Source organism: Actinomyces sp. zg296, from assembly GCF_009829695.1.
Taxonomy (GTDB): domain Bacteria; phylum Actinomycetota; class Actinomycetes; order Actinomycetales; family Actinomycetaceae; genus Actinomyces; species Actinomyces marmotae.
In genome coordinates, this window is the sequence record NZ_VWPG01000004.1 from 1 (window position 1) to 115,343 (window position 115,343).

88 protein-coding genes and 2 tRNA genes (1 of these 90 running past the window's edge) are annotated in these 115,343 nt (G+C 72.4%); 73 read left to right on the forward strand and 17 right to left on the reverse strand.

Annotation, left to right across the window (positions count from 1 at the left end; genetic code table 11):
- The 3 genes from GVV76_RS03980 to GVV76_RS03990 form a co-directional block, all read right to left on the reverse strand.
- On the reverse strand, positions 1–291 hold a 291-nt coding region (locus GVV76_RS03980; protein WP_328703558.1), incomplete at its 3' end, for a biotin/lipoyl-containing protein.
- Between the two features lie 61 nt (positions 292–352).
- Positions 353–1,726 (reverse strand): dihydrolipoyl dehydrogenase, encoded by a 1,374-nt coding sequence (gene lpdA / locus GVV76_RS03985; protein ID WP_159625175.1) that lies wholly within the window; start codon positions 1,724–1,726, stop codon positions 353–355.
- Positions 1,727–1,878: 152 nt separating this feature from the next.
- Entirely contained in the window at positions 1,879–3,423 is a 1,545-nt protein-coding gene (locus tag GVV76_RS03990) for a leucyl aminopeptidase (protein ID WP_159625177.1), read from the reverse strand.
- A gap of 187 nt (positions 3,424–3,610) precedes the next feature.
- On the opposite strand from GVV76_RS03990, the gene GVV76_RS03995 reads away from it, so the two are divergent.
- Positions 3,611–4,129 carry a hypothetical protein gene (locus GVV76_RS03995; RefSeq protein ID WP_159523213.1) on the forward strand — a complete coding sequence of 173 codons (519 nt, stop codon included), beginning with the start codon at positions 3,611–3,613 and terminating at the stop codon, positions 4,127–4,129.
- 20 nt (positions 4,130–4,149) lie between these two features.
- Here the strand turns inward: GVV76_RS03995 and GVV76_RS04000 are convergent, their stop codons facing one another.
- The gene (locus tag GVV76_RS04000) at positions 4,150–6,102 is read right to left on the reverse strand and encodes a chloride channel protein (RefSeq protein ID WP_159523211.1); all 1,953 of its coding nucleotides are present in this window, start codon (positions 6,100–6,102) and stop codon (positions 4,150–4,152) included.
- On the reverse strand, positions 6,099–8,111 hold the full coding sequence (locus GVV76_RS04005) for an alpha/beta hydrolase family protein (RefSeq protein ID WP_159625179.1): 2,013 nt from the start codon (positions 8,109–8,111) through the stop codon (positions 6,099–6,101). Before GVV76_RS04005 ends, GVV76_RS04000 begins: the two co-directional genes overlap by 4 nt.
- 263 nt (positions 8,112–8,374) lie before the next feature.
- Between GVV76_RS04005 and dxs the strand changes: the two genes are divergently transcribed.
- From dxs to pflA, 4 genes are all read left to right on the forward strand, one after another.
- Positions 8,375–10,429 carry a 1-deoxy-D-xylulose-5-phosphate synthase gene (gene dxs / locus GVV76_RS04010; protein WP_236263206.1) on the forward strand — a complete coding sequence of 685 codons (2,055 nt, stop codon included), beginning with the start codon at positions 8,375–8,377 and terminating at the stop codon, positions 10,427–10,429.
- A 404-nt stretch (positions 10,430–10,833) separates the two neighbouring features.
- The gene (locus tag GVV76_RS04015; protein ID WP_159523205.1) at positions 10,834–12,951 is read left to right on the forward strand and encodes a pyruvate formate lyase family protein; all 2,118 of its coding nucleotides are present in this window, start codon (positions 10,834–10,836) and stop codon (positions 12,949–12,951) included.
- A 67-nt stretch (positions 12,952–13,018) separates the two neighbouring features.
- Entirely contained in the window at positions 13,019–13,264 is a 246-nt protein-coding gene (gene grcA2 / locus GVV76_RS04020) for an autonomous glycyl radical cofactor GrcA2 (RefSeq protein ID WP_080463415.1), read from the forward strand.
- 22 nt (positions 13,265–13,286) lie between these two features.
- Positions 13,287–14,165 carry a pyruvate formate-lyase-activating protein gene (gene pflA, locus GVV76_RS04025; RefSeq protein ID WP_159523203.1) on the forward strand — a complete coding sequence of 293 codons (879 nt, stop codon included), beginning with the start codon at positions 13,287–13,289 and terminating at the stop codon, positions 14,163–14,165.
- A gap of 181 nt (positions 14,166–14,346) precedes the next feature.
- Here the strand turns inward: pflA and GVV76_RS04030 are convergent, their stop codons facing one another.
- From GVV76_RS04030 to glgX, 5 genes are all read right to left on the reverse strand, one after another.
- The gene (locus tag GVV76_RS04030; protein ID WP_201288737.1) at positions 14,347–15,645 is read right to left on the reverse strand and encodes an HRDC domain-containing protein; all 1,299 of its coding nucleotides are present in this window, start codon (positions 15,643–15,645) and stop codon (positions 14,347–14,349) included.
- Positions 15,633–16,238: a DUF3000 domain-containing protein gene (locus GVV76_RS04035; RefSeq protein ID WP_159523201.1), complete on the reverse strand. Its 606-nt coding sequence runs from the start codon at positions 16,236–16,238 to the stop codon at positions 15,633–15,635. Before GVV76_RS04035 ends, GVV76_RS04030 begins: the two co-directional genes overlap by 13 nt.
- Positions 16,239–17,514: 1,276 nt before the next feature.
- Positions 17,515–19,326 (reverse strand): malto-oligosyltrehalose trehalohydrolase, encoded by a 1,812-nt coding sequence (gene treZ, locus GVV76_RS04040; RefSeq protein WP_159625182.1) that lies wholly within the window; start codon positions 19,324–19,326, stop codon positions 17,515–17,517.
- Positions 19,323–22,034, reverse strand: a complete 2,712-nt coding sequence (gene treY, locus GVV76_RS04045) for a malto-oligosyltrehalose synthase (RefSeq protein WP_236263209.1) — start codon at positions 22,032–22,034, stop codon at positions 19,323–19,325. The genes treZ and treY overlap by 4 nt, the downstream gene beginning before the upstream one ends.
- 65 nt (positions 22,035–22,099) lie before the next feature.
- Positions 22,100–24,463 carry a glycogen debranching protein GlgX gene (gene glgX, locus GVV76_RS04050; RefSeq protein WP_159625184.1) on the reverse strand — a complete coding sequence of 788 codons (2,364 nt, stop codon included), beginning with the start codon at positions 24,461–24,463 and terminating at the stop codon, positions 22,100–22,102.
- A gap of 165 nt (positions 24,464–24,628) precedes the next feature.
- Here glgX and GVV76_RS04055 point away from each other — a divergent pair.
- From GVV76_RS04055 to GVV76_RS04155, 21 genes are all read left to right on the forward strand, one after another.
- Positions 24,629–24,701: transfer RNA gene (locus tag GVV76_RS04055), tRNA-Gly, on the forward strand.
- Between the two features lies 1 nt (position 24,702).
- Positions 24,703–24,774: transfer RNA gene (locus tag GVV76_RS04060), tRNA-Val, on the forward strand.
- A gap of 287 nt (positions 24,775–25,061) precedes the next feature.
- The gene (locus GVV76_RS04065) at positions 25,062–26,300 is read left to right on the forward strand and encodes a carboxylate--amine ligase (RefSeq protein ID WP_159625186.1); all 1,239 of its coding nucleotides are present in this window, start codon (positions 25,062–25,064) and stop codon (positions 26,298–26,300) included.
- A gap of 77 nt (positions 26,301–26,377) precedes the next feature.
- The gene (locus GVV76_RS04070; protein WP_159625188.1) at positions 26,378–27,442 is read left to right on the forward strand and encodes a lipid II:glycine glycyltransferase FemX; all 1,065 of its coding nucleotides are present in this window, start codon (positions 26,378–26,380) and stop codon (positions 27,440–27,442) included.
- A gap of 154 nt (positions 27,443–27,596) precedes the next feature.
- On the forward strand, positions 27,597–29,654 hold the full coding sequence (gene thrS / locus GVV76_RS04075) for a threonine--tRNA ligase (RefSeq protein ID WP_159625190.1): 2,058 nt from the start codon (positions 27,597–27,599) through the stop codon (positions 29,652–29,654).
- Positions 29,647–30,249 carry an HIT family protein gene (locus GVV76_RS04080; protein ID WP_159523189.1) on the forward strand — a complete coding sequence of 201 codons (603 nt, stop codon included), beginning with the start codon at positions 29,647–29,649 and terminating at the stop codon, positions 30,247–30,249. The genes thrS and GVV76_RS04080 overlap by 8 nt, the downstream gene beginning before the upstream one ends.
- 56 nt (positions 30,250–30,305) lie before the next feature.
- Complete coding sequence (gene pgsA / locus GVV76_RS04085) at positions 30,306–30,956, forward strand: phosphatidylinositol phosphate synthase (RefSeq protein ID WP_159625192.1); 651 nt, start codon at positions 30,306–30,308, stop codon at positions 30,954–30,956.
- Entirely contained in the window at positions 30,953–31,954 is a 1,002-nt protein-coding gene (locus tag GVV76_RS04090; protein WP_159625194.1) for a phosphatidylinositol mannoside acyltransferase, read from the forward strand. Before pgsA ends, GVV76_RS04090 begins: the two co-directional genes overlap by 4 nt.
- A complete protein-coding gene (locus tag GVV76_RS04095) occupies positions 31,951–33,132 on the forward strand; it encodes a glycosyltransferase family 4 protein (protein ID WP_159625196.1) in 1,182 nt (393 codons plus the stop codon). The genes GVV76_RS04090 and GVV76_RS04095 overlap by 4 nt, the downstream gene beginning before the upstream one ends.
- Positions 33,133–33,142: 10 nt before the next feature.
- The gene (locus tag GVV76_RS04100) at positions 33,143–33,784 is read left to right on the forward strand and encodes a hypothetical protein (RefSeq protein WP_159523181.1); all 642 of its coding nucleotides are present in this window, start codon (positions 33,143–33,145) and stop codon (positions 33,782–33,784) included.
- Positions 33,781–34,980, forward strand: coding sequence for a PrsW family intramembrane metalloprotease (locus GVV76_RS04105; RefSeq protein ID WP_159625198.1), 1,200 nt, complete (start codon positions 33,781–33,783; stop codon positions 34,978–34,980). Before GVV76_RS04100 ends, GVV76_RS04105 begins: the two co-directional genes overlap by 4 nt.
- A gap of 24 nt (positions 34,981–35,004) precedes the next feature.
- The gene (locus GVV76_RS04110; protein ID WP_159523179.1) at positions 35,005–35,649 is read left to right on the forward strand and encodes an NUDIX hydrolase; all 645 of its coding nucleotides are present in this window, start codon (positions 35,005–35,007) and stop codon (positions 35,647–35,649) included.
- 324 nt (positions 35,650–35,973) lie between these two features.
- The gene (locus GVV76_RS04115; RefSeq protein WP_159625200.1) at positions 35,974–36,738 is read left to right on the forward strand and encodes a YebC/PmpR family DNA-binding transcriptional regulator; all 765 of its coding nucleotides are present in this window, start codon (positions 35,974–35,976) and stop codon (positions 36,736–36,738) included.
- Positions 36,739–36,818: 80 nt separating this feature from the next.
- Positions 36,819–37,421: a crossover junction endodeoxyribonuclease RuvC gene (locus GVV76_RS04120; protein ID WP_159523312.1), complete on the forward strand. Its 603-nt coding sequence runs from the start codon at positions 36,819–36,821 to the stop codon at positions 37,419–37,421.
- A gap of 65 nt (positions 37,422–37,486) precedes the next feature.
- Complete coding sequence (gene ruvA, locus GVV76_RS04125) at positions 37,487–38,128, forward strand: Holliday junction branch migration protein RuvA (RefSeq protein ID WP_159625202.1); 642 nt, start codon at positions 37,487–37,489, stop codon at positions 38,126–38,128.
- 4 nt (positions 38,129–38,132) lie between these two features.
- Complete coding sequence (gene ruvB / locus GVV76_RS04130) at positions 38,133–39,152, forward strand: Holliday junction branch migration DNA helicase RuvB (RefSeq protein WP_159625546.1); 1,020 nt, start codon at positions 38,133–38,135, stop codon at positions 39,150–39,152.
- Positions 39,153–39,417: 265 nt separating this feature from the next.
- The gene (locus GVV76_RS04135; protein WP_159625205.1) at positions 39,418–39,795 is read left to right on the forward strand and encodes a preprotein translocase subunit YajC; all 378 of its coding nucleotides are present in this window, start codon (positions 39,418–39,420) and stop codon (positions 39,793–39,795) included.
- A gap of 101 nt (positions 39,796–39,896) precedes the next feature.
- Complete coding sequence (gene secD / locus GVV76_RS04140) at positions 39,897–41,960, forward strand: protein translocase subunit SecD (protein WP_159625207.1); 2,064 nt, start codon at positions 39,897–39,899, stop codon at positions 41,958–41,960.
- Positions 41,957–43,060 (forward strand): protein translocase subunit SecF, encoded by a 1,104-nt coding sequence (gene secF / locus GVV76_RS04145; protein WP_159625209.1) that lies wholly within the window; start codon positions 41,957–41,959, stop codon positions 43,058–43,060. Before secD ends, secF begins: the two co-directional genes overlap by 4 nt.
- Positions 43,057–43,602, forward strand: a complete 546-nt coding sequence (locus GVV76_RS04150) for an adenine phosphoribosyltransferase (protein WP_159625211.1) — start codon at positions 43,057–43,059, stop codon at positions 43,600–43,602. Before secF ends, GVV76_RS04150 begins: the two co-directional genes overlap by 4 nt.
- A gap of 123 nt (positions 43,603–43,725) precedes the next feature.
- The gene (locus GVV76_RS04155) at positions 43,726–46,053 is read left to right on the forward strand and encodes a RelA/SpoT family protein (RefSeq protein ID WP_159523165.1); all 2,328 of its coding nucleotides are present in this window, start codon (positions 43,726–43,728) and stop codon (positions 46,051–46,053) included.
- Here the strand turns inward: GVV76_RS04155 and GVV76_RS04160 are convergent.
- Positions 46,027–46,692, reverse strand: a complete 666-nt coding sequence (locus tag GVV76_RS04160; RefSeq protein ID WP_175994036.1) for a hypothetical protein — start codon at positions 46,690–46,692, stop codon at positions 46,027–46,029. The genes GVV76_RS04155 and GVV76_RS04160 overlap by 27 nt on opposite strands.
- A 160-nt stretch (positions 46,693–46,852) precedes the next feature.
- Positions 46,853–48,502 carry a DUF349 domain-containing protein gene (locus tag GVV76_RS04165; RefSeq protein WP_159625213.1) on the reverse strand — a complete coding sequence of 550 codons (1,650 nt, stop codon included), beginning with the start codon at positions 48,500–48,502 and terminating at the stop codon, positions 46,853–46,855.
- Positions 48,503–48,872: 370 nt separating this feature from the next.
- On the opposite strand from GVV76_RS04165, the gene GVV76_RS04170 reads away from it, so the two are divergent.
- The 6 genes from GVV76_RS04170 (at position 48,873) to GVV76_RS04195 (ending at position 55,998) form a co-directional block, all read left to right on the forward strand.
- Complete coding sequence (locus GVV76_RS04170) at positions 48,873–49,451, forward strand: hypothetical protein (protein WP_159625215.1); 579 nt, start codon at positions 48,873–48,875, stop codon at positions 49,449–49,451.
- Positions 49,452–49,470: 19 nt separating this feature from the next.
- Positions 49,471–50,136, forward strand: a complete 666-nt coding sequence (locus GVV76_RS04175; protein ID WP_159625217.1) for an RES family NAD+ phosphorylase — start codon at positions 49,471–49,473, stop codon at positions 50,134–50,136.
- Positions 50,137–50,221: 85 nt separating this feature from the next.
- The gene (locus GVV76_RS04180; protein ID WP_159524607.1) at positions 50,222–51,049 is read left to right on the forward strand and encodes an MBL fold metallo-hydrolase; all 828 of its coding nucleotides are present in this window, start codon (positions 50,222–50,224) and stop codon (positions 51,047–51,049) included.
- Positions 51,050–51,083: 34 nt separating this feature from the next.
- Positions 51,084–52,487 (forward strand): histidine--tRNA ligase, encoded by a 1,404-nt coding sequence (hisS, locus tag GVV76_RS04185; RefSeq protein ID WP_159625219.1) that lies wholly within the window; start codon positions 51,084–51,086, stop codon positions 52,485–52,487.
- Between the two features lie 8 nt (positions 52,488–52,495).
- Entirely contained in the window at positions 52,496–54,322 is a 1,827-nt protein-coding gene (locus GVV76_RS04190; RefSeq protein WP_159625221.1) for a dynamin family protein, read from the forward strand.
- A complete protein-coding gene (locus GVV76_RS04195; RefSeq protein ID WP_159625223.1) occupies positions 54,319–55,998 on the forward strand; it encodes a GTPase in 1,680 nt (559 codons plus the stop codon). Before GVV76_RS04190 ends, GVV76_RS04195 begins: the two co-directional genes overlap by 4 nt.
- 152 nt (positions 55,999–56,150) lie before the next feature.
- Here GVV76_RS04195 and GVV76_RS04200 read toward each other — a convergent pair whose 3' ends face one another.
- A complete protein-coding gene (locus tag GVV76_RS04200; RefSeq protein WP_159625225.1) occupies positions 56,151–58,673 on the reverse strand; it encodes a DEAD/DEAH box helicase in 2,523 nt (840 codons plus the stop codon).
- 623 nt (positions 58,674–59,296) lie between these two features.
- Between GVV76_RS04200 and GVV76_RS10380 the strand changes: the two genes are divergently transcribed.
- The 3 genes from GVV76_RS10380 to aspS all read left to right on the forward strand — a co-directional run bounded on the left by GVV76_RS10380 (position 59,297) and on the right by aspS (position 64,054).
- A complete protein-coding gene (locus tag GVV76_RS10380; protein WP_236263232.1) occupies positions 59,297–61,372 on the forward strand; it encodes a hypothetical protein in 2,076 nt (691 codons plus the stop codon).
- 11 nt (positions 61,373–61,383) lie between these two features.
- A complete protein-coding gene (locus tag GVV76_RS04210; protein WP_201292194.1) occupies positions 61,384–62,175 on the forward strand; it encodes a DNA-directed RNA polymerase II in 792 nt (263 codons plus the stop codon).
- A 103-nt stretch (positions 62,176–62,278) separates the two neighbouring features.
- Entirely contained in the window at positions 62,279–64,054 is a 1,776-nt protein-coding gene (aspS, locus tag GVV76_RS04215) for an aspartate--tRNA ligase (RefSeq protein WP_159625227.1), read from the forward strand.
- A 93-nt stretch (positions 64,055–64,147) separates the two neighbouring features.
- Here the strand turns inward: aspS and GVV76_RS04220 are convergent, their stop codons facing one another.
- The gene (locus GVV76_RS04220) at positions 64,148–64,471 is read right to left on the reverse strand and encodes a hypothetical protein (RefSeq protein ID WP_159523848.1); all 324 of its coding nucleotides are present in this window, start codon (positions 64,469–64,471) and stop codon (positions 64,148–64,150) included.
- A complete protein-coding gene (locus GVV76_RS04225) occupies positions 64,455–64,769 on the reverse strand; it encodes an ArsR/SmtB family transcription factor (protein WP_159625229.1) in 315 nt (104 codons plus the stop codon). Before GVV76_RS04225 ends, GVV76_RS04220 begins: the two co-directional genes overlap by 17 nt.
- A 115-nt stretch (positions 64,770–64,884) precedes the next feature.
- Here GVV76_RS04225 and GVV76_RS04230 point away from each other — a divergent pair, with 115 nt between their 5' ends.
- Entirely contained in the window at positions 64,885–65,502 is a 618-nt protein-coding gene (locus GVV76_RS04230; RefSeq protein WP_159523844.1) for an L-threonylcarbamoyladenylate synthase, read from the forward strand.
- 31 nt (positions 65,503–65,533) lie between these two features.
- Here GVV76_RS04230 and GVV76_RS04235 read toward each other — a convergent pair whose 3' ends face one another.
- Positions 65,534–67,960 (reverse strand): MMPL family transporter, encoded by a 2,427-nt coding sequence (locus GVV76_RS04235; protein ID WP_159625231.1) that lies wholly within the window; start codon positions 67,958–67,960, stop codon positions 65,534–65,536.
- A gap of 73 nt (positions 67,961–68,033) precedes the next feature.
- Here GVV76_RS04235 and GVV76_RS04240 point away from each other — a divergent pair, with 73 nt between their 5' ends.
- The 34 genes from GVV76_RS04240 to GVV76_RS04405 all read left to right on the forward strand — a co-directional run bounded on the left by GVV76_RS04240 (position 68,034) and on the right by GVV76_RS04405 (position 107,318).
- Positions 68,034–69,428: a replication-associated recombination protein A gene (locus tag GVV76_RS04240; protein WP_159625233.1), complete on the forward strand. Its 1,395-nt coding sequence runs from the start codon at positions 68,034–68,036 to the stop codon at positions 69,426–69,428.
- Positions 69,425–70,240: a sulfite exporter TauE/SafE family protein gene (locus GVV76_RS04245; protein ID WP_159625235.1), complete on the forward strand. Its 816-nt coding sequence runs from the start codon at positions 69,425–69,427 to the stop codon at positions 70,238–70,240. The genes GVV76_RS04240 and GVV76_RS04245 overlap by 4 nt, the downstream gene beginning before the upstream one ends.
- A 191-nt stretch (positions 70,241–70,431) precedes the next feature.
- A complete protein-coding gene (rpsD, locus tag GVV76_RS04250) occupies positions 70,432–71,055 on the forward strand; it encodes a 30S ribosomal protein S4 (RefSeq protein WP_159523836.1) in 624 nt (207 codons plus the stop codon).
- Between the two features lie 217 nt (positions 71,056–71,272).
- Positions 71,273–73,987 carry an alanine--tRNA ligase gene (alaS, locus tag GVV76_RS04255; RefSeq protein ID WP_159625237.1) on the forward strand — a complete coding sequence of 905 codons (2,715 nt, stop codon included), beginning with the start codon at positions 71,273–71,275 and terminating at the stop codon, positions 73,985–73,987.
- A gap of 14 nt (positions 73,988–74,001) precedes the next feature.
- The gene (gene ruvX / locus GVV76_RS04260) at positions 74,002–74,478 is read left to right on the forward strand and encodes a Holliday junction resolvase RuvX (RefSeq protein WP_159523832.1); all 477 of its coding nucleotides are present in this window, start codon (positions 74,002–74,004) and stop codon (positions 74,476–74,478) included.
- Positions 74,475–75,701: an endolytic transglycosylase MltG gene (mltG, locus tag GVV76_RS04265; RefSeq protein WP_159625239.1), complete on the forward strand. Its 1,227-nt coding sequence runs from the start codon at positions 74,475–74,477 to the stop codon at positions 75,699–75,701. The genes ruvX and mltG overlap by 4 nt, the downstream gene beginning before the upstream one ends.
- A gap of 51 nt (positions 75,702–75,752) precedes the next feature.
- Entirely contained in the window at positions 75,753–76,742 is a 990-nt protein-coding gene (locus GVV76_RS04270; RefSeq protein ID WP_159625241.1) for a shikimate dehydrogenase, read from the forward strand.
- Between the two features lie 37 nt (positions 76,743–76,779).
- Positions 76,780–78,006, forward strand: coding sequence for a chorismate synthase (gene aroC, locus GVV76_RS04275; protein ID WP_159625243.1), 1,227 nt, complete (start codon positions 76,780–76,782; stop codon positions 78,004–78,006).
- Positions 78,007–78,070: 64 nt separating this feature from the next.
- Positions 78,071–79,948 carry a 3-dehydroquinate synthase gene (gene aroB, locus GVV76_RS04280; RefSeq protein WP_159625246.1) on the forward strand — a complete coding sequence of 626 codons (1,878 nt, stop codon included), beginning with the start codon at positions 78,071–78,073 and terminating at the stop codon, positions 79,946–79,948.
- Positions 79,945–80,493, forward strand: a complete 549-nt coding sequence (locus tag GVV76_RS04285) for a shikimate kinase (protein WP_159625248.1) — start codon at positions 79,945–79,947, stop codon at positions 80,491–80,493. Before aroB ends, GVV76_RS04285 begins: the two co-directional genes overlap by 4 nt.
- 10 nt (positions 80,494–80,503) lie before the next feature.
- Positions 80,504–81,184: an FMN-binding negative transcriptional regulator gene (locus tag GVV76_RS04290; RefSeq protein WP_159625250.1), complete on the forward strand. Its 681-nt coding sequence runs from the start codon at positions 80,504–80,506 to the stop codon at positions 81,182–81,184.
- A gap of 81 nt (positions 81,185–81,265) precedes the next feature.
- Positions 81,266–81,829, forward strand: coding sequence for an elongation factor P (gene efp / locus GVV76_RS04295; RefSeq protein WP_159523818.1), 564 nt, complete (start codon positions 81,266–81,268; stop codon positions 81,827–81,829).
- Between the two features lie 56 nt (positions 81,830–81,885).
- On the forward strand, positions 81,886–82,416 hold the full coding sequence (nusB, locus tag GVV76_RS04300) for a transcription antitermination factor NusB (RefSeq protein ID WP_235905335.1): 531 nt from the start codon (positions 81,886–81,888) through the stop codon (positions 82,414–82,416).
- 55 nt (positions 82,417–82,471) lie between these two features.
- Positions 82,472–83,329, forward strand: a complete 858-nt coding sequence (locus GVV76_RS04305) for an SDR family oxidoreductase (RefSeq protein ID WP_159625252.1) — start codon at positions 82,472–82,474, stop codon at positions 83,327–83,329.
- A gap of 172 nt (positions 83,330–83,501) precedes the next feature.
- Positions 83,502–84,137 carry a bifunctional pyr operon transcriptional regulator/uracil phosphoribosyltransferase PyrR gene (gene pyrR / locus GVV76_RS04310; RefSeq protein ID WP_159523814.1) on the forward strand — a complete coding sequence of 212 codons (636 nt, stop codon included), beginning with the start codon at positions 83,502–83,504 and terminating at the stop codon, positions 84,135–84,137.
- Positions 84,134–85,138 carry an aspartate carbamoyltransferase catalytic subunit gene (locus GVV76_RS04315; protein ID WP_159523812.1) on the forward strand — a complete coding sequence of 335 codons (1,005 nt, stop codon included), beginning with the start codon at positions 84,134–84,136 and terminating at the stop codon, positions 85,136–85,138. The genes pyrR and GVV76_RS04315 overlap by 4 nt, the downstream gene beginning before the upstream one ends.
- Positions 85,135–86,439 (forward strand): dihydroorotase, encoded by a 1,305-nt coding sequence (locus GVV76_RS04320; protein WP_159625254.1) that lies wholly within the window; start codon positions 85,135–85,137, stop codon positions 86,437–86,439. The genes GVV76_RS04315 and GVV76_RS04320 overlap by 4 nt, the downstream gene beginning before the upstream one ends.
- Positions 86,440–86,582: 143 nt before the next feature.
- Positions 86,583–87,908: a glutamine-hydrolyzing carbamoyl-phosphate synthase small subunit gene (carA, locus tag GVV76_RS04325; protein ID WP_159625256.1), complete on the forward strand. Its 1,326-nt coding sequence runs from the start codon at positions 86,583–86,585 to the stop codon at positions 87,906–87,908.
- A 1-nt stretch (position 87,909) separates the two neighbouring features.
- Entirely contained in the window at positions 87,910–91,248 is a 3,339-nt protein-coding gene (gene carB, locus GVV76_RS04330) for a carbamoyl-phosphate synthase large subunit (protein WP_159625258.1), read from the forward strand.
- A 9-nt stretch (positions 91,249–91,257) separates the two neighbouring features.
- Positions 91,258–92,208, forward strand: coding sequence for an orotidine-5'-phosphate decarboxylase (pyrF, locus tag GVV76_RS04335; protein WP_159625260.1), 951 nt, complete (start codon positions 91,258–91,260; stop codon positions 92,206–92,208).
- 208 nt (positions 92,209–92,416) lie between these two features.
- A complete protein-coding gene (gene mihF / locus GVV76_RS04340) occupies positions 92,417–92,728 on the forward strand; it encodes an integration host factor, actinobacterial type (RefSeq protein WP_159523802.1) in 312 nt (103 codons plus the stop codon).
- 279 nt (positions 92,729–93,007) lie between these two features.
- A complete protein-coding gene (gene gmk, locus GVV76_RS04345; RefSeq protein ID WP_235905320.1) occupies positions 93,008–93,622 on the forward strand; it encodes a guanylate kinase in 615 nt (204 codons plus the stop codon).
- Positions 93,623–93,631: 9 nt separating this feature from the next.
- Complete coding sequence (locus GVV76_RS04350) at positions 93,632–94,183, forward strand: rhodanese-like domain-containing protein (protein ID WP_159625262.1); 552 nt, start codon at positions 93,632–93,634, stop codon at positions 94,181–94,183.
- A 189-nt stretch (positions 94,184–94,372) separates the two neighbouring features.
- Positions 94,373–94,774 (forward strand): DNA-directed RNA polymerase subunit omega, encoded by a 402-nt coding sequence (gene rpoZ / locus GVV76_RS04355; protein ID WP_159523798.1) that lies wholly within the window; start codon positions 94,373–94,375, stop codon positions 94,772–94,774.
- A gap of 13 nt (positions 94,775–94,787) precedes the next feature.
- Positions 94,788–96,173 (forward strand): bifunctional phosphopantothenoylcysteine decarboxylase/phosphopantothenate--cysteine ligase CoaBC, encoded by a 1,386-nt coding sequence (gene coaBC, locus GVV76_RS04360; RefSeq protein WP_159625264.1) that lies wholly within the window; start codon positions 94,788–94,790, stop codon positions 96,171–96,173.
- A gap of 97 nt (positions 96,174–96,270) precedes the next feature.
- Positions 96,271–97,473: a methionine adenosyltransferase gene (metK, locus tag GVV76_RS04365; RefSeq protein ID WP_159523794.1), complete on the forward strand. Its 1,203-nt coding sequence runs from the start codon at positions 96,271–96,273 to the stop codon at positions 97,471–97,473.
- A gap of 39 nt (positions 97,474–97,512) precedes the next feature.
- Positions 97,513–99,570, forward strand: a complete 2,058-nt coding sequence (locus tag GVV76_RS04370; protein ID WP_159625267.1) for a primosomal protein N' — start codon at positions 97,513–97,515, stop codon at positions 99,568–99,570.
- A 138-nt stretch (positions 99,571–99,708) separates the two neighbouring features.
- Positions 99,709–100,245: an excalibur calcium-binding domain-containing protein gene (locus tag GVV76_RS10200; protein WP_236263211.1), complete on the forward strand. Its 537-nt coding sequence runs from the start codon at positions 99,709–99,711 to the stop codon at positions 100,243–100,245.
- A gap of 363 nt (positions 100,246–100,608) precedes the next feature.
- The gene (locus GVV76_RS04380; protein WP_268891771.1) at positions 100,609–101,406 is read left to right on the forward strand and encodes an HAD family hydrolase; all 798 of its coding nucleotides are present in this window, start codon (positions 100,609–100,611) and stop codon (positions 101,404–101,406) included.
- Between the two features lie 10 nt (positions 101,407–101,416).
- Positions 101,417–102,400: a methionyl-tRNA formyltransferase gene (gene fmt / locus GVV76_RS04385; RefSeq protein ID WP_159625269.1), complete on the forward strand. Its 984-nt coding sequence runs from the start codon at positions 101,417–101,419 to the stop codon at positions 102,398–102,400.
- A complete protein-coding gene (locus tag GVV76_RS04390) occupies positions 102,400–104,031 on the forward strand; it encodes an RsmB/NOP family class I SAM-dependent RNA methyltransferase (protein ID WP_159625271.1) in 1,632 nt (543 codons plus the stop codon). The genes fmt and GVV76_RS04390 overlap by 1 nt, the downstream gene beginning before the upstream one ends.
- Before the next feature lie 54 nt (positions 104,032–104,085).
- Complete coding sequence (rpe, locus tag GVV76_RS04395; RefSeq protein ID WP_159625273.1) at positions 104,086–104,763, forward strand: ribulose-phosphate 3-epimerase; 678 nt, start codon at positions 104,086–104,088, stop codon at positions 104,761–104,763.
- A 945-nt stretch (positions 104,764–105,708) separates the two neighbouring features.
- Positions 105,709–106,569, forward strand: a complete 861-nt coding sequence (locus GVV76_RS04400; RefSeq protein WP_159625275.1) for an ATP-binding cassette domain-containing protein — start codon at positions 105,709–105,711, stop codon at positions 106,567–106,569.
- Positions 106,566–107,318, forward strand: coding sequence for a hypothetical protein (locus GVV76_RS04405; RefSeq protein WP_159625277.1), 753 nt, complete (start codon positions 106,566–106,568; stop codon positions 107,316–107,318). Before GVV76_RS04400 ends, GVV76_RS04405 begins: the two co-directional genes overlap by 4 nt.
- Positions 107,319–107,590: 272 nt before the next feature.
- Here the strand turns inward: GVV76_RS04405 and GVV76_RS04410 are convergent, their stop codons facing one another.
- Complete coding sequence (locus GVV76_RS04410; protein WP_201292195.1) at positions 107,591–107,881, reverse strand: hypothetical protein; 291 nt, start codon at positions 107,879–107,881, stop codon at positions 107,591–107,593.
- A 480-nt stretch (positions 107,882–108,361) separates the two neighbouring features.
- Between GVV76_RS04410 and GVV76_RS04415 the strand changes: the two genes are divergently transcribed.
- The 3 genes from GVV76_RS04415 to GVV76_RS04425 all read left to right on the forward strand — a co-directional run.
- Entirely contained in the window at positions 108,362–110,242 is a 1,881-nt protein-coding gene (locus tag GVV76_RS04415) for an ATP-binding protein (protein ID WP_159625279.1), read from the forward strand.
- Between the two features lie 69 nt (positions 110,243–110,311).
- Positions 110,312–111,880, forward strand: a complete 1,569-nt coding sequence (locus GVV76_RS04420) for an acyl-CoA carboxylase subunit beta (protein WP_442858363.1) — start codon at positions 110,312–110,314, stop codon at positions 111,878–111,880.
- A gap of 116 nt (positions 111,881–111,996) precedes the next feature.
- Positions 111,997–115,343, forward strand: partial view of a type I polyketide synthase gene (locus GVV76_RS04425; protein ID WP_159625554.1) — the beginning only. The gene runs 6,124 nt beyond the window's last position; the window shows 3,347 of its 9,471 coding nt (coding positions 1–3,347); the start codon lies at positions 111,997–111,999; the stop codon falls past the right edge of the window.

The window sequence follows — 115,343 nt, forward strand, 5'->3', positions numbered from 1 at the left end:
CGCCGCGGCGGGGGCGGCGGGAGCCTCGGGGGCGGGGGTGGAGCCGGCCTCGGAGGGCTCTCCGATGATGGCCAGGACGGTGCCGACCTCGACGGTCTCGTCCTCGGGGACGCGGATCTCGAGCAGGACGCCGGAGGCGGGGGCGGGGACCTCGGTGTCGACCTTGTCGGTGGCGACCTCGACCAGGGGCTCATCAGCGGTCACGGTGTCGCCCACGGCCTTGAGCCAGGAGGAGACGGTGCCCTCGGTGACGGACTCGCCCAGAGCGGGCATCTTGACGGATTCAGACATGAGTGGACTCTTTCCTTGGGGATTCTCGCAGGACCTTCGTGGGGCTCGGGCCCTCGGTGGATCAGCCGTGGTTGTGCAGCGGCTTCCCGGCCAGGGCCATGGCGGCCTCGCCGAGGGTCTCGTTCTGGGTGGGGTGGGCGTGGACGAGCGAGGCGACGTCGTCGGCGTCAGCCTCCCAGGAGACCATGAGTTGGCCCTCCCCGACCTGCTCGCCCATGCGGGCCCCGATGGCGTGGAAACCGAGGATGGGGCCGTCCTTGAGGGAGACGAGCTTGACGAAGCCCTGCGTGCCCAGGATCTGGCTCTTGGCGTTGCCGGCGACGTTGAACTCGGCGGTGGTGACCGCCTCCTCGCCGTGGAGCTCCTTGGCGGCGGCCTCGGTGAGGCCCACGGAGGCGATCTCGGGCTCGCAGAAGGTGACCTTGGGGACGAGGACGTCGTCGACCGGGGTGGGGTCGAGGCCGGCGATCTTCTCAGCGACGACGATGCCCTGGGCGAAGCCGCGGTGGGCCAGTTGGACGCCGGGGACGATGTCGCCCACCGCCCACACGCCGGGGACGTTGGTGCGGCCGTACTCGTCGGCGAGCACGAATCCGCGGTCCATCGATACCCCGACCTCCTCGTAGCCGAGGTTCGCGGTGGCCGGGCCGCGGCCCACAGCGATGAGCAGCACCTCGGCGTAGTAGGTGGTGCCGTCGGCGGCGTGCACGGTGACGGAGTCCTCATGGCGCTCGACGGACTCGAACATCGTCGAGGTGCGGAAGGCAATCTTGCGCTTGCGGAAGGCGCGCTCCAACTGCTTGGAGATGGCCTCGTCCTCGTTGGGGACCAGGCGGGGCAGGCCCTCGATGATCGTGACCTGGCAGCCGAGCGAGGCCCATGCGGAGGCGAACTCGACGCCGATGACGCCACCGCCCAGGATGACCGCCGAAGCGGGGACGTGGTCGAGCTCGAGAGCCTGCTCGCTGGTCATCACCGGGCCGGAGATCTCCTGGCCGATGTTCTTGGAGTAGGAGCCGGAGGCGAGGATCACGTTCTTGCCGGTGATGCGGCGGCCGTCGACCTCGACGGCGTCGGGGGCCACGAGGCGGCCCCAGCCCTGGATGAGGTCGATCCCCCGGGAGGCGACGAGGCCCTGAAGGCCCTTGTACATGCGCGAGATGATGCCGTCCTTGTAGGCCTTGACAGCGGGCATGTCGATGCCCTCCAGGGCGGCGCGGATGCCGAGGGCGGAGGCCTCCCTGACCGTGTCAGCGGTCTCGGCGGCGTGGAGGATGGCCTTGGTGGGCACGCAGCCGCGGTGGAGACATGTGCCGCCCACCTTGTCGGCCTCGATGAGCGCGACCCTCAAACCGAGTTGGGCCCCGCGAAGCGCGGCCGCGTACCCGCCCGAACCGGCGCCCAGGATGACCATGTCGTAGACGGTGTCTGTCACAGAATCTCTCCTCGATGGTGAGTTGTCCGAGTCGCCCACCGCTCAGGTGGGCGGTTGGTCCCGGATGACATTGTGTCACTCATGCATGGGTGCCAGGCGTCGGATCGCCCTGTCGATCGGAAACATGAATCCCACACAACATGTGAAACGAATCACTGAGCGACTGCTCGGAGGTACTCCAGGAGCGTCGCCACGCCGTGGCCCGTCCCCCCTGTGGGAGTGCCTCCCCACGGGGCGCGCTCGTTGAAGGCAGGGCCGGCGATGTCCAGGTGGGCCCAGGGGGCGGAACCGATGAACTCGCGCAGGAAGAGCCCCGCCGTGAGCATGCCCCCGGCCCGGCTGCCGACCACCGCGTTGCGCAGCGCGGCGTACGGGCTGTCCAGGCTCGGGCGCAACTGCTCGGGCAGCGGCATGGGCCAGAACGACTCGCCGGCGCTGGCCGCCGCGCGAGCGACGGCGTCGCGGACAACCGGTGTCCCCATGACCCCGGAGACATGATCGCCCAGGGCCACGATCTGCGCGCCGGTGAGCGTGGCGACGTCGAGCACCGCGTCCGGGGAGTCCTCGACCGCCCGGGCCAGGGCGTCGGCCATGACGAGCCGGCCCTCGGCGTCGGTGTTGGTCACCTCCACCGTGGTGCCACCGCGCATGGTGATGATGTCGCTGGGGCGCTGCGCGCCGGGGCCGGGCATGTTCTCCGCCAGGGCGAGCCACGCGGTCACACGCACCGGCAGCTCAAGCCGAGCGGCGGCCAGCACGGCGCCGAGCACGGTAGCCGCGCCGGCCATGTCGGACTTCATCTCCGGCATCGAGGCGGGGGGCTTGAGGGACAGGCCCCCGGAGTCGAAGGTGATGCCCTTGCCGACGAGGGCGATGTGGGCGCGCGCGTCGCTGGGCGCCCACTCGAGGCGCACGAGGCGGGGAGGATTGGCAGCGCCCTGGCCGACAGCGAGGATGCCGCCGAACCCCTGCTTCGCCAGCTCCCGCTCATCGAGCGTGTCCACCCCGATTCCCGCCGAGCGCGCCACCTCGGCGGCGCGCTCGGCCAGGGCCTCGGGGACCAGGCGGTTCGGGGGCTCGTTGACGAGGTCGCGCGTCAGGGTGACGGCCTCGCCCAGCGCCACGGCCCTGGCCCGGGCCTCCTCGGCCAGCGCCCCTCCCGCCAGCGGCGAGGAGATGGTGATCGCCGCCAGGGGCTCGGTGGGCGCGGGGACCCGGCCCTTCCAGGCGTAGGCGCCGGTCATCGCGCCCTCGGCGACGGCGGTCAGATCGTGGGCCTCGGCGCAGGGCAGCGCGAGGACGGCGCGCTCCACGCCGGCCAGCTCGCGGGTGGCGCGCGCCGCCGCGCGCGACAGTGCGCCGGCGCGCGTGAGGCCCAGGGCCGCCGCGTCGTGATCGGCGCTCTCGGCCAGGTCGAGGCCCCGTCCAGTGCCGACCACCAGGATCGTCGGCGCGCTGATCGCCTGGCCGGCGGGCGCGGCGATGGCGGAGGGGATCCGCACCACCGCGTCGAGCGAGCCGGAGAAGCCGAGGGAGGGGAGCGCCGCCTCCACGGCGCCCACATCGATCCCCTCCAGGCAGGCGCCGGCGGCCAGGATGCCGGAGGCGCCTCCATCGGAGGGCGGGGCCGCGGCGAGGACGAGGACATCGGCGTCAATCCGCGCGGCGGGGTCCTGGATGATCTCGAGAGTGCTCATGAAGGGAGATGGTATGCCCGATGGTAACGTCATGGTGCCGGAGGAGCCCCGTGCCGCGGCAGTCCCCTGGGCGCCGCCCGGAGACGCGCTTCCGGCATTCAGCAACGGGCCGGGCGGGGGCTCGCGCCGCCCGGAGCGGCGCGTGAGCGCGCCGCGGGCCCGACGCCGACGAGCCAGGAGGAGCAGCATGGACGATCGCCCCGAGGTCCGATCGACGGAGGACCGTCGTCGGCCCGCGCGAGGCCTGAGCCGTATTCTCGTGGGCGTCACGGCGGTCTTCGGCCTGGTGGTGCTCTGCCCCGCCGTCGTCTCCCTCATCCGGCATCCCGATCAGGCGCCCGTCCTGGACGCGATCGACGCCGTCGCCGGAGCCCTCTACCTCATGCTTGCGGTGTGCATGGCCCACAACGGCCGCCGCATGCGGATGATCGGGTGGGTCTGCCTGGGCGGTCTGCTGAGCGGCGCGATGCTGCTGGGACTGCTGACCATCACCGGCACCGCGCCCGAGCTCGAGGCCTCATTCCTCGCCCACGGGGGGCGCGGGCACGGATACCTCCCCCTCGTCCTGCCGATCATGGCCGCGTTCTGGATGTGGATGAGCGACCCCCGCCGCATCGTCGTCCACGCCGAGATGATCACCGATCTGGCCTCGGCCCGCTCCGACAGGTCGGGCAAGGACCGCGCCAGCGGCGAGGCGCGGGAGTAGCCGCGGGTGCTCTCAACGGCTCACCGACGGCGGTGGGCCCACCACGCCTGGGTACGCGATCCCAGTGAAGTCCGCGACTGCGCGGCCTCAAGGGCGGCGTGCTGGTGGCGGTAGAGGCGCCGCACCATCTCATCCTGATCCACCCAGCCCAGTAGCGCCCGCTCGCTCCCGCGGCCCCGGCCGCCCCGGGCGGCCTCCTCCACCACCGGAAGGCCTGAGGCCCTGGAGTCGACGAGCGCCTTGAGGACCGCCGTCGTGCCGCTGGAGGCGTCGATGACCTCCTGGTCGAGCGGAAGATCGCCGACCGTCCGGGGGGTCTGGCCCCGGCGCTCCTCCAGGGCCGCCTGGGCCAGCGCCACGGCGCTCACGCAGCCGAGCAGGCGCCGACGGCCGGCGACGCCGCCTGGAGCGCCATCATCACCACCCGGGCCGTCCTCCGATCCCTCCGCCTGGCCCGAGGCCCCGGCATCGGCCACGACCGGCAGGCTCGTGCTCCCGGAGGCCCGCACGATCCTGGCGGCGCGGGCCAAGGAGGTCGAGGCCGTGAGCACCGCGGGCGGCTCATGCATGAGGTCGCGGGCGGTCGCCCGTCCGACGATGGTTGCGCCGACAGGGTCGTCGATGTCCTCGCCGCGGCGCCGCAGCTCCTCGGTGTAGATCGTGGTGCGGGTCAGGAACCTGCTGGTGACCGTCGCCAGCGCGATGGCGAGCATAAGCGGGGTGAGCAGGCCGTACTGGCCGGTCATCTCGATGATGAGGATGACGGCGGTCATGGGCGCCCGGGCCGAGCCGGTGAAGACCGCCCCCATCCCGACCACGCCGAATACGGCGACGCCGGTGGGGGTGGGGGCCACGAGAGAGCCGAGCCAGGCGCCCAGGGTCCCGCCGATGAGCAGCGAGGGCGCGAACACGCCCCCCACGAATCCCATGCCCATCGTGATCGAGGTGGCGGCGATCTTCGCCGCGGTGAGGGCGAGGAGCGCCGTCGTGGTGTACTCGTTGGCCAGGGCGCGGCCCAGGACGGCGGAGGACTCCCCGTACATCTCGGGCACGGCCAGGAGCAGCGCCCCGAGGGCGAGGCCGCCGATGGCCGGGCGCGCCCACTGGGGCAGGCGGGTCGCGTCAAGGAGGTCGCGGCACCAGTCGGCGGCGAGGAAGCGGCAGCGGGAGAAGGCGATCCCCACCAGGCCGCCCAGCACGCCCAGGAGCGCGACCCAGCCGAGTTGGGCATCGCCGTCGAGGGACAGCGAGGGCAGGGACAGGGACAGGGTGGTCCCCAGGAGGTGGTGGGACAGGACGGAGGAGGACACCGAGGCCAGCACCACGAAGGCGAAGGCGTCCACCGTGAAGTCCACGAGGATCACCTCCATGGCGAAGAAGGCGCCGGCCAGGGGCGCGTTGAACGCCGAGGCGATTCCCGCCGCCGTCCCCGCCGCCGTGAGCATCCGCGCCGACCTGATCGGCAGGCCGAGCGCGCGTCCGACGACGCTGCCGGCTGAGGCGCCGAGCTCGGCGATCGGCCCCTCAGGGCCCACCGCCCCGCCGCCCCCGATCGTCAGGATGGCCGCTCCCGTCGAGGCGAGGGCCGGCACGGGGGCCACGGTGCCGTCGCCCCGCCGCGCCGACCAGATGACGCCGCCCACGCCGTGGCCCGTCGTCGTGCGCCCGAGGGCCGTCATGAGCGGGCCCACGAGCGCTCCGGAGATGACTGGCGCGAGGAGGACGAACCACCGTCCGGCGAAGGAGAGGATCCCCTGGGAGGGGCCCAGGGCCTCGGTGTAGTCCTCCGCCCCCGTGAGCAGCAGGGTCCAGGAGTCGATGCCGATGCGGAACAGGACCGCCCCGCCGCCTGAGACGAGCCCGACGATGACCGCCAGGGCGAAGAGCCCTGAGCGGTGGTAGCGCACGAGGCGCAGGGCCGCCCTCCGGGCGCGCGCGGCGGTTCCGGCGCGCCCGGGTAAGGGCGGCGTCACTCCCCGCGGGGCGCGAGGTTCTCCACCACGATGGGCGTGGCCTCGTCGTCCCGGGCGATGCCCCACACCTGGCTGTAGAAGGACAGCTCGTCGGTCAGGGCCTTGCGGATGTTCGCGCCGAGCTGGAAGCCGTGGCCCTCGCCCTGGAAGACCTCGAGGGCGACCGGCAGGCCCTTGGCGCGCGCCGCCTCGAACATCGAGGTGGCCTGATCGGCCGGGACGATGGGGTCGTTGGAGCCCTGGAGCAGCAGGAGGGGGGCGTGGATCGCCTCCACGTGGTTGATGGGGGAGCGCTCGGCCAGCAGGGGGTCATCGACGGAGTCCGCACCAATGAGCTCCTGGACGTAGTGCGACTCGAACTTATGGGTCTCCTGGATGAGCATCCGCAAGTCGGCGACGCCGTACAGCGAGGTCGCCGCGGAGAAGACGTCGGAGCGCGTGATCGCCGAGAGCACGGTGAACCCGCCGGCCGACGAGCCGCGCACCGCGACCCTGGAGCCATCGACCCGGCCCGCCTCGATGAGGTGGCGGGCGCCGGCGATGACGTCCTCCACCTCGCCCACGCCCCAGGCGCCGTTGAGGCTCCGGCGGAAGGAGCGCCCGTAGCCGGTCGACCCGCGGTAGTTGACCTCCAGGTAGGCGAAGCCCCGGGAGGTCCAGTACTGCACCTTCAGGTCGTAAACCGAGCGGGACATGGCGGACGGGCCGCCGTGCACCTGGACGATGAGCGGGGGAAGCTCGCCCTCGGGACCGGCGTGCTCCACCGAGGCCGGGGGGTAGAAGAAGCCGTGCGCGGTGACGCCGTCGGAGGACTGCCAGGAGAGCGTCTCCGGGAGGGACACGCCGCGATCGGCGGGCCCGAAATCGCCTGAGCCCCGCAGCACGGTCACCTCGCCGCCGGAGATCTCGACGATCCCCGGCAGCTCGCGCTCATTGCCTGCCAGCATGACGACCCGCCCCTCGGCGGCGGCCACGTTGCCCAGGGGCTGCCAGCCCGTCGCCCACTCCTCGAGCTCGCCGTTGGCCAGCTTGATGGTGCCCAGGTGCCACACCGAGTCCCTCGTCCACGAGGCGATGAGGTGCTCGCCGTCGAGGACGTCGAAGGAGTGGGGCCCGAGCTGCCAGGCCGGATGGGTGAAGGTGGCGTCCGTGGGGTGCAGCGGCCGGGTCCGCAGCCGCCCGCTCCAGCCGGTCTCGGCGGTGCCGCGCCGGGGGAAGCCCTCCGTGCGGTAGAGGTTCCAGAAGCCCGAGGCGTCCGAGACATGGATGAGCTCGCACTCCTCGGTCCAGCGCGGCTCGGCAGCGCCGTGCCCGTCGCCGCCGCTGACCAGCGCCTGCTCTCCCAGGGTCCCGTCGGGCAGCAGGTCGCCCACGTGCAGGGCGGCGTTGTCCCAGGGCATCCACGGGTGGTCCCAGGCCAGCCAGGCGAGATGGCGCCCGTCGGGGGAGAGCGTGGGGGAGGAGACGAAGTCGGTGCCCGACACGATCGTGCGCACCGGGGCGTCGTCGCGCGCGGCCGAGCCGTCCAGGGGGATGGCGACCAGTGTGTTCACGGCCTCGCCCTCGCCGCGGTGGTCCTCGCGCACGGCGTAGACGAGTCCGCGCTCGGTGTCGATCTCCAGGTCCCCGTGGCGCACGTCGCCGTAGATCGTCAGGGGTACCAGACCGCGCATCCTGTGCGCGACGTCGAAGCGGTAGAGGCGCCCGTCCCCGGCGTGGGAGACCACGATGATCCCCGAGTCGACGGCGTAGGCACGCCCCCCGTACTCGTGGACCCGGGTGCGGGCGTCGACCAGCTCGTCGCCGGGAGTCAGGGGAAGGACCTCCCCGATGCGGCCCGCGCCGTCGCGGCGCAGGAGCACCTGGCGGCCGGAGTCGGTGGCGCGCCGCTCCACCCAGTAGGTGTCGGGGCCGTCGACACGCACCTGCGAGAGGTCGATCGTTCGGCTGGTGATCGTTCCGGGCGAGATGGGCGAGGGCCAACTGCCGTAGGGCGCGATCGTGGTCATGCTTCCTCCTCGAGGACGGCGATGGTCGGCGCGCGGGCGCGCGCCGACGCGCTCCGGGCGCGGCATGGGAACGCCGCGGGGACGGGCGCTGGGGCCCGCCCCGGTCCCGGGCCAAGACTACGTGCTCGTCAGCACCGCGCGCGATGACGCGCAGCTGCGTCGACGACGCCTATGCTTGCCGCACCGCCGCGGGGCACGTCCACCAGCGGCCATGCTGACCGTTATCACCCATCCGCCGTCGAGATTCCTGGAGGTCCGTGGCGATGACACCTCCGACATCCCCGTCGTCCCAGCGCGATCAGGCGCGCCGGGCGGGCACCGGCGAGCACCCCGTGCCGGCCCCGCTGCTCGCCTCGATCCGCGGGCCCGAGGACCTGCGCAGGCTGACCTCCGACCAGCTCGTCCAGCTGGCCGCCCAGATCCGCGCCTACCTGGTCGCCAGCGTCTCCCGGACGGGCGGGCACCTCGGCCCCAACCTCGGCGTCGTCGAGCTGACGATCGCCCTGCACCGAACCTTCCGCTCCCCGGCCGACTCCCTCGTCTTCGACACCGGGCACCAGGCCTATGTGCACAAACTGCTCACGGGGCGCCAGGACTTCTCGGCGCTGCGATCGCGCGGGGGGCTGTCGGGCTACCCGGACCGTGGGGAGTCCGCCCATGACGTCGTGGAGAACTCCCACGCCTCCACCGCGTTGTCGTGGGCGGACGGCATCGCCCGGGCCAACGGGCTCCGGGGGAACGAGGACCGGCACGTCGTCGCCATCATCGGCGACGGGGCGATGACGGGCGGGATGGCCTGGGAGGCCCTCGATAACATCGCGGACTCGGGGGACAAGCGCCTCGTTATCGTTGTCAACGACAACGGCCGCTCCTACGCCCCGACCATCGGCGGGCTCGCCCACCACCTCGACGCCCTGCGCACCAACCCCGGCTACGAGCGCATGCTGTCCGGGATCAAGCGCGGCCTGCTGGCGCAGGGGGCCCCGGGCCGCGCCGCCTTCGACGCCCTCCACGGCCTTAAGGCCGGCATCAAGGACGTCCTCGTCCCCTCGGCGTTCTTCGAGGACCTGGGGATCAAGTACACCGGCCCGGTGGACGGCCATGACATCACCGCCCTGGAGTTCGCGCTGACACGGGCCAGGGAGTACTCCGAGCCTGTCATCGTCCACGTCATCACCGAGAAGGGCCGCGGCTATACCCCCGCTGAGGAGGACGTGGCCGATCGCTTCCACGCCGTGGGGCGTATCCACTCCGAGACCGGCCTGCCCGTCGTGCCCTCCGCCTTCGGCTGGACAGCTGTCTTCGCCGAGGAGATCCTGGCGCTGGCCCGCCGCGACGAGCGGATCGTGGGGATCACCGCGGCCATGCAGCAGCCGGTCGGGCTCCAGCCGCTGGCCGATGCCATGCCCGACCGGGTCGTGGACGTAGGCATCGCCGAGCAGCACGCCCTGACCGCCAGCGCCGGCATGGCCTTCGCCGGGCTGCACCCCGTGGTGGCGCTGTACGCGACCTTCCTCAACCGGGCCTTCGACCAGGTGCTCATGGACGTCGGCCTGCACCGGGCGGGGGTGACGATCATGCTCGACCGGGCGGGCCTGACGGGCAACGACGGCGCGAGCCACAACGGCATGTGGGACATGGCGCTGCTGGGCCACGTGCCCGGGCTGCGCCTGGCCGCGCCTCGCGACGAGGCCTCCCTGCGCTCCTGCGTGCGCGAGGCGGTGGGCGTCGACGACGGCCCGACCGTCGTGAGGTACCCCAAGGGGGCGCTGCCTGCCCCGCTGCCCGCGGTGCGGACGCTCGAGGGCGATGAGGGCGTCTTCGGCCAGGTCGATCTGCTGCTGGAGCACCGGGCGGGCGACGATGGCGGGCGAGTCGCCGGTGAGGGAGCGGGCCGGGCGCCCGACGCCCCGGCCCTTATCGTCGGCGTGGGCGCCATGGCGCCGGCCGCGCTGGCCGCCGGCCGCGCTCTGGCCGCGGAGGGCCGTGACGTCATCGTCGCCTCCCCTCGGTGGGTGATCCCCGTCCCGAGCGCCCTGACCGAGTTGGCTCTGACGGCCGGTCGTGTCGTGGTGGTCGAGGATGGGCTGGTCGACGGCGGTATCGGCTCGCAGTTGCGCGATGCGATGGATGACGCCCTCGACGCCCTGGCCGCCAGGGGCGGGGATGACTCCCGGGGCGCGGCCCTGGCGCCGCCCCCGACCACGCGGATCGGGGTGCCGAGGCGGTTCGTGCGGACCTGCGACCGGGCCACCCTCCTGGAGGAGTTCTCCATGACCGCCGAGGGCATCGCCGCGGCGGTTCGCGCGCGGCGCTGACCGGTGGGCCGCCCTCTCTCATGGGCGCCTTGCCGCCGGCGCTCCGCAAGGGGGCGGGGCAGGGCCGGCGGCCGCCCTGCTCAGGAGGCCTCAGCCCATGGGACGGGCGTCCTATCGCGCTCGTGCGCCTTCGCTATGCGCGCCTGTGGGGGCGGGTGAGTACCGCTGGCGATCCGATGTCTGACGGCGCGGACCGACCCCAAGCCGGCGTGGGACCAAGGGCCTAAACGGAGGTGGTCTAGAACGCTGTGTGAGTCATCGCACCGATAAGGCCCCCATCGTCTTGGTCGCACCGGGGCCGAAGGGCCTACGCTTGGGGTGACGGCGCAATGATGTACCGCCACGCCTCACGAGGGCGACGACATAGCCGGGCGGGATCGCCGCCCACATACAGGAGGACACGGATGACAACTGAGGTCACTTCATCCACCACCGCGGATGGGACCCGGACCGACGCGTGGGAGGGCTTCGCCACCGGCCCGTGGACCGAGGACATCGACGTCCGCGACTTCATCCAGCGCAACTACACCCCTTACGACGGTGACTCCTCATTCCTTGCCGGCGCCACGGACAAGACCCTTCGTCTGTGGAACACCCTGGAGGAGAAGTACCTCAAGGAGGAGCGCAAGGTCCGCATCCTCGACGTCGACACCCACACCCCCTCGGACATCGACGCCTTCGTCCCCGGCTTCATCTCCGAGGATGACGACGTCATCGTCGGCCTCCAGACCGACTCCCCGCTCAAGCGCGCCATGATGCCCAACGGCGGCTGGAGGATGGTGGCCCAGGCCATCAAGGAGGCCGGCAAGGAGGTCGACCCGGAGGTCGCCAAGATCTTCACCCGCTACCGCAAGACCCACAACGACGCGGTCTTCGACGTCTACACCCCGCGCATCCGCGCCGCGCGCTCCAGCCACATCATCACCGGCCTGCCCGACGCCTACGGCCGCGGCCGCATCATCGGCGACTACCGCCGCGTGGCCCTCTACGGCGTCGACCGCCTCATCGAGCTCAAGGAGATCGCCAAGGACAAGGTCGCCGACCAGCCCTTCTCCGAGCACTGGGCCCGCTACCGCGAGGAGCACTCCGAGCAGATCAAGGCCCTCAAGAAGCTCAAGAAGATGGCGGCCGACTACGGCTTCGACATCTCTGGCCCGGCCACCAACGCCCACGAGGCGGTGCAGTGGACGTACTTCGCCTACCTCGCCTCGGTGAAGTCCCAGGACGGCGCCGCCATGAGCATCGGCCGCCTGTCCGCCTTCCTCGACTGCTACTTCGAGCGCGACCTCAAGGCCGGCGTCATCGATGAGACCCGCGCCCAGGAGCTCATCGACAACATCGTCATGAAGTTGCGTATCACGCGCTTCCTGCGGACCACCGACTACGACCAGATCTTCTCCGGCGACCCCTACTGGGCGACCTGGTCCGACGCCGGCTTCTCCGACGACAACCGCCACATGGTCACCAAGACCTCCTTCCGCCTCCTCCAGACCCTGGTGAACCTCGGCCCCGCCCCGGAGCCCAACATCACCATCTTCTGGGATGAGAAGCTCCCCAAGGGCTACAAGGACTTCTGCGCCTACATCTCCATCACGACCTCCTCCATCCAGTACGAGGCCGATGAGCAGATCCGCGAGCACTGGGGCGACGACGCCGCCATCGCCTGCTGTGTGTCCCCGATGCGCGTGGGCAAGCAGATGCAGTTCTTCGGCGCCCGCGTCAACTCCGCCAAGGCGCTCCTGTACGCCATCAACGGCGGTCGTGACGAGATGACCGGCAAGCAGATCGTCACCGGCCTGCCCGGCATCGAGGGCGACGGCCCCCTGGACTTCGACGAGGTCTGGGACAAGTACGAGAAGATGCTCGATTGGGTCGTCGCCACCTACGTCGAGGCCCTCAACATCATCCACATGTGCCACGACCGCTACGCCTATGAGGCCATCGAGATGGCGCTGCACGACTCCGACATCGTGCGCACCATGGGCTGCGGCATCGCCGGCCTGTCGATCGTCGCCGACTCCCTGAGCGCCATCAAGTACGCCAAGGTTACCCCGGTGCGCGATGAGACCGGCCTCGTCGTCGACTACGTCACCGAGGGCGACTTCCCGATCTACGGCAACGACGACGACCGTGCCGACGACATCGCCGCCACGGTGGTCCACACGATCATGTCCAAGATCAAGGCGCAGCCCATGTACCGCGACGCGATCCCGACCCAGTCCGTTCTGACGATCACCTCGAACGTCGTCTACGGCAAGGCCACCGGCTCCTTCCCGTCCGGCCACAAGAAGGGCACCCCCTTCTCCCCGGGCGCGAACCCGGAGAACGGCATGGACACGCACGGCATGGTCGCCTCCATGCTGTCCGTCGGCAAGCTCGACTACAACGACGCCCTCGACGGCATCTCGCTGACCAACACCATCACCCCGCAGGGCCTGGGCCGCACGCTCGAGGAGCGCGTGGCCAACCTCGTGGGCATCCTCGACGCCGGCTTCGTCCCGGACGACTGCGCCGAGGTCTGATCGCACCGCGCGATCCCCTGGACCATCACGGCTCAGAACACAACTCACCACACAGAAAGGGGCAGACATGCCCACCTACGAAGAGCGCCTTGAGTCCATGAAGGCGCAGCGCCAGGGCAACGGCGGCGTCAAGGGCCTCTACCACGCCAACATCAACGTCCTGGACCGCAACACCCTTGAGGACGCGATGGAGCACCCGGAGAACTACCCGAACCTCACGGTTCGCGTCTCCGGCTACGCCGTCAACTTCGTCAAGCTGACGCGCGAGCAGCAGCTGGACGTCCTCAACCGCACCTTCCACGCCGGCGCCTGATCCGGCACGGGGCAGGGCTCAGATGACTGAGACCATGACCCCCGCGGCGCTGGGCGGCCGGGACCAGGACTTCCTGGCCCCGGCCGCCCGTCTGCGCGGGGCGGGTATCGGCGGGCTCGAGGAGCTCTCCGACATTGAGCGCTCAGAGCGACTGGCGCGCATGCGCGAGGGAACCCTGGGCTCCATCCACTCCTGGGAGCTCGTCACAGCGGTGGACGGCCCCGGCACGCGGATGACCGTCTTCCTCAACGGCTGCCCGCTGCGCTGCCTGTACTGCCACAACCCGGACACCTTCCTCATGAAGGACGGCGAGCCGGTCGAGGCCGACGAGCTCCTGCGGCGCATGAAGCGCTACAGGAATGTCTTCAGGGCCTCGGGCGGCGGCATCACCCTCTCCGGCGGAGAGGTGCTCATGCAGCCGGCCTTCGCCGCGCGGCTCCTGTCCGGCGCCAAGGCGATGGGGATCCACACCTGCATCGACACCTCCGGCAACCTCGGCCGCAACGCCACTGACGAGATGCTCGACAACATCGATCTCGTGCTCCTGGACGTCAAGAGCGGGGACGAGGAGACCTATAAGCGGGTCACCGGCCGGGAACTCGCCCCGACCATCGAGTTCGGCGACCGCCTGGCCGCCAAGGGCATTGAGATCTGGGCGAGGTTCGTCCTCGTGCCGGGGCTCACGGACAGCCCGGAGAATGCGGAGAATGTCGCACGGATCGTCGAGCGCTGGGGATCCGTGGTTAGCCGCGTCGAGGTGCTGCCGTTCCACCAGATGGGCACCGACAAATGGGACGCCCTGGGGCTGGACTACACGCTGCGCGACTCGCGGCCCCCTGAGCCCGAGCTCGTGGAATCCACCCGCGCGATCTTCCGCTCCCACGGATTCACGGTGCACTGAGGAACGCGCGCCCATCGGCGCCCGAGGGGCGCGCGGGGGCGCAAGAGGAAGCCCTCCCGGAGCGGCCCCGCCAACGCCCTCGGGACATCCCGGTGGGGCCTAGCGCGCGCGGTCCCTCGCCATGGCCCTGGGCGCCGAACGGGCGCCGAACGGGCGCCGAACCGGCGGCCCGGGCGGAGCGCTACACGACCCGGCGCAGCGCTCGGGACAGGGGATCGGCGCATTGCTCGATCTGCCAGGGCCTGGCATCGAGGTCCTCCAGTCGGGCCGAGACCGCGTCTGAGTCGATCGCGGGGTGCCCGCCCCGGGCCATCTCATGACCGAGGTCCCAGGCGAGCCGGCGCTGGGACTCGGGGGCGAGGAGCAGTTCTTGGGGCACGCGGATCCTCTCTCCATGCGTCCGCACGCAGGAGCGGACGACATCGAGGAGTTGCGCGGCCTCGGGGTGGCGGCGCGCCCAGGACCGGGGCTGGGGCAGTTCGCCGGGCGCGAGCGGGGCGCGCAGCGGCGGGAGCTCGTCGTCGGGAAGGCTCAGGCCCCGCTCCACCGCCCGCCACCACACCTCGGAATGCTGGCGGGCCTGGCGAGAGGAGAAGTCCTTGAGGGCGAAGAGCTTGCGGCGGGAGGTCGGGCAGGCGATCGCCGCGGACACGACGGCGCGGTGGGGGAGGATCCTCGACGGCGTCCGGTCGAGTTCGACGGCGAGTTGCTCTCGGGCGGTCCACACCTCCCGCAGCACCGCCAGTGAGCGCTGGGAGCGCACGGCGGTTCCCGCGCGCGGCGTCTTGCGCCAGGGATCGACCTTCGGGGCTCGTGGGCCCCGAGTGCGCACCGCCTCGAACTCCTGCATGGCCCACTCGAGCTTCCCCGCGTCGGCGAGCTCGGAGGCCAGGGCGTCTCTGAGCTCAGTGAGGAACTCGACGTCGAGAGCGGCGTAGATGAGCCAGGAATCCGGCAGGGGGCGGGTGGACCAGTCGGCGGCCGCGTGGTCCTTGGCCAGCCGCAGGCCGAGCGTCTCCTCGATGACCGCGCCGAGGCCCACATGTTCGCGGCCGAGCAGGCGGGCCGCGAGTTCGGTGTCGAAGACCTCCCGGGGGGCCAGGCCGACATCTGCCAGGCAGGGAAGGTCCTGGTCGGCCGCGTGCAGGATCCACTCGGGCCCGTCCAGCGCCGCGGCGAGGGCATCGAGGGGCCCGGCTGAGACCGGATCGACCAGGATGGTCCCAGCGCCCGCGCGCCGGAGCTGGATGAGGTAGGCGTCCTGCCCGTAGCGGAAGCCCGATGCCCGCTCGGCGTCGACGGCGATGGGGCCGGTGCCATCGCCGATCTCGGAGGCCGCCCGGGCCAGCGCCGCGGGGGAGTCTGTCAGAGGGGGGAGCCCATCGGCCGGCCGCCGGTAGGGGACGACCTCGTCGGCGGGCACCGGCTCGTCGGTCGTTCCGAATCGGCTGACCGGTACGGCCCGCCTCACCTCGCCCATCCCGCGAGGGCGAACATGGGGAAGGCCATTTCCGGCTCATGGCCCGCCGCCGCGTGAAGTGCTTGGTACCAGGCGGTCAGGTGCGGGGCGAGATCGGTGGTCGAGGGCGACCAGGAGGCGCGGATCTCCGCGTGCGCGCAGGAGTCGGTGAGGTCCAGGCCGCCGAAGGTTTCGGAGACAACCCTGGTGACGGTGCCCACGAGGGCGCGGTGTCCCGCGCCGGCCTCATCGAGCGCCTCGGACAACCATGTCCAGGCGGCATGGCCCAGGAGCGGGTCGGAACTCACCTCGTCGTCGATCCGGGACCGCACCATGACGACGACTCGAAGGTCGCCATCCCAGGCGGCCTGCCCCGCGGGATCGTGCAGGATGATGAAGCGGCCCGAGGCCACGGGCGTGCCGGAGTCGGTCTCCTCCGTCTCGGCGGACAGGGCGGCGGCATAGGGGGCGAGTCGACGGGGAGCGGGGACTTCTTCAAGGACGAGACCGCGGGGCCGATCGGCCTCCCTCATCGATAAGAGCACCTCTTCGAATCGCTCAGGGATCTGGGCGGCCGCCTCCGGGGATGAGGCAGGGCCGTTCGTGTCGTTCACGAGCCCAGGCTACCGGCGCTTTGGCTAAGCCCGCGCTGCCACGCCGCAAGGAACCGCAGCCGAGGGGACTTGCCAAGCTCGTTCGAGGGCGGGTCGTGGTGCTTCCGGCTCGGATATGGAGGCTCGGCGCGTGGTGGCGGGTGCGTGTCGGTCTTAGCGGGATCGTTAGGTGTCACCGCCGTGGCGCGTCCTACCGGTGCGGGCGGCTTGTGCGCGAGGTGCGCGATCCCTGCCGCTAGTCCTCCGGTCCGCGGCGGCGCGGGCGGTCCCCCTGCCGAGCCCTCGTCCCCGCGATACCGTCTCATCCCCGAGATGCCGTCTCAGCGCGGAGATACCGCCTCGCCCCCGAGATACCGTCTCGCCTCGAAGACACCGCCTCAGCTCCGCGATACCGCCTCAGCCCGGCGTTGCGCCCTCATTCTCGCAGTTTGAGGGCGCAACGCCGGGCTAGGACGGTATTTGCGGGCTGGGGTGGTACTTGTGGGACGAGGCGGTATTTGCGGACTGGGACGGTATTCACGGGGTGCCCCCGACGCGCGCGATGAATATGATGCGGGGCGGCGCCAAGGAGGAGGCTGGGCTGTCCCGGCTGGAAGAATGACTCATCAGATCACATGCGGCCGTCAAGAGGAAATTGTTCAATCACATGTGGGCCCGGCGCGAGTCCCCCTGGCTCGGGCCGGAACCTTGGAATGCTGTCCGCGCTCGCCGGCTCCGGGGCGGTCGTCCACGCGGCGATGATCGCGGGGAGGGGATGGGCAAGGGGGTGGCGGGCTCGCGGGCCTCATCCCTGGCGCCACCCGAGTCGGCCCATCGGCCCTCGCTGCGCTCATAGGTTCCGCGGGAGACCATCATCAGTTCCTCAATGCGAGGTTCCGTCGCCCCGGAGAGGATGTTCTCGCGCTCTATGATGCTTTCTTCCCGGTTGACGGCGGATGTGTTATGGCGCTCGTCGGCATTGATGGCCGTCGAAAGAGCATGATGCGTCCGTTCCTGTCGCGGTTCCATGAGCCTGCCGAGGGGGAATTCCTCATTCGCGGGAGGCCTATCAGTGAGTTCTCAAGACAATCCCACCACTCGTAGTTCTCGGCCCCGTTCCCGGATGTCGTGAGACAAAAGCGATCGAGGAAGAGCGATGGGGGCGGTGGCGTTGGGTGGGGTGGGGCGCCTGGCGGTGGCGTGGGGCGCGCGGTGATGGCGTGGGTGGGGTGCGTGGTGGTGGTGTTGGGCGCTCGGCGGGCGCGGCGATGAGCGCCGGGGGATGAGCGCCGGGCGATCAGCGTCGGGCGATGAGCGTCTGGCCCGCCGCGAGGACACCGGGGCGGCGCGGGCCGGCGCCCGCCTCCCCGGGCTCCCACGAGGCGAGAGCCTCGCCGTGATCCGGCGCCGGGCGCTCCTGGCCAGACAGGTTGACCGCGACGATCACGTCATCGTAGGCCACCGTGATGACGCCGTCGGCGTCCTCGACCCCGGGCCATCGCCGGCGCTGCGACCACCCCAGTTCGCGGCGCAGCGCGATCAGGCGCGTGAACCACTGGAGCAGACGGGAGTGGTCCGGCGCGCTGGGCTCATCCCAGTCCAGGCGGGAGGAGGCCACCGTGGACGGCGCCTGCGGGTCCGGAATGTCCTTGGCCGACCATCCGAAATCAGCGAACTCCCGCTTGCGCCCCTGGCTCACGCCCGCCGCCAGGGCGGGATCGTCGTGATCGGTGAAGAATTGGAAGGGCCGCCGCGTGCCCCACTCCTCGCCCATGAACAGCATCGGGGTGTAGGGGCTGAGCAGTACGAGGGCGGCTTGCGCCGCCAGCGTGTCATCGCCCAGGGAGGCGGCCGGCCGGTCCCCGACGGCCCTGTTGCCCACCTGGTCATGGTTGGAGGAGAAGACGACGAAGCGCCGGGGGTCCGTGCCCTCCGGCACTGGCGCGCCCCACCGGCGCCCCCGGAAGCTCGACCAGGACCCGTCGTGGAGGAAGGCGCGGGAGTACGCCCTCAGCCAGCCTCCCGGGGCGGCGAAGTCGGCGTAGTAGCCCTGGGACTCCCCGGTCAGGCGGGCGTGCAGGGCGTGGTGGATGTCGTCGGCCCACTGAGCGGTCATGCCCAGTGAGGGCGAGCGCGCCGGCGGCCTCTCATCAACGGGCGTGATGACTCCGACGTCGTTGAGATCGGACTCCGCGATGAGCCCCAGCGGCCGACCGAGCTCATCGGACAGGGCCGCCACGGCCTCGGAGAGCTCGGCGAGCACATGGCGGGGGGAGTCGTCGACGATGGCGTGGATTGCGTCGAGGCGCAGGGCGTCGACATGGAAGTCCCTCAGCCAGCGCAGGGCGGCGTCGATGACGTAGGCGCGCACCTGCTCACGGCCGGCCTGGTCGAAGTTCACCGCCTCGCCCCAGGGTGTGTGGTGCGCGGCCGTGAAGTAGGGGCCGAACGCGCCCAGGTAATTTCCCGAGGGGCCCAGGTGGTTGTAGACGACGTCGAGGCACACGGCGATCCCCTCGCGGTGCGCCGCGTCGACGAAGCGGGCCAGGGCCTCGGGCCCGCCGTAGTGCTCGTGGACGGCCCACAGGCTCACGCCGTCGTAGCCCCATCCCAAGGCCCCCGGCGACGGCGCCAGAGGCATGAGCTCAACCATGTCCACCCCGAGCCGGGCCAGGTGCCCCAGGCGCCCCGCGGCCGCGTCGAGCGTCCCATCGGGCGTGAACGTCCCCACGTGCAGCTCGTAGATGACCGCGCCGCGCGCGTCCCTGCCCGCCCATCCGTCATCGGTCCACGCCCCGGCCCAGGCCGAGGGATCGATGTAGCGGGAGGGGCCGTGGACCCCGTAGGGCTGGCGGGCGCTGCGCGGGTCGGGGCGGTCGGGGGAGCCATCGACCCGGAAGGCGTAGTCCGTGCCGGGGGTGAGCGCGTGGGGGCTCACCCACCAGCCGTCGCCGACGCGCTCCATGGGCAGCGCCTCCCCGGTGGCGGGAAGGCTCAACTCCACGCGGCCGGCGCCGGGCGCCCACACGGGGACCCTCGCGCCGACGGGCAGGGCGGGGCTCTCCCAGGGGCGGCGCGCGCCCGCCGCGCGGCTGTCCGCGCCGGTCATGGCCGAGCCTCCCTCCGCTCGCGGGCCCGCGCTCCCTCGGCCCAATGGCCGGGGCCCTCCTCATCCGCGGCCGCGGGGGAGGCCTGGCGGGCCAGGACGACGACGGGAGCGTCGCCCATGAGATCGGCCAGGGGGAGAGTGCCCCCGCCGGTCTCGGCATCAGTGATCACCGAGCGCCAGGCCCCCTCGGGCAGGACGATGGAGTGCTCGCGCCAGCCCCCGAGGGTCGCCAGGCGCCTGCCCAGGCGCCGCACGACGACGATGACGTCCTCCTCGCCGTCGAGCGTGCGGGCGAAGGCGAAGGCGTGCGACGTGGTCACGGGGATCGCCCGGTAGCCTGAGCGCGATCCGACGAAGGTCTCGGGGCGGTTCCGGCGCAGGCGCAGCAGGGCGGCGGTCAGCGCGAGTTTCTCCTCGTCCAGGCTGCGCGCGGGAGCTCCGGAGTCCAGGTGGGAGAGCATCCGCTCCAGGCCGCCCTCGCCGCGGTAGTCCACCGGTCGGCGGTTGTCCGGGTCGACGAGGCTGGTGCGGGTGATCTCCGAGCCCTGGTAGACATCGGCCACGCCGAGCCAGGTCAGGGTGAGGGCCTTGTTCGCCAGGACGATCGCGCGGGTCTCGCGGGCGGTGAGCGAGGCGAAGGCCTCGATCTGCTCGGCGACGGTGGGATCGGTGAGTAGGTGGGCGGCGTAGCCGGTCAGAGCCTCTTCGCGGGCGGTGTCCGGACTGGTCCACGTGGTCCAGGTCTTCTGCTCACGGGAGGCCTTGATGAGGTAGGCGGTCAGCCGCTCGGGGGTCATCGGGTCGGCGCTGCCGGGGGCCCAGGTGCCCCACAGCACCTGCCATAGGAGGAGCTCGCTGCGCCCGTCCAGGTCCATCGGCCGCGCCTCCTGGGTCAGGAGGCGGAGCCGATGGATGAGGTCGGTCCACTCATCGGCGTAGGAGGCCAGGACGTCGAGGCGCGCGCGCACGTCCTCCCCGCGCTTGGTGTCGTGGGTGGTGGAGGTGACCATGGTGGCGGGCCAGGTGGCCTGGGTGCGCTCGGCCCAGGCATGGGCCTCATCGGGGTCCAGGGCGAAGCCGGAGGGGTTCCCTCCGACCTCGGTGAGGCTGGTCAGGTGCATCCAGCGGTAGAAGGCCGTGTCCTCGACGCCCTTGGCGGTCACTGCCCCGCAGACCTGCTGGAAGCGGACGATCGCCTCTGCCCGCAGGGGGGAGGCGGACATGCCCTCGCTGCCCACGGGCTCGCCGAGCAGGAGCGCCACGACGAGGTCGAGGGTCTCGGCTTGGTCCTCCTCCAGGCGCTCCCGGGCGCGCTCGGCGGAGGCGCGTAGGACGGCGGCCTGATCGGGGTCGGCCGGGTGCCCGGGAACGATGTAGGCGCGGTAGCGGTCCGCGGCCACGAGCAGCTCGACGAGGCAGGCGTGCAGGTCGCGCAGGGTGTGGTCGCGCAGGCGCACGTCCAAGGAGGTGAGGCGGTCGAGGATGGCCGCGAGCCGGTAGACCTCCGCGGCCAGGGAACCGCCGATGACCTCCCGCTTGGCGGTCTCAACGACGCGCGGGTGGTCGATCGGGCCCTCACCGGCGAACTCGTGCATGAGCATGCCCAGGCGCGCCGAGCCGGCGGGGTCGACCTGCAGCTGGTCGATGCGCCAGGCGGCGTCGTAGCCGGTGGTGCCGGCCACGGGCCATGAGGGGGGAAGGGACTCGTCTGGCGCCAGGATCTTCTCCGCGGCGATCCACGCCTGGCCGGTGGCCTCGCTCAGGCGCGCCAGGTAGCCTCCCGGGTCGGCCAGGCCATCGGGGTGGTCCACGCGCAGCGCGTCGATCGTGCCGTTCGCGATGAATTCGGTGATCAGCGCGTGGGAGCCCTCGAAGACGGCGGGGTCCTCCACGCGGATGGCCGCGAGAGTGCCGACGTCGAAGAAGCGGCGGTAGTTGGTCTCCTCATCGCCGACCTTCCAGTAGGCCAGGCGGTAGAACTGCTGCTCGACGAGCACGGCCATGGGCAGGGATTCGGTGCCCTCGGCGATCGGGAAGACATGGTCGAAGTAGCGCAGCACCCACTGCTCGCCCCGCTCGGGCTCGGTGGGCACGACGATCCGCTCTAGGCGCAGCTCGTCGTCAGCCAGGACGCGGCCGAGGCGCGCCCCCAGGATCGGCATGAGGATCGGCTCATCGACTGACACGTCGAACCAGTGCGCGTAGGGGGACTCCGGCCCATCGCGCAGGACCGACCATAGGGGCAGGTTGGACCAGCCGGGAGTGGGAACCGCCATGTGGTTGGGGACGATGTCGACGACGACGCCCAGGCCCGCCTCGTGGGCGGCGCCGGCCAGGCGCTCCAGCCCCTCGCGGCCCCCCATGGGCTCGGAGATCCGGGTGTGGTCGACGACGTCGTAGCCGTGGGTGGAGCCGGGCGCGGCCTGGAGGATGGGCGAGAGGTAGAGGTCGGTGACTCCGAGGTCGACCAGGTAGGGCAGCAGGGCGCGGGCGGCGTCGAAATCCAGGTCCGCGCCCAACTGGAGGCGGTAGGTGCTCACGGGGGCGCGCCGCCCCTCGCGCGGCAGGTGGCCGGACCAGGGCGCGTAACCGGTCTGCGGCGCCGCCTGCGCGGGGGAGGGCGCGCCACCGGTCGGCGCGGGGGTGGCGGGAGGCCGAGGCGGGCCTGCGTGATCCGGGGAGGCGGTCGAGGGGCGGTGATCGGTCATGCTCTCGGTCCTCCTGAGGGTCAGGACTGCCTCATGGTCTGGTCAGGGCGTTCGCCTGGACCGTATCAGGAACGCCTCAGGCCCGTGTGGGAGAGGCCTGCCCGCTCCTGGTGCTCCGGGCCCTGGTCCGCCTGCTCGTCGGAGATGAGGCAGAGGATCGAATGCGCCTGGACGAGGACCTGCTGGCCGGCCAGCAGCGACTCCGGGTGGACCTCGTCCGTGGCGGGAGCCGTGTCGAGGGCGATCCTCCATGCCGGGGCGTGGTCGGCGTCGGGGATGGTGAAGGTGATGTCCTCCCCGGCGGCGTTGATGAGGATGAGGATGGAGTCGTCGACGATCCGCTGGCCGCGCTCATCGGGCTCGGCGATGGCCTCGCCGTTGAGGAAGACGGCCATGGCGCGCGCGTACCAGGTGGCCCAGTCCTCATCGGTCATGCGCGCCCCGGAGGGGCCGAGCCACTCGATCTCGCCCATGTCCGACTCGCCGCCGTGGCCCGCGGCCCCGGAGAAGAAACGACGACGGCGCAGCACCGGGTGCTCCTGGCGCAGGCGGATCATGTCCGAGGTGAATCGCAGGAGATCGCGGGCCTCGCCGTCGAGGTCCCAGTGGACCCAGGCCAGCTCGTTGTCCTGGCAGTAGGCGTTGTTGTTGCCGTTCTGGGTGCGGCCCATCTCGTCGCCGTGGCAGATCATGGGCACGCCCTGGCTGAAGAGGATGGTGGCCAGGAAGTTGCGTGCCTGGCGGCTGCGCAGCTCCAGGACCGCCGGGTCGTCCGAGGGGCCCTCCGCGCCGCAGTTCCACGAGCGGTTGGCGTTGTCGCCGTCGGCACCGCCCTCCCCGTTGGCCTCGTTGTGCTTGTCGTTGTAGGACACGAGGTCGCGCAGGGTGAAGCCGTCGTGCGCGGTGACGAAGTTGACGCTGGCCACCGGCGTGCGGCCGGAGTTCTGGTAGAGGTCGGAGGACCCGGTGATCCGCGAGGCGAAATTGCCCAGGGTGGAGGGCTCGCCCCGCCAGAAGTCCCTGACCGTGTCCCGGTATCGGCCGTTCCACTCGCTCCACAGGGCGGGGAAGCCGCCGACGTTGTAGCCGCCGTCGCCCACGTCCCAGGGCTCGGCGATGAGCTTAACCTGGGAGAGCACGGGGTCCTGGTGGATGATGTCAAAGAACGCGCTGAGCTTGTCGACCTCGTGGAACTGGCGGGCGAGAGTGGAGGCCAGGTCGAAGCGGAAGCCGTCGACATGCATCTCGGTGACCCAGTAGCGCAGCGAGTCCATGATCATCTGCAGGACGGCCGGGGAGCGCATGAGCAGGGAGTTGCCGGTGCCCGTGGTGTCGAAGTAGTGCTCCTGGGAGCCGTCGACGAGCCGGTAGTAGGCGGCATTGTCGATGCCCTTGAAGGACAGGGTGGGGCCCATGTGGTTGCCCTCGGCCGTGTGGTTGTACACGACGTCGAGGATCACCTCGATATCGGCCTCGTGGAAGGCCTTGACCATGGACTTGAACTCCTGGACCTGCTGACCGGCCTCGCCGTAGGCGGCGTAGGCGTTATGCGGGGCGAAGAAGCCGATGGTGTTGTAGCCCCAGTAGTTCGACAGGCCCTTCTCCTGCAGGTGCGTGTCGTTGACGAACTGGTGGACGGGCATAAGCTCGATCGCCGTGATGCCCAGCGCCTTGAGGTGGTCGATGACGGGGCGCTGCGCCAGGCCCGCGTAGGTTCCGCGCAACTCGGTGGGGATCTCTGGGTGCAACTTGGTCATGCCCTTGACATGGGCCTCGTAGATGATCGTCTCGTGGTAGGGGTGAGCCGGCGGGCGGTCGTGGCCCCAGTCGAAGAAGGGGGAGATGACGATCGAGCGCATCGTCACGGGCGCGGAGTCGGACTCGTTGCGGGTGTCGGGGGCGTCGAAGTTGTAGGAGTACAGGCTGGGGGAGGGGGACACCTGGCCGGAGATCGCCTTGGCGTAGGGGTCCAGGAGGAGTTTGGAGGGGTCGCAGCGGTGGCCCGAGCCGGGATCGTAGGGGCCGTGGACGCGGTAGCCGTAGACCTGCCCGGGGTAGACCGAGGGCAGGTAGCCGTGCCAGACGCCGGCGTCCACCTCGGTCAGGGGCACGCGGGTCTCGGTCCCGGCGTCGTCGAAAAGGCACAGGTCGACGCCGGAGGCGACGGAGGAGAACAGCGCGAAGTTGGTGCCGGAGCCATCGAAAGTGGCGCCCAGGGGGGCGGGCCGGCCCGGCCAGACGACCGGCGCGCCGGCGGGCTCCTCAAGGGGAGCGGCGGGCTCGGCGGACTCCGCGGGCTCCGCGGGGGAGGCGGACTCCGCGGGGGAGGCGGGGGGAGTCGCGGGCTCAGGGGCCTCAGGGGAGGACGGCTCGGTCGCCGTCGGCAGTGGCTCGCGAGTCGGTAGGGGGGTGCCCGTGCTGGTGTCCATATGCGCTACCTTGCCACGGCGGGCCGCCGATGAGGGGGACCTTGCGGATTGACCTCGCGCATCACATGGCGTGACGCAGGTCATGGGCTGGTGGGCGGGGCGGATTTGGCAAGGCCGCGCGCCCCCTGCTACGTTTCTGCCGCGCCGCGATGCGGTGCGAGAAATGCGGATGTGGCTCAGTTGGTAGAGCATCACCTTGCCAAGGTGAGGGTCGCGGGTTCGAGTCCCGTCATCCGCTCGGGCGATTGGCGCAGCGGTAGCGCGCTTCCCTGACACGGAAGAGGTCACTGGTTCGAACCCAGTATCGCCCACTGCCCCATCAAGGCCCGGGTGGCGCCGTCAGCGCCCCGGGCCTTCTACATTGGTCTGACCAGGTCCCTTGGCCGTGGAGGCGCTGGAATCGGCGCTCGGGGCTGCCTGGCGGGAGCGCCGGGCGGCCCGCGCCCCGCCACCCTCCCCGCCCTCACGTGCTCACGCGGCCCGGGTGCGGCTAGGCTGGCCCCCGTGGGGGCACGGCGCCCGCCCCGCCAGCCCTGAACCACGGGTGCCGACCGCGCCCCACCGGCGCCGCCCACCACGATCCCCAGGAGGACCACGGATGACCGCACGGCACGAGCGGATCCTGCCCGTCGTCATCGGCGGCGACATCGGCGTCTACGCCATCGCCCGCCAACTGCATGAGGCCACGGGCCAGAGGGTCACCGTGCTGGCCAACGCGCCCATCGACGCCATTCGCCGCTCCTCCTACATCGACACCGCGCCCCTGCCCGCCCACGCCACCCGGGAGCAGATCCGCGACGCCCTGACCGGCCTGGCCGCCGGGCGCGAGCCCCGCAGTGCCGTGGTCATGGCCAACACTGACGCCATGGCGACCATCCTCGCCTCCCTGCGCGGCGACCTCGAGCCGGTCTACGCCGTGCCCTTCCCGGATGTCGACGTCATCGACCGCGTCTCCGACAAGGGCGCCTTCGGCCGTATCTGCGATGAGGCCGGCGTGCGCAGCCCCAGGCAGGTCGTCGTCGACTTCGCGGGCGCCGACAGCCCCGACTGGGCCGCCCCCGCCATCGACATCCCCTTCCCCCTCGTGGCCAAGGCCGCCGTGGGCGCCGCCTACGACGCCGTCGAGTTCCCCGGCAAGCGCAAGATCTGGTTCATGGACAGCGCCGCCGAGCTCGACTCCCTGTGGGCCGACCTGCGCGCGGCCGGCTTCCGCTCCACCTTCGTCGTCCAGGAGCTCATCGCGGGGGACAACACCGCCATGCGCTCCATCACGGCCTACGTCGGCTCCGACGGCGCCGTCAGGCTCATCGGCTCGGCCCGCGTCCTCCTGGAGGACCACGCCCCCACGATGATCGGCAACCCCGTCGCCATGATCACAGAGGCCTTCCCCGAGCTGTGGGCCGGCGCGGAGCGCATCCTCACCGCGGCCGGGTACCGCGGCTTCGCCAACTTCGACGTCAAGATCGACCCCGCCACCGGTGAGCCCGTCTTCTTCGAGATCAACCCGCGCATCGGCCGCAACTCCTTCTACATGACGGCCGCCGGCGCCAATCCCATGGTCCCCATGCTCGCCGACCTCATCGACGGCGCGCCCCTGCCCCGCAAGCAGGTCACCGAGGAGATCCTCTACTCCCTGGTGCCCACGCGCCTGCTGCTGCGCTACATCCGCGACGACGCCCTGGCCGCCCGCATCCGCTCGCTCGCCCCCGGCGCCGACCCCCTGCGCGACCCCGCGGACCGCTCCCTGGTGCGCGCCGCGCTCGTCGAGGCCCAGCGCCTCAACCACTACCGAAAGTTCAAGCGCTACTACCCCGAGCCCACCGACCTGTCCTACTGACGCGCGCCGCCCGGCACCCCGCCCAGCGCCGCGGCCCCCACCCGGACCCCTGTCAACCCAGCGCGAGGAGCACGATGATGACCAGTAACGATCACTCCGCCACCGGGCGCCCCGAGACCCTCAGGAGGGTCGATGGGCGCGAGATGCGCCTGGCCATCGGCAACACGCCGGTGGGCATCGAGCAGACCGAGGCCTGGGAGCGCTACGAGGCCTCCCAGGGCCACGCCCTGTGGGGCCGCTACCTCTACGCCGGCGAGGACGGCAAGCCCGTGGCCGCCATCGCCATCTACGCCGACACCATCGGCGGCCGCCCCTTCCTGTGGGCCAAGCACGGCCCCACCTGGCTCAAGGAGCAGTCCCCCGAGCGAGAGGCCCACCTGCGCGAGCTCCTGCGCGCCGAGATCCGCCGTCGCGACCGCGCGATCCCCTTCCTGCGCATGCACGCCCGCTACAACGCCCCGGACCTCCACGAGCTGCTCAACACCATCACCTACGACCGCACCTTCGTCATCGACCTCACACCGCGCACGCCCGACGCCATCGCCGCCGCCATGCCCAAGGACGGGCGCCGCGCCGTCAAGCGGGCCCAGCGCGTGGCGGAGGAGGCCGGCTGCGTCATCAGCGACGAGACGGGCTTGGAGCGCGGCGAGTTCGACGCCATCTACGAGGTCCTCGCCGAGACCGCCCGCCGCGACGGCTTCCGCCCCCACCCCGCCGACGTCTACTGGTCCATGCTCACCTCGCTCGGTCCCGAGCACGCCCGGCTCTTCGTGCTGCGCCGCGACGGCGTCCCGCACTGCTGGGACCTCATCACCACCTCCGGCAAGGACGCCACCGCCTACTACGGGGCGTCCTCCACCGAGTCCCGCGGCTTCCGCGGCGCCGAGGCCCTCGACTGGTGGGCCGCGCGGACCCTGGCCGAGGAGGGCTACCGCGGCCTGGACCTCATGGGGGCCGACTCGCCCCGCGTGCCCGAGCTCTACCAGGTCGGCATGTACAAGAAGCGCTACGCCAAGCATCCCACCGAGATCGACGGCGCCTGGGACGTGCCCGTCAACCAGGCCATGTACGCCGCGCTGCGCGCCGCCAAGACCGGCAGGGGCGCCTACAAGTCCCTGCGTGATCGCCTCGGGCGGCATTAAGGGGCGCTGAAAGGCGCTGGGGCGCGGAGGGCCCGGGCAACCGGGCCGCGCTGAGCAGCGCCGAACGGCGCTCAGCGGCACTGGTCAGTCTGAGTAGACTGCACCGCGTGCGCCGGCGGCGCGCCCCGCTCTCACCCGACCCAAGGAGACCGCAGTGCCCTCCCAGATCCCGCAGACCATCGACGTGACCATCGACGGCGCCACCCGCGCCATCGAGGCGGGGACGACGGGCACCGAGCTCTTCGCCGAGGAGGCCCGTCACGGCGTCGTCGCCATGCGCGTGGACGGCGAGCCCTGGGACCTCGCGCGCGAGATCCCCGCGGGCGCCGTCGTCGAGCCCATCACCCTGGACTCCGAGGACGGTCTGGCTATCCTGCGCCACAGCGCCACCCACGTTATGGCCCAGGCCGTCCAGGAGATGTTCCCCGACGTCAACCTCGGCATCGGCCCCTTCATCACCGACGGCTTCTACTACGATTTCGGGGGGATCGACGCCGTCACCCCTGAGCTCATGCGCGACATCGAGAAGCGCATGAAGCGCATCGTCAAGGAGGGCCAGCGCTTCGTGCGCCGCGACATCTCCGAGGAGCAGGGCCGCGCCGAGCTCGCCGACCAGCCCTACAAGCTCGAGCTCATCACCACCAAGGGAGCCGGCGCCGAGTCCGCCTCCGTTGAGGTGGGGGCGGGTGGCCTGACTATGTACGACAATGTCCGCCGTGACGGCACCGTCGCCTGGAAGGACCTGTGCCGCGGCCCTCATCTGCCCACCACCAAGCTGATCGGCAATGGCTTCGCCCTGACCAAATCCTCCTCGGCCTACTGGAAGGGTGATCAGTCCGGTGACTCCCTCCAGCGCATCTACGGCACCGCCTGGGCCTCAAAGGAGGACCTGACCGCCTACCAGGAGCGCGTCAAGGAGGCCGAGCGGCGCGACCACCGCAAGCTCGGCGCCGAACTCGACCTCTTCTCCTTCCCCGAGGAGATCGGCCCCGGCCTCGTCGTCTTCCACCCCAAGGGGGCGATGCTGCGCCACGAGATCGAGAGCCACGTCATCGAGCGGCACCGCCAGTACGGCTTCGACTTCGTCCACACCCCCGAGATCTCCAAGAGCGGGCTCTTCCACACCTCGGGCCACCTGCCCTACTACGCGGACACCATGTTCCCGCCCATGCTCGCCGACGAGGAGCGCGACGAGACGGGCGCCATCATCAAGGCCGGTCAGGAGTACTACCTCAAGGCCATGAACTGCCCCATGCACAACCTCATCTTCCGCTCCCGCGGCCGCTCCTACCGCGAGCTCCCGCTGCGCTTCTTCGAGATGGGGCACGACTACCGCTATGAGAAGTCCGGCGTCGTGCACGGCCTGACCCGCATGCGCGGCTTCACCCAGGACGACTCCCACACCTACTGCACTACCGAGCAGGCGGCCGAGGAGATCAAGGCGCAGATCGCCTTCTTCATCTCCATCCTCGAGGACTTCGGCCTGACCGACTTCTACCTTGAGCTGTCCACCCGCGACGAGGACGGCGCCAAGAAGGACAAGTTCATCGGCTCCGACGAGGACTGGTCCACCGCCACCCAGGCCCTGGCCGAGGCCTGCGAGGCCTCCGGGCTGGAGGTCGTCCCCGACCCCGGCGGCGCCGCCTTCTACGGCCCGAAGGTCTCCGTGCAGGTCAAGGACGCCATCGGTCGCACCTGGCAGATGTCCACCGTCCAGTACGACTTCAACCAGCCCGAGCGCTTCGATCTGGAGTACACCGCCGCCGACGGCACCCACCAGCGCCCCATCATGCTGCACTCGGCCAAGCTCGGCAGCGTGGAGCGCTTCATCGGCGTGCTCACCGAGCACTACGCCGGCGCCTTCCCCGCCTGGCTGTCCCCGGTCCAGGCGCGCCTCATCCCCGTGGCCGAGGCCTTCGACGAGTATGTCGACGGCGTGGCCGCGACGCTGCGCGCCGCCGGGGTGCGCGTCGAGGTCGATCACTCCAACGACCGCTTCGGCAAGAAGATCCGCAACGCCGCCAAGGACAAGATCCCCTTCACTCTCATCGCGGGAGGCGAGGACGCCGAGGCCGGCGCCGTTTCCTTCCGCTTTAGGGGCGGTGACCAGGTCAACGGCGTGCCCGTGGACGAGGCCGTCGCCCACATCCGCCGCGTCATCGCCGAGCGCCTCAACGACCCCGCTGACGAGAGGCTTATAGCCCATGACTGACGACGCCGCCCCGATGGCGCCCATCGGGCGCGCTTCGATCGAGGATCCGCCCTATCACGAGGGGGCGCCGGAGTCCTTCCAGCGGCTGTGGACGCCGCACCGCATGGTGTACATCGGCGGGGCCGACAAGCCCAAGGACTCCACGCCCGGCCAGTGCCCCTTCTGCGCCGCCCCCGGGCGGGGCGATGAGGACGCGCTTATCGTCCACCGCGGCGAGCGCGCCTACGTCATCATGAACCTCTACCCCTACAACACCGGGCACCTCCTCGTCTGCCCCTACCGGCACATTTCGGAACTGACCGAGGCCTCCGACGCCGAGCGCCTGGAGATCATCCAGCTCTCCGCCCGCTCCATGGAGGTCCTGCGCGCGGTGTGCCGCCCGCAGGGGTTCAACCTCGGCATGAACGCCGGGGAGACCGGAGGAGCGGGCATCGCCGCGCACCTGCACCAGCACGTCGTGCCCCGCTGGACCGGCGACGCGAACTTCATGCCGATCATCGGGCGCGCCAAGCCCGTCCCACAGCTCCTGGGGGACCAGCGCGACATGATCGCCGGTGCCTGGGACTCCGCGCCCGCCACGCCCCGCGAGCCCTGACCGGCGCGCGGCGCCGGCGATCCCATACCCGACTGAGACGAGACACGAGGCAGCCCATGCTCGGAAACCACGGCAGAGGCCTGACCAAGGCCCTGTTCACCAAGCCGGCCATGCTCCTGGCCAAGGCCGGGATCACCCCCAACATGCTCACCGTGGCGGGGACCATCGCCTCTATCGCCGCAGCCGTCCTCACTATCCCCCAGGGCCGTTTCATCCTCGGCCCCATCCTGCTGACCTGCCTGCTCGTGGCCGACTCCTTCGATGGGATCCTCGCCCGCGCCACGGGCACCTCCTCCGCCTTCGGGGCCTTCCTCGACTCCACCATGGACCGACTCGCCGATGGTGCCGTCTTCGGCTCGCTCGCCATGTGGGCCGCCACGCACCTGGCCCCCGGGCCCTTGAGGACCTGGACGATCGCCCTGGCGTTGGCGGCGGTCGTGCTCGGCGCGGCCGTTCCCTACGCCCGCGCCCGGGCCGAGTCTGTGGGCGCTAGGGCCTCCGTGGGCATCGCCGAGCGCACCGACCGCCTCGTTGCCATCGGCCTGGCCGCGCTCGCCGTGGGCCTGGGCGCGCCCCAGTGGGTCATCACCGCGGGGCTCGCGCTCGTCGTCACCGCCTCTTTCATCACCGTGATCCAGAGGGTCCTCACCGTTCGGGCCCAGCTCGCCGGAGTGCCCGCGGGCGGCAGGGCGGGAGCCGCCGGGTGAGGCGGCCCCGCGTCGAGGACGCCTACCGCCTCGCCTGGCGGGGCGCCGGGCGCCTGCCCACCGGCCTCGGCTACGCCCTCGCCCACGCCGCCGGTGACGCGCTGTGGGCCCGCCAGCGTGTGCTGCCCGCCCGCGGCGGGGTGGGCCAGCTCGAGCGCAACCTGGCCAGGATCATGCCCGCCGGCACCCCGCGGCGCCGCATCCGCGCGCTGTCCCGCGCCGGGATGCGCTCCTACATGCGCTACTTCTATGAGGCCTTCGCCTTGCCCGGCGCCGGCCAGGAGCGCATCCGCGCCCGTGTCCGGGCCGACCTGCCCCCCACGCTGCGCGAGGACCTCCAGCGCGGCAGCGTCGTCCTGGCCCTCGCCCACATGGGCAACTGGGACCTGGCCGGCGCCTGGGCCTCGTCCGAGCTCGCCGGCGTGCTCACCGTCGCCGAGCGCCTGAGGCCCGCCGATCTCTTCGACCAGTTCGTCAGCTTCCGCTCCTCCCTCGGCATGCGCGTCATCGGGCAGAGCCACGGCGAGCGGGTCTTCGAGCCGCTCGCCGCCGCTGCGGCCGAGCAGCGCCACCTCGTCGCCCTCCTGGCCGACAGGGACCTGTCATCGGCGGGCATCGAGGCCGACCTCCTCGGCCACACGATCCGCGTGGCCGCCGGGCCCGCCGCCCTGGCGCACCGCCTCGGAGCACCCTTGTACGCGACCACCATCCACTACGAGCGCCTCAGCGGCGAGCGCCGTCGCCGCGCCGGGGCGCGCTGGGGCATCGTCCTCACCCTCGTCAAGGTGCCCGCCCCCCAGGGCCGGCAGGGGGTCCGGGGCGACGACGATGCCCGCGCGCTCATCACCGCCTGGACGAGGGCGTGGGTGGCGGCGCTGGCCCCCGGCCTTGCCGCCCATCCCGAGGACTGGCATATGCTCCAACCCGTCTACGACGCCGATCTGGACCACGAGCGCCTGGCCAGGCGCCACGCCCGGGAGCAGGAGGAACCCGCATGAGGATCGGACTCGTCTGCCCTTATTCCATGGACGCCCACGGAGGGGTCCAGGCCCATGTCATGGACCTTTCCACCGAGCTCATCAACCGGGGATACGACGTCGGCGCGCTGGCGCCCGCCTCGGAGGACATCGAGTTGCCCGACTGGATGACCTCCGCCGGGGATTCTGTCGCCATCCCCTACAACGGATCCGTGGCCCGCCTCAGCTTCGGGGCGCGCGTGGCCCGCCGGGTGCGGCGCTGGCTGGCCGACGGCCAGTACGACCTGCTCCACATCCACGAGCCGATCACGCCGAGCATCGGGATGCTCGCCCTCCAGTCGGCCACGTGCCCGGTCGTGGGCACCTTCCACGCCGCTATGGACCGCTCGCTGGCCCGGGGGCTGCTCTCCCCGATGGCCACCCCCCTCATGGAGCGCATCACCGCGCGCATCGCCGTGTCCGAGGAGGCCCGGCGCACCCTCATCCAGTACCACGGCGGCGACGCCGTCGTCATTCCCAACGGCGTCAACGTCGCCCCCTTCGCCTCCGCCCCCAAGGACGACCCGCGCTTCGCTGGCGCCCCCGGCGCCCCGACCATCTCCTTCCTCGGAAGGCTCGATGAGCCCCGCAAGGGGCTGGCCGTGCTCGCCGGCGCCATCCCCGCCGTCCTCGATGCGGTCCCGGGCGCGCGCTTTCTCATCGCCGGTCGCGGTCAGGCCGATGACCAGCGGCGCGAGCTCGCCCGGTTCGGGGGCGCCGTCACCTTCCTCGGCGGGGTGAGCGACGAAGACAAGGCCGCCATGCTCGCCTCGGCGACCTGCTACGTCGCCCCGCAGACCGGCGGGGAGTCTTTCGGCATTGTGCTCGTCGAGGCTATGGCCGCCGGCACCCGGGTCATCGCCTCCGATCTCACCGCCTTCTCCGACGTCCTCCAGGGCGGGCGGCTCGGCTCACTGTTCACCAATGGCGACAGCGCCGACCTCGCCCGGGCCATCATCGACGTCCTCACCCGGGCCGAGGCTGCTGAGGCCCGTCGCCGCGCCGCCACCGAGGCCGTCGGCCGCTACGACTGGGCGCGGGTGACCGACGCCGTCCTCGACGTCTACGACATGGCGCTGTCCACCGCCCACACCCGCGTCACCGTCGCCCCGGGTCAGCGCACCGCGCTCGGGCGCCTGCGGGACGCGCTCGACGATTGAGAGGATCCACATGAACGGGCTCGACCCCATCCTCCTAGCGGTCATCGTCGCTCTTGTCCTCCTGCTGCTCCTCGGCTGGAGGCTCTACGCGATCGCCGTGAGGGTCGACCGCCTCCACCGGCAGGTCCTCGGCGCGCGCGCCACCCTCGAGAAGCACCTGGCCTACCGGGCGCAGGCCGCGGTCGACCTCGCCTCGACGGGGCTGCTCGACGCCGCCTCGGCGATGCTCCTCCAGCGCGCCGCCCATGAGGCCCTCGACTGCGAGACCCCGATCGTCCCCGACGGCCTCGACCCCCTCGATACCGCGGGCAGGAGGGCGGCCCCCGCCGAGCCTCCCCAGGGCAGCGCGGGGCGCTCCCGGGCCGGAGTCGAATCCGACCTCTCCCGGGTCATCCGCACCGCCGTCGACGGCGAGGCCAGGGCCGAGCTGCGCGCCACCGAGATGGGAGTGGACGCCGTCGGCCGCCTGGAGCGCGCCAGCGCGCGCGTCGTCCTGGCCCGCCGCTTCCACAACACGCATGTCGCCGAGGCCCGCAGACTCCGCTCCACCCCCGTGGTGCGCCTGCTGCGCCTGGCCGGGCACGCCCCGATGCCCAGCGCCTTCGACATCGACGACGATGCCGAGCCATCCCCTGATCAGGAGGCAGCATGACCGCGCCCGGAAGTTCGGGGTGGGCGCCGCGCGCGGGCTACCGGCGCTCGGCCTGGGCCCCCCGCCCCACCCACCGCGAGGACGTCTTCGCCTCCTCCGCCGCCCCCGACTGGGCCGATCCCGTCGCCATGCGCCGCGCCCGCCGTCGCCGCGTCGTCGTCGGACTGCTCGTGGCGGCCGGCGTCATCGGCGCGGGCATCATGCTCTACGTGCTGGCCTCCATCGCCTCCAGCGGCTCCAGCCTCCTGCAGATGACCCTCCTGGCGCTCGTCCCCCTGACCATCGTGCTGACCACCGTGTGGTGGATCGACCGCTGGGAGCCCGAGCCGCTCGGAATGCTGCTGCTGGCATTCCTGTGGGGAGTGGGCGTGTCCACGGCGGTCTCCCTCGTCGCCAACACGAGCGCCACCATGCTCTTGGCCGGCGCCACCAACGACTTCCGGTACGTCAGCGCCGTCATCACCGCGCCCCTCGTGGAGGAGAGCACCAAGGGGCTGGGCGTGCTCCTCATCTTCCTGCTCGCGCGGCACTCCTTCAACGGCGCCGTCGACGGCATCGTCTACGCGGCCGTCGTGGCCGCCGGATTCGCCTTCTCCGAGAACATCCTCTACTTCCTGCAGAACCAGGACAACCTCGCCCGCACCTTCGTGCTGCGCGGCATCATGTCGCCCTTCGCGCACATCATGTTCACCGCCTGCACCGGTGTGGCGATCGGCGCCTCGGCCCGGATGCGCTCGCGCCTGGCCTGGCTGTGGCTCACCCCGATGGGCCTGGCCGGGGCGATCTGCCTCCACGCCTTCTGGAACGGCGCGCTGTCAAGCGACCTCATGCTCTACTTCATCGTCGAGGTCCCCCTGTTCGTCGCCGCCATCGCCCTCGTCCTGGTGCTGCGCTGGCGTGAGCGGCTCCGGATACGCGCGAGGCTGCGCGAGTACGGGCAGTCCGGCTGGTACCACGAGGCCGAGGTCACGATGCTCACCACCTCCGCTGGGCGCAGAGCCGCCCGCCGGTGGGCCAGGAGACGCGGCCCGGGCGCCAAGCGCGCCATGCGAGACTTCCAGGCCGCCTCCGTCCAACTGGCCAATCTCCGCCAGGGCGCCATGGAGGGCCACTCGGTGAGCGATTTCGCCGCCTCCGAGAGGACTCTCCTCGACCGGGTCATGGACTCGCGCGCCGCCTACATGGGGCAGCGCTGACATGGCCGCCCAGGAGGGGCCCGCATGACCCCGCCCCGGAGCGCGCCGGGCCTTGCCCCTGATGGGCGCGACCCCGCGCGAGTGCCCGCCGACTGGCGGGAGCTGCTTGGCTCCGAGGAGTGGCGACTCGGTCCCGAGGGGCTGCCGTTCCGGCGCGCCGCCCGCGTCATCGCCCTGCGCGAGGATCCCGAGCCGGGGATCCTCCTGGTCCTGGGCCACGACTTCGCCGACGCCGCCCGCGCCTGGGCCTTCACCCCTGGCGGCGGCATCGCCGACGGCGAGGGGCCCCGCGAGGCGGCGCTGCGCGAGCTGTGGGAGGAGACCGGCATCCGCCTGGCGGCCGACCGGCTCATCGGGCCCGTCGTCGAGAGATCCAGCGACTTCGTCTTCAACCTCGTCACCTGCCGCCAGGACGAGGTGATGTACCTCGCCCGCCTGGAGCGCCCCGACACCGCCGCCCTCGAGGGCCACCTGGGCGAGCTCGACCGTGCCGGGTGGACGGACATGGAGCGCGACGTTTTGGACTCGCTGCGCTGGTGGGGTCTGGATGAGCTCGACGACGCCGTCGCCTCGGGCCTGACCGTATACCCCGAGTCTCTGCCCATCCTGGCCCGCGAGCTCATGGCCGGATGGGACGGCGCCGTTCGCGCCATCCACGAGAGGTCCTGAGGCACGCGGGCGGCGGGGCGCGCGGTACGCCCGCGGCGAGAGGCGCCAATAGCACCGAGTGGTGCGCTCTGCCCGCTCCTCTCGGTGCTGGCGGCACCTGTCAGGGGGAAGGGCGCCAGTCGGCGCCCGGCGCGGGGTGCGCGGCGCGGGGTGCGCGGCGCGGGGTGCGCGGCGCGCGGTGCGAGGCGCGCGGCCTGAGGCGCGCGGGCGCGGGCGGCGGGCCCCGGCGCGCTAGGATATGCGCGGTTCGCCGCGCCCACTCGCGGCACGTCAGAGACATAGGGCCTGGACGCCGAGCCAGTCCGCTACCGCCGAGGAGAACACATGTCGGGTCACTCCAAGTGGGCCACCACGAAGCACAAGAAGGCCGCCATCGACGCCAAGCGCGGCAAACTGTTCGCGCGCCTCATCAAGAACATCGAGGTCGCCGCCCGCACCGGTGGCGGTGACCCCGCCGGCAACCCCACCCTCTTCGACGCCATCCAGAAGGCCAAGAAGAACTCCGTCCCCGCCGACAACATCACCCGCGCCGTCAAGCGCGGCAGCGGCGAGGAGGCCGGAGGCGCCGACTGGCAGACCATCATGTACGAGGGCTACGGACCTGCCGGCGTCGCCTTCCTTGTCGAGTGCCTCACCGACAACCGCAACCGGGCCGCCTCCGACGTGCGCGTCGCCTTCACCCGCACCGGCGGGTCGCTGGCGGACCCCGGCTCGGTGGCCTACAACTTCACCCGCAAGGGCGTCGTCGAGATCGCCAAGGCCGACGGCATCGACGAGGACACGATTCTCATGGCCGTGCTCGACGCCGGCGCCGAGGAGGTCATCGAGGGCGCCGACTCCTTCGAGGTCATCTCCGAGCCCCAGGACCTCGTCGCCGTGCGCACCGCCGTCACCGAGGCCGGCATGGACTATGACTCCGCGGAGTCCCAGTTCGTCGCGGGCACGCGGATCGAGGTCGACGCCGATGGCGCCCGCAAGGTCCTGCGCCTCGTTGACGCCCTGGAGGACCTCGACGACGTCCAGAACGTCTACACCTCCGTGGACATCTCCGCCGAGGTCGCCGCCGAGCTCGAGGCGGACGAGGGCTGAGCGCCACGGCCGGCGCCTCCGGGGGCGCGCGGCGGCCAGCCTCCAGCCGCGCCGCCGTCGCCCAGCAGCGCGTTCTGGGCATCGACCCCGGGCTCACGCGCTGCGGGCTCGGCTGCGTGGACATCGACCCGCGCCGCCGCGTCCGGCTCGTCGAGGTCGGCGTCGTGCGCACCCCGCCGGCTCAGAGCCCCGAGTTGCGGATCCTGGCCATCGCCGAGGCCCTCGACGACTGGATCGCCCGCCTGGGGCCCAGCGCGCTGAGCGTCGAGAGGGTCTTCGCCCAGGACAACCTGCGCTCCGTCATCGGCGTCGCCCAGGTTATGGGCGTGGTGATGCTCGCCGGCGCCCGGGCCGGCATCGAGGTCGCCCAGCACACGCCGAGTGAGGCCAAGGCGGCCGTCACCGGGTCGGGGGTGGCCGGCAAGGCCCAGGTTCAGGCCATGGTCGCCCGCATTCTCGGTCTGGCCGAGCCCCCCAAGCCCGCCGATGCCGCCGACGCGCTCGCCCAGGCGATCTGCCATGGCTGGCGCGGCGGGGGCACCGGGGCGGACGGCGCCACCGAGATGGTCTCCGCCGGGGGAGCGGTGCGCGCCAGCGCCCGGACCCCCGCCCAGCGCCAGTGGGCGGCCGCCCAGGCGGCGGCCCGTCGCACCGGCGCCGTCGATCCTCGCCACGCCGGATGAGCGCGGGGCCCGCCTCGCGTACCCCTGCTACTATCCGAACAATTGTTCGAAGGGAGGCCCCGCCTATGATCGCCTCACTGCGCGGCACCGTCGTCGCGGTCTCGCTGACCTCGGCGGTGATCGAGACCGGGGGAGTGGGCCTGGCCGTCCTCGCCACCCCCACCACCCTGTCCGCATTGCGCGTGGGCGCCGAGGCCCTCCTGCACACCGAGCTCATTGTGCGCGAGGACTCCCTGACCCTCTACGGATTCGTCGACGCCGACGAGCGCGACTGCTTCCGGGTCCTGCTCGGAGCCAAGGGTGTGGGCGCCAAGCTCGCCCTGGCCATGCTCGCGGTCCACACCCCCGACGCCCTGCGCCGCGCCATCGCCGCCGAGGACGTCGCCGCCCTCAAGCGCGTCCCCGGCCTGGGGCCCAAGGGTGCGCAGAGGATCATCATCGACGTCGGCGACAAGCTCGGGCCCCCGCTCGGCCCGGAGCCCCCCGCGAGCCGCGGCGAGCCCATCGCCGCCGACGGCGCGGCCGAGGACGGCGAGCCCCACCCCGACGTCGTCGCCGCGCTCGTCCAACTCGGCTGGAATGAGGCGAGCGCCCGCGAGGCCGTCCTCGCCGTCGGGCCCGGCCTGGCCGCCCCCGGCCAGGCCCCGGCCGTCCCCGAGATCCTGCGCGCGGCCCTGAGATGGCTGGGCGGTGGCCGCCGTGGCTGAGGACATGCCGGGCCGCTTTGTGGGCGGCGGGGCGGATGAGGCCGAGCGCGCCGCCGAGGCCGCCCTGCGCCCCAAGCGCCTGGAGGACTTCGCCGGCCAGGAGGTCGTGCGCGGCCAACTCTCCGTGGTGCTGCGCGCGGCCCTCGCCCGCGGCGCGGTCCCGGACCATGTGCTCCTGTCCGGCCCGCCCGGCCTGGGCAAGACGACGCTCGCCATGATCATCGCTGCCGAGGTCGGAGGGGCACTGCGGCTCACCTCCGGGCCCGCCATCCAGCACGCGGGGGACCTCGCGGCGATCCTGTCCTCCCTGGAGGAGGGCGATGTCCTCTTCATCGACGAGATCCACCGCCTGGCCCGCACTGCCGAGGAGATGCTCTACCTGGCGATGGAGGATTACCGGGTGGACGTCGTCGTCGGCAAGGGCCCGGGCGCCACCTCCATCCCCCTGGCGCTGCCCCCCTTCACGGTGGTCGGCGCGACCACCCGGGCGGGCCTCCTGCCCGCGCCGCTGCGCGACCGCTTCGGATTCACCGGCCACCTCGACTACTACGCGCCAGGGGAACTGGCGCGGATCCTCAACCGCTCCGCCGGCCTGCTCGGCGTGGGCCTGGAGCCCGAGGCCGCTTCCGAGCTCGCCAGCCGGTCGCGGGGCACGCCGCGCATCGCCAACCGGCTCCTGCGGCGCGTCCAGGACTGGGCTCAGGTCCACGGGACCCCCGGGATCCTCGATCTTCAGGCCGCCCGCGCCGCGCTGGCGGTCTTCGAGGTCGACGCCCTGGGCCTGGACCGCCTCGACCGGCAGGTGCTGGAAGCCCTGTGCTCCCGATTCGGCGGCGGCCCGGTGGGCCTGGCGACGCTCGCGGTGAGCGTGGGGGAGGAGCCGGAGACGGTGGAGACCGTGGCCGAGCCCTACCTCGTCCGCGAGGGCCTCGTGGTGCGCACGCCCCGGGGCCGCGCCGCGACCCCCGCCGCCTACGCGCATCTCGGACTGGAGCCCCCCGCCGAGGGAGCCCTGCTCGTCTGAGCGCCGCGCGGCCATCGGCCGGTCCGTCCCCGGGGTCCGTCCCCAGGGGTCCGCCCCGGGCGGAAGAGCACAGTCGGGCCACGGCGCGGTCACGCGCGCGTCTCGTCCCGAGCCGCCCCGGCCCGAACGGGGCGCGTGTCACAGCCCGGTCGGGGTTTCGGCCACCCCGTCGCCCCCGGCGGTGACCTAGACTCGGTGCGGTTTGCCCCACATCGGGGCGTCGTCGCCGCAGGAGCTGCGGATCACTTCCGGAACTGGAGTCCCTATGTCCATCATGATCATGCTCGCCGCGTTCCTCATTATCATGTGGCTGTTCAGCGGCTTCGCCCGCCGTCAGCAGCAGAAGATCGTCGCCGAGCAGGACCGGCGCCGCGAGGAGGCCCTCGTGGCGGGGACCTGGGTGCGCACCACCGGCGGCTTCTACGGTCAGGTGGTTGATGTCGACGGCGACGTCGTCGTGCTCGCCACCCAGCTGGGCGACGAGTCCCTGTGGAACAAGAAGGCCATCGTCTGCGCCGAGGAGCCCCCCTTCGCCTCCGCCAGCGAGGACGATGACACCGCCGGCGAGGCTGATGACGCCGACGACGCGGCCCACGCCACCGCCGAGCAGGCCACCGCCGACTCGGAGGCCACCGAGTCCTGAGCCCATAACGCCCGGCGTCGCCCACTCCCCAGGGCCCGGCGGGCGCCTCCCTCACCCGACGCATCCTGCCGCCCAGGCGGCTACCTGATGAAAGGGACCCCGTGCCCACCAAGAAGATCAAGCGCCCCGGAACCAGGATCCTCCTCCTGCTGCTCGTCCTCGCCGTCGGCTTCGGCGCCCTCGCCTTCGGCTCGGCGACGAAGCGCACCGCTATAACCCCCGGCCTGGCCCTCGACCTCGAGGGCGGCACCCAGATCATCCTCACGCCGACCACGACCGACGGCTCGGAGATCTCCGACGAGGACGTCAACCAGGCCATCGAGGTCATCCGCCAGCGCGTCGACGCCTCCGGCGTGGCCGAGGCCCAGATCTCCCGCCAGGGCGGGCATAACATCGTCGTGGCGCTTCCCGGAACCCCGAGCGAGGCCACCCTCGATCTCGTGCGCAAGGCGGCGGTCCTCTACTTCCGGCCGGTCATCCGCGTCTTCCAGGTCAGCGCCGCGCGGATCGCGGAGCAGCAGAACAACCTGGCGGCGAGGCAGCAGGCGCAGGCCACAGCCACGCCGACTGAGACGGCCACGCCCACTGAGGCGGCCACGCCCACTGAGGCGGCCACGCCCACTGACGCGGCCACGCCGACTGAGACGGCCACTCCCACTGAGGCGGCCACGCCGACTGAGGCGGCCACCCCCAGCGCCAGTCCTTCCGCCACCCCCACCATCCGGCCGACCACGCCCGAGGAGGTCGCCACCCGGGCCGCCGACGTCAACCGCGACGGCACCATCAGCGAGGACCCCCTGCCGTCCACCAGCGATGACAACTCCTCGGACGCGTGGATCACCGAGAAGATGATCTACGACGCCGCCATGCTCGACTGCACCGCCCCGGAGAACCTCACCGGTGAGGCCCAGGACCCCACCAAGGCCGTCATCTCCTGTGACAAGCGGGGCAACGGCACCGCCTACATCCTCGGCCCCGCCGACATCGCCGGCACGGACATCGACAAGGCCGTCTCCGGCACTGAGACCACCGAGCAAGGAGGGCCCACCAACAACTGGGGCGTGTCCGTCGAGTTCAACGCCAAGGGAACGGAGCAGTTCGCCGAGGTCTCCAAGCGCCTCCTGGGCTTCCGCGACGCCGCTAAGACCGCCGCGAGGCCCACAGCTGGGCCCAATGCCGCGCCGGCCCGCACCACCGCTTCCCAGAAGGCCCAGTTCGCCATCGTCCTGGACGGCCTGACGATCATGTCCTCCGGCTTCCGCGACTCCGTCACCTCGCCGATCACCGATGGCCGCGTGCGCATCGACATCGGCAAGGGAGCGCAGGCCCGGACCCAGTCCAACACGCTGGCCAACCAGCTCTCCTTCGGCGCGCTGCCCATCAACTTCACCGTCCAGTCCGAGCAACAGATCTCGGCGACGCTGGGAACCGAGCAGCTGCGCAACGGCCTCATCGCCGGTCTCATCGGATTCCTCCTCATCATCGTCTACCTCGCCTGGCAGTACCGGGGCCTGTCGGTGGTGGCCGTGGCCTCGCTCGTCATCGCCGCGGTGGGCACCTACCTCGTCATCGCGCTGCTGAGCTGGCTTATCGGCTACCGCCTGTCGCTGGCCGGCGTGGCCGGGCTCATCATCTCCATCGGCATCACGGTGGACTCCTTCATCATCTACTTCGAACGGGTCCGCGACGAGGTCCGCAACGGCCGCACCCTCATCGCCGCCGTCGATGAGGGCTGGAAGCACGCGCGCCGGACTATCGTCGTCTCAGATGCCGTCAACCTCGTCGCCTCGGTGGTCCTCTACGCCCTGGCTGTCGGCGGCGTTCAGGGCTTCGCCTTCACCCTCGGCGTGACCACCGTCGTCGACCTCGCCGTCATCTTCGCCTTCACCCACCCGCTCATGGTGTGGATCCTTCGCTTCCGCTTCTTCGGCGAGGGGCACCGGCTCTCCGGCCTCGACCCCGAGCACCTCGGCGCCCGCTCGCTCGCCGCCTACGGCAAGGGCCGGGACGCCCTCATCGAGGGGGCCGTTGACTCCCTGGCGCGTCGCAAGGCCCGCGCTCGGCGCGGTCAGTCCGATGGCGCCGCTGCAAGGGATGACGCGATCGAGGGGGACGACGCTGTCGACTCCCAGGCCCACGATGGGAAGGACGGTGAGTCGAAGTGAAGAACCTCGCCACCCTCGGAAACGAGCTCTACTCCGGCAAGACCTCCTTCCCCTTCATCGCCAAGCGGCGCATCTGGTACACGATCGCCGCGCTCATCATCATCGGCTCCGCGACGCTCCTCGGCACGGTGGGCCTCAACACCGGCATCGATTTCAAAGGCGGCTCGGAGGTGACCATCACGGGCCTGGCCTCGCCCGCTGAGGGCCCTGCCAACACCGTCCTGTCCGAGCAGGGCCGCTCCGCGAGTTCGACGGTCACCAAGCTCGGCTCTTCCTCGGTGCGCGTCCAGACCACCGCGCTGGACAAGGCGGACCTCGACGCCCTGTCGAGTGAGCTGGCCACCGCCTACGGGGTCGACGCGGGCGATGTCTCCTCGACGACCATCGGCCCGACCTGGTCCTCTGACGTCACGAACAAGGCGCTGCGGGGCCTCCTGCTGTTCTTCCTGCTCGTCGGCGCCCTCATCTGGATCTACTTCCGCGCATGGAAGATGGCGGTCGCGGCTCTGCTCGCCCTGGCCCACGACATCATCGTCACCGTCGGCATCTACGCCGCGACGGGGTTCGAGGTCACCCCCGCCACGATCATCGGCGTGCTCACGATCCTGGGATACTCCCTCTACGACACGGTGGTGGTCTTCGACAAGATCCGCGAGAACACCGCCTCCTACACCACCCAGACCCGCTCCACCTACGCCGAGTTGGCCAACCTCGCGGTCAATCAGACCTTCGTCCGCTCCGTCAACACCTCGATCGTCGGCGTGCTGCCGGTGGCCTCGCTGCTCTTCGTCGGCGCCTTCATCCTGGGGGCCGGGACGCTGCGGGACATCGCCCTGACGCTCTTCATCGGCATGATCGCCGGAACGCTCTCCTCGATCTTCCTGGCCACGCCGCTGCTGGTCGACCTGGGGCGTCGGGAGAAGAGCGTGCGCGAGCAGGCCGAGCGCGTCGAGCGGGCCCGCAGGAGCCGCATCGAGGCCGCCGGCGACGACGAGGACGCCGTCGAGGCGATCCTGGCCGCCCCCAAGGCCTCGCCCCTCACCCCCGGCCACCACCTCGGACACGCCGCCCAGCCCAAGAGGAGGAAGAAGCGCCCATGAGCGTCCCCCCACCCCTGCCCGCCGCTCTCACCCGGCTCGTCGTCGACAACCTCCGGGAGATCCCCGACTTCCCGGAGCCCGGGGTCCTCTTCCGGGACATCACGCCCCTCCTGGCCAACGGCTCGGCCTTCGCCGAGCTCATCGAAGGCCTTGCCGAGCACTACCGGGGGCGGATCGACGCCGTCGCCGGCCTGGAGTCGCGAGGCTTCATCCTCGCCGCGCCCCTGGCCGTGAGGCTGGGCATCGGGATGCTCACCGTGCGCAAGGGTGGCAAGCTCCCCGGACCCGTCATCGGCATCGACTACACCCTGGAGTACGGCACGGCCCGCATGGAGCTGCGCCCCGAGACCGTGCGCGCCGGGGACAGGATCCTCATCATCGACGACGTCCTGGCCACCGGCGGGACCGCCGCCGCCTCCATCGAGCTCGTCGAGCGCGCCGGGGGCAGTGTCGAGGCGATCTGCATGCTCCTGGAGCTCGCCGAGTTGGGCGGCAGGGCCCACCTGGGCGGGCGGGACGTCGACGCCGTCGTCGTCTACTGAGCCCCACTGATCCCGCCCTCGCCCCCGGGGAAGGCGGGATCGCCCGGGGCGGATCCCGCCCCGGGCGGGCCCCAGGGCATCAGATGTCCGATGCATGGCTCCCCTCGTGGCTATGATGTTGCAATGACCGAGACCAAGGGCGCCGCGGACACGGGGCACGACGCGATCGTGCCCGGCTCGCGCGTCCGCAGCCGCCTCGCCTGGTTCGGCTCCCGGGGGCACTCCACGCCCCCCGCGATCGACCCGCTCCTGCGCGCCTTGCGGGCCAACCACCCCAAGGCGGACACCGGGCTTATCGTGCGCGCCTACGAGGTCGCCGAGAAGGCCCACGAGGGCCAGACGCGCAAGTCGGGGGAGCCCTACATCACCCACCCCGTCGCGGTGGCGACCATCCTCGCCGAGCTCGGCATGACGCCCCAGACGCTGGCCGCGGCGCTCCTGCACGATACGGTGGAGGACACCGACTACACCCTCGACAAGCTGCGCGCGGACTTCGGCGATGACATCGCCCTGCTCGTCGACGGCGTCACCAAGCTCGACAAGCTCCAGTACGGTGAGGCCGCGCAGGCCGAGACCGTGCGCAAGATGATCATCGCGATGTCCCACGACATCCGCGTTCTCCTCATCAAGTTGGGGGACCGCCTCCACAACGCCCGGACCTGGAAGTACGTCCCCGCCGAAAGCGCCGCCCGCAAGGCCAAGGAGACGCTTGAGATCTACGCGCCCCTGGCCCACCGGCTCGGGATGAACACCATCAAGTGGGAGCTCGAGGACCGTTCCTTCAAGGCCCTCTACCCCGGCGTCTACGACGAGATCGAGCGGATGGTCCACGAGAGGGCCCCGGCCCGCGAGGAGTACCTGCGCCAGGTCCGCCTGCAGATCGAGGAGGACCTGCGGGTCAACAAGATCAAGGGCACCGTCACCGGCCGGCCCAAGCACTTCTACTCGATCTACCAGAAGATGATCGTGCGGGGGAAGGACTTCGACGACATCTACGACCTGGTCGCCGTGCGCGTCATCGTGGACTCGGTGCGGGACTGCTACGCCGTCCTCGGCGCCCTCCACTCTCGCTGGACGCCGATGAGCGGGCGCTTCAAGGACTACATCGCCGTCCCCAAGTTCAACCTCTACCAGTCCCTGCACACCACGGTGCTCGGGCCCGGGGGCAAGCCCGTCGAGATCCAGATCCGCACCGCGGAGATGCACCGCATGGCGGAGTACGGCGTGGCCGCCCACTGGAAGTACAAGGAGGACCCCAACGCCTCCGGACCGGCCCCGGGCGGCACCGGCGTCGAGGACGCCGGCGAGATGGGATGGCTGCGCCAACTTGTCGACTGGCAGAAGGAGACGCAGGACCCCGCCGAGTTCCTCGACTCCCTGCGCTTCGAGATGGCCGGCTCACAGGTCTACGTCTTCACTCCCATGGGAGACGTCCTATCCCTGCCCAGTGGCTCCACAGCCGTTGATTTCGCCTACGCCGTCCACACGGAGGTCGGTCACCGCACCGTCGGCGCCCGCGTCAACGGGCGCCTCGTGCCCCTGGACACCCGCCTGGAGAACGGCGATACCGTCGAGGTTTTCACCTCCAAAGCGGCTAATGCCGGCCCATCACGGGACTGGCTCAGTTTCGTGGGCTCCACCCGGGCGCGCAACAAGATCCGCGCTTGGTTCTCCAAGGAGCGCCGCGAGGAGGCCATCGAGGAGGGCAAGTCTCTCATCGCGCGCGCCCTGCGCAAGAAGGACCTCCCGATCCAGCGGCTCATGAGCCATGACTCCCTCACGGACGTGGCCAAGAGCCTCGACAAGGTCGATATCGACGGGCTCTACGCCGCGGTGGGCGAGGGGCACATCTCCGCCCAGCACGTCGTCGACACCCTCGTGACCGCCATGGGCGGTGAGGCCGGCGCCGAGGAGACCCTTGCCGAGGGCGTCCTGCCCACCCGGGCCTCTGCCTCCTCCAGCCATCGCCGCAGCGGCGACTCAGGAGTCGTCGTCGAGGGCATGGACGCCGACGACGTCTACGTCAAGCTCGCCCGCTGCTGCACGCCCATGCCGGGGGACCCGATCGTCGGATTCATCACCAGGGGATCCGGGCTCTCCGTGCACCGGGCGGACTGTCACAACGTCGCCCAGCTCCAGCGCGAGCCCGAGCGGATGCTCCCCGTGACCTGGGCCGAGCACGCGCACTCGGTCTACCTCGTCCAATTGGAGGTCGAGGCGCTCGACCGCGGCGGCCTCCTGGCCGACGTCACCCGCGTCCTGGCCGACAACCACGTCAACATGATCTCGGCGACGATCACCACCTCCAGGGACCGCGTGGTCACCGGGCGGTTCGTCGTCGAACTTGCCGCGGCGAGCCACCTCGACCACACCCTCGCCTCCCTGCGCAGGATCGACGGCGTCTACGAGGCCCGCCGCACCACCTCAGGCGCCCGGAGCAACGGCTCCTGAACCGCGATGCGCGGCGAGCGGCGCGGCCCGCCGCCGCCCCGCGCGCTCGGAGAGCACCCGCTCCACGCTCAGGATGAGCCGCTGGGCCCGGGGGCGGCCGCGCGCCGCCCCGCCACGGCAGTGCCCCAGGGCCAGGAGCATCCCGCGCCGCGTCGCCCCGGCGCCGTAGGCCGCCAGGATCGCCTCGACCGCCCGGGTCGGCGGCGCGGTCCTCGCCACGTCGACGGCGGCGCGCTCCAGGGTGGAGCACTCCACCCCGGCCAGGACCACCCGGTCTTCCAAGGGCAGCGACATGCGGTGGGAGTCGAGGCCCCGCCACGCGCCGGGCCTCACCACGCCCGCCACGGACAGGACCTCGGGCGGCCTGAGCCCGGTGTGCACCCACAGCGCACTGGGGCCGCAGACCAGGTTGCCCCGCGGCACATGGGGGCCCAGGGCCCGAGCGCGCAGCGGGGGAGAGGTGAGCAGGTCGCTGGGGTAGTGGCCGCCCAGGAGCGGGGTGAGCAGCTCGTCGTCGAGCCCGTGGCAGCGCAGCACCCTCATGTCCTGCGGCGGGAGGGCGCCGAGCGCCGGCTCGATGGGACGGGGGCGTAGCCATGCGAGAGCCGCGCGGGCGGGGACGTGGGGATGCCTTGCCATGGGACCATGCTGGGCCCCCGCGCGGCGCCGCGGAAGGGGGCGCGGAGGATCTGTGGATAACCTGGGCGGGGCCTAGCGCGGACGGTGGTGGGACGGCTGATGCCCGGCACCTCGATCGGTGCCGGGCATCAGGCGGTTCCTGAGGTGTCGCGCGCCCGGATCAGGCCTGGGCCGAGCGCAGGACCTGGTCGAGCCAGGCGCGACGGGCGGTGAGCGCCGCCTCGGCCTCCGCGACCTTCTTGGCGTCCCCCGCGGCCTGGGCGGCGGCGAGGTCCTTCTCGAGCTCGGCGATCGAGTCCTGCAACTGGCCGGCCAGGCCCTCGGCGCGGGCCTTGGTCTCCGGGTCGGTCCGGCGCCACTCGGCGTTCTCCGCCTCGCGGATCGCGTCCTCGACGGCGCGCATGCGCCCCTCGATCCGGCGCACGGCCGAGCGCGGCACGCGCCCCGCCTCCTCCCAGGCGTCCTGGATGGGGCGCAGGGCCTTCTTGGCCGCCTTGATGTCCTTGATCGGCAGGAGGGCCTCAGCCTTGGCCACGAGGGCCTCCTTGGTCTTGAGGTTCTCCGCGAACTCGGCGTCCACGGCCTCGTCCTTCGCCTTGCGGGCGTCGAAGAAGACCTGCTGGGCGGCACGGAAGCGCGCCCACAGGGCGTCGTCCTCCTTGCGCGAGGCGCGGCCGGCCTTCTTCCACTCATCCATCAGCCCGCGGTACTTGGCGGAGGTGCCGGCCCAGTCCGTGGAGCCCGAGAGTTCCTCGGCCCGCTTGATAAGGGCCTCCTTGGCGGCCTTGACCTGCGACTGCTTGGCGTCGAGCTCGGAGAAGAACTGGCGGCGGTGACGGTCGAAGGCGGTGCGGGCGTGGCTGAAGCGCTTCCACAGGGCGTCCTCGGTGGGGCGGTCCAGGCGCGGCCCGCGACGCTGGGCCTCCTTCCACTTCTCCAGCAGGGCGCGCAGCTCGGCGCCGGAGTTCTTCCACTGGGTGCGCGCCGGGTCCTGCCCACTGATCTCCTCAGCGCGTTCGACGATGGCGGTGCGGTCCTTGAGGGCCTGCTCCTTGGCCGCGGCGCGCTCGGCCGCAACGGCCTCGCGGCGCTCCGCGGCGACCCCGCGCAGGGCGGAGAAGCGGGCGCGCAGCCCATCGAGGTCCCCGACGGCGGCCGGCTCGACGAGCGAGGCCTCGATCGAGGTGATCGTCGTGTCGATGTCGTGGACGGAGAGGTGCGGCAGGCGCGTGGCGAAGAGGTCGATCGTCGCCTTGAGATCGAGGTAGCGGCGCACGTAGAAGGCCATGGCCTCGGCGATCGGGGCGTCCGGGAACTGGCCGACCTCGCGCTCGACGCCGCCGTCCTGGACGTAGACCCTGCCCTCACCGTCGACACGGCCCCACTTGGCGGCGTCCATGGCCTCCTCGGGGTCGATCGGCGCCTCATTCGCGGCCGCGGGCGAGGGCTGCTCGGCCGGGGCGGAGGCCGCGGATTCCGCGGCGTCGTCAGCGTCGTCAGCCTGCTCGATGCTCGCGGTCTCGCCGGAGCTCTCGGCGGCGGCCTCCTCCGGAGATCCGGGGGCCTCGGAGGGCGCGGCCGGTTCGGCGGAGCCCTCGGCCCCCGTCGTCTCGGGCTCAGCGGCCCGGGCCGCTGCCGGGCCAGCGGGCGCCTCTGCCTGGGCGGGCTCGGCGGGCTCGGCGGCCTCGGCGGCGGCCGACTCCAGCGCGCCCGCGGGGGCGCTGGTGGTCTCGGTGGTGGCGGAGGCGGGCTCCGACTCGGACGTGGCGGTGGGCTCCAGCTCGGCGGCGGGCTGCGTCTGCTCAGTCACGTTGTGCTCCTTCGTGGTTGACGGGGCGAGGGAGGATCCAGATCCCTGTTCCGTTCGCGCCCGGCCTTGACGGCCGGGTGGTGGTGCGCTGGTCCGGGAGGCGCCAGCGCGTCGAGCCTACCCGCAACATCACTGAACTCCGAGCCCCGACCGCTTTTGCTCACAGATGGGGCGCCAGGATCCCGGACCATGACCGCCGCTCGGCCCGGGTCAGGCCGGTATCCGCGCCCGGAAGGAACTCTGGCGCATCTTGGCGCAGCTATATAGAATTGGTTGCGCAGTGCGAAGCGGCCATAGAGCGCCACGGGGCGCTGCTGGGGGCCGCGAAAGGCCGTTGGAGCACGGGCCGGAGAGGAAGGGGGGGCGTGAGATGACGCTGACCGTCGCGGATGTCTACGCCGAGCAGGGCCTCGACTACGACGAGGAGGCCCACGCCCGCCAGCTCCGGGCCATGCTGCGCAAGGCGCCACGGGGAATGGCCGTGGGGGAGGCGATGCTCGCCGACCTCGTGGAGCGCGGAGGCCTGGACGAGCCCGCGCGCCTGCGCTCCGGGTCGGGCCGGAGCGCCGCGAGGCTGGCCGTGGGCCATGCCGAGATGGTCATCAATCGGACCCTCGAGCTCACGCTCTCGGCCGCGCAGGCCGCGGAGGAGCTGGGCATCAGCCCCTCCCGCCTGTCCCACCGCGCCGCCTCAACGCCGCTGGCCGCCACGGCGGTGGGCGGGCGCAAGCGCTACTGGCGCTGGCAGTTCGCCGCCGGGCGGGCACTGCCCCACCTGGGGGAGGTCGTCTCCGGGCTGCCGGGGGACCTGGCCGGGATCGATATCGCCACCATCATGACCTCGCCGGATGAGTCGCTGGGCGGCCGCAGTCCCGTTGACCACCTCCTGCTCGGAGGCGGCGCCGAGGCCGTCGTCGCGCTCCTCAACGCCGCCGCCCGCGCCGCCTGAGCGCCGCCGCACTCCCGCCATGCCCCTCGACGCGCCGAAGAACCCCAGTCGCCCGCCATCACCGCTGTCGATCGAGCCTGAGGACATCCACCCCCATCAGGGCCTGCTGTGGCGCATCCACCGCACGGCGGGGGAGTTCCCATCGGCCTGGAACGACTTCCGCTCCTACGGCCCCCTGACCACCATGCGCTGGGACCCGCATCCCGGGCCCGTCGGCGATCACCCCGGGCATGGTGTGCTCTACACGGCCACGGATCTGCGCACGGCCGTCGCCGAGGTCTTCCAGGCGCAGCGCCGGGTCGACCCCATGGGGGCGGGCATCGCCGCGACCACCTTCGTCCCCGTCCGCCCGCTTCGGCTCCTGGCGCTCCTTGCCGAGGGCTCGCCCTGGCTGCTGCGCAACGGGGCCAGTCATTCCCTCATGGCCGCTCCCCGGGGCGCCTGCCGAGCCTGGGCCCGGGAGATCGCGCGGGCCGAGCCCGACGACGGCCTCGGCCCGGTGGACGGGCTGTGGGCGGAGTCCACGATGACGGGGCGCCCCATGGTGGTGCTCTTCGAGCGGGCCGCTTCCGCCCTGCCCGAGGAGCCCCGGGCCAGCGCCCTCCTCGCGGCGCCGGTCATGATGGCCGCGCTGGCGGATATCAGCGCCTCCCTCGGCTGGGAGTTCGCCTGGCCGACGGCGTAGGGGCCCGCGCTCGATCCCCCTCCGCGCGCTCGGCGAGCGCCGATGATCACGTGAGCGGCCCGGGGAGGGTGACTACGCTGGCCCCATGATCCTCGAGCGCACGATCGCCCCCGTCTTCGCCGCCAACTGCTACGTGCTCGCCCCCGCCCCCGGGGGCCCGGCCCTCGTCGTCGACCCGGGCGCGGGATCCGCGCGGGGTGCGATGGCCCTGCTCCGCTCCAACCGGCTCACCCTCGGCGCGATCCTCCTCACCCACGGGCACGCCGACCACGTGTGGGACGCCGCCACCCTCATCGAGGCCGCCCGCGATGAGGGGATCCTCTCCATCGCCGATCCGCTCACCCCGGCCGCCTCCGTCCCCGTCTACGTCCCGCGGCCCGACCTCCACCGCCTCGACGACCCCGATGCCTCCACCGCCATCAGGGCCAATGGCATGAGCTTCGCCGACATGGCCGGCACCGCCTGGAAGCGGCCCGCCGACATCCGGGCCTTCCCCGCCGAGGGATTCGGCGCCGCCTTTGAGATCCTCCCCGGCCTCGGCCTCCAGGCCGTGCCCGCCCCCGGCCACACCGAGGGTTCCACGCTCTTCTTCTTCAACTCCCGCCTGGCGGACAACTACCTCCTCACCGAGGCCGAGGTCATCGACGACGACCCCAGCCACGCCGATGAGGAGCGCGACTACCTCATGGCGCTGGCCGGCGACGTCATCTTCAAGGGCTCCGTGGGCCGCGCCGACCTGCCCGGCGGCGACCAGGTCCAGATGTGGGCGACCCTTCGTCTCCTGGCCGGCGCTGTCTCCCCTGAGACCATCCTCCTGCCCGGCCACGGGGCGGTGACCACCATGGAGCACGAGCATCACGGCAACCCCTACCTGGCCGAGGCCAAGATCCGTGGTGGCGATCGCAACGCCTGACACGCCACCCACCCGGCGAGCGCGCCATGACACAATGCCCGCCATGGCATCGAGCGTCCAGGCGCGTCAGGCGCAATCGTCCCTGTCCGGATTCCCCGAGTGGCTGCCCGCGGGCCGCATCGTCGAGCAGTCCTTCCTGGACGCCCTGCGCGCCACCTTCGAGCTGCACGGCTTCTCCAGCATCGAGACCCGCGCCGTCGAGCCCCTGTCCGAGCTGGCCCGCAAGGGGGAGACCTCCAAGGAGGTCTACCTCCTCAACCGCCTCCAGGCCGACCCCGACGGCCCCGAGGAGGCCGACCCCGCCAAGCGCCTCGGCCTCCACTTCGATCTCACCGTCCCCTTCGCCCGCTACGTCCTCGACAACGCCGGCGCCCTCACCTTCCCCTTCAAGCGCTACCAGATCCAGAAGGTCTGGCGCGGCGAGCGCCCCCAGGACGGCCGCTTCCGGGAGTTCATCCAGGCCGACATCGACATCGTCGGCGACGGCGCCCTCCCGCTGCACAACGACGTCGAGGTCCCGCTCATCATGCACGAGGCCCTGGCCGCCCTGCCCATCCCGCCGGTCACCATCCACGTGTCCAACAGGAAGGTCGCCCAGGGCTTCTACCAATCCATCGGCGTGGGCGACGACGAGCTCATCGAGGTCCTGCGCATCGTCGACAAGCTCGACAAGATCGGCCGTGACGCCGTGGCCGTCGAGCTCACCGAGGCGGTCGGGCTGAGCGCCGACCAGGCGGAGCGCGCCCTCGACCTCGCCACCATCACCGGGACCAGCCCGAGGGCGATCGACGCCGCCGTGCGCACGGCCCTGGGCGAGGCCGCCCCCTCCGAGACGCTCCTGGAGGGCCTGGCCGAGCTCGCCGGCCTCCTCGACGCCGCCAACCTGCGGCGCCCCGGAGCGATCATCGCCGATCTTAAGATCGCCCGCGGCCTCGACTACTACACGGGCACCGTCTACGAGTCCTTCATGGCCGGCCACGAGGACCTCGGCTCGGTGTGCTCCGGCGGGCGCTACGACTCCCTGGCCTCCAACGGCAAGCGCACCTTCCCGGGCGTGGGCATCTCGATCGGAGTGTCCCGCCTCCTCGCCCGCGTCATCGGCGCGGGCCTCATCGAGGTCACCCGCGCCGTGCCCACCGCCGTGCTCGTGGCCGTCACCGACGAGGCCCACCGCGCCGACTCCGACGCCGTTGCCGACCGCCTCCGCCAGCGCGGGATCCCCGCCGACGCCGCCCCCAACGCCGCCAAGTTCGGCAAGCAGATCCGCTTCGCGGACAAGCGCGGCATCCCCTTCGTCTGGTTCCCCGGCGCCCCCGGGGAGGGCGACTCCGTCAAGGACATCCGCACCGGGGACCAGGTTCCCGCCGACGCCGCCACCTGGCAGTGCCCCGAGGATGACCTTGCCCCGCGCCTCGTGGCCCGCGGCGGCCAGGCCTGAGAGGCATCATGACCACCCCTGGCACGCCGCCCGGATCACCGGGCCACTCCGACGGCATCGGCGAGCCCGCCGCGCCCGGCGCCCTGGCGGCCACCACCGCCCTGGAGGGGCTGGGGGCGCGACTGGGCCTCATCGACCTGCCCTACGCGCTGCCCGGCGCGGCCGAGGCCGCCGCGCGCGCGGCCCTGGTCGCCGACCAGCTCGGTGACTACATCCTGCCCCGCCTGGCCAGCATCGACGCCCCACTGCTCGCCGTGGTCGGCGGCTCGACGGGCGCCGGGAAGTCCACGCTCGTGTCCTCCCTCATCCGCAGGCGCGTCGCCGCGGCCTCAGCCATCCGCCCGACCACGCGGCGCCCCCTGCTCCTCCACGCCCCCGCCGACGAGCCCTGGTTCGCCTCCGAGAGGGTCCTGGGCTCCCTGGCCCGCGTGCGCGTGCCCGAGGACGCCCCGCCCAGCGCGCCGGTCGCCCCCGACGACGGCGGGGCCCCCGTCTCCTGGAGGGAGCTGGAGGTCCGCTCCTGCCGCGAGTTGCCCCCGGGGCTCGCGCTCCTGGACGCCCCCGACGTCGACTCCGTCGTCGACGAGAACCGCGAGCTCGCCGCCACCCTCCTGGCCTCCGCCGACCTGTGGGTGTTCGTCACCACCGCGGCCCGCTACGCCGATGCCGTCCCCTGGCAGCACCTGAGGGCCGCCGCCGAGAGGGACATCGTCGTCGCCGTCGTCCTCGACCGCGTCCCCGACGGCGCCACCGCCGACGTCGAGGCCGACCTGCGGCGCCGCCTCGCCTCCGCCGGGCTCGCCACGGCCCCCGTCATCACCATCCCCGAGACCGCCCTGGACGCCGAGGGCCTCCTGCCCGACCCTCTCATCGCCCCCCTGCGGGACTGGCTCACCACCCTGGCCGCCGACGCCGAGGCCCGCCGCGGCGTCGCCCGACGGACTCTCACCGGGGCCCTGGGCGCCGCCTTGGCCCAGATCGAGTTGCTGGCCGACGAGCTCGACGCCCAGGCCCAGGAGCGCCACGAGCTCGCCGAGGCGGCCTTGACCGCCCACGCTGAGGCCGCGCGGCGGATCAGCGCCGCCTGCGCTGACGGATCCATGCTGCGCGGCGAGGTCCTGGCCCGCTGGCAGGAGTACATCGGCGCCTCCGGGATGCTCAAGGGGCTTGAGACTCACGTCGGGCGCGTCCGCGATCGCCTCAGCGCCGCGCTGCGCGGCCGGCCGGGCCCCGCCCAGCGCGTCGAGGACGCCATCGAGTCCTCCCTGGCCACCCTCATCGTCGCCGAGGCCCAGCGCGCCTCGATCGCCACTGAGCGAGCCTGGCAGCGGGCCGGCACGGCCGCTCCCGCCCTGGAGACCGCCCGCGCGGCGCTCCCCGGCCAGGAGGCCCTCACCGAGCGGGCCACTGCCCTCGTCCACGAGTGGCAGGGAGAGCTCCTGGGCCTGGTGCGGGCCGAGGGCGCCGACAAGCGCCTCACCGCCAGGCTCATCTCACTGGGCGTCAACGGGGTCGGCGTGGCCCTCATGATCGTCGTCTTCGCCCACACCGGGGGCTTAACGGGGGGAGAGGTCGGTATCGCCGGGGGCACCGCCCTCATCGCCCAGCGGCTGCTGGAGGCGATCTTCGGCGACCAGGCCATGCGCGCCATGACCGAGCGCGCGCAGATCGACCTCGACGCCCGCGTCCATGCGCTCGTCAACGAGCAGGCGACGGCGCTGGTCTCCGCCCTGCGCCAGCCCTCACCCACGGGCCCCGAGTTGAGACGAGCCGCGCGCACCGCCGCCTCCGCTCTGGAGGCCACCAGCGGCGTCACCGGGGAGGGCTGCTCATGAGCGGGGCCGGGCCCGAGCGCGCCAGGCGCGCCACGCGCGAGAACCCCGCGGCCCAGAGCCTTGCGGAGGCGCTCGGGGCGCTGGGGAGGATCATCGAGCTCGGTGACGGGCTCGGCCTCGGAGAGGATCTCGACGAGGCCCGCGAGATCGTCGCGCGCGCGGGCGCGCGGGCGTCACTGGCACCGGGGCGCACCGTCATCGCCCTGGCCGGAGCGACAGGCTCGGGCAAGTCCTCCCTCCTCAACGCGCTTGCCGGCGCGCCGATCGCCCGGACCGCCGTCACCAGGCCTACCACCACCCGCCCCCTCGCCCTCCTGCCGGGCGGGCGCGCCGATGGCGAGGCGTCCGCGCTCCTGGACTGGCTTGGCGTTGATGATCGCGTCGTCGCGCCGCTGGCAGGGGCGGTCCCCGCCGATGCGATCATCCTCGACCTGCCCGACGTCGACTCCGACGCGCCCGAGCACAGGCTTATCGCTGAGCGTATGGCCGCCCAGGTCGACGCCCTCGTGTGGGTGCTCGATCCTGAGAAGTACGCCGACGCCGTCCTCCACAAGGACTTCATCGCGCCCATGGCCGCCCACGCGGAGGTCACCCTCGTGGTCCTCAACCAGGCCGACCGGCTCGACGCCGCCTCACGCGAGCAGGTGAGCGCCGACCTGCGCCGCCTCCTGGCCCGTGAGGGCATGACCGGTGCCGCCCCGATCCTGGTCTCCGCCCGCACCGGCGAGGGAATCGATGCCCTCAGAGGCGCCTTGGAGCGCATCGCCCAGGCGCGCACCGCCTCAGTCCTCCGGCTGCGGGCCGATGCGCGCCGGGCCGCGACCCGTCTGAGCGAGCGCGTCGGGGGCGGCGGGGCCGGGGCGCCCATTGACGGCCGTCGCCTCGCCGAGGCGGCTTTCCGCGCCGCTGGTGCCGAGGTCGTCGCCAGCGCCGTCCGCGCGGCCACGATCCATCGCGGGGCGCTGAGCGTCGGATGGCCGCCGGTGCGATGGGTCCGCCGATTCCGGGCCGATCCGCTCGCCGCCCTCCACCTGCGGGGCGCCTCTCCTTCGCGCTCCAGCAGGGCGGGGGAGGGCCCCAAGCCCATCGACGCCGTCGCGCGCACATCCCTGCCCGAGCCGAGTCCCGTGGCCGTGGGGCTCCTGCGCACCGAGGCGCACCGGCTCGCCGCGGACGCCAGCGCCCACCTGCCGGGGACGGCCCGGGACGCCGTGCTCCAGCGCATGGATGAGCGCGCCGAGGCGATCGGCCGTGAGCTCGACGCGGCCGTCGCCCGCGCCGACCTGGGGATGCGCGCCCCTCGCTGGTGGTCGGCCGCCTCAGCCCTCCAATGGCTCGCCCTGGTTGTGGCGATCGCCGGGGGACTCTGGCTGGTCGCGCTGTGGGGCATGCGGGACCTGCTGCTCATCGTCGTCGAGCCGCCCCGCTGGGGCCTCGTGCCCTGGCCCGTCGTCCTCCTCGCAGGTGGCCTGGCCAGCGGCGCCCTGCTGGGGGTCATCGGCGTGGCGGCCGTGCGCGCGGGCGCCGGACGGCGGGCGGCCCGGGCCAGGAGGCGCCTGCGGCAGGCGACCGACGCCGTCGTCGACTCACGGCTCATCGAGCCCCTGCGTGTCGAGCGCGAGCGCTGGGACGAACTGGGCGCGATGGCCTCGGGCCTCAGTCAGCACGAGCGCTGATTGGTCCCAACCAGCTCCCCACCAGCGCTGACCCGCGCGTCGGGGCTGTCAAGCCCTGGGGGCCGGGACGCGGATCGCCCCGGCCGGTGCTCCGGCCGGGGGCGATCACGCCTTATCGCCCTGAGCGCGGGCGTCTCCCCGAGCGCGGGCGCTCAGGAGTCATCGCGCCGCGAGCCCCAGGGCCCCCGGTTGTCGCGGTTCCCACGGTAGCCGCCGCCGCGGTTGCCCCCGAAGCGGTTGCCCCCGCGGTCGTCGCGCCCGGAGCGGTAGCCGCGGTCGTCCCGGAAGCCCGAGTCACGGCCGCCGCGGTCCTCCCAACGACGGGCGCCACGGTCCTCCCAACGACGGCCGCCACGATCGTCCCGGTACCCGCCGCGGCGGTCGTCGTGCCCGCCGCGGCGGTCGTCGTAGCGGCCGCGGAAGCCGCGATCGCCGCGCTCGCCGCGGTCCTCCCAGCGGTGCCCGCCGCGCTCGCCCCGACCGCCGCGGAAGCCGTGATCGTCCCGCTCCCCGCGTCGGCCGCGGTCATTGGGGCTGGACCAGCCGTGGCCCGGGCCCTCATCGGGGCGGATGCGCAACTCACGGCCGGCGAAGGTCGCGCGGCCCATGACGGAGAGCTGCTCGGGGCTCAGGTCGGCGTAGATGGTGACGAGGGAGAAGGACTGGAGGATGTCGATCTTGCCGATGTCCGAGCCCTCAATCCCGCCCTCGTTGGCCAGGGCGCCCACGATCGCGCCGGGCATGACCCGGTCGCGATGGCCGACCTCGATCCGGTAGACGGTGCCGGGGCCCTCGTGCTCGCGGCGCCCGCCGCGCGCGACGCCCTGCCTGCCCTCGGGGCGCTCGCGACGCCGGTTCTCGCGGCCCCCCTCGAAACTGGCCGAGACGAAGGCGCCCTCGTCGTCGACGCTCACCTCGCGCCGCTCACGGCCCCGGCGCGGGCGGTCGTCGTCGTGGCGGCGCTGCGGTCCCTCGTCGCCCACCGCGAGGGCGAGCAGGATGGCGGCGAGCCCCTCGGCGTCGATGTCCAGCTCGGTGGTGGTGTCGGCGATGAGCGGGGCGTACATGCCCAGGCGGCCGCGCTCGTGGCGGGCGGCGGCCTTGGCCAGGAGCTTGCGGGCGCGGTGCGCGGAGACGTCGGCGGGGGAGGGCAGGGTGATCTCCTCCAGGCGTGTGCCGGTCAGGCGCTCGATCTGGCGGAGCTTGCTCTTCTCCTTGGGGGTCAGGAAGGTGACGGCCTCGCCGTGGCGGCCGGCGCGGCCGGTGCGCCCGATGCGGTGGACGTAGGCCTCGGCCTCGCGGGGCACATCGAAGTTGACGACGAGCCCGATGCGGTCCACGTCCAGCCCGCGGGCCGCGACGTCAGTGGCGACGAGGACGTCCAGGGCGCCGGCGCGCAGTCGCTCGACGAGCCGCTCGCGCTCGCGCTGGGGGACGTCACCGGAGATCGCGGCGGCCTGGATGCCCCGCCCGGCCAGTTCGATGGCGACATCCTCGGCGGTGGACTTGGTGCGCACGAAGACGATGGCGGCCTCCGCCTCGGTGACCGCGAGGACGCGGGACACCGCGCCGATCTTGTGGCGGAAGGGGACCACCGCGTAGGTCTGGTGAACCGTGTCGACGGTGGAGGACTGGCGGGAGACCTCGATGCGCGCGGGGTCGACGAGGTGCTCGGCGGCCACCCGCTCGATGGCGGGCGGCATGGTGGCGGAGAACAGCGCGGTGCGGCGCCCGGAGGGCAGGGAGGCGGCGATGGTCTCCACGTCCTCGGCGAAGCCCATGCGCAGCATCTCGTCGGCCTCGTCGAGGACGAAGTACTTCACCGCGTCCAGGACGAGCGCGCCCTTCTCGATGAGGTCGATGATGCGGCCCGGCGTGCCGACGACGACCTGCGCGCCGGACTTGAGAGCGCCGATCTGGGGGCCGTAGGGGGCGCCGCCGTAGACGGCGACGACGTCGAGGCCGCGCGAGCGCTGGGCCATGTCGGTGATGGCGTCGGCGCTCTGGATGGCCAGCTCGCGGGTGGGGGCCAGGACGAGCGCCTGGACCGTGCCGTTGCGCGAGTCGACGGCGTCGAGCAGGGGCAGGCCGAAGGCGGCGGTCTTGCCGGTCCCGGTCTGGGCGACGCCGACGACGTCGCGCCCACCGAGCAGCACGGGGATGGCCTCGCGCTGGATGGGGGTGGGGGTGGTGAAGCCCATGTCGGTGACGGCCTTGAGCAGGTCGGCGGGCAGGCCGAGGTCGGAGAAGGTGGCCTCGGCCGGCGCGCCGCCATCGTCGCGGGCGGAGTCCTCGTCCTCGTCATCGTCGTCGGTGGGATCGAAGGGCGCGTGGCCGTCGACCTCCTCCTCGTCGATGTCGGCGCCGTCGTCAGCGTGCTCGGCCTCGTCGGGCGCGTCGTCCTCGGGGTCGGCCTCGGGCAGGGCGCGGTCGACGTCGTCCTCCTCATCCTCGTGCTCGACATCCTCGGGGTCCTCGGGCGTGTCGGAGGAGGCCGGGGTGTCGAAGGAGGGCGCTGATGCGGACGAGCTGGCGGACAGTGCTGAGATGGTCGTGCCGTGAGCACGGGCGCGCGCCGCGGCGGGTGAGGCGACCCCCTCCTCGGAGGCGCTGAAGAGGTCGTCGAGGCTGAGGGGCCCGTGCTCGTCGGAGGCGGACGGGTTCTGAGTGGTCATTGAGTTCTTCCCAGGTTCTGGCCGTGAGGCCTTCGCGGAGTGTGGGGGAGCGCCGGTCGGCCTCCTCTCTTGCCGCACCTGGCCCACCACACTCGCCCACCGGCGCCCGCCGCGCGAAGGCGCGGGCGCGCTGAGGGGCTTGACGCACAGACTCACGGGCTCACTCGTCCGCGCCGCTTCCCATGCGCTGCCGGCCGCCGCGGGGCGGCAGGGCCCGGGGAATGCCCGGGGGGCTTGGGGAAGGGTGCGGGAGTCCCGAACGGGGTTCTCAGGACGCGGATCACTCCTGGGCTCAGCGTAGATGAGGGCGGGAGGGGGACCGGGACTCGCTGCAACAGGTCACAAGTGATATAGGTCTCAGGGGTGCGCCTGGAGTCGAGTTGCATCATTCCTCACCTGCGGGTATGTGCCAAGCTCTCGGTGAGAGAATCGCCTGGTCGACGACGACTCGCTGACGATCGGCCTTCGCTCGGAAGTTGATCTGCCGCGGAATCACGTCAATGGCGCAGCTCGGACGGTAATATAAGGATGTACCCACATGACCGCAGCCCCGAGCGGTCTTGACGTTCCCGGGCCCGTCGGAGACGGCGGGCCCGCCTGAGACAGGAAGCGCACCCGCCGAGATGTCCCGATCCCTGTGCCGTCCGGGCCTCGAGCCCACCCGCGCCGCGATGGTCCTACCCGCGGCGCTGGGCATCGTCCTCACCGCGGGCCTCGGCCTCGGCTCTATCGCCGTGAGCCCCACCGCCGGAGCCGATGAGCTCGGCCCGAAGGCTGCTCAGGCCCCCGGGGCGGCCCCTGCCGCCGTGGACGGCGCTAAGGCTTCCACCCCCCGGGTCAACCGCCCCATCGACCAGATCGTCGGTCGTTCCGGGGATGCTGTCGAGGCACTCGCCGATGCCCCTGCCGGCGTTGCGGAGCCCCTGAGGGCCGCGGCCGATTCCGATGCCGTGGATCCGGCTCCGGCCCCCATGGGCGGACCGCGGGTCAACAACCTTCGCCGTGCGACGGCGGCGCCGAGCCCGGCCCCGCGGCTTGAGGGGTTCCCTCGTAGGACGCCCGCTCCCGAGGCCACGACGCCGGCCCCGGGCGAGTCCCCGACGCCCGCGCCTCCGGCTCCTTCCGCCACATCCAGCGCGGCGCCCTCGCTGAGCGGCACCGCCTCGCCGTCGCCATCCGCGTCCGCTGAGCCGACCGCCTCCCCGTCGGCCGCGCCGAGCGCGTCACCCTCCGCGTCGCCGTCAGCCTCCCCGTCCGCCACGGCTAACGGGGCCCCTGAGGCGTCGCCTTCCGGCGTTCCGTCCGCCTCTCCCAGCGCGAGCGCCGCGGCGTCGCCTCGGGCGATCACCGGGAAGCCCAGGCTCAGTCTGGGCGATGGGGGCTCTTTCGGCACGACGGCGCTTGCCTTCAAGGGCTCGAACTGGGCCGACGCGAAGGGCAATGCCCTCAACGGCACCGTCAACATGACGGTGGCCCTGCGCGGTGGCGGGGGCGCGATCGACCGCAAGGCCACGATTCCGGTCAAGATGGAGAACGGCGCGTTCTCCACCATGATCGACGCTGAGTCCCTCTTCCACCTGACCACGAAGGATCTTGTGGACAACGGGTGGTTCCGCCTGCGGGTCTCCTCGCCCGATGGTGGCGTGGCCGAGTCGAGGCTGTTCTCCTTCGTCCCGGGGGGCGCGCCCGCTCCCCGGCCGACCAACGCGCCCACCGCGCGGCCGAGCACTCCCGCTCCCACGAGCGGGCCCACCGCCCCGGCGCCGACCGCCGATCCCAAGCCCGCGCCCACGGCGGAGCCGACCACGGCCCCGACCACGCAGCCCGCGCCCCCGGCGCCAACCACTGACCCCACGGCCCCGGCGCCGACCGCCGACCCCAAGCCCGCGCCCCCGGCGCCGACCGCCGACCCCACGGCTCCGGCTCCGACCGCTGATCCCAAGCCCGCGCCCACGGCGGAGCCGACCACGGCCCCGACCATGCAGCCCGTGCCCCCGGCGCCGGAGGCCCCGGCTCCCGAGGCGCCCGCCCCGGAGCCCGTGCCCGAGGCGCCTGCCGTCCCGGGCGCCCGCCCGGAGGGGCCCGCGGCCGAGCCTGCGGCCCCCGTGGCGCCGCCCACCATCACCGCCACCCTGCCCGCCGCGCCCGGGCAGGAGCCCGCCCCCGCGCAGCCCGAGGCCTCGCCGAGCGCGAGCCCGTCCGCTCAGCCCACTGAGCCCAAGCCCTCGGACCCGCCCCGCAGCCCCGTGGCCGACGGCAGCCAGTTGACCGCCGACAACGCCGGCTCCCTGTCCGGCGGGCGCCAGGGCGACCGCGTCAGCCTCGTTCTGCCGAAGGACAAGGCGAAGGAGGGCGACTGGGTCGCGGTCTTCCTCTACCCGGGTGGCAAGAGCGCCGGGTGGGTCCAGGTCGACCACTCCAACTCCGTCAAGGTTGACATCTCCAACATCGACGCCGGATCCCACAAGCTTGCGATCGCGGGCCGCGATTCCCAGCTCCTGGGATGGGTCCAGTTGGAGATCGCCCGCACGGACACGGTCAACACCGATCTCATGGACAAGGCGAACGGAGCCCCGGTCAAGGAGGCCGTCCTCGGCGGTGACGACTGGATGCTCATCAGCGCCGCCGGGATCCTCACCGCGGGCGCGGCCGCCTACATGTTCCTGGCCCGTCCGCGCGCGAGGCGCCCAGTCCAGTGAGCACAGGGCGAATGGGAAGGCCTCGCCTGGGGAGCGCCGTCGCACTGGCGGTGATGCTCTCCCTGGGCGCGGCCGCGGCCGTGGGCGCCACCACCGCCCCTCCGGCGGCTGCCGCGGACTTCATCGGCGGAGAATCAACCACAGGCACGGCATCGACCGTCAGCCCCTCGACGATCGCCTCGGGCGGTTCGCTGAGTTACACCCTCTCCGGATTCCCACCCGGGGCCATCGTGCAGATACTCATCGACGACGGCGCCGTCGGGCCCGAGCAGAGCCCCGCCGCGAGCACCGGCTCGCCGTCGGGAGGCGCGGTCGCCCAGTTCACCGTCCAGCCAGACGGCACGTACTCCGGCGCCTTCGAGCTCCCCGCCTACGTCCCGCCGGGCACCCACTGGCTGCGGTTCCGCGTCATCGGCGGCCCGGACGTGCCGACCTCCACGGTCCGCACCGCGGACTACACCAACAAGAGCCCGTACTTCACGGTCGGCGCCGTCACCGTGATCGGCGGTGAGGCCCCCACCGCGCCGGCGGCGTCCGCCTCACCAGGAGAGTCCCACAGCCCCGGGGCCACGAGCAGCCCCACCGGGGCCCCCGGGACGACCGCGCCAGCCATCGCCGAGCCGAGCAGCGACCCCGGCGACACCTCGCCGGTCGAGGTCAAGGAGGATTCCTTCCCCGTGGTGGGGGCCTGCGTCCTGGGCCTGTCCGTCCTCCTGGTCATCCTCGCCGCCACCGTGGGGACCAACCGCTGGATCCTGGCCAGGCAGCGCCGTCGCAACGACTCCGCCATCCCTGAGTACTGACGCCCCGCCGGCTGGGTAGGCTTGCCCCCGGCGCCCGCCCGTCTCGCGGTGCGCCCCGACGGGCACCGGTCTCAGTGCCCCGAATGGGAAGGAACCCAGCTCCATGCTGCGAACCCACACCGCGGGCTCACTGCGCGCCTCCGACATCGGCACCACGGTCACCCTCGCCGGATGGGTGGACCGCCGCCGGGACCATGGGGGCGTCGCCTTCATCGACCTGCGCGATGCCTCGGGCATCGCCCAGGTCGTCATCCGCGAGGACATCGCCCACGACCTGCGCGCCGAGTACGTCCTGGCTGTCACAGGCGAGGTGAGCGCCCGCCCCGAGGGCAATGCCAACCCCAACCTCCCCACCGGTGAGATCGAGGTCGTCGTCACCGACGTCGAGGTCCTCAACGCCGCAGCCCCCCTGCCCTTCCAGGTCTCCGACCACGCCGAGGACGCCGGGCAGGTCGGTGAGGAGGCGCGCCTGAAGCACCGTTACCTCGACCTGCGCCGCACGCCCATGCAGCGCGCCATCCGCCTGCGCTCGAAGGTGTCCCAGGCCGCGCGCGCAGTCCTGGCCCGCCATGACTTCGTCGAGATCGAGACCCCCACGCTCACCCGCTCCACGCCCGAGGGCGCCCGCGACTTCCTGGTGCCCGCCCGCCTGGCCCCCGGCTCCTGGTACGCCCTGCCGCAGTCCCCCCAGTTGTTCAAGCAGCTGCTCATGGTGGCCGGCATGGAGCGCTACTACCAGATCGCCCGCTGCTACCGCGACGAGGACTTCCGGGCGGACCGCCAGCCCGAGTTCACCCAGCTCGACATTGAGATGTCCTTCGTCGAGCAGGGCGATGTCATGGAGGTCGCGGAGGACGTGCTCAAGGAGGTGTGGGCCCTCATCGGCCACGAACTGGCCACCCCCATCCCGCACATGACCTACGCCGATGCCATGGAGCGTTACGGCACCGACAAGCCCGACCTCCGCTTCGGCCTTGAACTCGTCGAGCTCACCGACTACTTCAAGGACACCACCTTCCGCGTGTTCCAGAACCCCTACGTGGGCGCCGTCGTCATGCCCGGGGGCGCCTCCCAGTCGCGCCGCACCTTCGACGCCTGGCAGGACTGGGCCAAGCAGCGCGGCGCCAAGGGCCTGGCCTACGTCACCGTGGGCGATGACGGCGAGCTCGGCGGGCCCGTCGCCAAGAACATCACCGACGCCGAGCGCGCCGGCCTCGCCCGGGCCGCCGGCGCGGCCCCCGGTGACTGCATCTTCTTCGCCGCCGGCCCCGTCGACTCCTCGCGCGCGCTCCTGGGCGCCGCCCGCGTCGAGATCGGCAAGCGCTGCGGGCTCATCGATCCCGACGCCTGGTCCTTCGTGTGGGTTGTCGACGCCCCGCTGTTCAAGCCGAGCGCGGAGGCCCGCGCCGAGGGTGATGTCGCGCTGGGCGCCTCGGCCTGGACCGCCGTCCACCACGCCTTCACCTCGCCCAAGCCTGAGTGCCTCGACACCTTCGACACCGACCCGGGCAACGCCCTGGCCTACGCCTATGACATCGTGTGCAACGGCAACGAGATCGGCGGCGGGTCCATCCGCATCCACCGCCCCGACGTCCAGGAGCGGGTCTTCAAGGTCATGGGCATCGGGGAGGCGGAGGCCCACGAGAAGTTCGGCTTCCTGCTCGACGCGTTCAAGTTCGGCGCCCCGCCGCACGGCGGTATCGCCTTCGGCTGGGACCGCATCGTCTCCCTGCTCACCAAGGCCGAGTCGATCCGCGATGTCATCGCCTTCCCCAAGTCCGGGGGCGGCTACGACCCCCTGACCGAGGCCCCCGCGCCGATCACCGCAGAGCAGCGCAAGGAGGCCGGTGTCGACGCCGTCCCCGGCGACAAGGACTGACCTGAGGAGGATCCCCACGCGGAGAACCGCGGCGGGCGGCGCGAATCCGCGCCGCCCGCCGCGGTTTGACATGCGGTGGGCGAGGAGCCGTCCTCAGGCCGCGTGGGCGCAGGTGGGGCAGGCGCAGTCAGCGCAGGCGCACGAGGAGCAGGAGTCCGAGCAGTGCTCGCACTGGCAGGTGTTGTGGTTGCAGGTGGGGCAGGCGCAGTCCGCGCACTCGCACACGGCGCAGGCATCCGAGCAGTGCTCGCACTGGCACGCGGCGCACTCGTCGTAGTGGCCGCCGTCCTCGCGGTGGGCGTGGCCGTCGTGGATGTAGTCGACGTGGTCCCCGTGGATGACGGCGAGGTGGCCGCAGTCGGGGCCGTGGGTGTGGTTGTGGGCCTCAGCGGGACGGTGCTCAATGGTGGCAGTCATGGTCATGCTCCTTGGTGTGCTTGATGGCGTCGAGAACGATGTGGGCGACGTGCTCATCGATGATCGAGTAGCTCTGCCGCCTGCCGTCGCGCCGCGCCTCGACGAGATGCGCCTCGCGAAGGACTCGCAGGTGGTGGGAGACGAGGGGCTGGGAGACGCCGGTGAGCTCGACGAGCTCGGTGACATCTGCGCTGCCCTGGGTCAGGCGATGGATGATCGTGGCCCGAACGGGATTCGCCAGCGCCTTGAACAGACGGATGACCGCTGAGTCCTCCTCAAGCACCACAACCTGCCGCATACGAGGAATTTTATATCAACCCGCGCGTATATGCAATTCGATTCATGCGATGCTTCGTCGGCTCCTCCCGCCCGGATCCGCCCCGGATCGGATGGGGGAGGAGCACAATGGTCACATGTCGCGCTACATCGAGTTGCACCCGGTCAACCCCCAGGCCCGTCTCATCACGAAGGTCGTTGAGCGGCTCCGCTCCGGCGCCCTCGTCGCCTATCCGACCGACTCCGGCTACGCCCTGGCCTGCGCGCCCGGCAACAAGGAGGGCCTGGACCGGATCCGCGCCATCCGCCAGCTCGATGACAAGCACAACTTCACCTTCGTGTGCGCCGACTTCGCCCAGGTCGGCCCGTTGGCGATCGTCGGCAACAACGCGTTCCGCCTTATCAAGCGGCTCACCCCCGGCCCCTGGACCTTCATCCTCAAGGGCACCAAGGAGGTGCCCCGGATGACCCTCCACGCCAAGAAGCACACCTTGGGCGTGCGCATCCCCGACCACCCCGTGGCCCAGGCCCTCGTCGCCGAGTTCGGCGCGCCGATCCTCTCCTCCACCCTCATCCGGCCGGGCAGGACCGTTCCTGAGTCGCACGGCTGGGAGGTCGAGGAGGGCCTCGGGCACCTCATCGACGTCGTCATCGAGGGCGAGGTCGCCTCGGTCGAGCCGACGACGGTCGTGGACCTCACGTCGGATGTCCCCGAGGTCGTGCGCCAGGGCTCGGGAGACCCCGGCCTCATCTGACGCGGGCGCCGAATCGCCCCGCGCCGTCGTCCTACTCGGCGACCCCTGTCTTAGCCGCCCCTGACTCGGCGGCCCCTGACTCATCGCCGGCGCCGGGCTCCCGAGCATCCTCAATCGCCCCGGCGCCCTCGGTCTCGTGGGCGTCAGCGCTCTGCTCCGGCGCCCATGAGCCGCCGCCCGCCCTGACGTCCGCCCAGCGCCGCAGGGAGGGCGGAGCCCACCAGGCGCGCGGGCCCAGCAGGCTCATCGCCGCGGGGAACAGGAGGAGGCGCACGATCACCGCGTCGATGACGACCATGAGTGCCAGGATGAGGCTCACCTCCTTGATCGCGATGAGCCTGCCGGTGGTGAAGCTGACGAGGACCACCAGGAGGACCGCTCCGGCCACTGAGAGGATCCTCCCGGTGCCCTGCAGGCCGGCCGCGACCACGGCGTCGCCCCGCTCACCGCGCGCCCTGCGGTCCCTCATGCGCGTCAGGATGATGAGCTCCCGGCTCATGGCGAGCCCGGCCCCCAGGGCGAGCGCCGTGGCGACGGCGTAGCCCTCCACGCCGCCGATCGGCGTCACGCCCAGGGCGCCCGCCAGGTGGCCGTCCTGGATCAGGAGGGTCGTCGCGCCCAGGGAGGCCGCCAGGGACAGGGCCGTGGTCAGGAGCGCCAGCAGCGGGATGATGAGTGATCCCGTCATGAGGAGCATGAGGAGCATGGCCGCGCCCATGCCGATGACGATCATGATCGGCAGCGCGCCCACGAGGGCGGAGCGGAAGTCCACCTGCGTCGCCGCCTTGCCGGTCACCCATGTGTCCGCCGGCGGGTTGAGCGCGCGGACCGCCGCGACGGCCCTCTCGGCGGAAAGCGATGATGCCGAGCCCTCCAAACTGAGGTAGGCCACCGTGTACTGGCCCGCCTTGGTCTGCGTCACGCTGGACACCCCGGGCGCGTGGGCCACCTGCTCGTCGATGAACGACTTCGCGGAATCCCCGGTGGCCTGCATGATGAGCACGGCATCGGTGGCGGCGAGGTTGGGGTACTGCTCCTCCAGGACGCGCTGGTACACCCGCTGGTCGGCATTAGGGGGGAGGAGCTCGCGATCGGAGACCAGTGGGTGCAGGTGCGCCAGCGGCCACGCCAGCAGTGCCAGGAGGGCCGCACAGGCTGCAAGGACCGGCCAGGGGCGGGCCTGCGCCCCGCGCGCGAGCGCCGCGAAGGCGCCGTCGTCGCGGGAGGAGCCGTCGACCGGGTGGGCGAGGGCGCGCAGCACCGGCACCCGGCTGAGCAATGGGGGCCTGGACATGAATCCGTGGAGCAGGACGAGCGCGGCGGGGACGAGCGTGATCGCCGACAGTGCGGCCAGCGCCACGACGACCGCCCCCGCGATCGCCGTCACCCGCAGTGAGGGGGCGCCCACGGACACCAGCGCCGCCAGCGGCAGCGCCACCGCTGCGGTGGTCACGAGCACCGTTCGCCCGGCCGTGAGCATCGTGCGCTCCATGGCCTCGGCGATGAGCGGGTCGCGGCGCCCGGTGCGGCGCCGTCGGCTGCGGGCGGCGGGGGGCGCGGTCGCCCGCGGATCGGCGCGCCCGAGTCCGAGCTCCTCGCGGAAGCGGACGGTCATGAGCAGGGCGTTGTTGATCGACAGGCCCAGGCCGATCATCGTGATGACCGTGACCTCCAGCCCTCCCAGATCCACCATGAGGCTCGCGAGCCAGAGCACGCCCAGGCTCGAGACGATCGAGGTGATCCCGCCGAGCAGCGGCATGCCCGCCACGAGGAAGCCCCCGAAGACCAGGACCATGAGGATGAGCGCCGCGGGTAGGGCGAGGGCCTCCCCGCGCGCGAGATCGGCCGCGGCCTGGTCGTTGACCGCCTCCGACACGAGGGCGTCCGTGGTGACGATGCCGCTGACCCCCGGCGCGATCTGGCGCAGGTCGTCGGGCACGCGGCGCAGACGGTCCGTGACGCGCTGGACATCGCGCTGGAGCTTGCGGGCGTAGGCGGTGTCATCGGGGGAGGCGATCTCGCGGCCGTTGGGGTTGACGGTCACGAACATCAGGAAGCCACTGTGGTCCTGGGCGATGAAGGCCTGGACCCCCTTGTTCCCCAGGGGGTCCGGCACGACGAACGGGTCGGCCACGTTCACCTCGCCGACGAGGTCGTTGAGGTCGGCGTGGACCGGTGCCAGGGCGGCCGCGACCGCGTCGATCTGGGTGTCGAGGTCGAGGCCCCTCACCTGCAGGGTGACCGCCACCCCGTCGCCCTGGAGCGCGGAGTAGATGGACTGGCCCTGAGCGCTCTGGGAACCGTCGATGGAGGTCTTGGTGGGTCCGAGGCGGTTGAAGAGCCCATCGATGCCGGCACCGCCGAGCGCGGGGGTGAGCAGCACGAAGGCGATGACGGCCCAGGTCGCGACGACGAACCAGGCGTCCTTGACTATGCGGCGGGCGAGCCAGGAGAGCATGGCGGCATTGTTCCACCGATGGAACCGCCTCGCGCGCCCGGGGGCGGGGCCCGGATGAGGATAGGGTCACCCCGTGGACCTGTTCGACGCTGCCGGCACCGATGAGGCGGGCCTGCCCTCCGACGCGCGCGCGCCGCTCGCCGTGCGCATGAGGCCGCGCGATCTCAACGAGGTTCTGGGCCAGGGGCACTTGCTCGGTCCGGGCTCCCCGCTGCGCCGGCTCGTCGAGCCGGCCGGTGGCTCGGGTGGCGCGGGCGTGTCGAGCGTCATCCTCTGGGGCCCCCCGGGAACGGGCAAGACCACGCTCGCCTACCTCGTGGCGCGCGGCTCTGGCCGGCGCTTCGTCGAGCTCTCCGCGGTCACCGCCGGGGTCAAGGACGTGCGCGCCGTGGTCGCCGATGCCAGGAGGCGCCTGGCGGCCTCGGGGGAGGAGACGGTGCTCTTCATCGACGAGGTCCACCGCTTCTCCAAGTCCCAGCAGGACGCCCTGCTGCCCAGCGTGGAGAACCGATGGGTGACCCTCGTGGCGGCCACCACCGAGAATCCCTCGTTCTCCGTGGTCTCACCGCTGCTGTCCCGGTCGCTGCTGCTGACCCTCCACCCGCTCGGGCCCCACGACATCCGCGCCCTGGTGTCCCGGGCGGTCACCGATGAGCGGGGGCTCGCGGGGGCGGTGGCGCTCGACGACGACGCGCGGGAGCAGATCGTGCGCATGGCCGGATCGGACGCGCGCAAGTCGCTCACCGTGCTTGAGGCGGCCGCCGGCGCCGTCCTCGCGGCCCGGCCGCCGGGCGCCGGCGCCCCCGAGGATGGTGGGCCGCCGGTGGTGGGGCTGGCCGACGTCGAACGCGCCGCCGACATCGCCGCCGTGCGCTACGACCGCGCCGGCGACCAGCACTACGATGTGACCAGCGCCTTCATCAAGTCCATGCGCGGATCGGATCCCGACGCCGCCCTGCACTACCTGGCCCGCATGATCGCCGCGGGGGAGGACCCGCGCTTCATCGCCCGGCGCATCGTCATCCACGCGGCGGAGGACGTCGGGCTGGCCGATCCCGGGGTCCTGGCCACCGCGGTGGCGGCGCAGCAGGCGGTCGCCATGATCGGGATGCCCGAGGCCCGCATCGTCCTCGCCGAGGCGGCGCTCGCCGTGGCCACCGCGCCGAAGTCCAACGCGGTCATCACCGCCATCGACTCCGCCATCGCGGACGTGCGCGCCGGCAAGGGCGGCGCCGTGCCCGCCCACTTGCGCGACGCGCACTACGCGGGCGCCTCCGGGCTCGGGCACGGCGAGGGCTACCGCTACCCCCACGACTTCCCGCACGCCGTCGTCGCCCAGAAGTACCTGCCTGACGATCTCGACGGGAGGCGCTACTACGAGCCCACGGGCAACGGCTTCGAGAAGCAGATCGCGACCCGCCTTGAGGCCGTGAGCCGCATCCTCGGCGACGACGGGCCTGGCCGATGAGCGCCCGCCCGCCCGCGCGCGTCGCGCTGCTCGTGCTCGCCACGGGCCTGGCGTCCGGGTTCCTCGCCGGCCTGTTCGGCGTCGGCGGTGGCCTCGTCATCGTGCCCGCGCTCATGAGTGTCCTGCGCATGGACCAGCGTCGCGCGGCCGCCACCTCACTGGCCGCCATCGTCGTCACCGCCGCCGTCGGCACTGTCTCCTACGCCCAGCGCGGCCAGGTCTCCCTTGAGGCCTTCGCCATCGTGAGCGTGGGTTCCCTGGCCGGGGCGCGACTGGGGACATGGCTGCTGCGGCGCCTGCCCCGCGCGGTCCTGCCGTGGGTCTTCGTCGGATTCACCCTCAGCGTCATCATCTCCCAGCAGTTGCGCTCTCCCGTGCGCGAGGCCGCGCTCGTCCTCGACCCGGTGGGCGCCATCGGCCTGGTCGCCGTCGGGCTGGTGGCGGGGATCCTGGCCGGCCTGGTCGGCGTAGGAGGCGGCGGTGTCATCGTGCCCGGCTTGCAGCTCGTCGTCGGCGTCGGCGACCTCCTGGCCCGCGGAACCTCCCTGCTCATCATGATCCCCACCGCGATGGTCGGCACCTGGTCGAACCTGCGTCACTCCGTGGTGGACCTGCGCGTGGGCCTGCTCGTCGGCGCGGCAGCCGTCGTGTCCGCACCCCTGGGCGCCCGGGCGGCCGCCGCCCTGAGCCCCACGGCCGGAACCGTCCTGTTCAACATCTTCCTCGTGTGCGTCATGCTCACCATGCTGTTCAAGGAGCGCCTGCGCCGGCAGGCGGACCGCGCCGGGGGCCAGGAGCGCGGCGGGGCCTGAGGAACCGGTCACACGGGCCGGTCATGGCTCGCCGCGGCGAGCGCCAACCGCTAGTGTTCCTGGGTCGCCGTCGCGCGGGCGCGTACCGTGCGCGGCAACCCCTGGGGTCCTGGCCCGCTCACGTGGCTGACCCCGCGCCACGAGCACCCGCCCGTGGCGTGCGATCACTCCGACAGGAAGAAGAGACGAGCATGAGCTCCTCCCGCTCCCGCCGCCAGGTGCGCCTCTCGCGCGCCCTCGGTATCCCGCTGACCCCCAAGGCCGTGCGCTACTTCGAGAAGCGCCCCTACGGCCCCGGCGAGCACGGCCGCGCCCGTCGCCGCACCGAGTCCGACTATGCCGTCCGCCTCAAGGAGAAGCAGCGCCTGCGCGCCCAGTACGGCATCCGCGAGGCCCAGCTCCAGCGCGTCTTCGAGGAGGCACGCCGCGAGAAGGGCCTGACCGGTGAGTCGCTCGTCGAGTTGCTCGAGATGCGCCTGGACGCCCTCGTCCTGCGCGCCGGCATCGCCCGCACGATCGCCCAGGCCCGCCAGGCCGTCGTGCACCGCCACATCGTCGTCGACGGCAAGGTCGTGGACCGGCCCTCCTACCGCGTGCGCCCCGGCCAGACCATCCAGGTCCGCAGCCGCTCCCAGGTCATGGTGCCCTTCCAGGCCGCCGCCGCCGGCGTGCACCGTGACGTCCTCCCGACTGTCCCGGAGTACCTCAAGGTGGACCTCGAGAAGCTCTCCGCCACCCTGGTGCGCCGCCCCAAGCGTGACGAGGTCCCGGTGACCTGCGACGTTCAGATGGTCGTCGAGTACTACTCCCGCTGAGCCGATCGGGCCCGCTGGCCCGCCCAGTGCGGGGTGCCCCGCGCCGGACTGCCGGTGCGGGGCACCCCGCGTTCCAGGGGTAGGCTCGCTCCTGGGCACAACCCGGTCCTCCGACCGCCCTCGGCCGAAGGGCCCGGGCCGGTCAGGCCGGAACCAACCACGTCCCCGCTCCACCTACCCGCGGGGGCACCGATCACCCCCGAGCACGAGGACCCCTATGCGCACCTCCGAGATCCGCTCCCGCTGGCTCGACTTCTTCGCCTCCAAGGATCACGAGATCCGGCCGTCGGTGCCCCTCATCTCGCCCGACCCGTCCATCCTGTTCACCGTGGCGGGCATGGTCCCCTTCATCCCCTACATCCTGGGCACCGAGCCGGCGCCCTGGCCCAGGGCCGCCAGCGTGCAGAAGTGCATCCGCACCAACGACATCGACAACGTCGGCCGAACCACTCGCCACGGCACGTTCTTCCAGATGAACGGCAACTTCTCCTTCGGCGACTACTTCAAGGAGGGGGCGATCCAGTACGCCTGGGAGCTGTTGACCACGCCTACGAGCGCCGGGGGGTACGGCCTGGACGGCGACCGCCTGTGGATGACCATCTGGGAGAAGGACGAGGTCTCCTGGGATTACCTCACCAAGACCATCGGCGTTGACCCCCTCCATGTGCAGAAGCTCCCCTTCGCGGAGATCTCCTGGTCCACGGGCCAGCCCGGCCCCGCCGGCGCCTGCTGCGAGATCCACTACGACCGCGGCCCGGCCTACGGCCCCGACGGCGGCCCCGAGGCGGACACCGCCGGCGACCGCTTCCTGGAGATCTGGAACCTCGTCTTCGACGAGTTCGTCCGTGGGGAGGGCGAGGGCCATGACTTCGAGCTCGTCGGCGAGCTCGACTCCACCGCCATCGACACCGGCGCCGGGCTGGAGCGCATCGCCTTCCTCCTCCAGGACAAGCCCAACATGTACGAGATCGACGAGGTCTACCCCGTCATCGCCGCCGCTGAGGCGATGAGCGGGCGCGCTTACGGCCGGGGAGCCGACGGCCCGGAGGCCGGGGCGGCCTACCTGGACGACGTGCGCATGCGTGTTGTGGCCGACCACGTCCGCAGCGCCCTCATGCTCATCGGCGATGGCGTGCGCCCCGGCAACGACGGCCGTGGCTATGTCCTGCGCCGGCTCATCCGCCGCGCCGTGCGCTCCATGCGCCTGCTCGGCGTCGACGAGGCCTCCCTGCCCACCCTCCTGACGGCCTCCAAGGACGTCATGAGGCTGTCCTACCCCGAGCTCGAGGAGCGCTGGGGGACCATCTCGGAGGTCGCCTACGGCGAGGAGGAAGCCTTCCGCCGCACCCTCACCTCCGGAACCACCATCCTGGACACCGCCGTCGGGCGGGCCCGCGAGCGAGCGTCCACGGCCGGCGCGCGGCCCCTGGTGAGCGGGCAGGACGCCTTCGAGTTGCACGACACCTACGGCTTCCCCATCGACCTGACCCTGGAAATGGCCGCCGAGCAGGGCGTCGATGTCGATGAGACCGCCTTCCGCTCGCTCATGGATGAGCAGAAGGAGCGCGCCCGCGCCGACGCCCGCGCCAAGAAGACCGGGCACATCGACGTCCGCCTCTTCCAGGACATCGAGCGCTCCATGGGAGGGGGATCGGAGTTCCTCGGTTACACCGAGGCCTCCGCCGAGGCCACCGTCGCCGGTCTCCTGCTCGACGGCCGGCCCGAGGTGGTGGCCACCGCCCCGGCGCAGGTCGAGGTGGTCCTGGACCGCACCCCCTTCTACGCCGAGATGGGCGGCCAGCTCGCCGACCACGGCGTCATCCGCCTGGCCGCTGGCGGCATCGTTGAGGTCGGCGACGTCCAGGCCCCCATCCGCGGCCTGTTCGTTCACCGGGGCACCCTCACCGAGGGCACCATCGCCGTGGGGGAGAGGGCCTACGCCGAGATCGACGCCGAGCGGCGGCTGGCCATCGCCCGGGCCCACACCTCCACCCACATGGTGTACGCCGGGCTGCGCCGCACCGTCGCCCCGGACTCCGAGCAGGCCGGGTCGGAGAACTCGCCCTCCCGGCTGCGCTTCGACTTCTCCCACAACACGGCGCTGACCACTGGGCAGGTCAATGACATCGAGGCCCTCGTCAACGAGAAGCTCGCCGAGGACCTCCTGGTCCGCACCGAGACCATGAGCCTTGAGGACGCCAAGGCCTCCGGCGCTATCGCCTTGTTCGGTGAGAAGTATGGCGCCGAGGTCCGTGTCGTCACCATCGGCGACAACTTCGACCGCGAACTGTGCGGCGGCACCCATGTGCCCACCACCGGGCGAATCGGGCGCATCGCCATCCTGGGCGAGTCCTCCATCGGCTCGGGCGTGCGGCGCATCGACGCCCTCGTGGGGGATGGCGCGTACGGATTCCAGGCCAAGGAGCACGCCCTCGTCTCTCAGTTGTCCACCATGATCGGCGGGCGTCCCGAGGAGTTGCCCGAGCGCATCGAGTCCCTCATGGGCCGCCTCAAGGACGCCGAGAAGCGCCTGGCCGCCGCCGAGCAGGCCGCGATGGCGGCCCGGGCCGCCGAGGTGATCAACGGTGCGCGGCGCGTGGGCGCCTATCGCCTGGCCGCCGCCGACCTCGGCGCGGTGTCCAACGCCGACCTCCTGCGCTCCCTCGTCCTCGACGCCCGCGAGCGCCTCGGTGAGGCGGAGCCGACGGTGATCGTGGCCGCCGGGGTGTCAGGTGAGCGCCCCGTCATCGTCGTGGCCACCAACGCCGCCGCCCGTGACGCCGGCGCCAGGGCGGGGGACCTCGTCAAGGCGGCCGCCAAGGCCCTCGGTGGCGGAGGCGGCGGCAAGCCGGACCTCGCCCAGGGCGGTGGCCAGAACGTCGCCGCCATCCCCGAGGCGATGACCGCCATCACCCAGGCCCTGGGCGCCTGAGCCCAGGGGGAGCCATGCGCAGCGGAGTCCGCCTGGCGTTCGACGTCGGCAAGGCCAGGATCGGGGTCGCCAGGTGCGACGCCGAGGCGATCCTGGCCATTCCGGTGGTCACGCTCAAGCGGGATCGTTACGGCGGCGACATTGATGAGGCGGCCGAACTGGTCGCCGAGCACGGGGCCATTGAGGCTATTGTGGGCTTGCCCGTCTCCCTTGGGGGCAAGCGGACCCCGTCCACGCGTGACGCGAGGGACTGGGCGAGCGCTCTCGCGCGGGCCATCTCGCCTGTGATGGTCAGGCTCGTCGACGAGCGGCTCTCCACGGTGTCGGCGCATCAGGCGCTCCACGCCAGTGGGCGCCATGAGAAGGATTTCCGGGGCGTCGTCGACCAGGCGGCCGCCGTGGTCATCCTCAACCAGGCCCTGGAGGCCGAGCGTTCCACGGGCTCGCCGATCGGTGAGACCGTCACCCCGACCAGGAGAGATTCGCGATGAGCCAGGACGACCTCTTCGAGCAGATCGGCATCACCTCCGATGACCCGCTGGCTGTCGAGCCACCGTCCAGGCGCGGCAAGGCCCGGCGCGAGAAGGCGCGCAAGAGGCGCCGCTTCCGCCGTCGTGTGCTCACCGCGCTTATCCTCAGCGTTGTCGTGGCTGGCGCGGGCGCGGGCGCCTACTGGGGATACGGGGTGCTGCACGGAGTTCACGCGCAGAACTCCGCCGCGACGGACTACCCGGGTGAGGGCGAGGGCTCGGTGGTCGTGGAGATCCCCCAAGGCGCCTCGGGCCAGATCATCGCCGATCTGCTGTACAAGAACGACGTCGTCGCGTCCCCGAAGGCCTTCATCGACGCGTTCAAGGCCAACTCGGAGTCTGCCAACATCCAGCCCGGCACCTACACGCTCAAGGAGAAGATGTCCGGAGCCTCCGCCGTGGCCGCCCTGCTCGACCCGGCCTCCCGAGCCGACCACTCCCTGACCATCCCCGAGGGATTCACCAAGGACCAGGTCAAGGAGAAGGTCATGAGCGTCATGCGGGTTAGCGCGGAAGACGTTGACGCCGCCTACAAGGACCTCAAGGGCATCGGCCTGCCCGAGGTTGCGAAGGGGAACGTCGAGGGCTGGCTCGCCCCGGGCACGTACGACCTCAAGGAGGGTGAGACCGTCACGCAGGTCTTCGCCAGGATGGTCACCGCCACGGCCGCTCGCCTCCAAAAGCTGGGCTTCGATCCCGCGGCGTACGAGGACGCCCTCATCAAGGCCTCCATCGTCGAGAGGGAGGCTGGAAGCCAGAAGAACTTCAGGAAGGTCGCCCGCGTCGTGGAGAACCGCCTGACGCAGACCGACGCCGAGACCGGCGGCCGGCTTGAGATGGACTCCACCATCCTCTACGGGCTCGGGCGCACCGGCGGCGTGCCCTCCAAGGAAGAGGTCGCCGACGCCTCCAACCCCTACAACACCTACCGGAACACGGGCCTGCCCCCGACCCCGATCGGCAGCCCCGGCGAGGCGGCTCTCAAGGCCGTCGCCAGTCCGGAGGAGGGCGGCTGGCTCTACTTCGTCACCGTTGACCTCAACACTGGGGAGACGCTCTTCGCCAAGACGAAGCAAGAGCAGGATGAGAACACCAAGAAACTCACCGCCTTCTGCCAGGCCAACCCGGATGTGTGCAACGGCAGCTCCGCCACCGCCACCCCGAAGCCGGCTTCGGCCCGCTGAGCCGGGCCACCAGGTGGGCGCTGGGCGGGCATGAGGAGGGCCGCTGACCCGATGACACGCATCGACACCCCCGCGGGCGCGCCGCCCGCGCCCGCCCACCGGGCGGCAGTCATCGGCGATCCCATCGCCCATTCGCTGTCCCCCGCGCTCCACCGCGCCGCCTATGAGGGCCTCGGCCTGGCCGACTGGTCCTATGAGGCGCTCCGGGTAGCGCCCGGCGAGCTGGCCGGCCTCGTCGACGCCCTGCGCGCCCCCGCGGGCGAGGAGCCCGCCTGGGCGGGGCTGTCGGTGACGATGCCCCACAAGCAGGCCATCATGCCGATGCTCGACCTCATCGATCCTCTCGCCCAGGTGGTCGGGGCGGTCAACACCGTCGTCGCCCAGCGCTCCGGCTCCGGTCCCGCCCTTCTGGCGGGCTTCAACACCGATGTGGCCGGCATCTCCGGCGCGCTGAGGGAGGCGCGCGAGAGCCATGGGAGCGCGACCCGCGCCGCGGCCCCCTCCAGGGGCGCGGGCCGTCCGGCGCCCACCGCGCTCGTCCTCGGCTCGGGGGCCACGGCCTGCTCCGCCCTCGCCGCGCTCCCCGAGCTCGGCGCCCATGGCATCACGGTGGCCGCCCGCCGCCACGCGGGCCCGGGTCGCGCGCTCGTCGCCGCCCACCGCATGGGCCTGGAGATCCAGGCCCTCACCTGGCGGCCCGGGGAGCCCGCCTCCGATGCCGTCGTCGCCCAGGCCGCCGCCGGGGCCGATCTCGTGGTCTCCACCCTGCCCCGGGGCGCGTCAGACACCCTCGCTGAACCTCTCACCCAGGCGCTCGATGCCCGCGGCGGCACCCGGCGCGAGGCCGTCCTCCTCGACGTCGTCTACGCGCCCTGGCCCACCGCCCTGGCCCGCGCCTGGAGCGGAGCCGGAGGCGCGATCGCGCCCGGCTGGCTCATGCTCCTGCACCAGGCGGTGGCCCAGGTCCGTCTCATGACCGGCCGCTCGCCGGATGCCAGCGCCATGCGCGGGGCCCTGATGGGCGCGCTTGGCACTCGGTGACCGCGCGCCGGCGCCGACCCTGTGCGATGATCCACCCATGCTGCGATGGATGACTGCCGGCGAGTCCCACGGCGAGGCGCTGACCGCGCTCATGGAGGGCGCGCCCGCGGGCGTGGCCATCACCAGCGCGCGGATCGGCTCCGCTCTGGCCCGGCGCCGGCTCGGCCACGGCCGCGGCGCCCGCCAGCGCTTCGAGCGCGACGAGCTGAGCGTCATCGGGGGCATCCGCCACGGTGTGACCATCGGCAGCCCCATCGCCCTGCGGATCGGGAACTCCGAATGGCCCAAGTGGCGCACCGTCATGAGCGCCGACCCCGTCGCCGCCGAGGACCTGCTCATCGACGCCGGCACCGGCGATGAGCGCGAGATCGCCCGCAACCGGCCCCTGACGCGCCCGCGCCCCGGGCACGCCGACCTCCCGGGCACCCTCAAGTACGACCTCCCCGACGCCCGGCCCGTCCTGGAGAGGGCCTCAGCGCGCGAGACCGCCGCGCGGGTGGCGCTGGGCGCCGTCGCCGAGGCCATCCTCGAGCAGATCGCCGGCATCAGGCTCGTCAGCCACGTGGTGCGCATCGGGGAGGTCCGTCTGCCGGCCGGCGCGCCCACACCCACGCCCGAGGACACCGAGCGCCTCGACGCCGACCCCGTGCGCTGCGTCGACCCGGCCACGAGCGCGGCCATGGTCGAGCGCATCGACGCCGCGCGCAAGGACGGGGACACCCTCGGGGGAGTGGTCGAGGTCATCGCCACCGGCGTCCCCATCGGCCTGGGCACGCACACCGTCGCCGGATCACGCCTCGACGCCCGGCTCGCCGGCGAGCTCATGAGCATCCAGGCCGTCAAGGGCGTGGAGATCGGGGACGGCTTCGAGACCGCCGCGCTGCCCGGCAGCCGGGCCCACGATGAGATCCTCGCCTTCGCCGACGGCGCCGTCACCCGCGCCTCCAACCGGGCCGGGGGCATCGAGGGCGGCATGAGCAACGGCTCCCCGATCCGCGTGCGGGCCGCCTACAAGCCGATCTCCACCGTTCCCCGAGCCCTGCGCAGCGTGGACCTGGCCACGGGGGAGCCCGCCACCGGCCTCCACCAGCGATCAGACACCACTGCGGTGGTGCCCGGGGCCGTCATCGCCCAGGCGGCCACCGCCCTCGTCCTCGCCCAGGCCCTCCTGGACAAGACGGGTGGCGACTCGGTGACCGAGTGCGCCAGAAACCTGCGCGCCTACACCGAGCGCATCGCCGAGCGGACCCGCTGGACCGCCTGAGCCCCGACCGATCCACCGCGGGCGCCGGGCGGCGCCACCGGGAACCACCGATGAGGAGACCCGCATGAGCCACAACCGCACGGACCCCGCCGCCACGGCGATCATCAACCGGGAGCGCCTGCCGCTGGTGCTGGTCGGCCTGCCGGGCGCGGGCAAGACGACGGTCGCCCGCCTCCTCGCCGCCGCCCTGGGCATCCAGGTGACCGACACCGACGCCGAGATCCGGCGCCGGGCGCGCATGACCATCCCCGAGATCTTCACCGCCGAGGGCGAGGAGGGCTTCCGCGACCGCGAGACCCGCGCGCTGCGGGAAGTCCTGGAGTCCCTCGGCGCGGCCCACGGGATCGTCGCCCTGGGCGGCGGCGGCGTCCTGCGCCCGGAGAACCGCGAGATGCTGCGGCACCACACCGTCGTCTACCTCTCCGCCCGGCCCGCCACCGCCGCCCAGCACGTCGGCAGCGGGGAGGGCCGCCCCCTCATCAGCCCCGGATCGGACTCCGACGCGGCCCTCACCGCGGTGCGGGCCTGCCAGGGGGCGCTGACCGGCGTGCTGGCGCGCATGGAGGCGCTCGACGCCGAACGTCGCCCCCTCTACGAGGAGATCGCCACCGTCACCGTGCCCACCGATGGGCTCAGCCCGGCCCAGGTGGCCGCCCTCGTGCTCGTCTCCCTCGGGGCGACGCCGGCAGCCACCGCCCGGGGACTAGCCCATGCGGGCATCCTCTCTCACGCGCCCGCTCGCCGGGAGCCGTCGCCCGAGGCGCCCGCCGGCCCCGAGCCTCGGCGGCCCGCCGGCCCCCGCGTGACCGAGGACCCTGAGGGCGCCACCACCGTCCACGTCCCCGGGGCGCGGGGTTACGACGTCGTCATCGGGCGCGGGCTCCTCGCCCCTCGGGTGACGAGGGCGGTCCTCGCCTCACCGGGCCAGGGCGCGGGCGGCGTCGGGATCATCCACCCCGGCGTCCTCGCCCAGGCCGCCGGGAGACTGGCCGGGGACCTCCACGCGGCCGGCCTGCGGACGGCCCTCATCGAGGTCCCCGACGGGGAGGCCTCCAAACGTGCCGACGTGCTGTCCTCCATCTGGGAGCACCTCGGGCGGGCGGGGCTGGGCCGCGACGGCTGCCTCATCGGCGTTGGTGGCGGGGCGACCACGGACCTCGCCGGCTTCGCCGCGGCCACCTGGCTGCGGGGCATCCCCGTCGTCCAGGCTCCCACCACCCTCCTGGCCATGGTCGACGCCGCCGTTGGCGGGAAGACCGGCATTGACACCGCCGCCGGCAAGAACCTCGTGGGGGCCTTCCACACGCCCAGCGCCGTGGTCGCCGACCTCGGCATCCTGGCCGGCCTCCCGCTCGACGAGCTGCGCGCCGGGCTCGGTGAGGTCATCAAATGCGGGCTCATCCAGGACGAGGAGATCCTGCGGCTCGTCGAGGCCGACCCGGCCGCCTGCCTGCGCTCAGACGCGCCCGTCCTGGCCGAGCTCGTGCGCCGGGCGGTCCTGGTCAAGGCCGCCGTCGTGGCCCAGGACCTCACCGAGTCCGGGCTGCGCGAGATCCTCAACTACGGGCACACCTACGGCCACGCCATCGAGCGGATCACCGACTACACGTGGCGCCACGGCGAGGCCGTGGCAGTCGGATGCGTCTTCGCCGCCGAGATCGCCCACCGGAGGGGACTGCTGAGCGGCAAGGGCCTCGCCCGCCACCGCGAGGCCCTGGAGGCGGTCGGCCTGCCGGTGGCCTTCCCCGACGGCGCTGAGCGCTGGGACGACCTGCGCGCGGCGATGCGCTCGGACAAGAAGAACCGCGCCGGACGGCTGCGCATGGTGCTCGTCGAAGACCGCTTCGGTCCGCTGCGGCCCATCAGGGGCGTCGAGCCCACCCCGGGCGAGCTCGAGGCGGCCCACCGCGCCGTGACCGCGAGCCCGGAGGGAGCCGCATGAGCGGCGCGACGGCGATCGCCCTCATCGGCCCGCCCGGCGCCGGCTGCACCACCGTCGCCCGCGCCCTCGCCGGGCTGCTGGGCGCGCCCTGCCTGGACCTCGGCGCCCAGACCGCCGCCCGGCTCGGCACCGAGGAGGAGCTCGCGCTCGTGGCCACCCCGGAAGCCGAGTACCGGCGCGTTGAGGAGTCGGTCGCCCTCGGGCTCATCGAGGCCGCCCGCGCCTCCGGCGGCATCCTCGCCCTGGGATCGGGCTGCCTGGGATCCGAGCGCGTCAGGGCCGCCCTGGCCGCCCTGCCCGGGCACGGGGGCGCCGTCGTCGGCCTGACCGCCTCCGTGCGGCGCCTGGCCACCCGCAACGGCCTCGACGCCCCGCGCTCGGTGGCCCTGGGCACCATCCACCACGAGTTCACCCAGATGCTGCGCGAGCGCGAGGCGCGCTGCCGGCGGGTTACCGGCGTCGTCATCGACACCTCGGAGCGGGAGCCGGCGGACTGCGCGGACCAGATCGTGGCGCTCCTCGACACCCCCGCCCCCCGTCCCTAGCCTGAGCCGCATGTACGTCGCCCAGCACTTCGAGTTGCCCGAGGACTACACCCGTCGGCTCCTGACCTCGCCGCGCCGGGGCAACCTCGTCACCGTCCACGACCACGGCCCCGAGGCCACTCTCGTCCCCTTTTACTACGACGACGCCGCGGGCGCCCTCGTCACCCACCTGGTGAGGAACAACCCCCAGGCCGCCGAGCCCCTCGCGCAACCCACCGGGCTCGTCATCCTCGACGAGGCCGATGCCTACGTCTCCCCGAGCATGTACGCCACCAACGCGGTCATGCCGAACGTCCCCACCTGGGACTACATCACGCTTCACGTCAGCGGGCGGGTCCGCGTTGACCCCAGTCCCGACGCGGCCCTGGAGGCCGCCGTGCGGCTCACCGAGGCCATGGGCGATGGCGGCACCCTGAGCGCCGTCGGACGGGACAAACTCCAGCGGATGTCGCGGGCGATCGTCGCCGTGAGCGTTGAGGCGACGACGGTGCGCGGCAAGGCGAAGATGAGCCAGAACCGCCACCCTGATGATGTGCGCGGCCTCATCGCCGCCATGGAGGCCCAAGGGGAGGAGCGCTTGGCCCGGTACCTGCGAGAAGTCTCCCTGCCCTACGCGGAGGAGCGCTTCGCGACGATCACCCGCCTGCGCGGCGCGCGCAGGGCTGTCGCCGGCCCTGGCCTGGCACGGTAGACTCACCGCGTCCTAGACGTGCCGGGCCCCGCGGGCAGCCCAGGGAGCCCGGCCCCCGACTTGAAGTAGAGGAAACCACTCGTGGCAACGACGAACGACCTGAAGAACGGCCTGGTGCTCAACCTGGAGGGCCAGCTGTGGCAGGTGGTGGAGTTCCAGCACGTCAAGCCCGGCAAGGGCCCGGCCTTCGTGCGCACCAAGCTCAAGAACGTCCTGTCCGGCAAGACCGTGGACAAGACCTTCAACGCCGGCCTCAAGATCGAGACCGCCACTGTCGACCGCCGCGACATGCAGTACCTGTACAAGGACGGTGACGACTACGTCTTCATGGACGTCAAGTCCTACGAGCAGACCAACGTGCCTTCCGACGTCGTCGGCGGCGCCGCCACCTTCCTTCTGGAGAACCAGGAGGTCATCGTGGCCTTCCACGAGTCCTCCGTGCTCTTCGTCGAGATGCCCCCCTCCGTGGTGCTCACCATCTCCCACACTGAGCCCGGCCTCCAGGGCGACCGGTCCAACGCCGGCACCAAGCCTGCGACCGTGGAGACCGGCGCTGAGATCCAGGTCCCGCTGTTCCTCAACACCGGTGACAGGGTGAAGGTGGACACGCGCTCGGGCACCTACATCTCCCGCGTCAACGACTGAGGCCCGCCGTGCCAGCCCTGCCCGCTGACGACGCCGCGGCCGACCCGCGCGAGGGGATCCCCGCGCCCGGCGTCGAGTCCGCGTCGGCGCCGCGCTCCTCAAGCCCCTCGGGGGTCGCCTCGAAGCACGCCGTTACCGCCCGCACGAAGGCGCGGCGGCGGGCCATCGAGATCTTGTTCGAGGCGGACCAGAAGGGCCTCCTGCGCCCTTCGCGCGAGGGGGACCGCTCCGGTGCGGCCGAGCGCCTGCGCGATCTGGCCGTGGAGCGCGCCGTCCACTCCGCCAACCACACCGAGGCGCCCGCCTACGCCCGTGAGATCCTCGCCGGGTTAGCCGATCACCTGGCCGAGGTCGACGACGTCATCGAGGCATACGCCCAGGAGTGGGCGCTGGCCCGCATGCCCGCAGTCGATCGCGCCATCGCCCGCGTGGCCGTGTGGGAGATCGTCCACAACGATGACGTCGACGGCCCCGTGGCCGTCGATGAGGCCATGACCCTGGCCCGGATCCTGTCCACCGACGACTCCCCGCGCTACCTCGGCGGCCTCCTCGGGCGCGTCGTCGACCTCGCCGACACGCTGCGCTGAGCGCGCTGCCCGGCGCGGGGCAGGGCGCCCCGGCGCGACCGTCTACGCTGGCCGCATGAGCAACCGCATCGCCCTCACCGGCGCGACCGGTCACATAGGCGGCATGGCCGCCGACATCCTCCACGCCAGGGGCGTGCCCGCCCGCCTCCTCGTGAGGGACCCGTCGCGGGCCCCCTCTTGGGCCGACGACGTCGCGGTCGCGCCCTATGGCGACCAGGAGGCGTGCCGGGCCGCCCTGGCGGGGATCGACGTCCTCCTCATGGTCTCGGCGCATGAGGCCGAGGACCGGCTCGAGCAGCACCTGGCCCTCATTGGGGCCGCGCGTGACGCCGGCGTGAGCCATGTCGTTTACACCTCGTTCCTTTCGGCTGCCCCCGACGCCGTCTTCACCTACGCGCGCACCCACTGGTCCACCGAGCGGGCCCTGGCGGCCTCCGGCATGGGATGGACCTTCCTTCAGGACTCCTTCTACGCCGACGACTTCCCCGAGTTCGCCGTGGACGGCGTCATCGCGGGACCGGCGGGGGACGGGCGCGTGGGCGCCGTCGCCCGGGTGGACGTCGGCCGCTGCGCCGGCGCGGTCCTCCTGGACCTCGCGGGCGCCGGGCAGCGCCCAGCATCGGCGCACGACGGCGCCACCTACCGGCTCACCGGCCCGGCCGCCCTCAGCCTGGCCGAGATCGCCCAGGCCCTTACCGAGCACGGCAGCCCCACCGTCTACCGCGCCGAGACGATCGAGGAGGCCTACGCCAGCCGCGAGGCGTACGGGGCGCCGGACTGGGAGTTGGACGGCTGGGTGAGCACCTACGCCTCCATCGCCTCCGGGGCCCTCGACGTCGTCACCGATGACGTGCGCACCCTCACCGGGCGGGAGCCGATGTCCTTCGCCGACCTGCTCGCCACGCGGGGCTGAGTGACCCCGGCACCGCCTTGGGGGCACGAGGCCCGCTTGCCGCCGCGCGTCACGTGGCCAGTTTCACAGGCCCATGACGCGTCCGCGTGCGGCTGGGCGACTCGCCACGCGCTAACCTCGGGGCGCCAGACATCCTTTAAGTCCGTCCAGAGAGGCGGGGAAGGGGGCCTTCATGGCCATGAATCTGTCAGGCGCCACTGCCGGCGCACCCACGAGCGGGAAGAAGATCCTCGGCGACGCCGAGATCGCGCGCTCCCTCCTGCGCATCGCGCACGAGGTGGTCGAGCGCAACCGCGGATTGGAGGACGTGGTCCTCCTGGGCATCCCCAGCGGGGGAGTGCCCCTCGCGCACCGGCTGGCCGAGGCCCTCGCCGTCGCCGCGGGCACCAACACCGCGATCGACCCCGCCGCCAACGCGAGCCCCACGATCGAGGTCGGCACCCTCGACATCACCATGTACCGCGACGACCTGGGCCGCCACCCCATCCGCGTGCCGCGGCCCACCACCACCCCCGCCGGGGGCATCGACGGGCGCACCGTCATCCTCGTCGACGACGTCCTCTACTCGGGCCGCACCATCCGTGCCGCCCTGGACGCCATCGGCGCCATCGGCCGCCCGTCCTCCGTGCAGCTGGCCGTCCTCGTGGACCGGGGCCATCGCGAGCTGCCCATCCGCGCCGACTACGTCGGCAAGAACCTTCCCACCTCCCGGTCCGAGAAGGTCGTCGTCGCCCTCACCGAGCTGGGCGCCACCCAGGACGCCGTCACGATCGAGACCATCCCGGCCAGCGAGGAGGCCACCCGATGAAGCACCTGCTGAGCGCCAAGGACCTGGGCCACGACGAGACCGTCATGGTCCTCGACACCGCCGAGGCGATGGCCGCCACCCAGAAGCACGCCGTCAAGAAGCTCCCCACCCTGCGCGGCAAGACCGTCGTCAACCTCTTCTTCGAGGACTCCACGCGCACGCGGCTCTCCTTCGAGGCGGCCGCCAAGCGGCTGAGCGCCGACGTCATCAACTTCTCCGCCAAGGGCTCCTCCCTGTCCAAGGGCGAGTCCCTCAAGGACACCGCCCAGACGATTATGGCCATGGGCGCCGACGCCGTCGTGGTGCGCCACAGCGCCTCGGGCGCCGCCCACCTCCTGGCCCATGCCGGCTGGATCAACGTCCCCGTGCTCAACGCGGGCGACGGCACCCACCAGCACCCCACCCAGTCGCTCCTGGACGCCATGACCCTGCGCCGCTGGTACGCCCCCGGCGGGCCGGCCAGCGGGGCCGGGCGCGCCGCGGACGGATCGCCCGCCCCCCGGGGCCGCGACCTGGACGGGGCCCGGGTCATCATCGTCGGGGACGTCCTCCACTCGCGCGTGGCCCGCTCCAACGTGGACATGCTCACCCACCTGGGGGCCTCCGTCACCCTCGTCGCCCCGCCGACTCTCCTGCCCGTGGGCATGGAGGACTGGCCTTGCGAGGTCTCCTACGACTTCGACGACGCCATCGCCTCCGTCGAGCCCGACGCCGTCATGATGCTGCGCGTCCAGCGCGAGCGCATGAGCGCCGCGGGCGGCGGCTTCTTCCCCAGCCCCGCCGAGTACTCGCGCGCCTACGGCCTGGACGCCCTGCGCCGGGCCGCCATGCCCGAGCACGCCATCGTCATGCACCCCGGGCCCATGAACCGCGGCCTGGAGATCACCGCCGAGGCCGCGGACGACCCGCGCTCGCGCATCATCGAGCAGGTCGGCAACGGGGTCTCCGTGCGCATGGCCGCCCTCTACCTCCTCCTCGCCGACGAAGGGAACCAGCTGTGACCGCCCACCTCATCACCGGTGCCCGCCCCTACGGCGAGGACACCGCGGACATCCTCATCATCGATGGCGTTATCGCCGCGATCGGTCCCGACGCCGCCGCCCAGGCGCCCGCCGGCGCCACCCGCCACGACGCCACCGGCCTCGTCGCCCTGCCGGGCCTCGTCGACATCCACACCCACCTGCGCGAGCCCGGCGGCGAGTCGGCCGAGACCGTCTACACCGGCACCCGCGCCGCCGCCGTCGGCGGCTACACCGCCGTCTTCGCCATGGCCAACACCAACCCGGTCCAGGACAACGCCGGCGTCGTCGAGCAGGTCCTGCGCCTGGGCCAGGACGCCGGCTGGGTGGATGTCCACCCCGTCGGCGCCGTCTCCCGGGGCCTCAAGGGCGAGCAGCTGAGCGAGATGGGCGCCATGGCGTCCTCCGCCGCCCAGGTGCGCGTCTTCTCCGACGACGGCAAGTGCGTCCACGACCCCGTCCTCATGCGCCGGGCCCTGGAGTACGTCAAGTCCTTCGACGGCGTCATCGCCCAGCACTCCCAGGACCCGCGCCTGACCGAGGGCTCCCAGATGCACGAGGGCGCCGTCTCGGCCGAGCTCGGCCTGCGCGGCTGGCCGGCGGTCGCCGAGGAGTCGATCATCGCTCGCGATGTGCTCCTGGCCGAGCACGTGGGCTCGCGCCTGCACGTGTGCCACCTGTCCACCGCTGGCAGCGTCGACATCATCCGCTGGGCCAAGGCCCGGGGCATCAATGTCACCGCCGAGGTCACCCCGCACCACCTCCTGCTCACCGATGAGAAGGCGCGCACCTACTCGCCGCTGTACAAGGTCAACCCGCCGCTGCGCACAGAGGAGGACGTCGAGGCCGTCCGCGAGGCGCTCGCCGATGGCACCATCGACGTCGTCGGCACCGACCACGCCCCCCACCCCGTGGAGGACAAGGACTGCGAGTGGGCCGCCGGCGCCTTCGGCATGACGGGCCTGGAGACGGCCCTGCCGATCATCATCGCCACGATGGTCGAGCCTGGTCGCATGACCTGGCGCGACGTCGCCCGCGTCCTGTCCACCACGCCCGCCCTCATCGGGCGCGCCGAGGACCAGGGCCAGGGGCTCGATGCCGGAGCGCCCGCGAACCTCTGCCTCGTCGACCCGTCGGTCAGGAGGGTCGTCGACCCAGCCGCCCAGTGGACGCGCTCGGCCAACAGCCCCTTCGCGGGCATGGAGCTGCCCGGCCAGGTGATGGCCACCTTCCTCCACGGCCGCCCCACGGTCCTTGACGGCAGGCCCGTCGAGGCCGCCTGATCCAGCGCCCCTCCGGCGGGCGGCGCCCCCACGCGCCGCCCGCCGGTCCGGCGCGCCCTGCCCACTCCCTCCCGCACCCCGGACGCTCCCTGGGCCCAGGGCCCCTCTCACCCGCTCCACCACTCACCCCTCAGGAGCCGCACATGGCAACCAATGGAAGCGCCGGGGCCGCCACAGCCCCCGGCTCGACGGGCGCCGCCGCCCGGCCCCCCGCGATCCTCGTCCTGGAGGACGGCTACGTCCTGCGCGGGCGCGCCTACGGCGCTCAGGGCCGCGCGCTCGGCGAGATCGTCTTCAACACCGGCATGACCGGCTACCAGGAGACCCTCACCGATCCCTCCTACCACCGCCAGATCATCACGATGACCGCGCCGCACATCGGCAACACGGGCATCAACGACGAGGACTCCGAGTCCTCGCGCATCTGGGCGGCCGGTTTCATCGTCCGTGACCCGGCCAGGCGGGCCTCGAGTTGGCGCTCGCGCGGCGAGTTGGAGGACGCGCTCATCGACTCCGGTGTCGTCGGCCTCTCCCACGTGGACACCCGGGCGCTCACCTGCCACTTGCGCGAGCGTGGCGCCATGCGCGCCGGCATCTTCTCCGGCGACGCCCTGCCCATCGGCGCCGCCCACGAGGGGCCGGGCTCGGCCGCCGCCATCGACATCTGCCTGGACATCGTCCGCAGGAGCCCCACCATGGCCGGCCGGGCCCTCGCCGGGGAGGTCACCACGTCGGCCGGCTACGTCGTCGAACCCAGCGGCGCCTTCGCCGGGCGCGAGCCCGTCGTGACCGTGGCCGCCATCGACCTGGGGATCAAGAGCCGCACTCCCGCCCAGCTCGCCGAGCGCGGCGCGCGCGTCCACGTCCTGCCGCAATCCACCACCCTGGCCGAGGTCCTCGCCCTGGGCCCTGACGGTGTCTTCTTCTCCAACGGCCCCGGCGATCCCGCCACCGCCACCGCTGAGGTCGAGCTCCTGCGCGGCGTCCTGGACGCCGGCATCCCCTTCTTCGGGATCTGCCTGGGCAACCAGCTGCTCGGGCGGGCCCTGGGCTACGGCACCTACAAACTCGACTACGGGCACCGCGGCATCAACCAACCCGTCCTCGACTGTGCCACCGGGAGAGTGGAGATCACCTCCCACAACCATGGGTTCGCCGTGGACGCCCCCACGGGCGCCCCCACCACGGCGCCCTTCGACTCCGGGCGCTACGGGCGCGTCGAGGTCAGCCACGTGGGGCTCAACGACGGCGTCGTCGAGGGCCTGCGCGCCCTCGACATCCCCGCCTTCTCCGTCCAGTACCACCCCGAGGCCGCCGCCGGCCCCCACGATGGCGAGCACCTCTTCGACCGGTTCATCACCCTCATGCGCGCCCACCGCGGCGCCCCGGGCGCCCCTGGCGCCGGAGTTGCGGCCCCCGCCCATCCGGGCAGCCCCGTCATGCCCGTCAACCCCATCAAGGAGGCCTGAGATGCCATTGCGCGACGACATCCGCTCCGTGCTCGTCATCGGCTCCGGCCCGATCGTCATCGGGCAGGCCTGCGAGTTCGACTACTCGGGCACCCAGGCCTGCCGAGTCCTGCGCGCCGAGGGCATCAGGGTCATCCTGGTCAACTCCAACCCGGCCACCATCATGACCGACCCGGGGATGGCCGACGCCACCTACATCGAGCCCATCACCACTGAGGCCCTGACCACCATCATCGCCCGGGAGCGGCCCGACGCCCTGCTGCCAACGCTCGGCGGGCAGACCGCCCTCAACGCCGCCATGGCACTCGTCGAGGCCGGCGTGCTGGAGCGCTACGGCGTCAAGCTCATCGGGGCCAGTGCCGAGGCCATCAACGCCGGCGAGGACCGCGACGCCTTCAAGGCCGTCGTCGAGCGCTGCGGCGCCGAGGTGGCCCGCAGCGTTATCGCCCACACGCTCGACGAGTGCCACGCTGGGGTCGAGGCCCTGGGCGGCTACCCCGTCGTCGTGCGCCCCTCCTTCACCATGGGCGGGCTCGGCTCGGGCGTGGCCCACAGCGCCGAGGACCTCGAGCGCATCGCCGGCGCGGGCCTGGCCGCCTCGCGCACCACCGAGGTGCTCCTAGAGGAATCGATCCTGGGCTGGAAGGAGTACGAGCTCGAGCTCATGCGCGACACCGCGGACAACGTCGTGGTCGTGTGCTCCATCGAGAACGTCGACCCCGTGGGCGTCCACACCGGCGACTCGATCACCGTCGCCCCCGCCCTGACCCTGACCGACCGCGAGCTCCAGCGCCTGCGCGACATCGGCATGGCCGTCATCCGTGAGGTCGGCGTGGACACCGGCGGCTGCAACATTCAGTTCGCCGTCGACCCGGCCACCGGCCGCGTCATCGTCATCGAGATGAACCCCAGGGTCTCGCGCTCCTCCGCCCTGGCCTCCAAGGCCACCGGCTTCCCGATCGCCAAGATCGCCGCGCGCCTGGCCGTGGGCTACACGCTCGACGAGATCCCCAACGACATCACCGGCTCCACGCCCGCCTCCTTCGAGCCGGCCATCGACTACGTCGTCGTCAAGGTGCCGCGCTTCGCCTTCGAGAAGTTCCGGGGCGCCGACCCGACCCTGACGACCACCATGAAGTCCGTCGGCGAGGCCATGGCCATTGGGCGCTGCTTCACCGAAGCCCTGCTCAAGGCCATGCGATCGATTGACAAGCGCGGCTCGGTGTTCCACTGGGAGGGCCCCGCCCCCGACGCCGAGGCCACGGCCGCGCTCCTGGAAGCGATCCGCACCCCCACCGAGGGCCGGCTCATCGAGGTCCAGCAGGCCATCCGTGGCGGCGCCACCATCGAGGAACTCCACGAGGCCACCGGCATCGACCCCTGGTTCCTCGACCAGCTCATGGCGCTGGAGGAGATCGCCGCGGCGGTGCGCCAGGCGCCCGCCCTGACCCCCGGGCTCCTGGGCGAGGCCAAGCGCCACGGCCTGTCCGATCAGCAGATCGCCGTCCTGCGGGGCCTGGGCGAGGGGACCGTGCGCGAGATCCGCCACGCCTACGGCCTGCGGCCCGTCTACAAGACCGTGGACACCTGCGCCGCCGAGTTCGCCGCCCGCACCCCCTACCTGTACTCCAGCTACGACCTGTCCACGGAGGTGGCCCCCCGCGAGCGCGAGGCCGTCATCATCCTGGGATCGGGGCCCAACCGCATCGGGCAGGGCATCGAGTTCGACTACTCGTGCGTGCACGCCACCATGGCGCTGGCCGAGCGCTACGAGACCATCATGGTCAACTGCAACCCCGAGACGGTCTCCACTGACTACGACATCTCCGACCGCCTCTACTTCGAGCCCCTCACCTTCGAGGACGTCATGGAGGTCTACGAGGCCGAGCTCGCCGCGGGCCCCATCGCCGGCGTCATCGTTCAGCTCGGCGGGCAGACGCCCCTGGCGCTGGCCGCCCGCCTCAAGGCCGCGGGCGTGCCGATCCTGGGAACCAGCCCCGAGGCGATCGATGCCGCGGAGGACCGCCAGGTCTTCGGCGGGGTCCTCGAGCGGGCCGGCCTCGCCGCCCCCGCCCACGGCACCGCCCGTTCCCACGAGCGCGCCCTGGCGGTGGCCGAGGAGATCGGCTACCCGGTGCTCGTGCGCCCCAGCTACGTGCTCGGCGGGCGCGGCATGGAGATCATCTACGAGCGCTCCGGACTGGTCGACTACCTCGCCCGCGCGGAGCAGGAGGCCGGGGGAGCGGAGGCGGTGTACTCCGCCGGCCCGCTGCTCGTGGACCGCTTCCTCGACGATGCCATCGAGATCGACGTCGACGCCCTCTACGACGGCGAGGAGCTGTTCCTGGGCGGCGTCATGGAGCACATCGAGGAGGCCGGTATCCACTCCGGGGACTCCTCCTGCGTGCTCCCCCCGATGACCCTGTCCGACGCCGAGATCGCCCGCATCCGCTCCGCCACAGAGGCCATCGCCGCCGGTGTGGGCGTGCGCGGCCTCATCAACATCCAGTTCGCCCTCATGGGCGGCGCGCTCTACGTCATCGAGGCCAACCCGCGGGCTTCGCGCACCGTGCCCTTCGTTTCCAAGGCCACCGGCGTCGCCCTGGCCAAGGCGGCCGCCCGGCTCATGGCGGGGGAGTCGATCGCCCAGTTGCGCGAGCGCGGGGCGCTGCCCGCCGAGGACGCCTCGACGCCCGGCATCCCCAGCGTCATCGCCGTTAAGGAGGCCGTGCTGCCCTTCAAGCGCTTCCGAACCCGCTCCGGGCGCGTCGTCGACCCGATCCTGGGCCCCGAGATGCGCTCCACCGGCGAGGTCATGGGCTGCGACGTGGACTTCCCCAAGGCCTTCGCCAAGTCCCAGACCGCGGCCTACGGCGGCCTGCCCACCGAGGGCGCGCTGTTCGTCTCCGTGGCCGACCGCGACAAGAGGGCGATGATCCTGCCCGTGGCCAGGCTCGCCGAGCTCGGCTTCCAGGTCTACGCCACGAGCGGCACCGCCCAGGTGCTGCGGCGCAACGGGATCAGCGCGACGCCCGTGCGCAAACTCAGCGAGGGCGTCGGCGAGCACGGGGAGGACACGATCGTCGGCCTCATCGAGGCCGGCGCCATCGACATGGTCGTCAACATCCCGCAGGGCCAGGGCGCCCGCGCCGACGGCTACGCGATCCGCGAGGCCACCACCAGCGCGGACAAGCCGATCATCACCACCGTCCACCAGTTGCAGGCCACCGTCCAGGCGCTTGAGGCGCAGCTGCGGGGCGCCTTCTGGGTGCGCAGCCTCCAGGAGATGCGTGCCCCGAGCCCCGCCAGCGCCCCCGCCACCGAGCATCACGATGACTGAGGAGACACGATGAGCCACGAGCCCAGCGCCGGCACCACTACCAGCGGCGCCCCCGCCCGGTCGGAGGGAGCCCCCCGGAAGGCCGAGGGGAATGACTTCCCCGGCCGCCTCCCCTTCGGCGCCCGTCTGGCCGCCGCCATGGACGACCACGGCCCCCTGTGCGTGGGCATCGATCCGCACAGCGCGCTCCTGGCGTCCTGGGGCCTGACCGACGACGCCGCGGGCCTGCGCGAGTTCAGCCTGCGCGTCGTCGAGGCCGTCGGGGGGCGGGTGGCCGCCGTCAAGCCGCAGTCCGCCTTTTTCGAGAGGCATGGCAGCGCCGGCATCGCCGTCCTGGAGGAGACCCTGGCGGCGCTGAGGGACGTGGGATCCCTGTCGATCCTCGACGTCAAGCGCGGGGACATCGGCTCGACCATGGGCGGCTACGCCCAGGCCTACCTCCTCGACGCCGCCCCCCTGGCCGCCGACGCGATCACCGTGTCCCCCTACCTCGGCTACGGCTCGCTCGCCCCCGCGCTCGAGGCCGCCAGCGCCACCGGGCGCGGCCTGTTCGTGCTGGGACTGACCTCCAACCCGGAGGGCGCCACCGTGCAGCATGCCACGGCCTCCTCGGGCCGGGCCGTCGCCGCGATGATCGCCGACGGCGCCGCCGTCTCCAACGCGGCCGCGCGCGCCCAGGGCGTCCTGGGGAGCATCGGCCTCGTCGTCGGCGCCACCATCGGGGACGCGGCGCGGGATCTGGGGATCGACCTCGCGGCGACCAACGCGCCCCTGCTCGCCCCCGGGGTCGGCGCCCAGGGCGCCGGGGAGGCCGAACTGGCGCGGGTCTTCGGCCCGGCGCGCTCCCAGGTGCTCGCCTCGACGTCGAGGGGCGTGCTCGGCGCGGGCCCGGATCCGGAGGCCCTCCGCGAGGCGGCCGGACGAGCGGTTTTGGAGGCCGGAAGGGCCCTGAGAAGGTAAAACGACACGCCATCGACATGTGTCGCTCATCACTTGTGTGAGGGTGTTGTGACGTTGTAAAGCCCCTGACCTGCGCGGGTATCCGGAGCGTTACGGTGTCCGGAACGATACCGCGTAACGTCTTAGCAAAGCTGCCCGTAATGGGGGGTTTCGGGTCATAACCTTTCATCACCGCACAAAGTGACCGATATGAAGGAGATTACAGGTCATGGCGCTTCCCACCCTCACCCCCGAGCAGCGGGCCGAGGCCCTCGCTAAGGCCGCCGTCGCGCGCACCCGCCGCGCGGAGGTGAAGATCGCACTCAAGCGTGGTGCGATGAGCCTGTCAGAGCTCTTCGACCTCGCTGCGACCGACGAGGCTATCGGCAAGATGAAGGTCCTCGACCTTCTCCAGTCGCTCCCTCGTGTTGGCTCGACGACGGCTCACAACCTCATCGAGGAGATCGGGATCTCCGAGTCCCGCCGCGTTCGAGGCCTGGGGGCGCAGCAGCGCGCTGCCCTCCTGCGCCGCTTCCACTGAGCTTCCCCGGGTTCCCTCCCTGACGAACTCAGCACCCTGAAGGCTCCCCGCGATCGCCATCGGCGACGCGGGGAGCCCTCTTCTCCGCATCGGCCTCGCGGGCATCGTGGACACGCTCGGGGATCGCCAGTGCCCGCCCGCCGCGCGGGGGAGGGTGCGGCGCGTGGGGGAGGGCGGGCCTGGTCGAGGACGACCACGACCAGCGGAGAACTCCCTGTCAACATCCCCGCCCCCACAGGATTTTCCGGAGACGGCTCCGGATGGCCCATGATTGGGGCCATGATGCCCGCGATCCCCGCGCCCTCCCCAGTGACACCGCCAGCGCGGCCGCCGGCCCGACTCACCGTGGTCGCCGGGCCGACCGCCGTCGGCAAGGGGACGATCGTCGCCGAGCTGCGCGACCGCCACCCCGAGCTCTTCGTCTCCGTGTCCTGCACCACCCGAGCGCCGCGCCCGGGCGAGGAGGACGGCTTTCACTACCGCTTCGTCGACGACGCCGAGTTCGACGCCCTGGTCGAGCGGGGAGACATGCTGGAGTGGGCGCTCGTCCACGGGGCCCACCGCTACGGCACCCCCCGGGGGCCGGTCGCCGACGCCCTCGCCCAGGGGCGCCCCGCCCTCCTCGAGATCGACCTCGCCGGGGCCCGGCAGGTGCGCGAGTCCATGCCCGGCGCCCTCTTCGTGTTCATCGCCCCACCCAGTTGGGAGGCCCTCGTCAACAGGCTCGTGGGCCGGGGCACGGAGGGTGCCGCCGAGCGGGAGCGCCGCCTGGCCACCGCCCGCACCGAGATGGCGGCGGCCGAGGAGTTCGACGTCGTCGTGGTCAATGACACGGTGGAGCGCGCCGCCGCCGAACTCGAGCGCCTCCTCGGACTGCTTCCCGCCCGCTCCTAGGATCGGTTCATGGCTCTCCCCACGCTCCGCCCGCGCCCGGCTGGGGCCCCGGCCGCGGCCAGCAGCGGCGCCGATGCCCATCCGGGCAGGCGCCGCGTCCTCCGCCTCGTTCCCGCCGCGGCGATGGCGGGCCTGCTCGCCGCCTGCTCCTTAGAGGCCAGCCCTTCCCGGGCCTCGGCGACGACTCCCTCCCAGCCCGCCCCCCTCCAGCCGTCGGCGGGCCTCCCGCCGGGCGGCACAGTCTCAGCGGGCCTCACCCCGGGCGGCACGGTCTTAGCGAGTCTTCCGCCAGGCGGCACGGTCATCGACGTGCGCTCCAGCGAGGAGTACGCCCAGGGGCACCTCGAGGGCGCGATCAACATCGATGCCGACTCTGCCGACTTCGATTCCGCCATCGATCGCCTCGACCGCGGTGCCGCCTACGCCGTCTACTGCCGCTCGGGCGACCGCTCGGCCAGGGCCGCCCGGGCCATGAGGGACAAGGGGTTCACCAGCGTGCTGGACCTAGGCGGCTACCAGCAGGCCTCACTGGCGCTCGGCGTCCCCGTCGTCACGGGCTGAGACGGTCACCACGGCGCCCCGGGGCCGGGTGGGTGGTGATTCCCCGCCCCCTGAGGCGCTAGGATGTCCTGGCTCGGCCCGTTGGCCAGCACCGGCCAGCACCACGGACGTATCCGGGCCCTCGCCCCCGCTCGTCGGAGCGGGGCCTGCCGGGCCCGTTGATACCCGATCGATCCGAAAGAGGAGCTCATGCTCGGAACCTCCCCCCAGCCCGAGGGCATCACGAACCCGCCGATCGACGACCTCCTGGAGAAGGTCGACTCGAAGTACGGGCTCGTGGTGGAGGCCGCCAAGCGCGCCCGTCAGATCAACACCTACACCCAGCAGCTGGAGTCCAACCAGTTCGAGTACTTCGGCCCGCTCGTCGAGGTGGCCCCAGAGGAGAAGCCCCTGGGCATCGCCCTGCGTGAGATCGCCGAGGACAAGCTCCAGGTGATCAGCGGTGAGGAGGCCCGCGCCCGCCGCGCCGAGGCTGACGCCGCCCGCCGCGCCGCCGAGGAGGACATGTTCGCCGACATCTCGCTGGACACCGCGGTCACCTTCGACGAGACCGAGACGACCGGCCCCGGCGTCGACAACATCGAGTTCTGACACGAGCACGCCCGTGCCGCAGCGCAGCGAGGCCGCTCATCGCGCCGCGCCCCCCGCGGGGCCGCGGCGCGTCGTCGTCGGCGTCGCAGGCTCCATCGCCGCCTACAAGGCGCCCACCGTCATCCGGCTCCTGCGCGCCCAGGGCCACGAGACGCGCGCCGTGGCGACCCAGGCCGCCCTGCGCTTCATCGGCGCCCCCGCCCTGGCGGCCGTCAGCGGCGGGCCGGTGGGCGCGGGAGTCTTCGACGACCCGGCCGCCGTCGAGCACGTGGGGCTGGGGGAGTGGGCCGAACTCGTCCTCGTCGCCCCCGCCTCGGCTGACCTGCTCGCCCGCGTCGCGGCCGGCCGCGCGGACGACCTGCTCACCGCCACGATCCTGACCACCACGGCGCCCGTCGTCCTCGCGCCGGCCATGCACACGCAGATGTGGGCCAACGCCGCGACGGTCGAGAACGTCGCCACCCTGCGCCGCCGCGGGCTGACCATCATCGAGCCCGATGTCGGGCCCCTCACGAGCGGGGACTCCGGTGCGGGGCGCCTGCCCGCCCCGGAGCGGATCGTCGCCGAGGCGCTGGCCGCGCTGACCGGGGCGACCGCCGCCGCGCGTCGCGCCGGCGGCCAGGAGGCGGCCTCCCCTGGTCCGCTGTCCGGCCGGCGCCTCGTCGTCTCCGCGGGCGGCACCCATGAGCCCATCGACCCCGTGCGCTTCATCGGTAACCGGTCCTCCGGCCGTCAGGGGGTGGCCATCGCCAGCGCCGCCGCCGCGCGGGGCGCCGACGTCGTCCTCATCGCCGCCAACATCTCGCCCGAGGTCCTCGCCCCCCTGGGAGGGGCGACGGCCGCGCCGGGCTCCGGAACCGCCCGGATCGTCGAGGCCCCCACGGCCCTGGACATGGAGGCCGCCGTCCGCTCGGAAGCCTCCAGCGCCGATGCCGTTGTCATGGCGGCCGCCGTCGCCGACTTCCGGCCGGCCCACCCCGGGATCTCCAAGATCAAGAAGCAACGCCTGGCCGACGGTGCCGGCCCGGCCGCGGGCGGCGCGGACGAGGGCGCCCGGCCCGCGCGGGTGCCGGCGCCCATCGAGTTGGTGACCAATCCCGACATCCTCGCCGGCCTCGTTGCCGATCCCCCCCGGCCGGGGCAGCTCATCGTCGGCTTCGCCGCGGAGACCGGAGACGAGGAGGGCGACGCCCTCGCGCATGGCGCGGCCAAGGCCCGCCGCAAGGGCGCGCACCTGCTCGCCGTCAACGCCGTCGGCGACGGCAGGGGATTCGGGGACGTGCCCAACGCCGTCGTCGTGCTGGATCCCCAGGGCGTTGAGGTGGCCCGGGGCGAGGGCACGAAGGCGGAGGTCGCCGGGCTGCTCCTGGACCTCATTACCGAGCGGCTCCCCCGCTGAGCGGAGCCCTCCTTGGCGCGTACCGCGGGGATCGGCGCGGGGCGCGAGGGCGGAACGGGCGGTCATTCCTGTCGGGGGCCGTGGTTAAGATGCGGCCGTGACTTCCCAACCGCGCCTCTTCACCTCCGAGTCGGTCACCGAGGGCCACCCGGACAAGGTCTGCGACCGCATCTCGGACTCCATCCTCGACGCCATCCTCGCCCAGGACCCCGATGCGCATGTGGCCGTCGAGACCATGGTGACCACGGGGCTGGTGCATGTGGCGGGGGAGGTCACCACTTCGGCCTACGTGGAGATCCCGCAGATCGTGCGCGATGAGATCGTGCGCATCGGCTACGACTCCTCGGACGTCTGCTTCGACGGCCGCTCCTGCGGCGTGTCCATCTCCATCGGCCAGCAGTCCCCGGATATCAACGCCGGCGTCGTCAAGGCCCTCGAGGTGCGCGATGACTCCTCTGACCTCGACCCCCTCGACTTCCAGGGCGCGGGGGACCAGGGCCTCATGTTCGGCTACGCCTGCACGGACACCGCCGCCCTTATGCCCCTGCCCATCCACCTCGCCCACCGGCTCGCCGAGCGCCTGGCGGCCGTGCGCAAGCAGGGGATCGTGCCCGGCCTGCGCCCCGACGGCAAGACCCAGGTGACCATCGGCTACGACGGCGATCGCGCCGTGAGCATCGAGAGCGTCGTCATCTCCACCCAGCATGATGAGGACCGCAGCCGCGCATGGCTCACCGATGCCCTGGCGGCCGAGGTCATCGAGCCCGTCATCGCGGCGGAGCAGGCGGCGGGGATGGACGTGGCGGTCGGCGGCATCGACCTGCTCATCAACCCCTCCGGCCAGTTCGTCATCGGCGGGCCCACCGGGGACGCGGGCCTGACCGGCCGCAAGATCATCGTCGACACCTACGGGGGCATGGCGCGCCACGGGGGCGGTGCCTTCTCCGGCAAGGACCCCTCCAAGGTGGACCGCTCCGCCGCCTATGCCATGCGCTGGGTGGCCAAGAACGTCGTCGCCGCCGGGCTCGCCACCCGCTGCGAGATCCAGGTGGCCTACGCCATCGGCGCCGCCCGCCCCGTGGGCCTCTACGTGGAGACCTTCGGCACCCACACCGTCCCCGTCGATCGCATCCAGGCCGCCATCGACGAGGTCTTCGACCTGCGTCCCGCCGCCATCATCCGCGACCTCGACCTCCTGCGCCCCATCTACGCGGGCACGAGCGCCTACGGCCACTTCGGCCGTCCGGGATTCAGCTGGGAGGCAACGGATCGCGTCGAGGCTCTGCGCGCGGCGATCTGAGCCCGGGGGACGCGCGATGGGCGAGCCGATGACGGGCCGATGAAACGCACCGCCCAGCAGGGCGAGCTCATCGCCGCGCCCGCGCGCCCCGAGCGCACGATCACCGCGCCCGACGGCGTCATCGACCCGGTGGCCAGGGTGCTTCTGGACACCCCCGTGTCCCACCTCGACCGGCTCTTCGACTACCGCGTCCCCGCCGCGCTCGACGCCGACGCCCGAGTGGGCACGCGCGTGGCCGTGCGCTTCGGCGGCCAGGAGGCGCACGGATGGGTCTGGGAGCGCGACTCGACCACCACCCACCCGGGCGCGCTCACACCCGTGCGCAGGGTCATCTCCGATCTGCCGGTCCTCACGCCTGCCACCATGCGCCTAGCCGAGTCCGTGGCCGAACGCGGCGCGGGGTCCCGCCCCGATGTGCTGCGCGTGGCCGTTCCGCCGCGCCACGCCCGCGCCGAGGCCTCCGCGCGGGAGGGGCCCGCTCCCGTCCTGCCCCGGTGGCCCGCCCCCGGCAGCGGCGGCTGGGCGGCGTATGAGGGCGGCGCGGAGATGCTGCGCTCGCTCGCCGACGGCGGCGCCCCCCGGAGCGTGGTCACCGTGCTGCCCGGGCGGGAGGGCGTGACCGCGTCCTGGCCCGAGCTCCTGGCTGACGCCGCCCAGGCGGCGCTCAGCGCAGGGAGGGGCGTGCTCGTGCTTGTCGCCACCGCCGAGATGACCGAGGATCTCGCGAGCGCTCTCACGGCGCTCCTGCCGGGCGAGCCCGTGGTCACCCTCGCGGCGGACCGCGGTCCCGCGCGGCGCTATCGGGCCTTCACCCGCCTGCTCCTGGGCCGCGCCCGCGTCGTCGTGGGCACGCGCGGCGCCGCTTTCGCGCCTGTGGCCGATCTCGGCCTGGCAGTCATCTGGGATGATGGCGATGACCGCCTCGCCGAGCGCCACGCCCCCTACGCGCACGCTCGCACCGTGCTCGCCCTGCGCTCCAGCCTGGAGCGCTGCGGCCTGCTCATCGCCTCCCACGCGCGCAGCGTCGAGGCCCAGGCCTATGTGGAGCGCGGGTGGGCCGCGAGCCTGGCCGCCCCCAGGAGCGTCGTGCGCGCCGCGGCCCCGCGCGTGGAGGTCCCGGGCGTGGAGCTGGAGGCCGAGGGGGCCTCCGGGGCCGCCCGCTTCCCCTCCTTCGCCCACCGGGCGGTGCGCGCGGCCGTCGAGGCCGGGCCGGTTCTCATCCAGGTGCCACGCGGGGGCTACGCCCCGCTCGTGGCCTGCGATCGCTGCCGGGCGCCGGCGCGCTGCGCCACCTGCGGCGGGCCCATGACCATGGAGCGCGGGGGAATGACGTCCTGCCGGTGGTGCGGGAGGTCCCCTCACGGATGGCGCTGCGAGAGTTGTGGCTCCGAGCGCCTGCGGATGCGCTCCGTCGGCTCGGCGCGCACGGGGGAGGAGCTGGGCCGGGCATTCCCCGGAGTCGGCGTCGTTGTCTCCGGGGCGAGGGAGGATCACGGCGTTATCGCCGAGGTCGATGACTCGCCTCGGCTCGTCGTGGCCACCCCGGGGGCGGAGCCGGTCGCCCAGGGGGGCTACCGGGCGGTCATCCTCATGGATGCCGGGGCCCTGTCCTCACGGGTGGACATGGGCGCCACCGTGGAGGCGGTGCGCCGTTGGACGAACGCGGCCGCGCTGGCGGCGCCCGGCGCGCGGGTCATCGTGCTGGGGGGCCCCGAGCCCGTGGCCGCGCAGCACTTCCTGCGCTGGGACCACGAGGGCTTCGCCCGCAGGGAGCTGGCCGAGCGCATGGAGTTGCACCTGCCGCCGGCATGGCGGACCGCCTGCCTTGACGGGCCCCGCCGCGCCGTCGAGGACCTGCTCATGGCGGGGCAGGACGAGGGCTACGAGGCGCTGGGGCCCGTCGAGGCTCCGCGCGCGGGAGGCGGGCGGGCCACGGACTCCGCGCAGGCCTCCCAGGCGACTCACCGAGGACTGCTGCGCGCGCCGGCGCCCCGGGGCCGCGAGCTTGCCGCGTGGCTGCGTCATCGCCTGCGGGACCGCTCCGCCCGCCGCGAGGACCCCATCCGGGTCGAGCTCGACCCGACTCGACTCTGGTAGCGATTCGATCTCAGCGGCGGATCGCCTCGTTCCCGGTGCTACTTTCCAACGGTGGGCCCATCCACTCCCCCTCATGGCGCCCTGCCCCGCGCGGCGCCTGGATCGTGCGCCGCGCCCCTGCCTCCCCAAGGAGCCATCGTGCTGATCCCTCGCCGTTCCCTTGCCATCGCCGCGTCCGCGGCGCTCATCCTTCCCATGCTCGGCGCCTGCGGCACCGATCGCGAGTCCTCCTCGACGAGGCCGACATCGAGAGCGGTCTCGACCACCGATTCTCATGTCGCCTCGGAGGAGGAGAGTCGCGCCGCGGCTGAGGCTGAGGCCTCCCGGCAGGCCGAGGCCACGAGGCAGGCGGAGGCGAGCCAGGCAGCTGCCGAGGCGAGTCGAGCCGCCAAGGAAGAGGCCGACCGCGTGGCGGCTGCGGCTCAGGAGGCACGCCAAGCGGAGGCCACTGAACAATCGGAGCAGGAGCCGTCCTCCGGTCGGGGAAGGGTCGATCAGCGGATCGCCCCGCTCGCCGGCACTGGCGGCTCCTCGTCATCCAGCAAGGGCGGCCCCGCCTACTACTCCAGTTGCAAGGAGGCCAAGGCCGCCGGAGCCGCACCGCTCCACCGAGGCGATCCTGGGTACCGGTCCAAGCTCGATCGAGACGGTGACGGCATCGCCTGCGAGAAGTGAGGACGCCCCTGCGCCCTCGGCCCGCAGATACCGTCTCGTCCCGCTCCTGCGCCCTCATACTGCGAGGATGAGACGGTAACGGCGGGCTGAGACCGTAAGACGGGGCTGAGACCGTAAGACGGGGCCGAGACGGTATGACGGGGCTCAGACGGTAACGGCGGGCTCAGACCGTACGACGAGGCTGAGGGCGGCCGCTACAGTCGGGGCGTAAGCGCTGCGATCACTGCGATCACCGTGATCACCGCGAGGCCTGTGAGCGCCGGAAGCGCCTCGGGCTCGTCCCACCCGCCCCGTCACGTCATGAGCATTGAGAACCGTATGAGCCCCATGAGTCCTATTAGCCCTACGAGTCCTATGACCCCCATGACTCCTATGAGCGCTGATCCCGCGCGGTCGCGGCGCCCGCCATCCCAGCGATCCGCCGGCCCCGCCGGCGTGAGCACCACCGGCCCCGCCGGCGTGAGCACCACCGGCCCCGCCGGCGTGAGCACCGCCGGCCCCGCCGGCGTGAGCACCACCGGCGCCACGGGCGGGGTCGACGCGATCATCCTCGACCTGGGCAACGTGCTCTACGCCTGGGAGGCCGTCGCCGCCGTCGCCGGGCGCGTGAGCCTGTCCGCCTGGGAGGAGTTCTGCGCGGGTGCCGACTTCACCGCCCTCAACCGCCGCTCCGACCTCGGGGAAGACTTCGACGCCATCGTCGCCGACCTCGCCGCCGCCCACCCCGAGAGGCCCGACTGGGCGGACATTCTGCGCACCTATCGGGCCTGCTTCCGCGATTCCCTCACCGGCCCCGTGCCGGGGATGGCGGACCTCGTTGACGAGTTCCTCGCCACAGGGCTTCCGCTGTACTGCCTGACCAACTATGACGGCCCCACCTTCGACGCCACCCGCGACCTGGTCCCGCAGCTCGACCGCTTCGCCGGGATCGTCGTCTCCGGCAAGGAGCACCTCATCAAGCCTGATCCCGCCATCTTCCGCCTCACCCTGGAGCGCTTCGGCCTCGAGCCCACCCGCGTCCTCTTCATCGACGACTCCCAGGCGAACACCGCCAGTGCCGCCGCCATGGGCATCCTCACTCACACCTTCACAGGCGCCGGCGCCCTGCGCGCCGAGCTCGTCGAGCGCGGCGTTCTGCCGGCCCGCGCCACCCGCCCCTAGACTGGCGCCCATGCGCATACTCTTCGCCGGGACACCCGAGCCGGCCCTCCCCGTGCTGCGGGCACTCATGGACTCTCCCGAGCACGAGATCGTCGGAGTTCTCACCCGGGCGGACGCCCGCTCCGGCCGCGGCCGGGCCCTGCGCCCCTCGCCCGTGGCAGCCGTCGCTCGCGAGGCCGGCATTGACACGCGCACCCCGGTGAACCTCAAGGACCCCGAGACCCAGGACTGGGTGCGCAAACTGGGCGTTGACGCGGCCGTCGTCGTCGCCTACGGCCGGCTCGTCCCTCCCGCCCTCCTGGACGTCCCCGCCCACGGCTGGCTCAATCTCCACTTCTCCCTCCTGCCCGCCTGGCGCGGAGCGGCCCCCGTCCAGCACGCGATCATCCACGGCGACGACGTCACCGGCGCCTGCGTCTTCCGCCTCGAGGCGGGCATGGACACCGGGCCCGTCCACGCGAGCCTGGCCGAGCCCATCGGCCCCACTGACACCGCCGGGGACCTGCTGGCCCGCCTCGCTCACGCCGGAGCGCCCCTCGTCCTCGACGTCCTCGCCCGTCTCGCCGCCGGCGGCGCGCGGCCCGCCCCCCAGCCCGATGAGGGCGTGAGCCTGGCCCCGATGCTCACCCCCGACGACGGGCGCATCGACTGGGAGCGCTCAGCCGCTGAGATCGACCGCCAGATCCGCGGCGTCACCCCCGCGCCCGGCGCTTACAGCACCTATCGTGGGGCCCGTTTCCGCCTCGGGCCCGCCACCCCCGTTCCCGGGGCCTCCGATGCGGGCGCCGGCGCCCTCGCGCCCGGTGAGCTGCGCGTCACCAAGCGGGAGGTCCTCGTGGGCACGGGCGCCGGCACGCTGCGCCTGGGACAAGTGGCGCCGGCCGGCAAGAACTGGATGGACGCGGCCGCCTGGGCCCGCGGCGCCAGGCCCGCTCCCGGCGCCCGCCTCGGCGAGCAGGCCGCCTCGACGGCGATGCCGGGAGGCGAGCGCTGATGGCCGGGCGGGCGGGCGGCAGCGGCCAAGGACGGAGCGGCAGCGGCCAAGAAGGCCGGGGAGGCGGCCGTCGCGGCCAGCAGCGGGGCCATGCCGCCTCCCAGCGCCGAGGCCAGGGCCGCGAGCGCGGCCACGGCAACGAGGGCGGCCGCAATCACCCGGCCCGCCAGGGCTCCCAGCGGGGGCGCGGCCCGCGGGACGACGGCGGCTCGCAGCGGTCGCGCCCCAATCCCGACGCCGCGCGCCTGGCGGCTCTTGAGGCCCTGACGAGGGTCCGCGAGGACGGCGCCTATGCCAACCTCGTGCTCCCGCCAATCCTCGCCGCCGCGAGCCTCGACCGCCGGGACGCCGGTTTCGCCACCGCGCTGACCTATGGGGCTCTGCGTCTGGCGGGCCGCTATGACGCGATCCTCGCCCTGTGCGTCGACCGCCCCCTGGCCCAGCTCGACGGCGTCGTCCTCGACGCGCTGCGCCTGGGCGCCCACCAGCTCCTCGGCATGCGCGTGCCCGCCCACGCCGCCGTGTCGGCCACGGTGGAGCTCGCCGCCCACGCCGCGGGGCGCGGCGCCTCCAGTTTCGTCAACGCCGTCCTGCGGAAGGTCTCCGCCAAGGACCTCGATGCCTGGCTGGCCGAGTTGCGGGCCGCCGCCCCCGATGAGTTGGCCGCCTTGGCGGCCATCGAGTCCCACCCCGTGTGGATCGTCAAGGCCCTGCGCCAGGCCCTCGTGGTGAGCGGGCGCGATCCCAGTGAGCTCGAAGATCTCCTCGCTGCGGACAACGCCGATCCCGAGGTGGTGCTCTGCGCCCGCCCCGGCCTCGTCGAGACCGAGCGACTGGCCGCCGAGGCCCGCCGCGCCGTCGGCGACGAGCCGCGCCTGGGGGACACCAGCCCTTGCGCCGTGGTCCTGGCCGGAGGCGACCCCGGCCGCGTCCCCGCGGTGCGCGACAGCCGCGCGGGCGTGGAGGACGAGGGCTCCCAACTCGTCGCCCTCATGGCCAGCGAGCCGGCGATCACCGGGCGCGACGAGCGCTGGCTCGACATGTGCGCCGGACCCGGCGGCAAGGCGGCGCTCCTGGGCGCCCGGGCCGCGCAGAGGGGCGCTCGCCTCGTCGCCAACGAGGTCGCGCCCCACCGCGCCAGGCTCGTCGAGGCCGCCGTGCGCGCCATCCCCGACGGCGTCGTCGAGATCCGCTGCGGGGACGGGCGCCAGATCGGGCGGGACGAGCCCGGGCGCTACGACCGCGTCCTCGTCGACGCGCCCTGCACGGGCCTGGGCTCCCTGCGCCGCCGCCCCGAGGCCCGCTGGCGCCGCGATCCCAAGGACGTCACCGAGCTCGCCGCCCTCCAGCGCGAGCTGCTCCTGTCCGCCCTTGCCGCCGTGCGGCGCGGGGGATTGGTCGCATACGTCACCTGCTCGCCCCACGCCCTGGAGACCAGCCTCGTCGTCAAGGACGCCCTGAGCCGCGCCACGCGCGGCGGCATGAGCATCGAGACGCTCCACGCCGGCGACGCCGCCACCCGCATCGCGCCGCGGCCCCCCGCCGGAGCGGACCGCGCCCAACTCCAGTTCTGGCCCCACCTGGACGGCACCGACGCCATGTTCTGCGCCCTCCTGCGCCGCGACCGCTGATAGCGGGCCAGTCGCGCACCACCAGCCCTGATACCTCACTGAGGAGACCCCGTCATGACCGCAACGCCCGCGATCCACCCCTCGATCCTCAACGCCGACGTCTCGCGCCTGGCCGATGAGATCGCCCGCATCGGCGGGCCCGGGGGAGCCGACGGCGTCCATGTCGATGTCATGGACAATCACTTCGTGCCCAACCTGTCCTGGGGGCTGCCGGTGGTCGAGGCCGTCCTGGGCTGCACGGGCCTGCCCATCGACGCCCATCTCATGATCGAGGACGCCGACCGCTGGGCCCCCGCCTACGCGGAGGCCGGGTGCGCCACCGTCACCGCTCACGCCGAGGCTACGACGGCGCCTGTCCGCCTGGCCGCGGAACTGCACCGCCTCGGGGCCCGCGCCGGCATCGCCCTGCGCCCGGCCACCCCGTTGGCGGCGGTGGCCGACGTGCTCGGCGATTTCGAAATGCTCCTGATCATGACCGTCGAGCCCGGTTTCGGCGGTCAGTCCTTCATCGAGTCGATGTTGCCCAAGATCCAGAGCGCCCGGCGCCTGGTGGGCCAGCGCGGCCTGGAGGTGAGCATCCAGATCGACGGCGGGGTCTCCGCGGCCACGATCGAGCGCGCCGCCGAGGCGGGCGCCGATGTCTTCGTCGCCGGGTCGGCCGTCTACGGCGCCGACGACGCGCTGGCCGCCATCGGCGAGCTGCGCGCGCTGGCCGCCGCCCACATGCGCTGAGGCGCGTCGGCCCGAGGCGCTGCCATGGCCCGGGCCGACGCGGAGCGCCGCGGTGGGGCGCTTGGCCACCGCCCTCAGGCGCTGCCTGGCGTTGCCCCGGTTCCAGTTGGTCGCCGCGCACGCCTTGTCTAGCATCCCGCCCTTGCCCCCTGGATGTCTTGGCGCACGAGGCATCGAGCCGTCTTTGACGGGCATCCCTCATGAGTCTCGTCGACCCTTGACTTCAAAGCGAGATGGAGTACGTTAGCACTATCACCGACGCCCATAGCGCGAGTAGACCTATAGATTCATAGCAATGGCGCATCGATCAAGGACTTCTGGAAATGGAACTCAAAGGCGTGTTCAGCGGTCTCCGACGAGTTGATAAACGCGGTGACGGCCTGGAAGTACTGCGACTGCTGCAGGTAATCGGTTTTGTCGCCACAGGGGTAATGGTTCTTCGTTTCATGATCCCTGAGTTGATTAGTCCCAACGCAGAACGCTTTGCATCAATCCAGTATATAGGCGTTGTGTTGTTTTCGGCCCTCTTGGCGGGCGTGTATATGATCATATTTATGCTCCCCGGCGACGCGATAAGGCGACACATAAGGGGTATTCGCATCGCTGCGATTGTACAAGCGCTTTGGTTTGGGGCGGAAGTGATTGTAACGCACAATGGAGTCTCGTCAAGTTCTGTGTATCAGGTTCTTGCGGTGATGACTGTCACGGCCAGCCTGCTAACGCTACGGTCTACCTCAATGATCAGACGAGGCGAAGAAGAAAAGTGTCGGTTGCCATAATTTGTGCGACGCATCGAACGTCGACTTTGACCGGCGCGACTTCGGTGGTTCATTTGGGAGGAGGGGCGGAGGTTTAGTGTGAGTCTGATGGGGTGAATTGGGGAGGGATATTGTCTATCCTGACGGTCGAGAAAGTCGGTGTCTTATGGTGATGGAATGCCGTGACGTGAGTAAGTCGTACGGTTCTGTGCGCGCTCTGGAGGGGGTTTCCTTCGTGGTCCCGGATGGAGAGGTGTCCTGCCTCGTGGGGCAGAACGGGGCGGGTAAAACGACGGTCATCAAGGCGCTCCTGGGGCTCATCGCCGTGGATGCGGGAAGTTTACGCATGAATCAACGTGAAGGGGCCCGACGGATCGGTGTCGTATTCGGCCCGGAGTACTGGGTCGGCTCGCGCACAGGGGAGCAGAGTCTCAAAGCGCTCGCGTTGGCGATGGGGGTCAGCACCTCTCGCGTACCGGTTTGCTTGGGTGAAGCAGGGCTGGGCGACGCCGCTCGGCGGCGGGTGAGAGCGTACTCCCTCGGAATGCGGCAGCGGCTGTCGATCGCTGCTGCACTGCTCGGAGAGTCTGACAACCTGATCCTGGATGAGCCGTTCGTTGGCTTGGACCCGGAGGGTGTCCGGTGGCTCGGCAACCTGTTGAGGGATCTCGCTCGCGAGGGGCGGGCTGTTCTGGTCTCGTCCCACCTGCTGGCGGAACTGGAGTCGGTGGGCGACCGCGTGATCGTGCTCAACGAAGGGCGTGTTGTCGCAGACACACCCGTGGCGGACCTCCGGCAAGTCCAAGGGGCGCGGCTGCGGGTTCATGATTCGGAGCGCTTCAGCAGTGTGGCGGCTCGGCGGGGCTGGCATGTTGAGCGAGCGGGGCGCGACTCCTGGTTCGTCATCGGCGTGAGCCTGGACGAGGCGATCCGTGCCCTGGCCGAGGCGGGGGTAGGTATCGAGGAGGCAGCCGCCTCAAGGGGCACGATCTCCGATTTCTACTTCGATGCGGTTGCGCGGAGCCGCGAAGGGGAGGTGCCACGATGAGGGTCACGACGAGGCCGGGTTTTGGGCGTGTGTTTCTCGCAGAGTTGTACAAGGCCGCGTGCTCGTTGACGGTTTGGGTCGTTATGGGCGCCACGGTGGTTGCCGTATGCGTGTTCTCCTACGCCGTCGGAGTGCCGGGGCCGCAGACGGCATCGATGCTCGCCATGCTCCTGGGCGTATGCGTTATGGGGGCGGAGTACCCGTCTGGGGCAATCGTGGCGAGTTTGGTCGCGGCCGCCGACCGGCGGCGTCTGCTGGGTGCTCAGGTGTGCTGCGTGACGGTGATGGCCGCGCTCCCCGTGGTGGTGGCCATGCTCGCGATGATAGCGGTGAGCAATCCCTACACGAACTTTGAAGGGACGCCGCTCAGCACAGCGGAGAGCATTGCGCTGGCAGCGCGGATGGGACTGTTGCTGACCCTGGTCGCACTCGTCGGAGGGTTCTTGAGCGTGCTGCTCCGCTCGGCGCTCAGCGCCATGATCCTGGCCCTGCTCGTCATCGGCGGTGGGCAATTGCTGCTCATCCTCGTGCCATGGCTCCTAACCGGCGGTGGATCGGGGGGTCTTCTCCTGCCAGAGTGGGTCAACGCGGTGCTGCCGAATGCTGTGTTCACTCGGCTGCTCGGAGGAGACTTCGCGATATGGTCTTCGTGGTGGGATAGTCCCGGGATGACGTACGTCGAGGCCCTGGCCTGGGTGGCTCCCGCGGCGTGTGGGGCCTACTGGCGGATGATCCACGCCGACTTCTGACCTGGGGCTTGAGGCTACCGGCCACAAGATCCTCGACTCCGGCAGCGCGGGAACGCTGCGAGCCCAGTGACGCCACGTTCTGACCGACCTGTACGAGCGCTTGTTCTGCTCCTCATGGGGGCCGATGGGACGGCAGGCCGATCAGGGACCACCAGCCCTGATGTCCCACTGAGGAGAATCCGCCATGACCGCCGCGCCCGCGATCTACCCTTCCCTCCTCAACGCCGAACATCTCGCCCGGGCCGACGCGGCGCGCGGCGGTGGGGCGCTTGTCAGTCGGTGATGCCGAGCCGCCTCGTCAGCCTCCTGCGCCTGCGGTGGAGGCGCCACCAGCTTGCGGTGTGCTCGGCCTGGATCGTTCCCACCTCATCGAGCGAGGGCAGCCCAAGGCTCTCCAGCTCCGCGGCGATCGCCTCGACGCCCCCAGGCCCATGGCTCTCGATGATCTCGTGAGCGCGCCTGATCGAGGGATCAGACAGTGGGTGCGCTGCGATCGGCTCATCGATCGAGGCCAACTCGCCTCGAAGGCTCTGTGCGGGCTCGCGCCGGAACATGGTCCTCACTTCCCGAAGATGCATGCCACTGCGCCGCGACCGAACGGGGCCAGAATGGACCAGTGCGATCGGGCCGATCTCGACAGGGTATCGCGAGCCGCTCTCGTAGGGGATTCCTCTCAGGCGGCCGCCCGGTGCCGCGGCCCGACACGCCGTGACGGGCGCCTCGCCCCGCCCGTGAGACGCGCGTCTCAGGATGACTTTTCCCTGTCCTGGCGCGGAATGTCTCGGGACGATCACGCTGCTTCAAGGCCTCCGAGCGTGTTTGTGAGGATTCCACAATCGGTTCTCGACGGGCCTGGGACGTAGCGTGGGGCATGACCGCAGGGGCTGTCTGTTTCGACAGGCCTCCCGCGCGGTCCGCGCCCGACACCCGCCGGGATGCGACGCAGACACCGCCGGCAGCCCGGCCCGAGCCCGCCGCCTCCCGCGCCCACCGGGGGAGGGGCGGCGATCGGCCCGACCAGCGACGGCCCCAAGGAGCCATTGGTGACACACGGTCAGTACCCCTCCCGCGTCCTCATCGCCAATCGCGGCGAGATCGCCCTGAGAGTCATCCGCACCGTCAGGGACCTGGGAGGGACCTCGATCCTGCCGTACACGCCCGAGGACCTCATGAGCCCCGCCGCCGAGCTCGCCGACGAGGCCCACGCCCTTCCCGAGGGATCCGGCTACACGCACGCCGACGCCATCCTCGCCCTGGCCCGCGCCACCGGCGCCGATGCCATCCACCCCGGCTACGGCTTCCTGTCCGAGAACGCCGAATTCGCCCGCGCCGTCGTCGACGCCGGCATCACCTGGGTCGGCCCCAGCCCCGAGGCCATGGACGCCCTGGGGGACAAGATGAGCGCCCGCGCCACCGCCGAGCGCGCCGGCGTCGCCCCCGTGCCCGGGATCACCGAGCCCGTCACCTCCGCCTCCACCGTCATCGGCTTCGCCGCCGAGCACGGCTACCCGGTCGCCCTCAAGCGCACCGACGGCGGGGGCGGCCGCGGCATCACGGTTTTATCCAACGACGACGAGGCCCGCAGCACCCCCGCGTTCGAGTCGGCCAGCGCCGGGGGCGGCACCCTCATCCTCGAGCGCTTCGTCACCGCGGCCCGCCACATCGAGACCCAGTGCGCGCGCGACTCCCACGGCGACTTCGCCGTCGTGTCGACCCGCGACTGCACCCTCCAGCGCCGCAACCAGAAGCTCCTCGAGGAGGCGCCCGCCCCCTTCCTGCCCGAGGGCATCCATGAGGCCCTCGTCGACTCCTCCCGGCGCCTCCTGGAGACCGTCGGTTACGTGGGCGTGGCCACCTGCGAGTTCCTGCTCACCCCCGAGGGTGACCTGTGGTTCCTCGAGGTCAACCCCCGCCTGCAGGTCGAGCACTGCGTGAGTGAGGAGGTCACCGGCACCGACCTCGTCGAGACCCAGCTGCGCATCGCCGCCGGCGGCGACCTCGGCGAGGTCCTGCCGGTGCGCGGGCACTCCATCGAGTTGCGCATCACCTGCGAGGACCCCGCCGCCGGGCTCGCCCCCTCCACCGGCACGATCACCCGCCTGCGCTGGCCCGCCGGCCCCGGCATCCGCATCGAGTCCGGGGTGGTCGAGGGCGACGTCGTCACCCCCATGTTCGACCCCATGCTCGCCAAGATCGTCGTCACCGGCGCCACGCGCGAGCAGGCCCTCGCCCGCGCGCGCCGCGCCCTGGCCGAGACGGTCGTCGAGGGCGTCACCGTGTGCACGGCCCTGCACGAGGCCGTCCTGGGCCTGCCCGCCTTCACCCAGCCGAACGCCTCCGGCCTCCTCGGGGTCACCACCCGCTGGATCGAGAACGATGTCCTGCCGGGACTGGCCACCGGCGCCCAGGGGGACGGCAGCGCGACCGCCGGCCCCGTCGCCGCGGGCAGCCAGGCCCCCGCCCCGGCCGCGGCCTCCACCCGCACCCGCTCCACCTACATCATCGAGGTCAACGGCCAGCGGGTCTCCCTGACGATCCCCGACGGCGTTTTCGGCGGGCACGGCCACCGCGGGGGCCTGGCGGGCCCCGGCGGGGGCTCGCACCGCGCCCACCGGGGCCAGCCCCTGCGCGGCCGCGGTGCGCGCGCCGCCCGCGTCGGCGCGGAGGGCCCCGAGACCGCCGATGGCGTCATCGCCGCGCCCATGCAGGCCATCATCACCCGCATCTGCGTCGAGCCCGGCGCGCGGGTGGCCGAGGGCGACCTCCTTATCGTCCTGGAGTCGATGAAGATGGAGAACTACGTCCACGCGCCCTATGACGGCGTCGTCGAGGAGATCGCCGTGGGCGCCGGGACGACCGTGAGCGCCGGGGACGTCCTCATCCGCTTCGCCCGCGAGGCCGCCACCGGCCAGAAGGAGGCCTGAGCCATGACAAACACCGCCAACCCGGCGCCCGCCACGGGCGCCACCCCCGCGGCCGGCGGGGGCTCGACGATGGCCGATTCAGCGGCCACCCAGGCCTTCCGCGAGCGCATCGCCCGCGTTGACGCGCAGGCCGAGGAGATCGCCGCGTCCCGCCAGCACGCCAAGGGCAAGCAGACCGCCCGGGAGCGCATCGACGCCCTCCTCGACGAGGGGACCTTCCTGGAGATCGGTCGCTACACCGGCTCCGGCGCCGGCGCCAAGGCCTGCCCCTCCGGCGTCGTCACCGGATTCGGGCAGGTCGACGGCCGCCAGGTCGCCGTCTACTCCCAGGACTTCTCCGTCTCCGGCGGCGCCCTGGGCTCGGTGGAGGGGGACAAGATCGTCAGCCTCCTCGACGACGCCCTGCGCCTGCGCATCCCCGTGGTCGGGCTTATCGACTCCGGTGGCGCCAAGATCCAGGAGGGCGTGGGTGCCCTGCGCCAGTACGGGCGCATCTTCAACCGCACCTGCGCCGCATCCGGCCTCGTGCCCCAGATCAGCGTCATCCTCGGCCCCTGCGCCGGCGGCGCCGTCTACAGCCCGGCCCTGACCGACTTCGTCATCGCCACCCGCGAGGCCTCCCACATGTTCGTCACCGGCCCCGACGTCGTGCGCGCCGTCACCGGTGAGTCGATCAGCGCCGAGGACCTGGGCGGGGCCCGCGTCCACGGCAGTGTCTCCGGGGTCGTCCACTACGTCGCCGAGGACGAGGCGGATGCCCTCGACCAGGTGCGCACCCTCCTGGCCTACCTGCCTTCCTCGGCCGAGCTCGAGGCCCCGATGTACGAGTACACCGCCTCCGACCGCGAGGAGGACGCCGTCTCGGCCGCGCGGGTCGGCGCCCTCGTCCCGGCCTCCACCCGCCAGGCCTACGACGTCGTCGACGTCATCTCGGCGATCGTCGACCACGGCGAGCTCGTCCAGGTCCAGGAGGAGTACGCGCCCAACGTCGTCGTCGGCTTCGCCTGCTTCGAGGGCCGCCCCGTGGGCATCGTCGCCAACCAGCCCCTCGTCGACGCCGGCACCCTGGACACCGCCGCCTCCGAGAAGCTCGCCCGCTTCGTGCGCTTCTGCGACGCCTTCGGCCTACCCGTGGTCACCCTCGTGGACGTCCCCGGCTACCGGCCCGGCGCCGAGCAGGAGCACGCCGGCATCATCCGCCGCGGCGCGAAGGTCATCAACGCCTACGCCACCGCCACCATCCCCCTGGTGACCGTCATCCTGCGCAAGGCCTACGGCGGCGCCTACATCGTCATGGGCTCCAAGGCCATTGGCGCCGACCTCAACTTCTGCTGGCCCGGAGCCGAGATCGCCGTCCTGGGCGCCGCCGGGGCCGTGGGCATCATCCACCGCCGCGAGCTCGCCGCCGTGCGCGCCGAGTCCGGTGACGAGGCCGCCGCCGCCGAGCAGGAGCGCCTGACCGCTGCCTACACCGACGCCGTCATCAACCCGGACAAGGCCGTGGCCATCGGGGAGATCGACGCCGTCATCGCCCCCGAGGACACCCGCGCCGTCATCGCCGAGTCCCTGGCGGCCCTGCGCGGCAAGCGCGGCGCGAGGGCCGAGGGCCACAAGAAGCACGACAACGTCCCCCTATGAGACCCCCGAACCAGGGCGCGGCGCCGGCCAGCGGCGGCGACCGCGCCGCGGGGCCGCTCGCCCCGCGCGCCGCCCAGACCAGCATGACCACCCAGTCCCGCCACTACGAGGAAGATATGAGCCACTCCACCACCGCGATCCCCCGCACCACCGCCGCCCGCCTGAGCGCCGGCGAGCCCTACGTCCTGGCCTTCGGCGGCCAAGCCACCCCCTGGCGCGCCGTCCTGTCCGAGCTCGCTGGGCTGGACCGCGCGCTCTCCGCCCGCCTGGCCTCCATCGACGCCGCCGTCGCGCAGCGCCTGGCGCCGGTGGCCACCGAGCTGCTCACCATCTCCCCGCGCGGGGCCCGGCTCCTCGACGACGCCGCCGCGCCCATCATCCCGGCCCCCTCCGGCAGGGGCGCCGCCGCCGCGGACACCGCGGACGTCTCCGTCCCCGGCATCCTCCTGGCCCAGCACGCCGCCCTGGACACCATGCGCTCGTGCGGGCTCGACGCCGTCGGTGAGGCCGCTTCGCGCCCCGCGGGCGTCATCGGGCACTCCCAGGGCGTCCTCGGCGCCGCCCTGCTAAAGGCCCTTCAGGGCCCCGCTGACCAGAGCGAGGACCGCGCCGTCGAGATCCACGCCATCGCCCGACTCATCGGCGCCGCCGCCGCCCGCGCCACCCGCCGCCTCGACCTGGGCACCGTGGGCGAGTCCACCCCCATGCTCTCCGTGCGCGGCGTGACCCGCAAGGTCCTCGACGCCGTGCTCGCGCGCGTCCCCGCGGCCGCGGGCATCTCGGTCGGCGTCATCAACGGCCGCCAGGCCCACATCCTCTCCGGGCGCCCCGCCGACCTTGAGCAGGTCGTCACGGCCCTGGAGGCGGCCGCCGCGCGCAGCGCCAAGGCCCGCAAGGAGCGCCGCCTCGGCGGCGCCGTCCTCGCTCCCGTCACCGAGTTCCTGGCCACCTCCGTGCCCTTCCACACCCCGCTGCTGGCCCCCGCCGTCGAGGACGTCGTGGACTGGGCGGGCCGCTGCGGCCTCGACCAGGCCGCGGCCCGCCGGCTCGCCGCGGCCGTCCTCATCGACGTCGTCGACTGGCCCGCCACCGTCACCGGCGCCCTGGAGGCCGCCAGCGCAGAGGGCACCCCGGTGCGCACCGTCGTCGACCTCGGCCCCGGCGCCGTGCTCTCCCGCCTCACCGAGGCCGTCCTGGCCGGCACCGGCTCGACCATCGTGGCCGCTGGCACCGCCACCGCCCTCGACGAGCTCGACCGCGAGGGCGCCGAGCCCACCCGCACCGTCGACCGCTCCCGCTTCGCCCCGCGCCTGACCCGCCTGCCCGACGGGCGCCTCACCGTGGACACCGCCTTCACCCGCCTGACCGGCCGCAGCGCCGTCATGCTTGCCGGCATGACCCCCACCACCGTCGACCCGGCCATCGTCGCCGCCGCCGCCAACGCCGGCTACTGGGCCGAGCTCGCCGGCGGCGGGCAGACCACCGGCCCGGTCCTGACCGAGAACATCGCCGAGCTCACCAGGCTCCTCGACCCCGGCCGGACCGCCGCGTTCAACGCCATGTTCATGGACCGCTACCTGTGGAACCTCCACCTGGGCGCCCAGCGGCTCCTGTCCAAGGCCCGCATCGGCGGCGCCCCCGTGGACGGCATCACGATCTCGGCGGGTATCCCCGAGTTGGAGGAGGCCACGGCCCTGCTCAAGCGCTTCCACGCCGAGGGCTTCCCCTACATCGCCTTCAAGCCCGGCACCGTCGACCAGATCCGCCAGGTCCTGGCCATCGCCCGCGCCAACGAGGACACCCCCGTCATCATGCAGATCGAGGACGGCCACGCCGGCGGGCACCACTCGTGGGAGGACCTGGACACTATGCTCCTGGCCACCTACGACGCCATCCGCGCGGTCGACAACGTCGTCCTGTGTGTCGGCGGGGGCATCGGAACTCCCGAGCGCGCCGCCGACTACCTCACCGGCCGCTGGGCCCTGGCCTACGGCACCGCCGCGGCCCCCGTTGACGGCGTCATGGTCGGCACAGCCGCCATGACCTGCCTGGAGGCCAAGACCAACGACGACGTCAAGCAGCTGCTCGTCGACACCCCCGGCATCGACCCGGCCGACGAGGGCGGATGGGTCGCCTCCGGGGCCTCCATTGGCGGCATGACCTCGGGCCTGTCCCACCTGCGCGCCGACCTCTACGAGATCGACAACTCCTCGGCCCGCGCCTCCCGCCTCATCCAGGAGCTCGCTGGCGACGAGGCCGCCATGGCCGAGCGCCGCGAGGAGATGATCGAGGCCCTCTCGCGCACCGCCAAGCCCTACTTCGGCGACGTCGAGACCATGACCTACCTGGAGTGGGCCACCCGCTACGCCGAACTGTGCGTCGCGCCTCATGACGGGCGCGCCGCCGTCGAGGCCGACTGGGCCGACGAGGGCTGGTACGACCGCTTCCTCGACCTCCTGCACCGCGTCGAGGCCCGCCTGTCGCCCGCGGACCGCGGCTCCATTGTCACGCTCTTCGCCGACTACGACGACGTCATCGACTCCGACGCCGCCCTGGCCGCCCTCGCGGGCGCCTACCCGAGCGCCGCCACCACCCGCGTCGAGCCCGTCGACGCCGCCTGGTTCGTCGACCTGTGCCGCAAGCACCCCAAGCCGGTGCCCTTCGTGCCCGTCGTCGATGCTGACATCCTGCGCTGGTGGGGCACCGACTCCCTGTGGCAGTCCCAGGACCCGCGGTACACCGCCGACCAGGTCCGCATCATCCCCGGCCCCGTGGCGGTGGCCGGCATCACCACCATCAACGAGCCTGTCGGAGAGCTTCTCGGCCGCTTCGAGACCGCCGCCGTCGAGGCCCTGACGGCCGCCGGCGCCCAGCCGGGCGAGGCCGCCGGCCGCATCGGCGCCGGCTGGGGGCCTGACTCCGCCCCCGTGGCCGACGCCCTCGCCCTCGTGCGCACTTCCCCGCACGTGCTGTGGAACGGGCACCTGTCCATCAACCCCGCCCGGGTCCTGCCCGACGAGGCCTACACCGTCACCGCCCGCCCCGACGTGGCGGCCGACGCCTACGACCTCGACATCCACCTCGACACGCATTGGGACTCCACCCCCGGCGGGGACGCCATCCACGCCGTGCGCCGCCTCGTCATCCCGCTGCGCCTGGCCCGCGCCGCCGACGGCGCCGTCCCCCTGGTGGACCCCGGCCGCATCAGCGAGACCATGAATGACCTCCTGCGGGTCACCGCCGGCGTGGGCGCCACCTCCATCACCGGCGGCTTCGTCGAGCGGCTCCCCGAGGTGCGCCCCGCCGCCGACGGCGCCACCGACGCCCTGGGCCGCCCGGTCACCCAGCCCTTCGGCACCGTCCACGCCCAGTTCACGCTGGCGGAGACCCTCGGTCACGACCACGCCGCCGTGACCGCCGACGCGCTGCCCACGGACCTGTCCGCCGCGCCGCTGGTGCCCGA

Coding starts and splice junctions, on each gene's coding strand:
- GVV76_RS04095 (WP_159625196.1), top strand. CDS start 31,951: ATGAGGATCGGACTCGTCTGCCCTTATTCCATGGACGCCCACGGAGGG.
- mihF (WP_159523802.1), top strand. CDS start 92,417: ATGGCGCTTCCCACCCTCACCCCCGAGCAGCGGGCCGAGGCCCTCGCT.
- GVV76_RS10380 (WP_236263232.1), top strand. CDS start 59,297: ATGTCCCGATCCCTGTGCCGTCCGGGCCTCGAGCCCACCCGCGCCGCG.
- GVV76_RS04210 (WP_201292194.1), top strand. CDS start 61,384: ATGGGAAGGCCTCGCCTGGGGAGCGCCGTCGCACTGGCGGTGATGCTC.
- fmt (WP_159625269.1), top strand. CDS start 101,417: ATGCGCATACTCTTCGCCGGGACACCCGAGCCGGCCCTCCCCGTGCTG.
- ruvX (WP_159523832.1), top strand. CDS start 74,002: ATGCGCAGCGGAGTCCGCCTGGCGTTCGACGTCGGCAAGGCCAGGATC.
- aspS (WP_159625227.1), top strand. CDS start 62,279: ATGCTGCGAACCCACACCGCGGGCTCACTGCGCGCCTCCGACATCGGC.
- GVV76_RS04115 (WP_159625200.1), top strand. CDS start 35,974: ATGTCGGGTCACTCCAAGTGGGCCACCACGAAGCACAAGAAGGCCGCC.
- GVV76_RS04225 (WP_159625229.1), bottom strand. CDS start 64,769: ATGCGGCAGGTTGTGGTGCTTGAGGAGGACTCAGCGGTCATCCGTCTG.
- pgsA (WP_159625192.1), top strand. CDS start 30,306: ATGCTCGGAAACCACGGCAGAGGCCTGACCAAGGCCCTGTTCACCAAG.
- GVV76_RS04405 (WP_159625277.1), top strand. CDS start 106,566: ATGAGGGTCACGACGAGGCCGGGTTTTGGGCGTGTGTTTCTCGCAGAG.
- GVV76_RS04285 (WP_159625248.1), top strand. CDS start 79,945: ATGAGCGGCGCGACGGCGATCGCCCTCATCGGCCCGCCCGGCGCCGGC.
- ruvB (WP_159625546.1), top strand. CDS start 38,133: ATGCCGGGCCGCTTTGTGGGCGGCGGGGCGGATGAGGCCGAGCGCGCC.
- glgX (WP_159625184.1), bottom strand. CDS start 24,463: ATGGACACCAGCACGGGCACCCCCCTACCGACTCGCGAGCCACTGCCG.
- GVV76_RS04290 (WP_159625250.1), top strand. CDS start 80,504: ATGTACGTCGCCCAGCACTTCGAGTTGCCCGAGGACTACACCCGTCGG.
- GVV76_RS04175 (WP_159625217.1), top strand. CDS start 49,471: ATGCCCCTCGACGCGCCGAAGAACCCCAGTCGCCCGCCATCACCGCTG.
- carB (WP_159625258.1), top strand. CDS start 87,910: ATGCCATTGCGCGACGACATCCGCTCCGTGCTCGTCATCGGCTCCGGC.
- aroB (WP_159625246.1), top strand. CDS start 78,071: ATGAGCCACAACCGCACGGACCCCGCCGCCACGGCGATCATCAACCGG.
- GVV76_RS04070 (WP_159625188.1), top strand. CDS start 26,378: ATGACCAGTAACGATCACTCCGCCACCGGGCGCCCCGAGACCCTCAGG.
- GVV76_RS04015 (WP_159523205.1), top strand. CDS start 10,834: ATGACAACTGAGGTCACTTCATCCACCACCGCGGATGGGACCCGGACC.
- GVV76_RS04100 (WP_159523181.1), top strand. CDS start 33,143: ATGAACGGGCTCGACCCCATCCTCCTAGCGGTCATCGTCGCTCTTGTC.
- GVV76_RS04420 (WP_442858363.1), top strand. CDS start 110,312: ATGGCCGATTCAGCGGCCACCCAGGCCTTCCGCGAGCGCATCGCCCGC.
- GVV76_RS04180 (WP_159524607.1), top strand. CDS start 50,222: ATGATCCTCGAGCGCACGATCGCCCCCGTCTTCGCCGCCAACTGCTAC.
- gmk (WP_235905320.1), top strand. CDS start 93,008: ATGATGCCCGCGATCCCCGCGCCCTCCCCAGTGACACCGCCAGCGCGG.
- GVV76_RS03995 (WP_159523213.1), top strand. CDS start 3,611: ATGGACGATCGCCCCGAGGTCCGATCGACGGAGGACCGTCGTCGGCCC.
- GVV76_RS04030 (WP_201288737.1), bottom strand. CDS start 15,645: ATGGGCGAGGTGAGGCGGGCCGTACCGGTCAGCCGATTCGGAACGACC.
- GVV76_RS04350 (WP_159625262.1), top strand. CDS start 93,632: ATGGCTCTCCCCACGCTCCGCCCGCGCCCGGCTGGGGCCCCGGCCGCG.
- GVV76_RS04200 (WP_159625225.1), bottom strand. CDS start 58,673: ATGACCACTCAGAACCCGTCCGCCTCCGACGAGCACGGGCCCCTCAGC.
- GVV76_RS04230 (WP_159523844.1), top strand. CDS start 64,885: ATGTCGCGCTACATCGAGTTGCACCCGGTCAACCCCCAGGCCCGTCTC.
- dxs (WP_236263206.1), top strand. CDS start 8,375: ATGACACCTCCGACATCCCCGTCGTCCCAGCGCGATCAGGCGCGCCGG.
- GVV76_RS04190 (WP_159625221.1), top strand. CDS start 52,496: ATGACCACCCCTGGCACGCCGCCCGGATCACCGGGCCACTCCGACGGC.
- rpe (WP_159625273.1), top strand. CDS start 104,086: ATGACCGCAACGCCCGCGATCCACCCCTCGATCCTCAACGCCGACGTC.
- GVV76_RS04160 (WP_175994036.1), bottom strand. CDS start 46,692: ATGGCAAGGCATCCCCACGTCCCCGCCCGCGCGGCTCTCGCATGGCTA.
- GVV76_RS04135 (WP_159625205.1), top strand. CDS start 39,418: ATGTCCATCATGATCATGCTCGCCGCGTTCCTCATTATCATGTGGCTG.
- carA (WP_159625256.1), top strand. CDS start 86,583: ATGGCAACCAATGGAAGCGCCGGGGCCGCCACAGCCCCCGGCTCGACG.
- GVV76_RS04110 (WP_159523179.1), top strand. CDS start 35,005: ATGACCCCGCCCCGGAGCGCGCCGGGCCTTGCCCCTGATGGGCGCGAC.
- pyrF (WP_159625260.1), top strand. CDS start 91,258: ATGAGCCACGAGCCCAGCGCCGGCACCACTACCAGCGGCGCCCCCGCC.
- GVV76_RS04005 (WP_159625179.1), bottom strand. CDS start 8,111: ATGACCACGATCGCGCCCTACGGCAGTTGGCCCTCGCCCATCTCGCCC.
- hisS (WP_159625219.1), top strand. CDS start 51,084: ATGCCCGCCATGGCATCGAGCGTCCAGGCGCGTCAGGCGCAATCGTCC.
- GVV76_RS04305 (WP_159625252.1), top strand. CDS start 82,472: ATGAGCAACCGCATCGCCCTCACCGGCGCGACCGGTCACATAGGCGGC.
- pyrR (WP_159523814.1), top strand. CDS start 83,502: ATGGCCATGAATCTGTCAGGCGCCACTGCCGGCGCACCCACGAGCGGG.
- GVV76_RS04195 (WP_159625223.1), top strand. CDS start 54,319: ATGAGCGGGGCCGGGCCCGAGCGCGCCAGGCGCGCCACGCGCGAGAAC.
- treZ (WP_159625182.1), bottom strand. CDS start 19,326: ATGACCGGCGCGGACAGCCGCGCGGCGGGCGCGCGCCGCCCCTGGGAG.
- mltG (WP_159625239.1), top strand. CDS start 74,475: ATGAGCCAGGACGACCTCTTCGAGCAGATCGGCATCACCTCCGATGAC.
- GVV76_RS04155 (WP_159523165.1), top strand. CDS start 43,726: ATGACCGAGACCAAGGGCGCCGCGGACACGGGGCACGACGCGATCGTG.
- rpoZ (WP_159523798.1), top strand. CDS start 94,373: ATGCTCGGAACCTCCCCCCAGCCCGAGGGCATCACGAACCCGCCGATC.
- GVV76_RS04065 (WP_159625186.1), top strand. CDS start 25,062: ATGACCGCACGGCACGAGCGGATCCTGCCCGTCGTCATCGGCGGCGAC.
- aroC (WP_159625243.1), top strand. CDS start 76,780: ATGCTGCGATGGATGACTGCCGGCGAGTCCCACGGCGAGGCGCTGACC.
- GVV76_RS04105 (WP_159625198.1), top strand. CDS start 33,781: ATGACCGCGCCCGGAAGTTCGGGGTGGGCGCCGCGCGCGGGCTACCGG.
- GVV76_RS04170 (WP_159625215.1), top strand. CDS start 48,873: ATGACGCTGACCGTCGCGGATGTCTACGCCGAGCAGGGCCTCGACTAC.
- GVV76_RS04315 (WP_159523812.1), top strand. CDS start 84,134: ATGAAGCACCTGCTGAGCGCCAAGGACCTGGGCCACGACGAGACCGTC.
- GVV76_RS03990 (WP_159625177.1), bottom strand. CDS start 3,423: ATGAGCACTCTCGAGATCATCCAGGACCCCGCCGCGCGGATTGACGCC.
- GVV76_RS04080 (WP_159523189.1), top strand. CDS start 29,647: ATGACTGACGACGCCGCCCCGATGGCGCCCATCGGGCGCGCTTCGATC.
- GVV76_RS04245 (WP_159625235.1), top strand. CDS start 69,425: ATGAGCGCCCGCCCGCCCGCGCGCGTCGCGCTGCTCGTGCTCGCCACG.
- rpsD (WP_159523836.1), top strand. CDS start 70,432: ATGAGCTCCTCCCGCTCCCGCCGCCAGGTGCGCCTCTCGCGCGCCCTC.
- GVV76_RS04390 (WP_159625271.1), top strand. CDS start 102,400: ATGGCCGGGCGGGCGGGCGGCAGCGGCCAAGGACGGAGCGGCAGCGGC.
- pflA (WP_159523203.1), top strand. CDS start 13,287: ATGACTGAGACCATGACCCCCGCGGCGCTGGGCGGCCGGGACCAGGAC.
- grcA2 (WP_080463415.1), top strand. CDS start 13,019: ATGCCCACCTACGAAGAGCGCCTTGAGTCCATGAAGGCGCAGCGCCAG.
- ruvA (WP_159625202.1), top strand. CDS start 37,487: ATGATCGCCTCACTGCGCGGCACCGTCGTCGCGGTCTCGCTGACCTCG.
- GVV76_RS04270 (WP_159625241.1), top strand. CDS start 75,753: ATGACACGCATCGACACCCCCGCGGGCGCGCCGCCCGCGCCCGCCCAC.
- GVV76_RS04150 (WP_159625211.1), top strand. CDS start 43,057: ATGAGCGTCCCCCCACCCCTGCCCGCCGCTCTCACCCGGCTCGTCGTC.
- GVV76_RS04235 (WP_159625231.1), bottom strand. CDS start 67,960: ATGCTCTCCTGGCTCGCCCGCCGCATAGTCAAGGACGCCTGGTTCGTC.
- GVV76_RS04380 (WP_268891771.1), top strand. CDS start 100,609: ATGACTCCTATGAGCGCTGATCCCGCGCGGTCGCGGCGCCCGCCATCC.
- treY (WP_236263209.1), bottom strand. CDS start 22,034: ATGACCGATCACCGCCCCTCGACCGCCTCCCCGGATCACGCAGGCCCG.
- GVV76_RS04370 (WP_159625267.1), top strand. CDS start 97,513: ATGAAACGCACCGCCCAGCAGGGCGAGCTCATCGCCGCGCCCGCGCGC.
- alaS (WP_159625237.1), top strand. CDS start 71,273: ATGCGCACCTCCGAGATCCGCTCCCGCTGGCTCGACTTCTTCGCCTCC.
- GVV76_RS04220 (WP_159523848.1), bottom strand. CDS start 64,471: ATGACTGCCACCATTGAGCACCGTCCCGCTGAGGCCCACAACCACACC.